Annotated in this window: 106 protein-coding genes (2 of these 106 cut by a window edge); 46 read left to right on the top strand and 60 right to left on the bottom strand. The window is 59.1% G+C overall.

The window, feature by feature from the left end; translation table 11 throughout:
- From HEP89_RS28925 to HEP89_RS28905, 5 genes are all read right to left on the bottom strand, one after another.
- Positions 1-173: the start of a prephenate dehydrogenase gene (locus HEP89_RS28925; protein WP_168693740.1), read on the bottom strand. Its footprint begins 601 nt before the window's first position; 173 of the gene's 774 nt are visible here — the first part of the coding sequence; its start codon is at positions 171-173; its stop codon lies beyond the left edge, outside the window.
- A gap of 315 nt (positions 174-488) precedes the next feature.
- Positions 489-1,421, bottom strand: a complete 933-nt coding sequence (locus tag HEP89_RS28920) for a hypothetical protein (protein ID WP_168693739.1) — start codon at positions 1,419-1,421, stop codon at positions 489-491.
- A 119-nt stretch (positions 1,422-1,540) separates the two neighbouring features.
- Positions 1,541-2,776: a serine hydrolase gene (locus HEP89_RS28915; RefSeq protein WP_168693738.1), complete on the bottom strand. Its 1,236-nt coding sequence runs from the start codon at positions 2,774-2,776 to the stop codon at positions 1,541-1,543.
- A gap of 81 nt (positions 2,777-2,857) precedes the next feature.
- Entirely contained in the window at positions 2,858-5,512 is a 2,655-nt protein-coding gene (locus HEP89_RS28910; RefSeq protein WP_286201092.1) for an AAA family ATPase, read from the bottom strand.
- A 247-nt stretch (positions 5,513-5,759) separates the two neighbouring features.
- Positions 5,760-6,788 (bottom strand): hypothetical protein, encoded by a 1,029-nt coding sequence (locus tag HEP89_RS28905; protein ID WP_168693736.1) that lies wholly within the window; start codon positions 6,786-6,788, stop codon positions 5,760-5,762.
- 523 nt (positions 6,789-7,311) lie between these two features.
- On the opposite strand from HEP89_RS28905, the gene hisD (HEP89_RS28900) reads away from it, so the two are divergent.
- Positions 7,312-8,595 carry a histidinol dehydrogenase gene (gene hisD / locus HEP89_RS28900; RefSeq protein ID WP_023001268.1) on the top strand — a complete coding sequence of 428 codons (1,284 nt, stop codon included), beginning with the start codon at positions 7,312-7,314 and terminating at the stop codon, positions 8,593-8,595.
- Here the strand turns inward: hisD (HEP89_RS28900) and HEP89_RS28895 are convergent.
- Complete coding sequence (locus HEP89_RS28895) at positions 8,586-9,965, bottom strand: amidase (RefSeq protein WP_168693735.1); 1,380 nt, start codon at positions 9,963-9,965, stop codon at positions 8,586-8,588. The genes hisD (HEP89_RS28900) and HEP89_RS28895 overlap by 10 nt on opposite strands.
- Positions 9,958-10,098: a hypothetical protein gene (locus HEP89_RS28890; RefSeq protein WP_168693734.1), complete on the bottom strand. Its 141-nt coding sequence runs from the start codon at positions 10,096-10,098 to the stop codon at positions 9,958-9,960. Before HEP89_RS28890 ends, HEP89_RS28895 begins: the two co-directional genes overlap by 8 nt.
- Positions 10,099-10,305: 207 nt before the next feature.
- On the opposite strand from HEP89_RS28890, the gene HEP89_RS28885 reads away from it, so the two are divergent.
- The 15 genes from HEP89_RS28885 to HEP89_RS28815 all read left to right on the top strand — a co-directional run bounded on the left by HEP89_RS28885 (position 10,306) and on the right by HEP89_RS28815 (position 25,877).
- Positions 10,306-11,490 (top strand): ester cyclase, encoded by a 1,185-nt coding sequence (locus tag HEP89_RS28885; RefSeq protein ID WP_168693733.1) that lies wholly within the window; start codon positions 10,306-10,308, stop codon positions 11,488-11,490.
- A gap of 64 nt (positions 11,491-11,554) precedes the next feature.
- Positions 11,555-12,790, top strand: coding sequence for an extracellular solute-binding protein (locus HEP89_RS28880; RefSeq protein WP_077293816.1), 1,236 nt, complete (start codon positions 11,555-11,557; stop codon positions 12,788-12,790).
- Positions 12,791-12,855: 65 nt separating this feature from the next.
- Positions 12,856-13,887, top strand: coding sequence for a sugar ABC transporter permease (locus HEP89_RS28875; RefSeq protein WP_075283502.1), 1,032 nt, complete (start codon positions 12,856-12,858; stop codon positions 13,885-13,887).
- Positions 13,887-14,765: a carbohydrate ABC transporter permease gene (locus HEP89_RS28870; RefSeq protein ID WP_023001274.1), complete on the top strand. Its 879-nt coding sequence runs from the start codon at positions 13,887-13,889 to the stop codon at positions 14,763-14,765. The genes HEP89_RS28875 and HEP89_RS28870 overlap by 1 nt, the downstream gene beginning before the upstream one ends.
- Positions 14,766-14,768: 3 nt before the next feature.
- Positions 14,769-15,827, top strand: coding sequence for a sn-glycerol-3-phosphate ABC transporter ATP-binding protein UgpC (ugpC, locus tag HEP89_RS28865; RefSeq protein WP_168693732.1), 1,059 nt, complete (start codon positions 14,769-14,771; stop codon positions 15,825-15,827).
- Positions 15,828-15,879: 52 nt separating this feature from the next.
- Positions 15,880-16,884, top strand: a complete 1,005-nt coding sequence (locus tag HEP89_RS28860) for a LacI family DNA-binding transcriptional regulator (RefSeq protein WP_168693731.1) — start codon at positions 15,880-15,882, stop codon at positions 16,882-16,884.
- A 402-nt stretch (positions 16,885-17,286) separates the two neighbouring features.
- Positions 17,287-18,267 carry a TRAP transporter substrate-binding protein gene (locus HEP89_RS28855; RefSeq protein WP_168693730.1) on the top strand — a complete coding sequence of 327 codons (981 nt, stop codon included), beginning with the start codon at positions 17,287-17,289 and terminating at the stop codon, positions 18,265-18,267.
- Between the two features lie 26 nt (positions 18,268-18,293).
- A complete protein-coding gene (locus tag HEP89_RS28850; RefSeq protein ID WP_168693729.1) occupies positions 18,294-18,785 on the top strand; it encodes a TRAP transporter small permease in 492 nt (163 codons plus the stop codon).
- A gap of 3 nt (positions 18,786-18,788) precedes the next feature.
- Entirely contained in the window at positions 18,789-20,087 is a 1,299-nt protein-coding gene (locus tag HEP89_RS28845) for a TRAP transporter large permease (RefSeq protein WP_023001280.1), read from the top strand.
- Positions 20,088-20,208: 121 nt separating this feature from the next.
- A complete protein-coding gene (gene hisD, locus HEP89_RS28840; RefSeq protein WP_023001281.1) occupies positions 20,209-21,540 on the top strand; it encodes a histidinol dehydrogenase in 1,332 nt (443 codons plus the stop codon).
- Positions 21,537-22,301, top strand: a complete 765-nt coding sequence (locus HEP89_RS28835; RefSeq protein WP_168693728.1) for an SDR family oxidoreductase — start codon at positions 21,537-21,539, stop codon at positions 22,299-22,301. Before hisD (HEP89_RS28840) ends, HEP89_RS28835 begins: the two co-directional genes overlap by 4 nt.
- The gene (locus tag HEP89_RS28830; RefSeq protein WP_031269438.1) at positions 22,301-23,320 is read left to right on the top strand and encodes a LacI family DNA-binding transcriptional regulator; all 1,020 of its coding nucleotides are present in this window, start codon (positions 22,301-22,303) and stop codon (positions 23,318-23,320) included. Before HEP89_RS28835 ends, HEP89_RS28830 begins: the two co-directional genes overlap by 1 nt.
- 131 nt (positions 23,321-23,451) lie before the next feature.
- Entirely contained in the window at positions 23,452-24,414 is a 963-nt protein-coding gene (locus tag HEP89_RS28825) for a cupin domain-containing protein (protein ID WP_168693727.1), read from the top strand.
- A gap of 61 nt (positions 24,415-24,475) precedes the next feature.
- The gene (locus tag HEP89_RS28820) at positions 24,476-25,174 is read left to right on the top strand and encodes an alpha/beta hydrolase (RefSeq protein WP_168693726.1); all 699 of its coding nucleotides are present in this window, start codon (positions 24,476-24,478) and stop codon (positions 25,172-25,174) included.
- Positions 25,175-25,181: 7 nt separating this feature from the next.
- A complete protein-coding gene (locus tag HEP89_RS28815; RefSeq protein WP_168693725.1) occupies positions 25,182-25,877 on the top strand; it encodes an RraA family protein in 696 nt (231 codons plus the stop codon).
- A gap of 107 nt (positions 25,878-25,984) precedes the next feature.
- Here the strand turns inward: HEP89_RS28815 and HEP89_RS28810 are convergent, their stop codons facing one another.
- The 4 genes from HEP89_RS28810 to HEP89_RS28795 form a co-directional block, all read right to left on the bottom strand.
- A complete protein-coding gene (locus tag HEP89_RS28810; protein ID WP_168693724.1) occupies positions 25,985-26,590 on the bottom strand; it encodes an ATP-dependent Clp protease proteolytic subunit in 606 nt (201 codons plus the stop codon).
- A gap of 45 nt (positions 26,591-26,635) precedes the next feature.
- A complete protein-coding gene (locus HEP89_RS28805; RefSeq protein ID WP_168693759.1) occupies positions 26,636-26,974 on the bottom strand; it encodes a polyketide cyclase in 339 nt (112 codons plus the stop codon).
- A 47-nt stretch (positions 26,975-27,021) separates the two neighbouring features.
- Positions 27,022-27,336, bottom strand: a complete 315-nt coding sequence (locus tag HEP89_RS28800) for a metalloregulator ArsR/SmtB family transcription factor (RefSeq protein ID WP_031269440.1) — start codon at positions 27,334-27,336, stop codon at positions 27,022-27,024.
- Between the two features lie 201 nt (positions 27,337-27,537).
- Positions 27,538-28,449: a LysR family transcriptional regulator gene (locus tag HEP89_RS28795; protein WP_168693723.1), complete on the bottom strand. Its 912-nt coding sequence runs from the start codon at positions 28,447-28,449 to the stop codon at positions 27,538-27,540.
- A gap of 134 nt (positions 28,450-28,583) precedes the next feature.
- Here HEP89_RS28795 and HEP89_RS28790 point away from each other — a divergent pair, with 134 nt between their 5' ends.
- Together HEP89_RS28790 and HEP89_RS28785 are read left to right on the top strand one after the other, a co-directional pair.
- Complete coding sequence (locus HEP89_RS28790) at positions 28,584-28,913, top strand: nuclear transport factor 2 family protein (protein WP_168693722.1); 330 nt, start codon at positions 28,584-28,586, stop codon at positions 28,911-28,913.
- The gene (locus HEP89_RS28785) at positions 28,910-29,692 is read left to right on the top strand and encodes an SDR family oxidoreductase (protein ID WP_168693721.1); all 783 of its coding nucleotides are present in this window, start codon (positions 28,910-28,912) and stop codon (positions 29,690-29,692) included. The genes HEP89_RS28790 and HEP89_RS28785 overlap by 4 nt, the downstream gene beginning before the upstream one ends.
- Positions 29,693-29,710: 18 nt before the next feature.
- Here the strand turns inward: HEP89_RS28785 and HEP89_RS28780 are convergent, their stop codons facing one another.
- Positions 29,711-30,181, bottom strand: a complete 471-nt coding sequence (locus tag HEP89_RS28780; RefSeq protein ID WP_168693720.1) for a MarR family transcriptional regulator — start codon at positions 30,179-30,181, stop codon at positions 29,711-29,713.
- 158 nt (positions 30,182-30,339) lie between these two features.
- Here HEP89_RS28780 and HEP89_RS28775 point away from each other — a divergent pair, with 158 nt between their 5' ends.
- Together HEP89_RS28775 and HEP89_RS28770 are read left to right on the top strand one after the other, a co-directional pair.
- The gene (locus HEP89_RS28775) at positions 30,340-31,110 is read left to right on the top strand and encodes an alpha/beta hydrolase (RefSeq protein WP_286201097.1); all 771 of its coding nucleotides are present in this window, start codon (positions 30,340-30,342) and stop codon (positions 31,108-31,110) included.
- 30 nt (positions 31,111-31,140) lie between these two features.
- Positions 31,141-32,730, top strand: a complete 1,590-nt coding sequence (locus tag HEP89_RS28770) for a GMC family oxidoreductase N-terminal domain-containing protein (protein ID WP_168693718.1) — start codon at positions 31,141-31,143, stop codon at positions 32,728-32,730.
- Positions 32,731-33,034: 304 nt separating this feature from the next.
- Here the strand turns inward: HEP89_RS28770 and HEP89_RS28765 are convergent, their stop codons facing one another.
- A complete protein-coding gene (locus tag HEP89_RS28765) occupies positions 33,035-33,664 on the bottom strand; it encodes an NAD(P)H-dependent oxidoreductase (RefSeq protein ID WP_168693717.1) in 630 nt (209 codons plus the stop codon).
- 111 nt (positions 33,665-33,775) lie between these two features.
- On the opposite strand from HEP89_RS28765, the gene HEP89_RS28760 reads away from it, so the two are divergent.
- Entirely contained in the window at positions 33,776-34,693 is a 918-nt protein-coding gene (locus HEP89_RS28760) for a LysR family transcriptional regulator (protein ID WP_168693716.1), read from the top strand.
- Between the two features lie 86 nt (positions 34,694-34,779).
- Here HEP89_RS28760 and HEP89_RS28755 read toward each other — a convergent pair whose 3' ends face one another.
- From HEP89_RS28755 to HEP89_RS28740, 4 genes are all read right to left on the bottom strand, one after another.
- Positions 34,780-35,022: a cysteine rich repeat-containing protein gene (locus tag HEP89_RS28755; protein WP_168687600.1), complete on the bottom strand. Its 243-nt coding sequence runs from the start codon at positions 35,020-35,022 to the stop codon at positions 34,780-34,782.
- Positions 35,023-35,137: 115 nt separating this feature from the next.
- Positions 35,138-35,716 (bottom strand): hypothetical protein, encoded by a 579-nt coding sequence (locus HEP89_RS28750; RefSeq protein ID WP_168693715.1) that lies wholly within the window; start codon positions 35,714-35,716, stop codon positions 35,138-35,140.
- Positions 35,717-35,772: 56 nt separating this feature from the next.
- On the bottom strand, positions 35,773-37,110 hold the full coding sequence (locus HEP89_RS28745) for a HAMP domain-containing sensor histidine kinase (RefSeq protein ID WP_168693714.1): 1,338 nt from the start codon (positions 37,108-37,110) through the stop codon (positions 35,773-35,775).
- 1 nt (position 37,111) lies between these two features.
- Positions 37,112-37,828 (bottom strand): response regulator transcription factor, encoded by a 717-nt coding sequence (locus HEP89_RS28740; protein WP_168693713.1) that lies wholly within the window; start codon positions 37,826-37,828, stop codon positions 37,112-37,114.
- A 295-nt stretch (positions 37,829-38,123) separates the two neighbouring features.
- Here HEP89_RS28740 and HEP89_RS28735 point away from each other — a divergent pair, with 295 nt between their 5' ends.
- On the top strand, positions 38,124-38,801 hold the full coding sequence (locus HEP89_RS28735) for an SH3 domain-containing protein (protein WP_168693712.1): 678 nt from the start codon (positions 38,124-38,126) through the stop codon (positions 38,799-38,801).
- A gap of 53 nt (positions 38,802-38,854) precedes the next feature.
- On the opposite strand, the gene HEP89_RS28730 is transcribed toward HEP89_RS28735, so the two are convergent.
- The 4 genes from HEP89_RS28730 to HEP89_RS28715 form a co-directional block, all read right to left on the bottom strand.
- Positions 38,855-41,173, bottom strand: coding sequence for a cytochrome P450/oxidoreductase (locus HEP89_RS28730; RefSeq protein ID WP_168693758.1), 2,319 nt, complete (start codon positions 41,171-41,173; stop codon positions 38,855-38,857).
- A gap of 147 nt (positions 41,174-41,320) precedes the next feature.
- Positions 41,321-42,634, bottom strand: coding sequence for a TRAP transporter large permease (locus HEP89_RS28725; RefSeq protein ID WP_023001304.1), 1,314 nt, complete (start codon positions 42,632-42,634; stop codon positions 41,321-41,323).
- Entirely contained in the window at positions 42,627-43,124 is a 498-nt protein-coding gene (locus tag HEP89_RS28720) for a TRAP transporter small permease subunit (protein WP_075283482.1), read from the bottom strand. Before HEP89_RS28720 ends, HEP89_RS28725 begins: the two co-directional genes overlap by 8 nt.
- Positions 43,125-43,178: 54 nt before the next feature.
- Positions 43,179-44,195: a TRAP transporter substrate-binding protein gene (locus tag HEP89_RS28715; RefSeq protein ID WP_077294514.1), complete on the bottom strand. Its 1,017-nt coding sequence runs from the start codon at positions 44,193-44,195 to the stop codon at positions 43,179-43,181.
- A gap of 409 nt (positions 44,196-44,604) precedes the next feature.
- Here HEP89_RS28715 and HEP89_RS28710 point away from each other — a divergent pair, with 409 nt between their 5' ends.
- Positions 44,605-45,006: a thioesterase family protein gene (locus HEP89_RS28710; protein ID WP_023001307.1), complete on the top strand. Its 402-nt coding sequence runs from the start codon at positions 44,605-44,607 to the stop codon at positions 45,004-45,006.
- Between the two features lie 218 nt (positions 45,007-45,224).
- Here HEP89_RS28710 and HEP89_RS28705 read toward each other — a convergent pair whose 3' ends face one another.
- Genes HEP89_RS28705 through HEP89_RS28670 form a run of 8 tightly spaced genes read right to left on the bottom strand, consistent with a single transcriptional unit; the run spans position 45,225 to position 53,498 of the window.
- A complete protein-coding gene (locus HEP89_RS28705) occupies positions 45,225-45,950 on the bottom strand; it encodes an SDR family oxidoreductase (protein WP_075283479.1) in 726 nt (241 codons plus the stop codon).
- Positions 45,947-46,720 (bottom strand): cyclase family protein, encoded by a 774-nt coding sequence (locus tag HEP89_RS28700; RefSeq protein WP_168693711.1) that lies wholly within the window; start codon positions 46,718-46,720, stop codon positions 45,947-45,949. Before HEP89_RS28700 ends, HEP89_RS28705 begins: the two co-directional genes overlap by 4 nt.
- Positions 46,717-47,973, bottom strand: coding sequence for an SDR family NAD(P)-dependent oxidoreductase (locus tag HEP89_RS28695; RefSeq protein ID WP_168693710.1), 1,257 nt, complete (start codon positions 47,971-47,973; stop codon positions 46,717-46,719). The genes HEP89_RS28700 and HEP89_RS28695 overlap by 4 nt, the downstream gene beginning before the upstream one ends.
- Positions 47,970-49,145 (bottom strand): thiolase family protein, encoded by a 1,176-nt coding sequence (locus HEP89_RS28690; protein WP_168693709.1) that lies wholly within the window; start codon positions 49,143-49,145, stop codon positions 47,970-47,972. Before HEP89_RS28690 ends, HEP89_RS28695 begins: the two co-directional genes overlap by 4 nt.
- A complete protein-coding gene (locus HEP89_RS28685; RefSeq protein ID WP_168693708.1) occupies positions 49,145-50,758 on the bottom strand; it encodes an AMP-binding protein in 1,614 nt (537 codons plus the stop codon). The genes HEP89_RS28690 and HEP89_RS28685 overlap by 1 nt, the downstream gene beginning before the upstream one ends.
- Positions 50,755-51,228: an aromatic-ring-hydroxylating dioxygenase subunit beta gene (locus tag HEP89_RS28680; protein ID WP_077294496.1), complete on the bottom strand. Its 474-nt coding sequence runs from the start codon at positions 51,226-51,228 to the stop codon at positions 50,755-50,757. Before HEP89_RS28680 ends, HEP89_RS28685 begins: the two co-directional genes overlap by 4 nt.
- Entirely contained in the window at positions 51,228-52,538 is a 1,311-nt protein-coding gene (locus tag HEP89_RS28675; protein WP_152507930.1) for an aromatic ring-hydroxylating dioxygenase subunit alpha, read from the bottom strand. Before HEP89_RS28675 ends, HEP89_RS28680 begins: the two co-directional genes overlap by 1 nt.
- Positions 52,539-52,565: 27 nt before the next feature.
- Positions 52,566-53,498: a PDR/VanB family oxidoreductase gene (locus tag HEP89_RS28670; RefSeq protein WP_168693707.1), complete on the bottom strand. Its 933-nt coding sequence runs from the start codon at positions 53,496-53,498 to the stop codon at positions 52,566-52,568.
- A gap of 120 nt (positions 53,499-53,618) precedes the next feature.
- Between HEP89_RS28670 and HEP89_RS28665 the strand changes: the two genes are divergently transcribed.
- The 4 genes from HEP89_RS28665 (at position 53,619) to HEP89_RS28650 (ending at position 57,316) form a co-directional block, all read left to right on the top strand.
- Complete coding sequence (locus HEP89_RS28665; RefSeq protein WP_023001316.1) at positions 53,619-54,077, top strand: MarR family transcriptional regulator; 459 nt, start codon at positions 53,619-53,621, stop codon at positions 54,075-54,077.
- Positions 54,078-54,449: 372 nt separating this feature from the next.
- Positions 54,450-55,016, top strand: a complete 567-nt coding sequence (locus HEP89_RS28660; protein ID WP_168693706.1) for a MaoC family dehydratase — start codon at positions 54,450-54,452, stop codon at positions 55,014-55,016.
- Positions 55,017-55,022: 6 nt separating this feature from the next.
- Positions 55,023-56,183: a CaiB/BaiF CoA-transferase family protein gene (locus HEP89_RS28655; RefSeq protein WP_168693705.1), complete on the top strand. Its 1,161-nt coding sequence runs from the start codon at positions 55,023-55,025 to the stop codon at positions 56,181-56,183.
- Entirely contained in the window at positions 56,180-57,316 is a 1,137-nt protein-coding gene (locus HEP89_RS28650; protein ID WP_168693704.1) for a carbohydrate ABC transporter substrate-binding protein, read from the top strand. The genes HEP89_RS28655 and HEP89_RS28650 overlap by 4 nt, the downstream gene beginning before the upstream one ends.
- Before the next feature lie 76 nt (positions 57,317-57,392).
- Here the strand turns inward: HEP89_RS28650 and HEP89_RS28645 are convergent, their stop codons facing one another.
- Positions 57,393-58,229: an amidohydrolase gene (locus HEP89_RS28645; RefSeq protein WP_023001320.1), complete on the bottom strand. Its 837-nt coding sequence runs from the start codon at positions 58,227-58,229 to the stop codon at positions 57,393-57,395.
- Between the two features lie 65 nt (positions 58,230-58,294).
- Entirely contained in the window at positions 58,295-59,077 is a 783-nt protein-coding gene (locus HEP89_RS28640; protein WP_023001321.1) for an IclR family transcriptional regulator, read from the bottom strand.
- 176 nt (positions 59,078-59,253) lie between these two features.
- On the opposite strand from HEP89_RS28640, the gene HEP89_RS28635 reads away from it, so the two are divergent.
- From HEP89_RS28635 to HEP89_RS28580, 12 genes are all read left to right on the top strand, one after another.
- A complete protein-coding gene (locus HEP89_RS28635) occupies positions 59,254-60,570 on the top strand; it encodes a sugar ABC transporter substrate-binding protein (RefSeq protein ID WP_168693703.1) in 1,317 nt (438 codons plus the stop codon).
- Positions 60,571-60,678: 108 nt separating this feature from the next.
- Entirely contained in the window at positions 60,679-61,575 is an 897-nt protein-coding gene (locus HEP89_RS28630; protein ID WP_023001323.1) for a sugar ABC transporter permease, read from the top strand.
- 2 nt (positions 61,576-61,577) lie between these two features.
- On the top strand, positions 61,578-62,444 hold the full coding sequence (locus HEP89_RS28625; RefSeq protein ID WP_077294649.1) for a carbohydrate ABC transporter permease: 867 nt from the start codon (positions 61,578-61,580) through the stop codon (positions 62,442-62,444).
- A gap of 2 nt (positions 62,445-62,446) precedes the next feature.
- Entirely contained in the window at positions 62,447-63,544 is a 1,098-nt protein-coding gene (ugpC, locus tag HEP89_RS28620; protein ID WP_077294476.1) for a sn-glycerol-3-phosphate ABC transporter ATP-binding protein UgpC, read from the top strand.
- A gap of 4 nt (positions 63,545-63,548) precedes the next feature.
- Complete coding sequence (locus HEP89_RS28615; protein ID WP_023001326.1) at positions 63,549-64,670, top strand: mandelate racemase/muconate lactonizing enzyme family protein; 1,122 nt, start codon at positions 63,549-63,551, stop codon at positions 64,668-64,670.
- 3 nt (positions 64,671-64,673) lie between these two features.
- Positions 64,674-65,003: an L-rhamnose mutarotase gene (locus HEP89_RS28610; protein WP_077294473.1), complete on the top strand. Its 330-nt coding sequence runs from the start codon at positions 64,674-64,676 to the stop codon at positions 65,001-65,003.
- Positions 64,996-66,069 carry a Gfo/Idh/MocA family oxidoreductase gene (locus tag HEP89_RS28605; protein ID WP_077294470.1) on the top strand — a complete coding sequence of 358 codons (1,074 nt, stop codon included), beginning with the start codon at positions 64,996-64,998 and terminating at the stop codon, positions 66,067-66,069. Before HEP89_RS28610 ends, HEP89_RS28605 begins: the two co-directional genes overlap by 8 nt.
- 3 nt (positions 66,070-66,072) lie before the next feature.
- Complete coding sequence (locus tag HEP89_RS28600) at positions 66,073-66,525, top strand: MaoC/PaaZ C-terminal domain-containing protein (protein ID WP_055661060.1); 453 nt, start codon at positions 66,073-66,075, stop codon at positions 66,523-66,525.
- An 18-nt stretch (positions 66,526-66,543) separates the two neighbouring features.
- Complete coding sequence (locus tag HEP89_RS28595) at positions 66,544-67,278, top strand: SDR family oxidoreductase (RefSeq protein WP_168693702.1); 735 nt, start codon at positions 66,544-66,546, stop codon at positions 67,276-67,278.
- 23 nt (positions 67,279-67,301) lie between these two features.
- Positions 67,302-68,597, top strand: coding sequence for an L-fuconate dehydratase (locus tag HEP89_RS28590; RefSeq protein WP_168693701.1), 1,296 nt, complete (start codon positions 67,302-67,304; stop codon positions 68,595-68,597).
- A 36-nt stretch (positions 68,598-68,633) separates the two neighbouring features.
- Positions 68,634-69,473: a fumarylacetoacetate hydrolase family protein gene (locus tag HEP89_RS28585; protein WP_075284566.1), complete on the top strand. Its 840-nt coding sequence runs from the start codon at positions 68,634-68,636 to the stop codon at positions 69,471-69,473.
- Positions 69,474-69,558: 85 nt separating this feature from the next.
- The gene (locus HEP89_RS28580) at positions 69,559-70,122 is read left to right on the top strand and encodes an AAA family ATPase (protein WP_168693756.1); all 564 of its coding nucleotides are present in this window, start codon (positions 69,559-69,561) and stop codon (positions 70,120-70,122) included.
- 27 nt (positions 70,123-70,149) lie between these two features.
- On the opposite strand, the gene HEP89_RS28575 is transcribed toward HEP89_RS28580, so the two are convergent.
- The 13 genes from HEP89_RS28575 to HEP89_RS28515 all read right to left on the bottom strand — a co-directional run bounded on the left by HEP89_RS28575 (position 70,150) and on the right by HEP89_RS28515 (position 87,964).
- Positions 70,150-72,510, bottom strand: a complete 2,361-nt coding sequence (locus HEP89_RS28575) for a DNA translocase FtsK (RefSeq protein WP_286201091.1) — start codon at positions 72,508-72,510, stop codon at positions 70,150-70,152.
- Positions 72,511-72,867: 357 nt separating this feature from the next.
- Positions 72,868-73,884 carry a hypothetical protein gene (locus HEP89_RS28570; RefSeq protein ID WP_168693699.1) on the bottom strand — a complete coding sequence of 339 codons (1,017 nt, stop codon included), beginning with the start codon at positions 73,882-73,884 and terminating at the stop codon, positions 72,868-72,870.
- 273 nt (positions 73,885-74,157) lie between these two features.
- Positions 74,158-74,502, bottom strand: coding sequence for a copper-binding protein (locus HEP89_RS28565; protein ID WP_168693698.1), 345 nt, complete (start codon positions 74,500-74,502; stop codon positions 74,158-74,160).
- Positions 74,503-74,542: 40 nt separating this feature from the next.
- Positions 74,543-77,725, bottom strand: coding sequence for a CusA/CzcA family heavy metal efflux RND transporter (locus tag HEP89_RS28560; RefSeq protein WP_168693697.1), 3,183 nt, complete (start codon positions 77,723-77,725; stop codon positions 74,543-74,545).
- A complete protein-coding gene (locus HEP89_RS28555) occupies positions 77,725-79,926 on the bottom strand; it encodes an efflux RND transporter periplasmic adaptor subunit (RefSeq protein ID WP_168693696.1) in 2,202 nt (733 codons plus the stop codon). Before HEP89_RS28555 ends, HEP89_RS28560 begins: the two co-directional genes overlap by 1 nt.
- Before the next feature lie 86 nt (positions 79,927-80,012).
- On the bottom strand, positions 80,013-80,387 hold the full coding sequence (locus HEP89_RS28550) for a hypothetical protein (protein ID WP_168693695.1): 375 nt from the start codon (positions 80,385-80,387) through the stop codon (positions 80,013-80,015).
- Positions 80,388-80,648: 261 nt separating this feature from the next.
- Positions 80,649-81,362 (bottom strand): ABC transporter permease, encoded by a 714-nt coding sequence (locus HEP89_RS28545; RefSeq protein ID WP_168693694.1) that lies wholly within the window; start codon positions 81,360-81,362, stop codon positions 80,649-80,651.
- Positions 81,359-82,693, bottom strand: coding sequence for an MFS transporter (locus tag HEP89_RS28540; protein ID WP_168693693.1), 1,335 nt, complete (start codon positions 82,691-82,693; stop codon positions 81,359-81,361). Before HEP89_RS28540 ends, HEP89_RS28545 begins: the two co-directional genes overlap by 4 nt.
- Positions 82,694-82,788: 95 nt before the next feature.
- Positions 82,789-83,277, bottom strand: a complete 489-nt coding sequence (locus tag HEP89_RS28535) for a cytochrome c (RefSeq protein WP_168693692.1) — start codon at positions 83,275-83,277, stop codon at positions 82,789-82,791.
- Between the two features lie 20 nt (positions 83,278-83,297).
- A complete protein-coding gene (locus HEP89_RS28530; protein ID WP_168693691.1) occupies positions 83,298-84,188 on the bottom strand; it encodes a cytochrome c in 891 nt (296 codons plus the stop codon).
- A gap of 3 nt (positions 84,189-84,191) precedes the next feature.
- On the bottom strand, positions 84,192-84,809 hold the full coding sequence (locus tag HEP89_RS28525; protein ID WP_168693690.1) for a cytochrome c: 618 nt from the start codon (positions 84,807-84,809) through the stop codon (positions 84,192-84,194).
- 52 nt (positions 84,810-84,861) lie between these two features.
- A complete protein-coding gene (locus HEP89_RS28520; protein ID WP_168693689.1) occupies positions 84,862-85,185 on the bottom strand; it encodes a hypothetical protein in 324 nt (107 codons plus the stop codon).
- Between the two features lie 271 nt (positions 85,186-85,456).
- Positions 85,457-87,964, bottom strand: coding sequence for a heavy metal translocating P-type ATPase (locus tag HEP89_RS28515; RefSeq protein WP_168693688.1), 2,508 nt, complete (start codon positions 87,962-87,964; stop codon positions 85,457-85,459).
- 161 nt (positions 87,965-88,125) lie between these two features.
- Between HEP89_RS28515 and HEP89_RS28510 the strand changes: the two genes are divergently transcribed.
- The 3 genes from HEP89_RS28510 to HEP89_RS28500 all read left to right on the top strand — a co-directional run bounded on the left by HEP89_RS28510 (position 88,126) and on the right by HEP89_RS28500 (position 90,900).
- On the top strand, positions 88,126-88,332 hold the full coding sequence (locus HEP89_RS28510) for a heavy-metal-associated domain-containing protein (RefSeq protein ID WP_055661043.1): 207 nt from the start codon (positions 88,126-88,128) through the stop codon (positions 88,330-88,332).
- A gap of 66 nt (positions 88,333-88,398) precedes the next feature.
- Positions 88,399-89,715 carry an APC family permease gene (locus HEP89_RS28505; RefSeq protein ID WP_168693687.1) on the top strand — a complete coding sequence of 439 codons (1,317 nt, stop codon included), beginning with the start codon at positions 88,399-88,401 and terminating at the stop codon, positions 89,713-89,715.
- A gap of 51 nt (positions 89,716-89,766) precedes the next feature.
- Positions 89,767-90,900, top strand: coding sequence for a saccharopine dehydrogenase NADP-binding domain-containing protein (locus HEP89_RS28500; RefSeq protein ID WP_168693686.1), 1,134 nt, complete (start codon positions 89,767-89,769; stop codon positions 90,898-90,900).
- Here HEP89_RS28500 and HEP89_RS28495 read toward each other — a convergent pair.
- A complete protein-coding gene (locus tag HEP89_RS28495; RefSeq protein ID WP_168693685.1) occupies positions 90,821-91,417 on the bottom strand; it encodes a hypothetical protein in 597 nt (198 codons plus the stop codon). The genes HEP89_RS28500 and HEP89_RS28495 overlap by 80 nt on opposite strands.
- 52 nt (positions 91,418-91,469) lie before the next feature.
- Here HEP89_RS28495 and HEP89_RS28490 point away from each other — a divergent pair, with 52 nt between their 5' ends.
- Positions 91,470-92,033, top strand: a complete 564-nt coding sequence (locus tag HEP89_RS28490) for a Crp/Fnr family transcriptional regulator (RefSeq protein ID WP_168693684.1) — start codon at positions 91,470-91,472, stop codon at positions 92,031-92,033.
- Between the two features lie 250 nt (positions 92,034-92,283).
- Positions 92,284-92,757: a fasciclin domain-containing protein gene (locus HEP89_RS28485; protein WP_168693683.1), complete on the top strand. Its 474-nt coding sequence runs from the start codon at positions 92,284-92,286 to the stop codon at positions 92,755-92,757.
- Between the two features lie 91 nt (positions 92,758-92,848).
- On the opposite strand, the gene HEP89_RS28480 is transcribed toward HEP89_RS28485, so the two are convergent.
- Complete coding sequence (locus HEP89_RS28480; RefSeq protein WP_286201090.1) at positions 92,849-95,542, bottom strand: cation-transporting P-type ATPase; 2,694 nt, start codon at positions 95,540-95,542, stop codon at positions 92,849-92,851.
- Positions 95,543-95,813: 271 nt separating this feature from the next.
- On the opposite strand from HEP89_RS28480, the gene HEP89_RS28475 reads away from it, so the two are divergent.
- Complete coding sequence (locus HEP89_RS28475; RefSeq protein ID WP_168693682.1) at positions 95,814-96,656, top strand: universal stress protein; 843 nt, start codon at positions 95,814-95,816, stop codon at positions 96,654-96,656.
- A 149-nt stretch (positions 96,657-96,805) separates the two neighbouring features.
- Here HEP89_RS28475 and HEP89_RS28470 read toward each other — a convergent pair whose 3' ends face one another.
- A complete protein-coding gene (locus tag HEP89_RS28470; protein ID WP_168693681.1) occupies positions 96,806-97,591 on the bottom strand; it encodes a DNA/RNA non-specific endonuclease in 786 nt (261 codons plus the stop codon).
- A 556-nt stretch (positions 97,592-98,147) separates the two neighbouring features.
- Complete coding sequence (locus HEP89_RS28465) at positions 98,148-98,669, bottom strand: PRC-barrel domain-containing protein (protein WP_168693680.1); 522 nt, start codon at positions 98,667-98,669, stop codon at positions 98,148-98,150.
- A 695-nt stretch (positions 98,670-99,364) separates the two neighbouring features.
- On the opposite strand from HEP89_RS28465, the gene HEP89_RS28460 reads away from it, so the two are divergent.
- Positions 99,365-100,066 (top strand): hypothetical protein, encoded by a 702-nt coding sequence (locus HEP89_RS28460; RefSeq protein WP_168693679.1) that lies wholly within the window; start codon positions 99,365-99,367, stop codon positions 100,064-100,066.
- Positions 100,067-100,089: 23 nt separating this feature from the next.
- Here the strand turns inward: HEP89_RS28460 and HEP89_RS28455 are convergent, their stop codons facing one another.
- The 12 genes from HEP89_RS28455 to HEP89_RS28400 form a co-directional block, all read right to left on the bottom strand.
- A complete protein-coding gene (locus HEP89_RS28455; protein WP_168693678.1) occupies positions 100,090-101,640 on the bottom strand; it encodes a glucan biosynthesis protein in 1,551 nt (516 codons plus the stop codon).
- Positions 101,641-101,962: 322 nt separating this feature from the next.
- The gene (repC, locus tag HEP89_RS28450) at positions 101,963-103,237 is read right to left on the bottom strand and encodes a plasmid replication protein RepC (protein ID WP_168693677.1); all 1,275 of its coding nucleotides are present in this window, start codon (positions 103,235-103,237) and stop codon (positions 101,963-101,965) included.
- Positions 103,238-103,610: 373 nt separating this feature from the next.
- Entirely contained in the window at positions 103,611-104,615 is a 1,005-nt protein-coding gene (gene repB, locus HEP89_RS28445) for a plasmid partitioning protein RepB (protein ID WP_168687639.1), read from the bottom strand.
- A gap of 2 nt (positions 104,616-104,617) precedes the next feature.
- Positions 104,618-105,856, bottom strand: coding sequence for a plasmid partitioning protein RepA (gene repA, locus HEP89_RS28440; protein WP_023001362.1), 1,239 nt, complete (start codon positions 105,854-105,856; stop codon positions 104,618-104,620).
- Positions 105,857-106,347: 491 nt separating this feature from the next.
- Positions 106,348-108,588 carry a VWA domain-containing protein gene (locus HEP89_RS28435; RefSeq protein WP_168693676.1) on the bottom strand — a complete coding sequence of 747 codons (2,241 nt, stop codon included), beginning with the start codon at positions 108,586-108,588 and terminating at the stop codon, positions 106,348-106,350.
- Between the two features lie 15 nt (positions 108,589-108,603).
- Positions 108,604-109,431 (bottom strand): CbbQ/NirQ/NorQ/GpvN family protein, encoded by an 828-nt coding sequence (locus tag HEP89_RS28430; protein WP_168693675.1) that lies wholly within the window; start codon positions 109,429-109,431, stop codon positions 108,604-108,606.
- A gap of 189 nt (positions 109,432-109,620) precedes the next feature.
- Positions 109,621-110,658, bottom strand: coding sequence for an aliphatic amidase (locus HEP89_RS28425; RefSeq protein ID WP_152512327.1), 1,038 nt, complete (start codon positions 110,656-110,658; stop codon positions 109,621-109,623).
- 33 nt (positions 110,659-110,691) lie between these two features.
- Positions 110,692-111,387: an urea ABC transporter ATP-binding subunit UrtE gene (urtE, locus tag HEP89_RS28420; protein ID WP_168693674.1), complete on the bottom strand. Its 696-nt coding sequence runs from the start codon at positions 111,385-111,387 to the stop codon at positions 110,692-110,694.
- A complete protein-coding gene (gene urtD, locus HEP89_RS28415; protein ID WP_168693673.1) occupies positions 111,380-112,141 on the bottom strand; it encodes an urea ABC transporter ATP-binding protein UrtD in 762 nt (253 codons plus the stop codon). Before urtD ends, urtE begins: the two co-directional genes overlap by 8 nt.
- Positions 112,138-113,256, bottom strand: a complete 1,119-nt coding sequence (gene urtC / locus HEP89_RS28410; RefSeq protein ID WP_168693672.1) for an urea ABC transporter permease subunit UrtC — start codon at positions 113,254-113,256, stop codon at positions 112,138-112,140. The genes urtD and urtC overlap by 4 nt, the downstream gene beginning before the upstream one ends.
- Before the next feature lie 28 nt (positions 113,257-113,284).
- Positions 113,285-114,154, bottom strand: a complete 870-nt coding sequence (gene urtB / locus HEP89_RS28405; protein WP_023001369.1) for an urea ABC transporter permease subunit UrtB — start codon at positions 114,152-114,154, stop codon at positions 113,285-113,287.
- 80 nt (positions 114,155-114,234) lie between these two features.
- Positions 114,235-115,343, bottom strand: partial view of a transporter substrate-binding domain-containing protein gene (locus HEP89_RS28400; RefSeq protein WP_023001370.1) — the 3' portion only. Its footprint extends 139 nt past the window's final position; 1,109 of the gene's 1,248 nt are visible here — the last part of the coding sequence; its start codon lies beyond the right edge, outside the window; the stop codon is at positions 114,235-114,237.

The following is a 115,343-nucleotide window of genomic DNA, read 5'->3' as shown; positions in this document are numbered from 1 at the left end:
CAGGCGGCGACCTCGGCAAGGTCCGCACTGCCATCATAACGCGGATCATGGATCAGCAATTCGACATGAGAAGAAAGATGCTCGGCGATCAATCGACCGAACGCCCCGTAACCGATAAGGCCCAGGGTGAGAGAGCGATGTGGTTTACATATTGCAGCTTGGAAAACAGTCATGGCTTAACTCGGTGAATTGGCTGCAATGCCAAGAGCTGTATACCGAGTCACAACCGCTGGCGATGCAGCGGTAAACAGACAGCAAAGTCCCTCCGCTAACTTGGCGGATAATAATAGTTCGCAGTGTTGTGCAGGACGTTGCTCATGCTCTTGAGCTAGCAAGCCCGGTGGGACAAGTCAATGCGGCGCGATCATCTCGAAATGGCAACTTGTGTTGACCGTACAGGTAAGTGGCCGACAACACGACATTTCAAACAACCGTTTCCAGCGCACCACCCAACGCAGCCGGCCCAGCGAAGATGAATTCAGCATCCCTTAGTCGAAGTAGTTTACCCAACCGATAACCTTGCCGCTGCCGTCCTTGATTTCATCATTGAAACGTATGCCATGAAGGGATCCAACGTTTGGCGACACGGATCGAGGAAACCTGTTCTCAACGACATTTTTCACCTGGGCGCCAAACGAGTGCCAGGCCAAGTCACCAAAATTTTTCGGTTTTGCCATCTTGGCACCACTCGCCCCACCTACGACCGATTGCATAAGCTCGTACGTTTGTTTGGCTTCTTCAGCCAGAGCCCTTTTCGCAGCACTGCGCGCCAGCGAGAGGCACACGCCGTTCTTTAATGTTTTATCGAAAATGATGACGTTCAGGCCGAAATTCATCAACGCAATACCTTTAACGCCGGCGTCGTTCCCCAGGTATGTGATCCAATTGACCTCAAGCTTGTGGTCTTGCCTGATCGTATTGTAATCGAGCGGCTGTTCGGTCCAGTAGTGGATCGAACCGTTTTCGGACACATTGTGGAATTTACAGTGGCTCCTCGGATCATTTGTCTTCCAGATGATAAAAAGCCGGGCCCGGTCACCATCCATCTTGTTACTGACAAAGGCCGCCACCTCACGTTTGTGTTTCGGTGGTCGTGACGCCCAGGCCTTGATGTCGGAACTGATGAAACCGATGCCATCGATGTTCGATTTTTCGTAAGGTCGCCACGAAGTCCTGTCGGAGTTGCCACCGGATTTCGGGGCGACGGGACCATATTCCCTGGCAAACAGGTCATAATAGCTTAGCCATTCCTTCGACAGTTCATCGTAGTTGTTCATGCCTTTTCTGATCCCCGAACCGCGCAACTCGGGATGGTGCCAGTAGAAAACCAGGTCAGCGAGATTGGAAGGATCCTTGATCCCTTTTGAAATCGCTTGTGAGATGGTGGCAATTATCGCACTTGGAAAGTCGAATAGATTCATTGTCTTTCCTGTTCAATTATCTCTTTATTTATACTACTTAGAATTTTTCTATACTTGCATTTATACAAATGCAGATCTTTTATACTTATTCATATGGAGCATAGTTGAGCTAATAGTTCTTACGACGGCCCGCGCGCTGCATTGTAGCCATCGATCAGCGCCTTCCTCAGTCCCACGCCTTCATTTGCCGGGCGGGAGTTCGCGATTGCTGCCGCGACAAAGCCATTTGGAAAGACAACCACCTCAGCGGTCGCCTGTCCGCCCCAACGGCTTCCGTTGTGGGATACGGCCCGCCCATCGTTGGTTCTTGGACGGCTTGCAAAAACGAGCCGGTCATCATCTGCGGAAAACATCAGCTCGTGATTGTCGTTGACGAATTCGCGCGTCGAAACGATGCGATGAACGACCTTCGAGAGGGCTCTCGTTGACAGAAACCAGCCTCCGATCGCACACGGCTTGCCGACTTCGGTGCGATCCGTACCGGCCTCATCCATCGGTCCGTTGTAATAGAGGGCGCCTCGCGCCGGATCGGAGAAAGTATTGCAGCCGCCCGTCACACCGACCGGCTCGAACAGGGTCTTTTCGACGATATCCCGGTACCGATTGTACGCATGAACCTGGAGATAACTGTCATATGTTATCTCGCCGGGGGCAAACCCGTCCTCGATCTGCGCCCATTTTGCCGGCACAAGGGAAGCGGCACTGACATTCCAGAGCGCAAAGGACGTGTTCGCGTAACAACGTTTCGTCACTGGTTCAGGCACGCAGGCACTCGCGCCTGTTGCGATGTTCTGCGCTCTGACGATGTAGGTTTCAGCGCCAAGCTGATAGCGTTCCTGCAACGTGAACGCATGATCCCAGATTGTTTTTCCGGACTTGGCGAACCCAGCGCGATGCTGCAGGAGATTCCGAAGCGTAACGGGTTGCAGGGAGGTGTCTAGCTCGCCCTGCCAGCGTCGGGGAAGGTAATCCTGAAACCGGTCGTCAAGCGAAACGCTTTGGAGTGTCTCGGCTCGGTTAATAACCGTTGCCGCCGTCAGAACTTTCGAGACAGAGCCAATCGCGGCCTCGGTGCGGCCGTTGAAGCGCTGCTCGCCACCACTCTCGCAAGGAGTGCGGGCGTAGCCGTGGTTGACCTGGGCAATGATGCGACCGTTTTCGCCGCGCAACGTGACCGCGTACCCCATGTACCGGTCCCCAATCGCTTGAGCGACCAACGCTGCGAACGTCGCGGTATCAAAGTCCGGTTTTTCCTGAACATCGGTAAAAGAGGGTCTCTCCGCCGGAAGATCACAAGCACTGGCGGCAATCGGCAGGCCCATCGCGATAAAGGATATTAAAATAGGTTTGAACATGACACGAAATCCGTTTCCTGAGACGCGTTAGCTCACGGAAACACTACGGCCGATGGCCAAACGGATCATGGGTGGGTGCACCTAATTTTCGCGCGAAGAATACTCAATTTCCATGTCGGTCTCGTCTTCCGCCAGAACGATCCAGGGTTCGCTCTGTGAACGCAAAAGGACCTCCACCCTGTCCTTTGCCTGCAGCTTGGAGAGGATTGACGAAACATGGTTTTCAATCGTTCTGCGAGACCGGCTCAGCGTTTCGGCAATTGCCGCATTGCTGTTTCCCTCGACAAGAAGTCGGAGCACTGTCTGCTCCTTTGCGGTGAGACCATAGGGGTGGTTGCGCGAACTCTTGTAAGGCCCGCGTTGCAGCGGCGGAAGGCCGGGCACCCCTTCACGAGAGCGCAACCAGCGACGGGCCGCCATCGCCCCCATGGACCGGAACAATTCATCGGCCTCCTGAAGCCGTTCAGCCTTCCCGGTGGCGGCAAACGACCAGGCTGCCAGATAATCCGAACTTTCCATCTGAAACGCCAATCCGGCTTCTTCGGCCTTCCCTTCGAGAAGCAGGCGAACAGGCTCCGGAAGGCCAGGGGCAGAAGTGGACTCCAGCGGCAATTCCGCAATCCGGGCCCAGAACATCGCTTCGCCCAGCTTTCGCGGGCTCAGGAGCCTGGGATCGAGGCTGCAGAGCCAGTCCCAGGCCTGCGCTGCGGTTTCTGAAGTCCCAGCCAGCACGGACTGCTCGATTTCCGCGATCTTCAGAACCGTCAGGTACTGGGGTTCGCCGATCTTTTCCGCTGAAACGAGCGCCTGCTGCAAAGCCCCTCCGGCGGCCGCATCACCGAGGCGCAGAAGGGAGCGGGCGAGGACGATCTGCGCGGGCATCCGCATGAGCAGGGTCTGGTTTTCCTGTGCGAGGACCCCGCGCGCTATCGTGACTGCCTCGTCAAATCGTCCCTGTTCCAGCCGAAGCTGTGCCTTTCGGCCAATCAGATAATAGGTCCAGGCGTCAAGATCGTGAGCGCTGTCAAAACGGATCCCGGCATCGATCAGATCTTCAGCCCGGTCGAGGGCACGCATTTCTATGAGGCATTCGGAGAGATTTGTATAAACCCGCGCTGCCTGCTCATCGAACCCGTTTTCCAGCGAGATCCGCAGGCTCTCACGTAACAGCGTCTCCCCTTCCGGATCCCCTCGGAACAGCATGGCTGAACCGACCGTGTTAAGTGCATGCGTGCAGGTTTCAACGTCTTCGACAGCCTGCGCAAAGGTCAAGGCCCGACGCCCCCACGTCACCGCCTCACCCATCTCGTCTTGAAGCATATGATACTGGGCGCGAAGGGCGTATGCCTTCGCCTTCGCCCATTCGGTGGCCGAGGCGTTGTTTTCCAGGACTTCGATTGCTTCCTCGATGTACCTCTTGGCTTCCTCGGCTTCTCCCCTGTACCAGTGGAGCCGGGACAACCATCTCAGGTTTTCTCCCACCCGGTTTTCATCTCCGGCCTTGCGCCAGAGCTCCACCGCCTTGCGGCGACTGGATATGACGTCTGCGTCGATGCCAAGCGACAGGCCTGCCTCATAGGCCCAACGTTCGCAGATTTCGGCGGCCTGCTCGAGGTCCAGGCTGTCCGCCAGCGGCAAGACATGTTCAAGAAAACGGGCGGCCTCGCGATGGGCTCCGAGGCTTGCCGCATTGTCTGCGGCAAGCGGTGCATAACGCAGCAATAGCTGCTCATGTTCGGCTCCGCGGGCGTGATGCACGATCATGTCGAGAGGCTGCACTCCGTCTTCCCGATTGCAAAGATGATCCAGGAAGCACCTGTGCGCTTCGACCCGCCTTGGATGACTGAGCCGATCGTAGATGGCAATCCGCGCAATCTCATGACGAAAGGAGAGCCTTCCGCCGCCTTCAATCAGCAGACCTTTCTCGATAGCCTGCGTCAGGGTGCCGTAGCCATCGGGCAGTGGCAAAGCCAGGAGCATGCCTGACGGAATTGCACCAGGCCAGCAAGACACATATTCCAGTAGCCGCACGACGTCCTGCGGCAATCCTGCAAGACGCGCGTCGATCGCATCCCCGATGGTCTGGGGAACCTTGCTGCCGTCTGCAGACTGAGCCAACAACTCGGTCAGGAAGAAGGGATTACCGCCCGTGATATCCAGGAGACGGTCTGGAGCCAGGCGGGTTGACCCAACAAGCATCTGCACCGCGTCCAGGGACAAGGGAGCGAGATTTATCTGCTTCTTCCGGGCCGGAACGATTTCGCCCATGGCTGAGCGAAGCGGATGGTAACCCTCCAACTGGTCATCACGATAACTGCAAACCAGCAGCAACGGCAGCATCGCGATCCTGCGGCCGATGAACTTCAACCAGTCCAGCGTGCGGTCATCCGCCCAGTGCAGGTCCTCGATGACCAATACCACCGGTTCTCGCAAAGACGACAAATGCTCCACCAGGCCGCCAAAAAGCATGGCTTCCTCATCGCGGATCTGCGTCGATCCGGAAAGACCTGCTGCAATATCTCGTATCGGCCCGAGCGGGCGCGGCGTGATCAAAGGATCGCAAAGACCGATGACCTTCCTGGTTTCGGGCCCGAGGCTGCTCAGGAAATCCGCAATCAGAGACGACTTTCCTATCCCGGCTTCCCCGGCAACGAATACGATCCGTCCACCCGACCTGGAAATGGAAAGGCGAACCTCATCCAATATTTGCAATTGCTCTTCGCGTTCAAGTAGCAACAAACCAACCAAAAAAAGACGGTTTCGGACCTGGAAACAAATCTATGGAAGAGTGGACGCTACGGCAATTCTCAATAACTGGTTGTGACGTTCTTTCTTGATTTACCGATCGAAACGCACTCGAAAGGGGCGATTTGCACAGCGTTTCACCAATGCGGTCTTCGCAGGAAAATGTTCTCAATCGGAAGAGGCCAGGAATGAACTCGGGCCTGCTTCGCTGCCCGGAGAGAAGACCAGATGCACCTTGTCAGATCCACCTGCTGACCTCGCTGCTGAACTTCCGTTCGGCAAGCTTCTTTTCTGCTTCCACATTCCATTTCTCACGTGTGGAGATCAACCGGACGGCACGTGTCGCGGCCGGCCACGTTCTGTCGCGCAGGCCATCCAGATCCAGTCCGACGCGGCATGCTTCAAATTCCTGAAGACGATCCTGCAATTCGAGGCCCGGGAGTGTTCTCAGGTTCTTGCAGTTGAACAAGCTCAGCCATTCCAGACCGACATGTCTCAGGTCCACTTCAACCAGTTTGAGTTGATCATGAACCTGCAAGGCTGACAGCGCGGGAAACCTTCCAAGGTCACCCAGTGTGCCCAGTCCGGATACTCTTAAAATTCGCAGTTTCTCGAGTGTCTGGTGTGACAAGTCGCCCAGGTTGGCCCGGCTGCCCAGGATCAGGGTGAACTTTTTGAGGGATGCAATGGAGGATACGAAGTCGAGACGATGTTTCCCGGCAAACGAACTCAAGGACAAGGTTGCCAGATTGGGCAAGTGGCTGATGACCTCAATGCCCTTCCAGTGACCTTGAACGAACAGGTCGTGCAGGTTCACCGCGTCGGCAAGCGGGGCAAGATCGAGGTTTCTTTTCCAGTTTGCGGCGACAGTCAAACTTCGGAGTTGCCGCAGGTTCAAGGTTTCCAGGAACTGAGGCTGGTCAAAGTCCAACACTCCGAAATGCAATCGCTCCAACTTCGGTAACTGGCTGATTGCTTCAACGTGCGAGATGCGATCCAGGCAATCGAGAGCCAGGTTTGCGACATCCGGCAAATGGTTCAGGCAGCGCGCGTCAAAGCCTTCATCGTCGTGCTGGTAAAACCGAACGGTAAACCGGCCTCCTGCCAGACGGCAAGCCTCGTTCAATGCCTGAAGCGTCGCAACCTTGCAGGCCTCCGGATTGCTGAACTGGACCACAAGTCCATCAGTCCCTTCGACGGCCCGAACGAGGTCGGCCGCAACAAGCACGTCGGGGTCGGTTATCCGGCCGCCATCAACCTGAAACATTCTGAAGCCCTGTGGAATTCTGTCCGGTTTTCGAACAGATTCTGATGGTTGCGATTACTAACCGAAGAGACAGCCAAGTTGTAGCCACCGGCCGTGGTTTTGCGTTTCAGACGTCATCGATCAGAAAAGCGACACGGACAGCCCTCCGCATTTCCTGCCGACGGCCCACCCATCGTCACTGCACACAAAACGCACACCTCGCAACGAGCGTTTTCAGCCTGAAATGCATTCGTATGCAAATTTGCTTGCAATGGATGCTTGACGGCAGTATTGCAAACGTATGCAGTTGGTAGAAGGGCGCGCACCGGAACCGTTGTTCGATCCACGATCGACAAGAGGAATTCCACGGTCACGATGCGCCACCTCTCATTACCGAGTCGCGCTCGCAGCGCTCTACCGGACCGGCTGCCGGGAAACACCGATCACGCTCCCGATCCGGATGTTTCCTGTGATGTTTCAGCTTTCGGCCACGATCTGCGTGGTGTGGCCGGCCTATTGCGCCGCAGGGACCTGAGAGAGACAAATGACGAGACTACCCATCCCGGACACCATCCGTTTTGTGAAATCCCCGGCACGCGATGCGGTTGCCGACAATGCCAGCGTCGAAACACTGGTTGCAGAAGTGCTCAAGCGGGTTGCCGCAGAAGGTGATGCTGCCGTCCGTGACTATTCTGAGAAATTCGACAAGGCGGCGCTCGACCGGTTCGAAGTCACCGCTGAAGAACGTGAGGCAGCAGTCGAAAGGCTGGACCCGCAGACACGCGAAGACACCGAGTTCGCAATCTCCAACGTGCGCATGTTCGCCAGGGCCCAGTTCGGAACCCTGCAGGATCTGGAAGTGGAGATCCGGCCAGGTGTTCACCTCGGGCACCGCAACATTCCGCTCGACCGGGTCGGTTGCTACGTCCCTGGTGGCCGCTACCCGCTCCTGTCCGCGCCGATCATGTCGATCGTCCCGGCGAAGGTGGCCGGTGTCGGCGAAATCATCGCCTGCCTTCCGCCGAACGCCCATGAAGCGATGATTGCGGGCTGCCACCTTTCCGGCGCCGACCGGATTTTCCGGATCGGTGGGGCGCAGGCAATCGCTGCGATGGCGCTCGGCACGCAGTCCGTTCCACCTGTCGACAAGATCGTCGGCCCAGGCAACGCCTTCGTCAATGAAGCCAAGCGTCAGGTTTTCGGCCCTGTCGGGATCGACCAGCTCGCCGGTCCATCGGAAATCTTCATACTCGCCGATCACACCGGCGACGCTGAGATGATCGCCACCGATCTTCTGGCACAGGCCGAGCACGACACCAGAACCCGGGTGGGCCTCATCACGACAAACGCGGACCTTGCGGAAGCGGTCCTGAGAGAAGTGGACGTTCAGCTGAAGAGCCTGTCGACGGCAGCCACCGCCGGCCAGGCCTGGAAAGACTACGGCGAGATTTCCGTCTGCCCGGACGAGGCGACAATGATCGCCTATTCGGACATCGTCGCTGCCGAACACCTGCAGGTGCACACCGAGGATGCCAAGACATTCGCCAGGAAGCTGAAGCACTACGGCTCGCTCTTCATCGGTCCCAACGCCAGCGTCGTCTATTCCGACAAGTGCTGCGGCACCAACCACACGCTGCCGACCATGGGCGCCGGACGTTACACCGGCGGGCTTTGGGTAGGGTCGTACATCAAGACCGTAACCCATCAGTGGATGGACGAGGACGGCATCCGCGAGGTCGCGCCGCCGGCAGTCCGCCAGTCCGCCTCAGAAGGGCTTGAAGGCCACCGGCGCGCGGCGCAGCTGCGCCTCGACCGACTTCAGGGATAATCCAGTGATACCGGCTCGGCCCCGATCGCGGGCCGGGCCGAATGGTTGCTGGATTGTTCGAGCTGGTACGCAAGCCGGCAGAGCAACGCTTCCTGACCGAAGCCGCCGACAAGCTGGCAGCCGAGCGGCAAGCCGTTCGCGCCGAACCCGCAGGGAAGCGAAATCGCCGGATGCCCTGACATGTTGAACGGCATGGTGCGCATTGCCGTCCAGACCGCACCGTCGGCAAAGGCGGTGAACTTCGGTGCGGTGCCGAGCGTGGTTGGTATGAGAAGTGCGCTGTGCTGCGCCAGCAATACGTCAACCTCCTGCCTGAAACGATGCGCAATGCCACGGGCATGCACGACGTCCTGTTCGTCCAGAACAGCTCCTGTCAGAAGGTTCCGGCGCGCGTCCTTACCATAGGCATTGAACCGGTTGCGCAGACCCACCAAATGGTTCTGAAGAGCCTCCGCCTGCAGGATGACAGTGGCCGCGTCCTCGAGCCTTTGATAGGGCGGCAGCGTCACCAGCTCTATTCTGGCACCGAGCATGGAAAGGAGCGCGGCGGTGTCGTCCATGGCTTGGACAAGGTCAGGATCCGCCGCAGGATCATCAACGAACCAGTCGCGGGCGTAGGCGATGCGAAGTCCCGTGAGCTCCTGTCCGATGTCAGCTGCTGCTCGGCTCGCAGGGGCGAGCGCCTCCAGAATGACGGCAGCGTCTTCGACGCAGGCGGCGAGGGGGCCAATGACATCGAGGCTCTGCGACAACGGAAAACACCCTGATGCTGAAACCAGGCCCGTGGTCGGCTTCAACCCAACAACACCGCAATAGGCCGCAGGTGCACGGATCGACCCGCCGGTGTCCGTCCCGAGCGCAACGCGCATAAGCCCGGCCGAAACGGCCGCGGCGGAGCCCGACGAGGAGCCGCCGGTGATCGCACTGGTGTCCCAGGGATTGCAGGCCGGCGGGTTGGGCTGGTCGAAGGCGGGGCCTGTCAGCGCATATTCGTAGGTTGCGAGCTTGGCCAGCGGCACCATGCCGGCCTGCCTGAGCGCCGCGACGCTGGCAGCATCAATGTGCCCGGCCTGACCGGGAGCGTGCGGATGGGCATGCGACCCGCAGCGGGTCGGCTGGCCATGCACATCAATGATGTCCTTCACGCCGAAGCAGAACCCGGCCAGCGGCGGCCGGTCGTCCGGCAGAACATTGTCCCAGCGAGACGCCTCGGCCACAGCATCCGACGACAGATGCACAACTGAACGAATGGCACCGTCCCGCCGTTCGATGCGGGCAACCAGAGCCGACGCGATCTCGCACGCCGACACCTGGCCAGTCGCGATCAGCTCCTGTTGACGGCGCAAGGGGCTGTCCAGAACATCATCCATCGTCGCGGTCATCCTTCAGGGCACGTGCCTGTTCGGCCAGGCGCTGCGCCTGCGCAACGGATGCTTTCAGATCCGCCTCGGGAACAGCCAACCCCAGATCCGCGAGGCGCTTCTTGTATTCGGCCAGGGTCATCGGCCGTTCTCCTGTCGTCGTCTTCCGGTCGTTCCGATGCGGTGAACGCACGCCCTCCGGGAGTGATTTCCAACCATGATAATTTCATTTTGCATAGGTATGCAGATTTTTATTGATCGGACTGAACATGTTTGGCAATATCAAAATGCAAGCGTATGCAAAATTCTGCAAGATGCGCGAAACAGCTTCGCTAAAAGGTACGATGAAATGGGAACGCAGGAAGTCTCCACCCCAAAGGCAAAGGACGTGAAATCCGCTCCACGCGTGAACGACGCGCCGCACAACGGCAATATCATGCAAGTCGAGCGCGCCGATTTCACCGACCTGGTCCCGGAGGGGCGCGCCCCGGTTCAGGGCATGGAGGGTTTCGACCCCTGTTATTCCGATATCGTCGACTATATTGTCCGCTGCACGCACAAGATCTGGGATGAGCGCGACGTAGGCCTTATCTATTCACACTACACGCATAATATCGTCCTCTACCTGCCGATGGGCACGATCTACAATCGTGAGGACGTGGTGCGCGACACCATCCAGAGGCTCGTCTCCCTGCCCGAACGCCGCGGCATGGCAACCCATGTCATCTGGAACGGCGACGACAAGGACGGCTATTACACTTCTCATCTGGTAACCGGCTCTGGGCGCTATACGCAGAACGGCCATTACGGTCCGGCCAACGGCCGCTCCTTCGTGTCCCGCACGGTCGCCGACTGCATGATCCATCGCAACAAGATCTACCGCGAATGGGTGGTATCCGACCAGATGGCGGTCGTACGCCAACTCGGCCTCGACGTCGACGCTTATGCGGGCAAGATCGCCGAAACGAAACTGAGCCAGGGCCTCACGCAGCTCGACATCGGCGAGGTCGGCCTCCTTCAGGGTCAGTATCCGCCGGCGGAAAAGGCCGGTCTGGACATCGCCAACACAGATCTGGAACGCGAAACGCTTCAGTTCCTGCATGACATCTTCAATCGCAAAATGTTCGGCCGCATCCGCGAAGTCTATGCACCGACCGCCATGTACCATGGGCCGCTGATGAAAGAGCTCTACGGCACCGCGTCGGTCTCTCATCAGACGCTCGGCCTCGTGGGCAGCATGCCGGATGCGGTCTACGCTCCGCAGCACATCTGTTCCACGCCCTGCGTCGAAGGCGGCACGAAAGTCGCCGTTCGCTGGATACTCGAGGGTCATCACCTCGGCTACGGCATTCTGGAAAGTCTTGGTGCGCCCACCGGCAAGCATCTGCGTCTGATGGGCATGTCGCACTATCACTACAAGGACGGCAAGATCGTCGACGAATGGACGGTCTATGACGAACTGTCCCTGCTGGTTCAGGTCAAGCTCGCGCAGCTTGCTGACAAGGCTTCCGCGGTGGAGGCCGCCGAAGCCTGAAAGAACGTCAAGAACAAAGAGAAATAGCCCGGGGCAATCGGGCATTCTTCCAATGGAGAATGAGATGAGCAAATTGAAGCTAGCCGTGAGTGCGCTTGCACTCGTTCTCGGGGCCGGCACGGCACACGCCGGGTGCGGCATCGAGGGTGGCAACGTCAAGATCCTTGCAAACGACTTCGATGCCCTCGGAACCGTTATCAAGGAAGCGGAAGCCTGCGCGGGAGACGGCGTCACCGTAGAAGCCAACATGACGACCGAGCACAAGGCACTTCAGGTGCCCGCGCTCACGGTCAACCCGGCGCAGTACACGGTGGCGATGGTTGCCAACAATTCCATCGTTCCGCTCATGAACGACGACCTCATCCGCCCGCTGGACGAGCTGGTCGAGAAATACGGCCAGCAGCTTCAGCCGACGCAGCTCATCAAGGTCGACGGAAAGGTCATGGCAATCGCCTTCATGGCCAACGGCCAGAACCTCTACATTCGCGGCGACATCCTGAAGGAAGCCGGCCTCGAACAGCCGACGTCGCTTGAAGAGGTCATCGAGGCTGCCAAGGTGATCCGGGAGAAGGGCATTCTGGAATACCCGCTGGCCGCGGCAGACCAGGCCGGATGGTATCTCGGCAACGAGTTCGTCAACACCTACCTGGGCCTTGGCGGCACCTTCTTCGAGCCGGGCAGCGCAGAGCCGGCCATAAGCGGCGAGGAGGGGCTGAAGACCCTGGCGCTGATGAAGGAACTTTCCGAATACATGGAACCCGAGTTCCTGACCTTCACGTCCGATGAAATCAAGGCGATGTACCTTTCAGGTGAAGTCGCGATCATCAACCAGTGGGCGTCCATGGTGAACGGTCACATCGACCCCAACGGCCCGGCACCGGAAATCGGGGAAGCCACCATTCTCGCACCCGCACCGACCGTCGGTGGCGGCACCACGCCGGCCGCTGCGCTCTGGTGGGACGGCTTCACCATCGCCAAGAACATCTCCGACGAAGATGCAGCAGCCTCCTTCCAGGCGATGATGCACGGTATCCGGCCTCAGGTTGCCCAGGACAATCCGTCCGCAGCTGCCTGGCTGATTGCGGATTTCTCTCCTCCCGCCTCGGCAAAAGCGATCCTTGAAAACGCGAAGCTCGGGGCGAAAGCCTACCCGATGTCACCCTACATGGGGCTTCTGCATACGGCACTCGGAGCGGAACTCTCCGATTTCCTTCAGGGGCGCGAAAGTGCCGAACAGGCGTTGAGCGACGTGGAAGCAGCCTACCGCGCCGCGGCCAAGGAAGCCGGCTTCCTCAACTGATACTGCCCTTTGCCACACCCCTGTCATGTCGATGACAGGGGTGTATCCTTTTCGGGGGAGACTTTATGCGCCACCGTGATTTTGCAGCGTTCATATGGCCATCGGCACTCGCCATGCTCTTGTTCATTGCGTTGCCGATCGTGTCCGTTTTCGTGCAGTCCATGTTCGTCGAGCATGAACAGGTTCTCGTGACCGTGGAAAACTGCGGCCCGTTCGGCTGCACCGACGAAACCAAGGTCGACACCGAGGCAACCCGGGTCCTGCGCGAAGAAGAGCCACTCGGGCGCTTCAACGCCTTTGGCACCTATCTCAATCGGTCCCACCTGGCGGTTGAAGAGATCGCCGAGATCCTGGAAAGCAGCAACGGTTTTGTCGATGTCGTTACCAGGATCTACAATCTGCCCTTTTACAAGGCGCTGTCCTTCACCCTGGTCTACACCTTCCTGGTGACACCGCTTGCCATGATTGCCGGCTTTGCCGTCGCTCTCGGCGTCAACAGTGTGCCCAGGCTGTTTCGCGGGCCGATCATCTTCCTGTCGCTGCTGCCCTACATCGTGACGCCCCTTCTGGGCTCCCTCATCCTGTTCTGGATGATCAACTCCGACGGCATCATCGGAGCGACACTCCAGTGGCTGTTCAACGATCCGGAACTGTCGCTGAAGGCCAGCCCCGTGCTGTCGTGGCTCACGCTCATCACCTACGGAACGTGGCATATGGCGCCCTTCGCCTTCGTGGTCTTCTATGCCGGTCTGCAGACCCTGCCGATGGACACGCTGGAATCTGCCATGATCGACGGTGCCAACCGCTGGGAACGCATCCGATACGTGGTGATGCCTCACCTGACGCCGCTGGCGACCTTCGTCGGCCTTGTTCTGCTGATGGATAATTTCCGTGTGTTCGAACCGATCATCGGTTTCTCGTCGGAGGCCAACGCAACCTCGCTCTCCTGGCTGATCTACAACGACCTGACAGGACAGGTGAACCAGCTTTTCGGCTCGGCCGCAGCCACCTCGATCCTGACCATGATCGGCGTGATCATCCTGCTCAGCCCGGTGCTCGTGCGAACCTGGCGCGACTTCAAGAGAAAGGCCCGGTGATGACCAGATCCATCGGCTATTCCCGCCCGCTCGCCATCTTCACCGGGGTCATCCTGGTTGTGTGGCTGATCGTTGCGGCCTTCCCCTTCATCTGGACCGTGTGGGGCTCGTTCAAGGTCCAGGCCGACTTCTTCAGCCGGGTCTCCTTCTGGAACGCCATTACGGGGCCCGCGACCGTGCGCCAGACTGGCGAGGCGCTGACACTCGACGGCTATCGTGGCGCCTGGATCGAGCGAGAGTTCTACCACTCGGTCTGGAACACCACGATCGTCACCATCTGCGTGACCTCCATCTCGCTCTTGTTCGGAACACTCGGCGGCTATGCGCTTTCCCGCTCGAGCCGCAACTACACCTTCTGGATCCTGATCGCCGCGCTGGTCTTCCGGGCCATGCCGCACATCACGCTGGTTTCCGGCTTCCTGCTGCCGTTCTTCCAGCTCAACATCTGGGGCTATCTGCCGACAGCGATCATCGTCCTGGTGGCCATCAACCAGCCCTTCACGATCTGGATGCTGCACAGCTTCTTCAAGTCGATCCCGAAAGATCTGGACGAAAGCGCGATGGTTGACGGTTGCACCCGCTTCCAGGCGTTCCGGCTGGCGATCATGCCGGTGATGTGGCCGGGCGTAATCACCACCGGCCTGTTCAGTTTCCTTCTGGCCTACAACGATTTCTCGGTGACCGCGCTGCTGCTGTCCCAGGAAAACCAGACCATGGTTCCGAAGATCAATTCGTTCCTTGGAACCATCCAGACCGAAGGCACCATCATGTATGCGGTTGCCGCGACCGTGAGCGCCACCGTACCGCTTTTCATCCTCGTGATGTTCTTCCAACGCCAGATTGTCAGCGGTCTGACCGCAGGCGCCGTCAAGGGATAGTCCATGGCCGAGATCCAACTGAAAAATGTCACCAAGCGCTGGGGCAATGTCTACGGCGTCAACAACTTCAACCTGCACATCGCCGACCGCGAGTTCCTGGTTCTGCTGGGGCCGTCCGGCTGCGGCAAGTCCACCACCATGCGCATGATCGCCGGTCTGGAAGACATCTCCGAAGGCGAGATCATCATCGGCGACCGGGTCGTGAACACTCTGGAACCCAAGGATCGCGACATCGCCATGGTGTTCCAGAGCTATGGCCTTTATCCTAACCTGACGGTCTACGAGAACATCCGCTTCCCGCTGAAAGTTCGCAAGGTGCCAAAGGACCAGCATGATGCCCGGGTGATGAAGGCGGCGGAAATGGTCGATCTGACCGACCTGCTCGACCGAAGACCCGCGGAGCTATCCGGTGGCCAGAGGCAGCGCGTCGCTCTGGCACGTGCAATTGTCCGCGAGCCGACGGTGTTTCTCATGGACGAGCCCCTGTCCAACCTGGACGCGAAGCTGCGCGTGTCGACCCGCGCCGAGATCAAGAACCTCCAGCATCGGCTGAAGACGACCACGATCTACGTTACCCACGACCAGATCGAGGCGATGACCCTTGCCGACCGGGTGGTGGTGATGAGCGGTGGCGTCATTCAGCAGGTGGCGACACCGACGGAGATCTATGACAACCCGGCCAACACTTTCGTGGCTTCCTTCATCGGCTCTCCGGCGATGAACCTGGTCAAGGGAGAGATTTCCGGCGGCGTATTTACGGCTCAGAACATCCGCGTGGAAGGTCTGCGCGGTGACATCTCCGGGCCGGTGACCCTGGGATTCCGGGCCGAAGACGTGACCCTTGTGGATGGGGGTGGCGAGCTGTCGTCGACCGTTTTCGCCCTGGAGCTTCTCGGCGACGCGTCCATGGTGGCCGTCGAGGCGGGCGGGGAACTGGTCAACCTGAAGGCCGCCAAGGACTTCCGCTCCGAAATCGGTGCGCCGATCAGCGCGCGGATCCCGATCGAATGCTGTCATCTGTTTGATGCGCAGGACGGCCGGCGGCTCACCGTGAAGGGGTGACAAGTTCGCGAAGCACGAGTACTCAGAACATGATAAAATCACGGAGGCCCGCTTGAACAGCAAACCGGTTACATCTGTTGACGTTGCGCGCAAGGCCGGCGTTAGCCAGTCCGCAGTCTCCAGATTTTTTACCCCGGGCGCCTCCGTTTCCAAGAAGATGGCCGAGAAGATCCGCATCGCCGCGGACGAACTCGATTACCGGCCGAATGTTCTGGCAAGGGCGATGATCACCGGGAAAAGCCGGATCATCGGCCTGATCGTCTATTACTTCGAGAACCAGTTCTATCCCGAAGCGGTTGAAAAGCTTTCGATCGCGCTTCAGGAAAACGGCTACCATGTCCTCCTGTTCATGGCATCGAACACCATCAATGATGTCGAGCCCGTCATCCAGGAAATCATGGGTTACAGGGTCGACGGCATCATCATGGTGTCCGTGTCCGTTTCCTCGACACTGGCGGAACGATGCCGGGACCTCGACATCCCGGTGCTTCTGTTCAACCGCGATCAGCCGAAGGACAATCTGCGCGCGGTGACCAGCGACAATCGCCTTGGCGGCGAACTGGCGGCAAAAGCGCTTCTGCGCGGACAGCCGAAACGCGTTGCCCTGCTTGCCGGCTTCTCCGGAGCCTCGACGCAGATTGATCGCGAAGCCGGGTTCATGGCTGTGCTGCAGGAAGCAGGTGTCGAACTGCATTCCCGAGCTGACGGAAACTATCACTACACGGATGCCGCCGATGCAGCCCGCCAGCTTTTCGACGTGCCCGATCAGCCCGATGCTGTCTTTGTCGCCGACGACCACATGGCGCTCGCAGCCCTGGACGTGATCCGCTTCGAATTCAAACTGAAAGTTCCCGAGGACGTGGCCGTGGTCGGATTCGACGACATCCCGCAAGCCGCCTGGCCTTCGTTCAACCTCACCACGATCCGGCAGCCCATCAACCAGATGGTCTCGGCGGCAGTCGCCATGCTGGTCGACGCGATAGAGGAGGGGAATACGGACGTCCGCAAGGTCCGCATTCCGCCGGTCGAGGTCATCCGCGGCACGACCCGAAGCTAGTATTCCCGAACAGAACGCTTACCAGCTGCGACCGCTGTGCGGCCGACGCCGGTTCGCCAAGGCCTTCGCGTGTCACTTGTCGGAAAATTCCGCTTGCAAGCGTTTTCACAAATTTTGCAAAAATATTTTTTTGCCTGCCTCTAATCGTGAATTTTTCGATCATTTTCCAACAATTTAGAACGTATTTTGTGAGGTTTTATCGCCCCTGAAATTTTGGGAACGTTTGCAAAATGTCTTGCGAACTGCCTCAATCAGGCGTAGGAACCGGGTCAAGGGCCGGGTCGCAGGCATACGGAGGTGCCGCGATCGTGTTCCGGGGAGGAGCCGGTGGGACTGCAGCTTGCAAGCGTTCCCAAATGCCGGTTCTCCCGTTTTCAATTTCGCTTCTCGGGAGGGAACAGAATGAAAGTCGCCGTTTGGGCTGCAACAGCCGCACTTGCATTTGTCACACAGGCAGCAGCCGATACGACCATCCGCATCGGCCATGCCACGCCTGAGGTCTCGCCTGTCCACCAGGCTCTGAGCTACTTCGAGGAAGAACTCGAAAAGCGCTCCAATGGCACCATCCAGGTAGAGATCTTTCCAGGTGGCCAGCTCGGCAGCGTCAAGGAAATGACTGACCTGGTCCAGTCCGGCAACATTACCATGACCACGGGTGCGTCGGTTCATCTGAGCTCGACTGTCGATCAGTTGGCCGTGCTCGACCAGTTCCTTCTCTTCAAGGACGAAGAGACCGCGCGCAGCCTTCTGGACGGCGACGCCGGCAAGACCATCTCTGCAGCCATGGAAGACCGTGGGCTCAAGAACATGGGCTTCATGGAACTCGGGTTCCGCAGCTTCACCAACTCCCGTGCACCGCTCGACAGCTACGAAGCCTTCGAAGGCCTGCGCATGCGCTCGGCAGACAACCCGATCGCCATCAAGGCCTGGCGGTCGGTTGGCGCCGTTCCGGTGCCGCTGGCGTGGGGAGAGATCTATTCCTCATTGCAGCAGGGTCTGATCGATGGCCAGGAAAGCGCCCTGAGCTCAATGATCATCGAGCGTTTCTTCGAGGTGCAGAAATACGTTTCCCTGACCGGTCACATCTATTGGCCGGAACTCTGGATGGCCAATCTTGACTGGTACAACGGCCTGGACGAAGCCGACCGCACGCTCATCGACGAAGTTGCAGTGGAAACCGTCAAGCACCAGCGCGAGCTGACCGCAGCCGCCAATGCCGAAACCCTGGCCAAACTCAAGGAAGCCGGGCTTGAAGTGAACGAGCTGCCGGAGGCCGACAAGAAGCGCCTCGGCGAAACAATGAACGCCGCCATCGAAGGCGACATTCGCGCCAAGGTCGGCGACTCCTTCTACGACACCTTCATGCAGGCCGTCGCGCAGTAAGCGAACCAGGGGAGGGAGAAGGCAAAATGCGGTTTCTCGAAAAATGGTTCGAGCCGGCGGTGATCGTCTCGATGCTGGGCATGATCATCATTCTGGTCTTCGCGGACGTGATTGCGCGGCTTGCCTTCTCCACCTCGATAGCTGTGGCGAACGAACTCGCCCGGTTTTCCTTCGTCTACATGATCTACTTCGGCGTGAGTTACGCAATCCGCGAGCGCCGGCACATGCGTGTCACGGTTCTGATCGATGTCATGCCGAAGGCGCTGCGCCACTGGATGTTCGTGCTCTCCGAGGTGATCTTCCTGACCTATTCCGTCGTCGTCTGCTGGCTCGGTGTCGTGATCACGCAGCAATCCATCGACCGCGGCAAGATCCTGAGCTCCACCGAGTGGCCTCAAGCCGTGCTTTACGCGGCGATCATTTTTTCCGGTGCCCTGAGCAGCCTGCGTCTTTTGCAATCCATCAAGGCTGCCGTCGTTGATGGCGACACGCGCCTCGGCCCCCAGACGGATATCTGAGCCATGACGACAGCCATTCTCTTCGGAAGCTTCCTGCTGCTGTTGCTCATCGGCGTCCCGATCGGCATTGCGCTCGGCGCGGCGAGCATGCTCGCAATCCTCTATATTCCGTTCCTCAGCCTCGACATGTATGCCCTCGGGCTGGTCTCGGCCATCGACAGCTTCACGCTCATCGCGGTGGTGCTGTTCACCCTGGCCGGCAGCCTGATGGCCGAGGGAGGCATTTCCAAACGCCTGATCGCCGTTGCGGACCATGCCTTCGGCGGCATGCCCGGCGATCTGGGCACCGTGACGATCATGTCCTGCCTGTTCTTTGCGGCCATCTCCGGAACAGGATCCGCCACGGTGGCGGCCATCGGCCTCGCCATGATCCCGGCTCTGGTCGATCGCGGCTACGACCGGGCCTATGCAGGCGCCATGGTGGCCTCCGCAGGCGGGCTTGGCGTGATGATCCCGCCGTCGGTGGTGATGATCGTCTATGCGGTCTCCTCCGGTGTATCTGTGACGGCTCTCTTCATGGCCGGCATCGTTCCGGGCTTCGTGATCGCGCTGACCCTGATCGGCTACAACGTGATACAGCGCCGATCCGGAAACCAGGGTGCGGGCAACCCGGTACCGCCAACCCGCACCGGCAGTCTCTGGGCTGCCCTTTGGGACGCGAAGCTCGCCCTCGCCATGCCGCCTGTAGTTCTCGGCAGCATCTATTCCGGTATGGTGACACCGACCGAAAGTTCCGCCGTCGCCGTCGTCTATGCCCTGATCGTGAGCTGCTTCGTCTATCGGGAGCTTCCGTTGTCCGCCGTTCCGAAGATGATGCTGGAAGCTGCGTTGCTGGTCTCCGCCGTGCTCGTCATCATCGGTGCTTCCTACGCCTTCGGCCGCATCATCGCTCTGGAGCGTATCCCGTCCGATCTCGCCCAGCTCGTGCTGTCGCTGACCCAGAGCAAGGTGGTGGTGATGCTGGCCGCGATCGTCCTGCTTCTGATCGTCGGCACTTTCCTGGAAACACTGGCGGCAATCGTCATCCTGACACCTGTCCTTCTGCCGATCATGCTGAAACTCGGCGTGGATCCGGTTCACTTCGGCATCGTCATGGTCGTGGCACTTGCCATCGGCTTCGTGACACCGCCGCTCGGAGCAAACCTGTTCATGGCCGCCGCTGTCGGCAAGATCCGGTTCGAGGACATCGCCCGCAGGATCTTTCCCTGGGTGGTGACGATGATCTTCGCGCTCCTGCTGATCGCTTTCATTCCCGTCCTGTCCCTTGGACTGCCAGAACTGTTCCTGGGCTACGGGCGCTAAACCTTCAGCGGTCAACCCGCTGAACCACACAACAGCGGCATTTCGGCCGCATTCGAAAGATGACGACGGACGATGCGGTTTCGCCGCGCAGAAAGTCGCCCGGAAAACTGAGGAACCTGAAATGACTGTCGAGTATCTGAAGAAAGGAAAGCCGGAAGCGGACCGTGTCGAGGACGATGCCAAGGTGCGCGCCGTTGTCGAGGCAACCCTGAAGGATATCGAGGAGCGCGGCGATGCTGCCGTGCGCGACCTCAGCGAGAAATTCGACAAATATTCCCCGGCATCCTACCGCCTGTCGCAAGAGGAGATCGACGGCCTGATCGCCCAGCTGACCGAGCAGGAACTGTCCGATATCAAATTCGCCCAGGCGCAAGTGGTCAATTTCGCAAAGGCCCAACGCGACAGCATGCTGGATATCGAAGTCGAGACGCTACCGGGCGTCATTCTCGGCCACCGCAACCTGCCGGTTCAGTCCGTCGGCTGCTACGTGCCGGGCGGCAAGTTTCCGATGGTGGCCTCCGCACATATGTCCGTCGCAACAGCGAAGGTCGCCGGTGTTCCGCGCATCGTTGCCTGCACTCCGCCGTTCGACGGCAAGCCCAATCCCGCCGTGATCGCGGCCATGCACCTTGGCGGCGCGGACGAAATCTACGTGCTGGGCGGCATTCAGGCCGTCGGCGCGATGGCCATCGGCACGGAAACCATCGAGCCGGTGCACATGCTGGTTGGTCCGGGCAACGCCTTTGTTGCGGAAGCCAAGCGTCAGCTTTTCGGCCGCGTCGGCATCGATCTTTTTGCCGGACCGACGGAGACCATGGTGATCGCCGATGAAAGCGCCGCAGACGCGGAGCTCTGCGCGACGGATCTGCTCGGCCAGGCCGAACACGGCTACAACAGCCCCTGCGTGCTGCTGACCAACAGCCGCAGGCTGGCGGAAGAAACCATGGCCGAAGTCGAACGGCTTCTCGCCATTCTGCCGACAGCGGGCACCGCCCGCGTGAGCTGGGAAGAATACGGCGAGGTGATCGTCTGCGATACCTACGAGGAAATGCTGAAGGTCGCCGACGACATTGCTTCCGAGCATGTTCAGGTCATGACCGACCGCGACGACTGGTTCCTGGAAAACATGACCTGTTATGGCGCGTTGTTCCTCGGCCCGCGGACAAATGTCTCCAACGGTGACAAGGTCATCGGCACCAACCACACGCTGCCGACCAAGAAGGCCGGCCGCTACACCGGCGGACTTTGGGTCGGCAAGTTCCTGAAAACCCACAGCTATCAGAAGGTCATGACCGACGAAGCAGCGGCCAGTATCGGTGCTTATGGCTCGCGCCTGTGCATGCTGGAAGGTTTTGTCGGCCACGCCGAGCAGTGCAACGTCCGCGTTCGCCGCTATGGCGGTGTCAACGTCCCCTATGGTGAGGCTGCACCGGTTCTGGAGAAGGCCGAATGAGCCTACCGCGCACCCCGTCCTTTCGCCTTGATGGCCGGCGCGCCCTCGTAACAGGTGCGTCCTCCGGCATCGGCAAGGCGTGCGCTGTCGCGCTTGCGGAAGCCGGGGCGGCAGTAACGCTGGCAGCCAGGCGGGCCGCGCCGCTTCAGGACCTTCAGGCAGAAATGCAGGCCGAAGGCATGCAGGCGGGCGTATTGGTCCTCGACATGGCAGATCATGAAGCGCTTGAAAAAGCCCTCGCTGACCTGCCGGCCTTTGACGTTGTCGTGAACTCCGCCGGCATGGCGCGCCATGGTCCTGCGCTGGAAACCCGGCCCGAAGACTTCGATGCAGTGATCGACCTGAATTTCCGGGCAGCCTATTTTCTTGCAGCCCTGGCCGCAGGCCGGCTGGCAGCCGAAGGCAAGCCGGGTTCGATCATCAACATCTCGTCCCAGATGGGCCACGTCGGCGGCATCGACCGCGCCGTTTATTCAGCTTCCAAGCACGCAATCGAAGGCATGACCAAATCGATGGCGATCGAGTGGGGCCCAAAGGGGATCCGCATCAATTCCATCTGCCCGACCTTCATTCGCACCCCGCTGACCGAGAAGACCTTCGAGAACCCCGAACGGCGCAAGTGGATTGAGGAGAAGATCAAGCTTGGCAGGGTAGGCGAAGTCGAGGATATCATGGGCGCGGTCGTCTACCTCGCCTCGGACGCATCCTCCCTGGTGACCGGAACGGCATTGCTGGTCGATGGAGGTTGGACGGCGGACTGATGAGCAAGGAAAAGGTCACACTCAGCGAAGTCGCAAAGCTGGCAGGGGTTTCCCAGTCGGCAGTCAGCCGTGCATTCACGCCGGGCTCCAGCGTCTCGCAGAAGACCCGCGACCGCATCGAGGCGGCAGCCGAGGAACTCGGATACCGACCGAACCCGATCGCGCGGGCGATGATTACCGGCAGAAGCCGCATCATCGGCCTCGTCGTGGCCTACCTTGAAAACCAGTTCTATCCGCTCGCAATCGAGCGTCTCAGCCGGGCCTTGCAGGCCAGGGGCTATCACATCCTGATCTTTCTGGCGGAGAACCAGGAGGACGATGTCACCCGCGTGGTCGATGAATTGCTCGATTACCGCGTCGACGGCATCATCACGGCCTCTGTTGCGATCACCAACGACCTGACCACCCGCTGCGAGGACGCCGGCATCCCGATCGTCATGTTCAATCGCGGTCAGGACGACAACCGCCTGTCGTCGGTAACCTCCGACAACCTTGCAGGCGGCCGGACCGTCGCCAACTTCCTGGTCGCCTGCGGACATGAACGGATCGCCCATATTGCCGGTTGGCAGGGATCTTCGACCGGGCGCGACCGCGCACGCGGCTTCACTGAGGCGCTTGCCGAACACGGCCGCGAACCCTGCGCTGTGCTCGACGGCAAATACAGCACCGATGTGGCGCGCCAGCTTGCGCGTGAGCTCTTCGGTTCAGCGGACAGACCGGACGCGGTATTCGTCGGCAACGACCATATGGCACTTCCCGTGATGGACGTTCTACGCTTCGAACTGGGGCTTTCCGTACCGGGCGACGTCGCTGTGGTCGGCTACGATGATGTGCCCGTCGCAGGCTGGCCGACCTATGACCTGACGACAGTCCGCCAGTCGGTGAACCGGATGGTCGAGGCAACAGTCGAGACATTGCTTGGCCGCGTCGAGGGACATACAGAGCCCACACGCATCCTGATCCCGGGCGATCTGATCCAGCGCGGCTCCACGCGCAAGCTGGACCCGTTCGGCACATGAGGACACCCCTTCAGGCCGAGGAACGGCATCACACCTATCTGCAGAGCTTGAGATCACGGCGGCTGAACAACCACCCGCCGAACCGGCTGCTGGCCGCCCTTCACTGACCAGATTTCTCAAGGATATTCGACATGAGTTCGATCAACGATCGCATCGTTCGCTACGGTGAACTGAAGCCGTGCAAGACTGCCTTCATCGACGCCCATACGCCTGGCTCGAACCAGAAGGAAAACTTCACCATCATCGGCGGCGGGGTTTCGGAAAGTCCCGACCAGCACGTCCACATCACCGACAAGGTCGGCTTCAATATCGGTGCCGCGGGTCAGCCGCCGCATTGCCGCAACTCGCTTCACAACCACACCACAGCCGAAGTCTTCTTCGTGCTGAAGGGGCGCTGGCGCTTCTTCTGGGGTCGCTATGGCACGGCCGGCGAATTCGTTGCCGAGGAAGGCGACATCTTCAACATTCCGACCGGGATTTTTCGCGGGTTCGAGAACATCGGCACCGACTACGGAATGATCATGGCGATCCTTGGCGGCGATGATGCCGGCGGTGGCGTGACCTGGGCACCTCAGGTGATTGAGGACGCGCGGGAACACGGTCTCATCCTTGGGGAGAACGGGGTCCTCTACGACAGCAAGAAGGGCCAGACCCTGCCGCACAACGTATCCCCGATGCCGCTTTTGACCGACGAAGAGCTGAAGGCTTTCCCGGAAACGCCGGTGGAGGACGTGGTCCGCGACTATGTTGCCCGCTACTGGGACCTGATGGCGCTGGCAGCGAAAAAGCCGGCCAAGGTGATCGGCGAGAACGCTCTCCTGAAAGACAAGCCCGGTTTCGAGGTCGAATTCCTGACGCGCGGCTCACTCTCCAGCGACACCATCACACCGGAGAAGCCGACAGTGCTGATGCCGATGCGCGGCCACTGGGCGCTAAGCTGGAGCGGCGGTCAAACCGTGCTCAACCCGGGCGACACCGCCCTGATGCTCGCCGGAGAGACTTACTCGCTTGAGCCGTCGATGACCGGTGAGGCATCGCTCTACCGGGTTGTCGCCACAGATGATCCCGCCGGCCTGACCTGGACCGGGAACTGACACCTTGCAGCCGGCGAGGCTCTCCGGTCTCGCCGGCTGCCTTCTTGAAAAGGAAGTGGCCATGACGCGTCTCCCGCTCGTCCTGATCCCCGGCATGATGTGCGACGCCCGGCTCTACGGGCCGCAGATCGCTGCCTTTTCCGGGTCGCGTGCACTGCATCTTGCTCCGATCTGCAACGAGGACAATGTCGAGGCCCTGGCAGCGGCGATCCTTTCCGGCGCACCGCAACGCTTTGCGCTTGCGGGCCTTTCCATGGGCGGGATCGTCGCCATGGAGGTCGTGAGGCAGGCGCCCGAACGTGTGGAGCGTCTGGCACTTCTCGACACCAATCCGCGTGCCGAACTGGACACGGTGAAGGAAAAGCGGGCGCCACAAATGGCGGTGGTCCGCGCAGGTGGGCTCTCGGACGTCATGCGCCTCGAGGTCATTCCAAATTTCGCACATGACAGGTCGACCGCTGCCGACCTCGAGAGCCTTGCGCTTGACATGGCCGAAGGCCTCGGACCCGAGGTCTTCCTGCGCCAGTCGAAAGCGCTGATTGACCGCCCGTCACAGACCGAAACGCTGCGCGCCTACAAGGGCAAGGCTCTGGTCCTGACCGGCGAGAGCGACAGGCTTTGCCCCCTTGATCGGCATACACAGATGGCAGAACTGCTTCAGAACTCGGTTCTGGAAATCATCGAACAAGCCGGTCACCTGACGACACTGGAACAGCCTGCGGCAACGAACGCCGCACTCGGACGATGGCTTGAGGACTAGGATTAGAATGGATCAGGAACTTCTGGAACTGCTGAAACGCGTGGATACGCCGACGGTCTGCAATGCAATCGAGGTTGTCGAGGGCAAGCGCGGCTTCAACGGCTTCACACGAGGCACCATGCTGTGCAGCGCACCGGAGGGTGGCGCCATGGTGGGCTATGCCTCAACGGCCAAGATCGCCGCACTCGAACCACCCACAGAGCCTGCGGACGTCATCCGCGCCCGCCGCATGGAATACTACCGGCGCATGGCCGAGGCCCCCAAACCCTCGATAGCCGTCATCGAGGACGTGGATTACCCGCATTGCATCGGGGCCTACTGGGGCGAGGTGAATACTTCGATCCACAAGGCCTTCGGCATGTCCGGTGCCCTGACCAACGGGGTCATGCGCGACCTGGGCGATATGGCAGAAGGATTTCCGGTCGTCGCAGGATCCATCGGCCCCAGCCACGGGTTCGTGCATGTTCGCGAGTTGGGCACGCCTGTCAGCATCTTTGGGCTGACTGTCCAGGACGGTGACCTGGTCCACGCCGACCGCCATGGCGCCGTGGTCATTCCGGCGGAGGTCATACCGGGTCTTAAAGAAGGTATTGCCAAGCTCTTTGCCTCGGAAAAGATCGTTCTGGAAGCCACAGCAAAAGGACCGATGGACTTTGCCGCCTTCGAGAAGGTCTGGAAGGCTTTCGAAGCTGCCCGCGTCTGAGGACACGAGCTCAGCAACAGGACACGAAAGAGGCTAATTGCTTTAGCTTGAAGTTCATTCTTTGCCTGTTGCCCGGTGGCCCCGGACTGGCTCAGACCGAGCTCGTATCAGCCGTCGAGATCGCGTTCGGACAGAATGCGATCGACCAGTCCCCATTCCAGGGCCTCTTCCGGTGTCATGTACCGGTCCCGGTCCATCGCGGCTTCGAACTCCTCGTAGGTTCTGTTGCAATGCTTCGCGTAAAGCCGTGTCATGCGCTCCTTGGTGCGCAGGATTTCCTCCGCATGGATCGCCATGTCCGATGCCTGTCCCTGGAAGCCGCCGGACGGTTGATGGATAAGGATGTTCGCATTGGGCAACACGGCCCTTTCGCCAGGTTCCCCGGCCATAAGCAGAAAAGATCCCATCGACCTGGCAGTACCCATGCACAGCGTATGAACGGGTGCCCGGATGTAGCGCATGGTGTCGTACATCGCGAAGCCGCTGGTAACCATGCCACCGGGTGAGTTGATGTAAAGCTGGATCGGCTTCCTTGGGCTTTCCGCCTCCAGAAAAAGCAACTGTGCGCAGATGAGTGCGGACACCGTGTCATTCACCTCGCCATTGAGAAAGACAATCCGTTCGCGCAGCAATCGCGAATAGATGTCGAAAGAGCGTTCACCGCTGCTGGATTGTTCCACGACCATCGGGACGAGCTGCATCGCTTCGCGCATGGGCGAACTCCTGTATTTCAATGATTTGGTTTGGTCGAAAAGAGCTTATGCGGCCAGCATCATGACCGGCTCGTTGCTGTTTGCTGCCCAGGTATCGCGAGGCGCCAGCCGGCCATCGGCAAGGCGTTGCCTGATCGTCAGAAGCGTTCGGTCGCTGCTGATCGGCTGCAGCTGAAACTGCACGACACTTTCCAGAAATGGCGGTGCATCATCGCGCAGCCGGAAAAGGATCTCTTGGTTCGGTATCACGGCAACAGGTTCTGCCTGTGCGAGATCGTGGTCCGGTAGCCATCGTTCCCTGAAAGTGGGGATGGTGATGGCTCGCCAGACCTTTTCCGGTGGTGCCTCCAGCTCATATTTCTGAACGATGTCAGCAGTTTCCATCTCCCCTTGCACGGAATTCGCCAACTCCACATCGGGCGTTTGGTCGCTCATTGGTCCATATCCTTCAGCAGGGTTTTCAACGCGTCGATGCGGGCTGGCCAATAGGCGCGGTATTTTGCGAGCCAGCCGGCGATAAGGGCCAGTCCGTCAGGGTCTACTTCGTAGTTCACGAATCTGCCCTGCCGTTCCTGTCGCACAAGCTTTGCCTGGCACAGGACGGCGAGATGCTGGGACATTGCCGGTTGGCTTATGTCCATGCCGTTGCGCAGGGAACTTGCGTTCATGCGGCCATCGGCCAGCTTCTCGAAGATTGCGCGCCGCGTCGGGTCGGCCAGAGCCTTGAAGATGTCATTTTCCAACATGGTCATACATAAGCATACACTTATGTATAACGCAACAGCGATTTGGTTGGTTCATTGGGGGAATGGCAAACACGCTGCGCGCCAGCCGGTATCGGTCTGGATTAAGTCCTGCCGACAACCAGCAACATCCAATGCCCGGTTCGCCTGGTCGGATCACAAGCGATCCCTGCCAGACCTGGTGCTGAACAGTGAGTTTCCCCGCTAGGCACTTCGCGTGGCTGCCTTGCCAAGGTCCCGTGCCATATTGACGAAAGCCCGGAAGGCAGCCGAAGGGTTTTTGCGCCCGGGATAATAGAGACAGAGCGGCGACGTTGGCGGGGTCCAATCCTGCAGGACCCGTTCAAGTCGCCCGGCAGCGATGTCGTCGCGTACGTTGGCTTCCATGAAAAACCCGATCCCGATCCCCTCGAGAACGGCCATTCGTGCAAGCGAAGCTTCATCAAGTGTAATCGGACCCTCCACGTCGATCAGGAGGGCATTGCCATCCTTCTCGAAATGCCAGCGATAAAGCGCACCGTTTGGCAGTCGGACACGGATGCATTGGTGAGCCAGAAGATCGGGGGGTGCGGCCGGCCTCCCATGTTCTTCAAGGTAGGCAGGGGTGGCGACCACGGCAAAGCTGCGAGGCGCCCCCAGCGGCACAGCGATCATGTCACTTGGCACCAGATCGGCGGTTCGGATTCCCAAATCGAACCCTTCGGCAACGATATCGACGATCCGGCCTTCGGTGACGAGATCGATGTGAACCTGTGGGTAGCGCTGCAGGAACGCCAGAACGAGCGGTGCAAACACTTCCCGGGCAGCTGTTGCGAAAGCATTGATGCGCAATGTCCCCGAAGGCGTGTCCTGTTGCGAGCGCACGGCTGCCATTGCGTCCTGGATGTCACGCAGTGCGGGGGACACCTGTTCGACGAAGGTTCGACCGGCATCCGTCAACGAGACACTTCGCGTGGTGCGATTGAACAGGCGAACGCCGAGTTGCCGTTCCAACTTGCCAATAAGGTTGCTGAGCGCCGTCGTCGACAGCCCGAGTTCGAGCGCCGCTGCACGGAAAGACCCTCGATTGGCGATGGCCAGAACCGCTTCAAGTTCTCCCAGAATCTGACGTGACATTGTTCCGATTTTCGTGATGTTACATCCAGCTTTATCCCAATTATCGCGATTAAGGTCCAGCCATATATTTCGACCATCGACGCCGGAACACCCCGCTGATCCGGCTTGACCATCACCAGAAACGGAGATGTCAGATGGACATCCGGTTACCAGAACCGATTGCGGCCTATTTCGAAGCTGACGGAAACAGGAATGCCGATGCCGTCGCTGAATGTTTCAGCGAAGACGCGGTCGTCAAGGACGAGCAAAACGTGAATGCGGGACGCACCGCGATCCGCCGATGGAAGGCGGAAGCTTCAACAAAGTACTCCTACACGGTCGAACCTTTCGCAATCGAGGTGGAAGGAGATCGCACGGTGGTGACGGGCCACGTTGTCGGGAACTTTCCCGGCAGCCCTGTCGACCTGAAGTATTTTTTCCGCCTGACGGGCGAAAAGATTGCTGAACTGGAGATCCTGCCGTGAGTAAGTTTCTCAGTCTTGAAGGCAAACGAGCGCTTGTCACGTCCGGAACGCGAGGCGCAGGGGCTGCGACGGTCAGGCTATTCCGGGAACTCGGGGCCGAGGTGCTGACAAGCGCCCGTACCAAGCCGGACACGCTTGAAGATGGCGTCCAGTTCGTCGCGGCGGACCTGACCACGACCGAAGGGTGCGACGACCTTGCCGCCGCTGTCCAGGAAAGGCTGGGAGGCGTGGACATCATTGTTCATATGCTCGGCGGCTCCTCTGCTCCGGGAGGCGGGTATGTCGCCCTGACGGATGCCGAGTGGCACAACGAGCTCTATCTCAATCTCTTTCCTGCCGTTCGTCTGGACCGGCAACTCGTGCCGGACATGGTTGAACGGGGAAGTGGTGTCGTCATCCACGTTTCGTCGATCCAGAGGGAGCTGCCGCTGCCTGAATCGACAACCGCCTATGCGGCGGCGAAGGCAGCGCTGTCCACCTACAGCAAGGCCCTGTCGAAAGAAGTCTCGCCAAGGGGTGTGCGTGTGCTGCGTGTATCGCCCGGGTGGATTGAGACGGAAGCGTCGGTGCGCCTTGCCGACCGTCTCGCCAAGCAGGCCGGCACCGATTACGAGGGCGGCAAGAAGATGATCATGGATGCGCTTGGCGGAATACCGATCGGTCGCCCGACAAAACCGGAAGAGGTCGCGAACCTGATTGCGTTCGTGGCGTCCGACCGCGCGGCCACGATCACCGGAACCGAATACGTCATTGACGGGGGCACCATACCGACAACGTAGACATGACGAACGCGCGGATCAGGCGGGAGTGCCCCACCCGCCGATCTGAGAATAGATCGTGTCGCGAAGATTTCGGATGTTCTTGTTGAGGCGCGCGAGGTCTTCGGGGCTTTGCATCGAAGCCGTCAGCAGAGCCTCGCCAAGGCATCCTGCCCTGGACTGAAGCGCACGGCCCTTGTCGGTCAAGGCCACGACAACCTGTCGCTCGTTGTTTGGATTTCGGGTTCTTTGCAGCAGTCCCGCCGTTTCGAGACGCTTGAGAAGCGGCGTGAGTGTACTGGATTCCAACGCCAGGGTCTCGGCGATTGCCCCGACTGTCTTCTGGTCGTCGCGCCAGAGAACATTGAGAACGAGATACTGCGGATAGGTCACCCCGAGCTCGTCAAGAAGGGGTTTGTAGACGCGCTGAATGGCAATCCCTGCCGAATAGATCGCGTAGCAGAGTTGATCGTCCAAAGGCGGTGGATTGTTCTTCCGGTCATTCGTCATGCGCTGCTCCTTTGCCCCCGTATATCAAACCACATCACGAGAAACAATATCGCGATAACATTTCTCTTGACCTGAAAATTCGATCACTATAATCATACTTATCGCGATAATTGTTATCGCTACTTGTTTGGAGAAGAGCCATGAAGACCAAGACGAAAATGTTTGTTCTGGCGGCTGCCGCCGCTGCCGTCATCGGACTGAAGTCCGCGAATGCGTCAGACACCATTCCGACGGATCAGACTGTCAGGAATGTTGTGCTTGTTCACGGCGCTTTTGCGGATGGCTCCGGCTGGCGCGGCGTCTATGACGAACTGACAACGCGTGGATACCGGGTCACCATCGTCCAGAACCCGCTGACATCTCTGGAAGACGATGTTGCGGCCACCAAACGCGCATTGGACCGGCAGGACGGCCCGGCCATTCTTGTCGGGCATTCCTGGGGCGGCACGGTCATTACCGAAGCGGGGATCGACCAGAAGGTTGCCGGGTTGGTCTATGTCTCGGCGCTTTCGCCGGATGCCGGCGAAACGACAGCTCAACAATATGATGGATTTCCAGCGGCTTCCGAGTTCGTCATCGACACTTCGGAAGACGAGTTCGCCTATGTCGACCGGGAAAAATTCAAATCCGGCTTTGCCCATGACGTCAGCGACGCGGACGCCGCTTTCATGCGGGATTCTCAAGTTCCCCTCAACTTGGCAGCGTTTGGCACGAAGCTGAAGAATGCCGCGTGGCGCTCCAAGCCGAGTTGGGCGGTGATTGCAACCGAAGACAAGGCATTCGACCAGGCCATGCTGATCCACATGGCGGAACGTATCGGCGCAAAGATCACGAAGGTCTCTGCCAGCCACGCTCTCTTCATGACCCAGCCGAAAGTCGTCGCCGACACGATCGACGAAGCCGCACAAACGGTCTCGAGCCAGCATTAAACAACACAAGCATCGATAGAGGTCGATCACATGGACAAGACCATGCAGCTCGAAAAGACAAATGCCGAATTCGATTTCATCGTATGCGGTGCAGGTTCCAGCGGGTCGGTTGTCGCAGCCAGATTGGCCGAAGACGGCAATGCCAGGGTTCTGCTCCTTGAGGCTGGAGGCGACGATTTCGCCGAAAGTGTCATGGAACCGGCTCAATGGCCGTTGAACCTTGGCAGTGACCGTGACTGGGGCTTTGTTGGTGAACCAACACCTGGGCTCGCCGGCCGCCGGCTTCCCTTAAGCATGGGCAAGGGGCTTGGTGGTGGTTCAAGCATCAATGTCATGGTGTGGGCCCGGGGCCACAAGGAAGACTGGAACCATTTCGCCGCAGAATCCGGCGACGAAGCCTGGGGATACCAGTCCGTGCTCGGATATTATCGCCGTATTGAAGACTGGCGCGGAACACCGGATCCTTTGCGAAGGGGATCCGGCGGCCCCGTCCACGTCGCGCAACCTGACAGTCCAAAGCCGGTTGCCAGGGCGCTTCTCGACGCTGCGGAGCTGATTGGTGTTCCCGTCTTCGACACGCCCAACGGCGAGATGATGGAAAGCGCTGGCGGTGCATCGATCGCGGAACTGAGGATCCGCAACGGCAAGCGGGAGTCGGTTTTCCGGTCCTACACCCACAAGATGATGGCGCAACCAAACCTCACTGTGCTGACCAATGCATTGGTCACGCGGCTCCTTTTCGAGGGAAAGAAGGTGATTGGCGTCGAAGCTTTGGTCGATGGCGAAGTTCGGCAGTTCCGCGCGCGATATGAAACAGTGCTGTCACTCGGCGCTGTTCACACACCCAAGGTTCTGATGCAGTCCGGTATCGGTCCGGAGGATGAACTGCGGGTTCACGGGATCCCCGTTGTCCAGCATCTTGCCGGTGTTGGCCGCAATCATCAGGATCACATTGCGTTTGGGTGTACCTGGGCGTACCGCAAACCTGAGGAGGTCGGCGGAGGCGGCTGTGAAGCGACCCTCTACTGGAAGAGCAATTCCGGTCTTCAGCAACCCGATATCCTTCAGTGCCAGCTTGAGTTTGCCGTGCCCAGCCCTGTTGAAACGGACCTGGAAACGCCTGAGCACGGCTGGACGATGTTTGCCGGGCTTGCACAGCCGAAAAGCCGGGGACAGCTGCGTCTATCCGGGCCGGATGCCCGCGACCCTATGCTCATAGAACCCAACTCCTTGAGTGAGCCGGAAGATCTGACGGCTGCATTGGCGGCAGTGGAACTATGCCGTGAGGCGGGAAACAGTGAAGCCTTCACGCCGCTGGTCAAAACCGAGACGGCACCGCGGTCCCGAAACAAGTCAGGCATGATCGACTTCATCCGGAAATCCGCTGTCACCTACTGGCATCAATCCTGTACGGCCAAGATGGGGCGGGACAGCATGTCGGTGGTTGATAATCAACTCAAGGTGTATGGCATCGAGGGACTTAGGCTCGCCGACGCCTCGATCATGCCGCGCATCACGACCGGCAATACGATGGCTCCATGTGTCGTCATCGGAGAGCGCGCGGCGGATATGATCCGGCTCCAGCACGGGTTATCTGATGCGCCCAACACCGACCATTGACACGTCCAAGGGACGTTTAATCTCTGATCGAAACATGGTCTGGACGCGGCTGCCTCCGCCGCGTCCACCTTTATTGATCACTTGGCCAAACTGAGCCGATCTTCATCTCGGGCAGGGCATGAAGGGACAGGTGTTTCCGAATGTGGATGCAGAAATCGGAACAGGAGAGGCAAAACAGTCTTTCAGACGTTTGCTCACAACGGAAACCCCGCCCGCTGACATAGACAGGGGCGGGGGTAGGGGACGACGGTGTTGAAATATGCCAGTTTCGCTATCGCAACCCACGAAATCCGCTGCAAGGATGTCAGGCAGCCACCAGCTGCAAGTCGTCAACCACCTGATTGGCTGCCTTCTTGGCTGCGGCGATGGCCTCTTCCTGGAAAGAGGCACCGAAGGCAAGTTTCTCGGCGCGAATGAAAGTGACGTCCGTGATGCCGATGAAGCCAAGCAAGGTGCGCAGGTGAGGTTCCTGGGCATCCATCAGCTGTGCCGGTCCTTCGCTGTAGAGGCCGCCTCGTGTCAAGACGACGATAGCACGCTTGCCTTTCAGGAGCCCTTCCGGACCAGCGTCGCTATAGGAAAAGGTTACTCCGGCGCGCAGCACGTAGTCGAACCAGGCTTTCAGCGTGGACGGAATGCCGAAGTTGTACATGGGCGCACCGATGACCAGCAGGTCGGCCGCTTTCAACTCGGCAATGAGTTCGTCGGAGAGGGCCTGCGCGTTGGCCTGCACTTCGTTTTCAGCTTCGGGAACACGCAAGGCAATCGTGGAATCCTGCGTCAGGTGCGGTACGGGATTGCTCCCCAGATCGCGGGCAATGACCTTGCTTTTGCCGTTCTTGAGACGCAACTGGTTTACGATGTGGGTGGTAAGCTGGTTGGATACGGAGGCATCGCCCAGAACACTGCTTGTCAGTACGAGAACTTTAGACATTGATTGTACGTCCTGCTTTTCATGAAAGAAATTCAGTCGTCAACTTGGTTCCCGGATGCCTTTTCCGGAACCGTCATTTTCCGCACCAGATTGTTGCTCTGAGAGGAACGCATGATTGATCTGGACGATATGCGATGCTTCATCGAAGTCGTGGAATGCGGCAGCCTGAGCGCGGCTGCGACGCGGCTCGGCATTTCGAAATCCATCGTCAGCCGCAGAATTGCGCGGATTGAAGACCTGCTCGGCACCCGTCTTCTGGATCGGACGACCCGCGGCATTGCCCCCACGGAGGCTGGCCAGGAATTCAAATCCAGAAGCGAGGATCTTCTGGCCAACTATGAAGACACGCTCGAAGCAATTTCCGAGCACTCGAACGAAATCGTCGGAGAATTGCGACTGTCGGTCCCTCTTGCCTTCGGGACAAGACATCTTGGCCCGATCCTCGGATCTCTGGCCTGTCGTCACCCGCGGTTGAAAGTGGATGCCTCGTTTTCTGACCGTGTTGTCGATCTGATCGGCGAGCAGTTCGATGCTGCGATCCGAATTGGGAAGTTACGCGATTCCAGCTACGTCGCTCGCAAGATCGCACCGATCAACTCGATCGTCGTCGCCAGCCCGACCTATCTGAAGCAAAACGGTACTCCGCAAACGCCTGAAGACCTGACCGCCCACGAATGCCTCATTTACACAGCCGCGCTTTCACCGGACTGGATCTTCCACAGTGGCAACGGGAACATCTCGGTACGCCCGTCGGGACGTCTGCGCACTGACAACGGAGACATAACCGTAGCCTGGGCGGTTGCGGGGCTTGGAATTGCTCACGCGCCCCTGTTTCTCGTCAACGATGCGGTGGAGCGTGGTGACCTTGTTCCGTTGCTGCTTGACTATCCGACACCGGAAGTCGGCCTTTTCGTACTCCGCCCCCCTGGCGCGAATACACCCCGGAAGGTCAGGGTCCTGATAGACGCGCTCGTCGAAACCTTTTCCGGCAAGCTGGAATGGAAAGGCTGGACCAGTCCGTCCGAATGAAACGACATGGGCAAGAGCCCCTCAAAAGGCAAAGTTGAATTGGTAGCAGCGGCATTGCCGGGAAGCGCCTGCCGCCGCGGCTTTTGTTATTGCGGAGGACGTGACGCCTGAAGTTCAAGAAGCTTGTTCGCGCAACTCGGCGACATGTTTGCCGCATTGGCCTGAAGGCACTGCAGAAGCCTGCCGCCGCCTGGCTGTATGCCGGAGCACAAGCTGCGCACATCGGCTTCGCAGGCGGTCCTGATTTCCCGCATTTGCTGACGGGTCAGCTCCTGGGCATGAGCCCCGGAGACGCCCAGAAGCAAAAGAGCCGAAATCAAAAATCTCATGAAAATCTTCCTATGTCTTGAGGGGGACGACGGGCGCGTAGAACATTGGCGGCCACGCGCCCGTCTTTGCCGATGCGGCGGGAGCACCGGCAATTCTGTCGTATTGTGATGCGGGTTATCTGAGGGTAAGGCGAGGAAACCGGGAGGCCTCAAGCTGTTCTTCCGTTAGCACTGCGCGCAGGTTCTCGACTGCGGTTTTCAACGCTGCACCCTTTTCGCCATAGACGGAAAGGACGTCCGCCAGAGCTTCAATCCGGCCGAAGGCTTCCGGACCTGCGGGATCTTCGTCAGGCGCTCCTGCAAGGGCGCGCACCGTGCCGGCATCCGGGACCAAAGCGAGCATTGCAGCGGTATAGGCTCGCCATTCGTCCTGTTGGTCGGCCCGGATGCCGATTGCCGTTTCCTGCGAACTCAACGCTCCGGCCAGCCTGAACCTGGCGGCATTCCCGGTATAGAAATGCCGAAGATGATCGAGGCGCTCCGCAACGTCGTAGATGTCGGGAACGCCCCCGAAGACGATAGGCAATTCGGGTGGATAGGCAGGGCCTTTGATGGCGAAGGGATTGTCCTGCGACACCGCGGCAAAAGGCATGACGGCGGCAAGCGTGACGCCGGCCACAAGTGACAAGGGGATCAGCTTCTTCACGGTACTCTCCAACTCGTTGTCGATGGAGAGATCCTGCAAATTCTGCATCTCCGCCGGTTTTCCGGCTGATGGGAAATTGTAGCTTTTTGTTTCCCACCCGGTGGTCAGCTTGACTTGAAGAGGGGCAGTGTCACCTTCACCCGGCCACCCCGTGGGGTGTTTTCCAGACTGATGACCCCGTCATGGGCTTGGGTCAGCGACCGGGCTACCGAAAGACCGAGGCCTGCACCGCCAGTTCCCCGGGACCTTGATGGTTCCGCCCGCACAAAGGGCTCGAGCAACAGCGATCTGGCTTCTTCCGAAAAACCGGGGCCATCATCATCAATCAGGATCGTTATCCGCTCTTCGTCCAGGACGAAGGTTGCCCGCGCGTGGGTGCCATATTTTATGGCGTTGTCGACCACGTTCAAAATGATGCGCCTGAGCGCGACACGATCGCCGACGATCCATGCCTGCTTCTGCGCGAAATCCTCACTCGCTTCAGCAGGCAGTCCGGCTTCCCTGAACTCGGCAAACTCCGCGCTGACAAGTTCGCAGAGATCAAGCAACTCTTCGTTGAGTACGCCGACGCCGGCCCGGGAAATCAGGAGAGCATTGTCGAGCAGGGAGATCATGTCGGTGATATCGGACGTTGCCCGCTCCCGCTCCGAGGCGTCGGGCAGATTTTCCAGACGCAATCTGAGGCGGGTGGCGAAGCTGCGCACGTCGTGCTGGAGCCCGCCGATCAGCGCCATTCGTGAGCGGGTCATGGTGTGAAGCCGCTTCTGCAGCCTGTCGAACGCCCGGACGAGCGCTGTAATTTCCGGCGTACCGGCGCGGGTGTCCGGCAAGGGAACAGGTTCGGTAGACGGATCGATGCGGTCCACCGCCGCCGCCAGCCTTGCAAGCGGCCGGATCTCACGGTGGAACAGAAGCAGCGCTATAAACGCGAACACCGTACCGAGCAGACCCGCCCCCAGGCCGACAGGCAAACCCAGAGGCGTGACCGGGAACGGTAGATGAACCCCGATTGCCAGAGCCTTGCCGTTTCCCGCCGCGATCCAGAACTTGAGCGGGCGCATGGGGCCTAAACGCCAGCGGCTGCCGTCCAGTCCGTTCAACTTGCGAGACTGTGCAGCAAGCAGGCGATCTCCCAGAATTGCCCGGTAGGGTTCAAGCACACCTCTGTCACGCAGTTCGCTGTCGGTTTCGGGAACCTCGGAAACGGCTACCAGTTGAACATCAAGCCCCGGCGAGCGGACTGCTTTCAGAACCGTGTCCTGCTGCGCGGGAGGAGTACCGGCAAAAAGCTCTGCAATCGCGGCAAGCTGCGCAGGTTCGGGGTTGGATGTTGCACGCGAAAGACTGCCTTCGCGATAGGCGACGCCAAGCACCAGCAACCAGAGGACCAGAAGCAGGCTCGCGCCGATGGCAACAAGTCTTGCGACCAGGCCGAAACGCATCTCACGCCACCTGCCGGACCGAAGCAGTCAGAAGATAGCCGCCGTTGCGAACGGTGTTTATCAAGCTGCTGCCGGGGCTGTAGCTTTCCAGTTTCTTGCGGATGCGCGAAACCAGGATATCGACTGTACGGTCAAAAGGACCGGCACTGCGACCACGGGTCCAGTCCAGAATCTGATCGCGGGAGAGAACCCTGCGCGGGCGGAGAACAAAACACGACAGAAGATCGAATTCGGCACTGGTGACGGACACCAGATCTCCATCGTCGGTCTCGACCTGGCGCGCGTCCAGATCGACAATGAAGCGGTCAAAGGCAAACCGTCTCGACATGGGCTGCGAGGGGTTGGAGGCGGCCCTGCGCAACATCGCCCTGACCCGTGCCAACAGCTCTCGCGGACCAAACGGCTTGACGACATAGTCATCGGCGCCGAGTTCCAGCCCGACCACACGGTCGGTTTCATCCCCTTTTGCCGTCAGCATGAGAATGGGCGTATTGCCCTGAGCACGCAGCCTGCGGCAGATGGACAGTCCATCTTCGCCCGGCAACATGAGGTCGAGAATGAAAAGGTCCGGCTGGACGCGTTCAAGCGCCGCATCCATGTCCCGGCCGTCCTGTGCAGAGACGACTTCGAAGCCTTCCCGGCTCAGAAACTCGCCCACAAGGCGGCGGATTTCATGATCGTCGTCGACGATCAATATTGTCTTTGCATCCGGTTCCATGAGTTCAATTGCACATGACGACCCTGCGAAATCAAACGAAAACAGGCAGCGATTACAAAATCATACAAACCGGAAATCTAACGAAATGCCTTGGCTGCCGGAGCGCCGCACAGTGCAGAACCACTGCGACCACGGCATTTGTCTTCCTGTACGCGCCAGCAGGACCAACGCCGGCCGAACAGTCATGTTTTACAAATTGAAACATAACGTAACGCACCGGAAAGACCCGGTGCAAGCGACAGGTCGAGGGTCTCCAGAGGCCGCTGCCAAGGCGGCGACGCATATGGACAACACCATGATGAAACGACTATACCTCGCGCTGGCGATCCTGATCGGCGCACCATCGCTTGCGGCGGCGGCAACGGTTGCCGTCTCCACCGGAAACGTGAACCTGAGAGCTGGCCCGTCGACCGGCTATCCCGTCGTCACTGTTGTTCCCGCCGGAACACGGATCACGACTTACGGCTGCGTTTCCGGCTATTCCTGGTGCGACGTGAGCTTCGGCGCGTATCGCGGCTGGGTGTCGGCCAGCTACATTCAGGTCGTTTACCGCGGCAACCCGGTCATCGTCACGCCAGTGGTCGCACCTGCAGTCGGCCTTACAGTCGTTGCCTATAACCGCGCTTATTGGGACACCTATTACGCCGCCTATCCCTGGTATGGCCGCTGGGGTCATTATTACCGCCCGGGTTATCCGGTCGCACCGGCGGCACGCGTTACTTCGCATGACAGGGCGGTTACCTGCACAGGAGACAGCTGCACGGCCACGCGGACGACGACGGGTATCTACGGCGGTTCGGCCAGCCAGTCCCGCACCTGTGCCAATGGTGAATGCAATGCCACCCGAAACGTGGTCGGCCCTTACGGCGGCACCGCGTCACGCAGTCGTAACTGCAGCACCAACAGTCAGTCCTGCACCGTCAGCCGGACGGGACCTGCCGGTGGAACAAGAACGCGGGTTTTCCAGCGTTGAAACGATTACCGGTCTGCAGACGGTTCGCTCATTGCGAACCGTCGCCCGGCACCCTACAGCGCCAGCTTGACCTTGCCGCCCTTCGCAGACCGCGAGCAGCAGGACATCATGCGCCGGTTTTCCGCGCGTTCGGTGCGCGTCAGTACCACGTCGCGATGATCGATTTCTCCCTCAAGAACTTCAACCTCGCAACTGCCGCACAAACCTTCCCGACAATCGCAGGCAATGTCGATACCTGACGCAAGCAGTGCGTCGAGCAACGTTACATCTGCTGCGACTTCAAGCGTCAGGCCCGAATCTTTCAGTTCGACCTGGAAAGCGTTTTCCTTCGATGGATCGAGAGCGGTCTCCTGCGCGGAGAAATGCTCGAAATGCAAGGTGCCGGCCGGGTGACTTGCAGTGAGGTCTTCCAGCTGGGAAATCATCCGCTGCGGACCGCAAGCATAGATCTGCCCGCCGTCGCGCAAGCCGGCGACAATGGCGGCCAGGTCCGCGCGTGCGCCTTCGTCCCCGGCATAGATCGCAAGCCTTCCGGAGTGATCGGCCTGCAACCGGTCCAGAAAGGCCATGCTTCCGCGGGACCTTCCACAATAGTGGATCATGTAGTCACGCCCCAAGGCTTTCAGCCGGTCTGCCATGGCGAGGATTGGCGTGATGCCGATCCCTCCGGCAATCAGGACGTATGAGCTGGCCTGTTCGTCGAGCCGGAAGAGGTTGCTCGGGCCGCGAAGACGCAGTTCAAGCCCCTCTGCGGCAACCTCGTGAATACGGCGCGACCCGCCCCGCCCATCTTCTTCAAGAAGCACGGCGATATCGTAGTCGCTGCCATCGGCTCTGCCGCACAGAGAATATTTGCGATCGAAGCCCTCAAGGCACACTTCGATATGTGCCCCGGCACTCCAGCCCGGCAGGGACCGGCCCTTGGCATCCTCGATCGTCAGCCCAAGAATGCCGTCTGCTTCCCTGCGGACATTCTTGACGCGGATCTTGCGCGCGATATCACGGCGCGCAGGCGCTCCAACCGGGAAATGATGGTTGTCGTTTGCAATCGAGGGCGTGGCCCGCTCGGGGTTCTTCACCGGATCCCACTCGACCCAGACATGATCCGGACCTCTGAAGGACGTATTGGCGAGGTAAGTGAATTCCTGTTCGGCCAGTTGCAGGTGTGGCAGCCGGCGCGTCATTTCCTCCAGGAAGATCCGCATTTCCATACGGGCAATGTTCTTGCCCATGCACTGATGGCTGCCGTAGCCGAACGTGAGGTGATCGACGGCGTTGTCACGGTAGATATCGAACTTGTCGCCATCTTCGAAATGCCGCTCATCCTGGTTGCCGGACGCCTGAACGATAAGCAGCTTCGCCCCTTCCGGGATCTCGACTCCGCCGATGCTGGTCGCCGCCATCGCCTGCCGCCGCCACGCAACGATGGAACCGGAATAGCGCAGGCATTCTTCCACCGCGTTGGGGATCAGGCTCGGATCCTCGCAGATGTCCTGCCAGGCCTGCCTGTGGGTGAGCAGTGTCTTGAACATTCCTGCCGAGGCAAGCGACGTCGTTTCGTGGGCGGCGACGATGATAGCCATCATCATCGAATGTACGTAGCTGTCCGGCACGACATCCGGCATTTCCGCGTTCTTGCGGATTGTCTCATGCATCCAGCCGGTTCCGTCCGGCTCCTTGCGCATCTTTTCGATGATCTTGCCCGCGTAGTTCCAGAACTGCCCGACGTCATGCGCAATGGCGACCTGTTGCTCGTCGGTAGGCTTGCCCCAGGTATTGACCGAGTGGGCGACCGAGAAGTTCTTGAGGACCGCGATGTCGTCTTCCGGAACGCCCAGAAAATGCAGGGCGACATTCAGCGGCACTTCGTAAAGCATGGCGTCGACCAGATCGACCCGGCCGCTGTCGATGAAGGCGTCGATCTTTTCGCGCGTCAGCCGGCGCACCATCTCCTGCCTGGCTTCCAGATTATCCGGAAGGAAATGGTCCATCAGGGCGCGCCGCCGTTCCATGTGTACGGGCTCGTCCTCGTTCACCATGGTCCGGTTCATCGCGTAGCCGTAGCCCTTCAGAACCTCCATTGCTTCCGGCGTTGCCGGTGTGATTTTTTCCAAGGCGTTCCGGGGCGAGAAGAGGATGTTGTCACGAAAGACCGCCTTGATGTCATCGTAGCGACTGACCACCCAATAGCCGAGCTTGGGACTGTAGAAGACGGGCAACTGCTCCCGCGACCAGCGCAGTGCTTCTGCGGGGTCCGCCTGATAGGGTCCGGCGAACGCATCGAATTCAGCAGCCTTTTTGGAAAACGGGCACTGGGCTTCGGCAGCGGCCGGGTTGTCCGGTCTGCCCCTTGAAGACTTACCGCCCGCCATCGCGTCTGCAGGGCTCGCAGTGCGTTCCATTTTCTCCTCCTCCCAGAAAAGTAGTCGGACCGCATCCCCCTTTGAAAAGGTACGTCTGCGGTCTGTGTCGGCTCCGATGCCAGAGGCTTGCCGACAGATGCCAGACCAAATCTGATCCTACATCTGGTTTGGCAGCAAGAGCACTAGTCCCGGCAGTGTCAGCAAGATGATCAGACGAATGATATCGACCATCCAGAACGGCGTGACACCCTTGAAGATCGTGGCCGTCGGCACGTCGCCGACGACCGCCCGCAACACGAAGACATTCAGGCCAACGGGAGGTGTGATCAGGCTGATTTCGGTTACCACCACGACGATGATGCCAAACCAGATCGGATCATAGCCAAGCCCTGTGACGACCGGAAAGAAAATCGGCACGGTCAACAGCAGCATCGACAGGCTTTCGAACACGCAGCCGAGCGCAATATAGATGAGCAGGATCAGCCCCATGACCATCCAGGGCGGCAGATTGTAGGCGGTCACCATGTCGCTAAGTGCGGTCGGCAGGCCTGCGATATTGACGAAGTTGGAGAAGATCCAGGCGCCGATCAGAACTGCAAACAGGCTGGCTGCAGTCATGGCCGTTTCACGCAGGGCTTCCAGGGCATCTGCGAGCGACAAGCGTCTGCGGGCAAGCGCGATCAGAAAAGCCCCCATGGCGCCCATGCCGGCGGCTTCCGTCGGCGAGAAGCTCAGGTTGATCGGCGGCACATCGAAGACACCATAGAGCCCGCCGATCACCAGAAAGAACAGCAGCAGGACAGCCCAGACATCCTTCAGGGCGGACAGTCTTCCGCTGAGGTTGATGCGTTCCCCTGCCGGACCGGCTTCCGGATCGCGCCAGACCGTGAACTGGACAGCAACCAGATAGAGTACGACACCCAGAAGGCCGGGAATGATGCCGGCGACAAAAAGCTTGCCGATCGAGGTTTCGGTCAGCAGACCGTAAATGACGAGGATCACCGAAGGCGGTATGAGGATGCCGAGCGTCCCGCCGGCGGCAATCGAAGCCGTCGACAGTTTGTCGGCATAGCCGAACCGACGCATTTCCGGCATGGCCACTTTCGACATGGTGGCGGCGGTTGCAAGGGACGATCCGGATATGGCGGCAAAACCGCCGCAGGCAACGATGGTTGCCATCGCGAGACCACCGCGAAAATGGCCGAGGAACGCGTTGGAAGCGGCATAGAGCTCCCGGCTGATCCCCGCCTTGTTGACAAACAACCCCATGAGGATGAACAGCGGAACGACCGAGAGGCCGTAATCCTGACTGGTATCGATGATCAGACGGGCCGTCATGGAAATCGAGGCGCGGTAGCCCGATTCAATCATGAAGCCGATCATTCCGACAAAGCCCATGGCGAAGGCGATGGGCACTCGCAGCAGGACTAGTACGAGAACCGCTGCAAATCCGAGAAGTCCTTCAAGCATGCCGGGGGCTCATCAATTTCGGTGCGAAAATATGGCCGAGCCCGCGAACAATGAGGACTGCGGCGGTAATTGCCGTGACGATGGAAATGAACCAACCGACATAGTGCAGGGGCAGGCGCAGATATTCCATGACGTCGCCGTAGGAGCGGCTTCGTTCGGCCAGATCAAATACGCGCATGGCCGGCAGGACCAGCATCAGGCCGCAAAAGAGATCTGTGAATGCATTACGCCAGCGGGTCAGTCCGGCGCGCTTGAACATGCCATCCGTCAGGTCGACGCAGATGTGGCCATCCTTTGCGGAGACGACCGGCAGAACGGAGAAAACCATGATTGCCATGAGCAGACGCGTCATGTCGGCGGCAACTTCGATCGGCGCATTGAACACCGACCGGAGCACCACGTCGCAGAACGTCATGACCATGAGGACGAACAAGGCAAACGAGGCAAGCAGCGCCGGCAGACTGGCCGCAAACTTGAGTAGACGGGACACGTCCAGATCCTTCAGCTGCGGGCGGTCCGGACAAACCGGACCGCCCGGACTCGTTTAGTTTCCGGCCATTTCCTGCTTGACCATTTCGTAGGCGGCTTTCGCGTCCACCCCGGCTTCCTGCAATTCCGCCAGAACCTTGTCCGTGACTTCCTTGCTGATTTCCTCGAACTTGGCGATGTCATCGTCGCTCGCAGGCGTGATCTTCGTGCCTTCTGCGTTTTTGGTCGCTTCATAGGCAATCGTGTCTGACTCGTCCCAGGATGCACCTGCCATCCGGCTCGCGGGCTCACCAAACACTTGCTCGTCCAGGGCTTTCTGGACATCTTCCGGCAGGCTATCGAATTTTTCCTGGCTCATGATCACGGCAAAGGAGCCGCGATAGAGACCGCCCGGCATGTCATAAAGATACTTGGCCACTTCGTTCAGCTTGAAGCCGACACGCTCGCCGACATTCATCGCAACGGCGTCGGCCGCACCGGATTCCAGCGTTTCATAAACCTTCGGAGCCGGAACGTTGATGCCGATCAGGCCGAGCGCGGACCCCACATCGCCGGCAACACCGCCGCCGATGCGCGTCTTCAGGCCGTTCATGTCGGCAAGACTGCTGACTTCCTTGCTGGAATGGATCTGACCGGGGCCATGGGTGTTGAGCGAAATGACCTTGACGCCGCGATGCTCGTTCAGAGCAGCGAGGTATTTTTCATAAACGCGCCAATAGGCGACGGATGCGTCTTCTGCGTTGCCTTCATAACCCGGCAGTTCAATCAGCTTAGTCCCGACGAAACGGCCCGGTTGATACCCGTGGAAGATGATAGCCATGTCTGCGGCACCATCGAGAACCAGATCCATCTGGGCTGGCGGCGGGGCGAGGCCAAAGACCAGCTCACCCGAGACTTCGCCGCCTGTAGCTTCTTCCATCATGGTGATCAGATTGGCAAAAATGCCGGTATTCACGCTATGGGTTGGCGGCAGCCAGCTGGAAATCTTGAGAACGGTTTCCGCCGAAAGCGCCGAAACGCTGAGGCTCAGTGAAACTGCGGCAGCGCCAACAATCTTGAATAGCGACTTCATCTTCCTCTCCCTTGAATGATGCGTCTGTCTGGCTGGGCTCCTCCGCAGGCCCGAGACCGTTTTTGAATACTTCCATTGATGAGCATGCCTTGTCAATAAATATGAAACTGCATGTATTTTTTGCAATCGAAAATAGAAAACACCTCCGCTCCGCAATCATTTTTCCGGCGGATCAACGCCTCACGAAACCCCGAATAATCTTCTTGATTTCAGATGTTTATCCAGATTTCTCAGCGCACAGCCCGCGTTACTCGGGCGAGGAGTTAACATTCTGGCGAACAATCCACGTGTTGAAGCCACTCCGCGATATGTGCAAAATCAAATAAATAAAATTGGGCCGCCGTTACATGGCGAGCCAGCCAGTGGCAGGGAGAAACGCATCTTGGACGTTCCATTCAAAACCACCCGCATGCTCAACTTCGGTGATTGCGACATCTCCGGCACAGCCTATTTTCCATCCTATCTGAACATCCTCAACGGTGTGAACGAGGAATTCTGGCTGAAGCTTGGCTATCCATGGCACAAGATTATCTGGGAGGAACGTTGGGGCACTCCGACTGTCCATCTTTCCAGCGACTTCTCAAGCCCTTCCTTTTTCGGGGAAGAGCTGGAGTTCGAAGTAACCGTGAAGCGGGTCGGCCGGTCGTCGGTCACCATGCATCACGAGATCAGCTGCAAGGGCGAAAAACGCTGGTCGAGCACCCAGGTGCTGGCCGCCAGCGATCTCGACAAGCATTGCTCCATCCCCTGGCCGGATGACGTGAAGGCAGCCCTGCTGGCCTGCATGCCACAAGATCAAGAAGACAGCTGAGCGCTCAGACGCTTCAGAACAAATCGCGTTGGTTTCCCGTCAAACGCGGTTCCCGCTAGTCACCCGAATCTGAAGTTCGTCTCAATTTCCGGCATGCTCCGAACGAACTTCAGATTCAAAAGGGTGACTAGCAAATATATGTTTCTAGTGTGGTTTTCGAATTTGAAATACGCTCTGGCGGTTGCAGCACCAATGAGGCGTATTTCAAATTCACCACACTAGATCGTCAGCGTTCCGACGCTCGCACCGCCGCAGACATAAAGCGTCTGACCGGTCACGAAGCTGTTTTCCGGATCGCAGAAGAACAGGAAGGCATTGGTCACGTCCCGGACGTTGCCAATGCGCCCGACCGGGATGCGTTTGGCGAGGGCTTCCTGTTGCGGGCTGTCCTTTTCGACGATGCCCCAGAAGTTGTCGGTCAGGATCGGGCCGGGGGCAACCACGTTGACGGTGATGCCATGCGGGGCAAGCTCCAGGGCCCAGGTGCGCGCCATACCGATCATGCCGGCCTTGCTGGCACTGTAGGCGGTTCGGGTCGGTGCGCCGAGCGCCGCCCGTGAGGCGTTGAACATGACACGGCCGAACTGGCGCGCCTTCATGTTTGGCAAGGCCGCCTGCAGGAGTGTTAATGCCGATCCCAGGTGCAACTGCGCAAGGCCGGTGATGTCTTCGGGTTTGGCATCCTCGACAAGATTGGGCCAGATGAGCCCTGCATTATGGATCAGATGAGTGACGTCGAACTCCGCCGCGATCGTGCTGGCGGCAGCGGCCACGGCTTGTGCATCGAGAAGGTCAGCTTCCACCGAATGCAGGTTCGGGTGAGACTTTTCAGGCGCAGTTCGTGCCACCGACACCACCGTGTAACCCTGACCGAGAAGCCTTTCGACCAGATCGGCACCAATCCCCTTGTTGCCGCCGGTAACGACTGCCGTAAATTCACTCATTCCGTCACCATCGCCAGAACCCGAAGCGGGCTGCCGGTTCCATTCTTGATTTTCAGGGGAGCCGCAATCAGCACGGCACCTGTCGCGGGCAGCTGATCCAGATTGGCCAGGCATTGCAGCCCGTATTTTCCCGCGCCATGCAGAAAGTAGTGAGCGGGGTAGGGCGGCACGTAGTGCGCTCCCTGGCCTGCATCCGTTCCGACGGTCTCGGTACCGAAGCCACGGATGTTCCGCTCCTCGATCAGAAACCGGATCGCGTCTGGCGTCGGCCCGGGCGAATGCGGTCCGTCGGCGCGCATGTTCAGATAGTCGGCGCCTTTGCGCTTCGACCAGTCGGTGCGCATCAGCACCCAGGCATCTTCCGGGATGCGGCCATGGTCGCTTTCCCAGTTTGCGATCACCTCGGGCGTCAGTTCGAAGTCGTCGTTCTCTGCCGCCCCTTTCGAACAATCGATTACCACCACAGGACCAACAAAAGCCTCGACCGGGATCTCGTCAACCGAGCCATTCGGCACGTCCTTTCCTGAAATCCAGTGCGAAGGCGCATCGAAATGGGTGCCGGTGTGTTCGCTCATGGAAATATTGTGCCATTTCCATGCCGGACCACGGTGATCGTAGGCGCTGATTTCCTCCATCCGGAAACGCGCACACTGACCGAACTCGGGCGGCAGCACGATGACCGGAAAGTCCGGATCGAGCGTGTGGGTCAGATCCACAATCCTGACGGCTCCAGTGGCAAGGCCGGAGACCAGCTGGTTCAGACCGCTCATGCGCCTTCTCCCCCTTGCGTGAGTTCACGTTCCAGGACTTTCGGGTCCCGCCGCCAGCGTTCGCGTATCTCCATGGCAACGTCACCGCACCACACGTCTTCAAGCCCCTGCTGCAGCCCCGTGACCACAGACCTTGCCAGAGCCTTTGCATTGACCTTGGGAGGCGGCACCGGCTGGGTCCAGTCGTCTTCGTCCGGTCCGGTGAAGACAGTCATCACACGCAGCCCGGATGCACGGAATTCTCCGCGCAGGGACTGCGACAGCGAATAGGCAGCAGCGTTGGAGGCAGAAAAGCAGCCGAAGTCCGGTGAGTTGGACAGGGCGAAGACTGACAGGATATTCACCCAGGCCACCGCCGAGTTGACGCCATCGTTGGTGCGAGCGCACATGCCCGGTCCGAAGGCCTGCGCAAGACGCATCAGACCAAGATAATTGGTCTCCATTTCCTCGCGCGCGAAGGCAGTATCGCCTCTTGCCAGAACACCGCCCGGCCGCAGAAACCGGGCATTGTTGACCAGAACATCCGTCTTTCCGCCAATTTCCCCGGCAAGCCGCTCTACCGAAGCGGTGTCTGTGACGTCAAGCGGCAGCACGCTGACCTTTTCAAGCCCGGACAAGAGATCGCGGTTGGTGTGCGGACGCCAGCTTTCGGCCTCGCCGACAAAGATGGTCGAAGCCCCTGCCTCCAGCAGCGAGTTCACCAGAGCCGGCGTGTTCGGGTTTCGCAGGTCCGTGATCAGGATGCGCCTGTGTTTCGGGTCGGCTGAAAGGGCACGCATTTGCGGATCGTCTTCCATATTGCTTGTCCTGTCCTTGGGCACTGCCAGCAAAACGCCCTGGCCGGACGCGTCCAGGCGGTTCAACAGTGTAACTTCCCCGCCGCGCTCGCAGTCACCATGCACATGGCACAGGACCACGGGACCGGCATCCAGTTGCACCGAGCCCATGCGCCAGGGCGTTCTCTCGCGGAAGTAGAGATTGATCGACGTGCGGATCCGGGTTTCTGCCAGCAGTGTGCCCGCCGGCGAGATGTCCTGCCATTCCAGCCCCGCCGACAGGCAGCTTCCGCAAACATCCCGGGGCGGATATTGCACCGTGCCGCAGTCGTCACAGACCTGAAGAGCGAAACGGCCCTCCGCCGCAGCCGCGGTCAGGCCGAGAGCCGCGCGGGATCGGGCCTCCGGGGGACGTAGCGGAGACTGCGTGCGCTTTTGCGGATCTTTCTTGAGGGGAGGGGAAAGCGGTGTGCTCATGCCGGGCTCCCTGTTTTCACAATGGCCGCACTCGTGCAGACGCCGCGGTCGTAATTGATCATGCCGAAGCCTGAAACCATCGCGGTCGTCGCATCAGCCACCTGCGTGCCTCCGGCTGTACCCAGCACCTGGCGCAGTGCTTCCACGAGGCCGATGAAACCACCCGCTGCCCCGGCCTGACCGGCAGACAGTTGTCCGCCGGAGGTGTTGTGCGGAAAGTCTCCGGAAATTGTCAGGTCGCGGTTCCTGACGAAATCGGGGGCGCCGCCCTTGTCGCAGAAACCGAGATCCTCGATCTGCATCATCGAAATGACGGGATAATCGTCATAGGTCTGCAGGAGATCGATGTCGTCCGGCGAGCACTCCGCCATGGCGTAGAGTTCTTCGACATCGAGCGTCCAGCCGCCACGCAGTTGCACGGGATCCTCGGCATGGGCGTTGTGGCGCTCGATTGTTCCGCCGATCACGGCATAGGGCAGGTTCCGCCGCTCTGCCTCTTCAATGGACATGACGAGAAAACACTCGGACCCGGCGCAAGGCATGACACAGTCGAACAGGGCAATCGGGTCGGCGATCGGGCGGGCGTCGAGATATTGCTCGAGCGTCAGCGGCTTCTTCATCAGCGCGTTCGGATTGCGCAGGGCATTGGCACGCTGCGCAACGCAGATCCTGCCGAAATCCTCGCGTGTCGCGCCATATTCCTGCATGTACCGGTCGGTCAGAAGCGCGAAATTGGCATTCGGCCCCCCAAATCCGTAAGGGTAGGAGGCATCCTGGGCAAAGCGGGAAAAGCTCGACAGCAGATTTCTGAAGCTGTCGATGTGGTTGGTGTCGCCGGCAACGCAGGCCACGATGTCCGCGTCGCCCGCCTGGACTGCACGTGCGGCCCTCCGCAGGGCAACCACACCACTGGCACCACCCATCGGAATATTGTCCAGCCACCTGGGGCACAGGCCCAGATGCTGCGTCAGCCCGACAGCGGTATCCGGAAACAGGGTGAAGCTTGCAACCGAAAACCCGTCAATATCCGCAGGCCTCAAACCAGCGGCCCGAAGGGATCCGCGCAACGCGCTTGCGATCCACCAATGGGCCGTTTCGATGGAGTAACGCTGGTAGGGAATTGAAACCGGTGCGGTGACCGCAACACCCTTATAGCTCTGTCGTTTCCCCATCAACTGGCCTGCCGCTTTTTCATGTGACCGGTGACGATTGTATCGGGATCGTCCAGAAGCTGCAGGGCCAATTCCTTCAAGGCGGCCCGCTGGATCTTCTGGGTCGGCGTCAACGGCAGCTTGTCGACAAAGGCGATGTAGCCCGGCGCCTTGTAATAGGCCATCTGCTCCAGGCACCAGCGTGTGATCGCCTCGGCCTTGTCTCGGCTCGGGTTCTTCACTTTCAGGCAGGCAAACACCTCGTCGCCGCGCACCGGGTCGGGCACAGGGGCAATACCGGCCGCCTCGATGTCGGGATGGCGCATCAGGATCGATTCCACTTCCACGGCGGCGATGTTCTCGCCCGACCGCCGGATGACGTTTTTCTTGCGGTCGACAAAAAACAGGTTGCCGTCTTTGCCCTGGCGGACGATGTCGCCGGTATGGAACCAGCCGTCTTTCCAGGCCTCATCCGTCGCGGCAGCGTCCTTGTAGTATTCCGAGAAGAAGCCGTAGCGCGGATCCGGCCCCGCGTGGCGTACCAGCAATTCACCCTGAATCGCCTCCTTGCCACTGTCGTCGACAAGCCGCCATTCGACGCCCGTGCTTGGCTTGCCGATGCTTGCCTGGGCAACCAGCCGGTCTTTACCCGAGGCGGCGATTACCGCCCCGGCACCGGTTTCCGTCATCGCCCAGGCTTCGACCAGCGGAAAGCCGAAACGGTCCTCGAAGGCTATCTGCAGCTTCGGGTCGACGCCTGCGCCAAAGCCGAAACGCACCTGATGCGCACGTTCTTCAGGGGAAGGGTCGAACCCCATCAGCATGGACGGCATCACGCCCAGGTAATGCAGACAGGTTGCCCGGGACGCGGCAACATCCTGCCACCACGCACGCGGGTGGAAGCGATCCAGAACGGTAAGACACCCGCCAACCATGACCATCGCCATGAAGGAATAAGCCATTGCGTTCATATGGAAGACGGGCAGGGGCGTGATCATGCGCTCGCCGTCTTCCGTCAACGTTGCCAATCCGCCGACACCGGCATACCAGCGGCCCGCAAGCAGGAAATAGGTATTGGGAAGGACGCAGCCCTTCGGTTTGCCGGTCGTGCCCGAGGTGTAGAGGATAGCCGCCTCGCGGGCTTCGCCTTCCAGCGGCCGGGCGGTGACCGCCTGGTCGCGCGGCCCGGGGACCGGGTCGCCGGGGGCAATCACGGCCGCCTTGATGCCGGCAGCGGCAACGGCAGCCTCAAGTTCCTTGTGGCGGTCTTCGATCGATATGATCAACGCCGGTTCGGAGTGGCCGATGAGATATTCAAGCTCCGCTGCTCTCAGATCCGGATTGACCGGCACAACGGAGCCGCCGATCCGGTTTACCGCGAGCCAATGCAGGAAGAACGTGGGCCGGTTTTCCAGAAGCAGGGCAACACGCATGCCTGCACCATAGCCAGCCTCCGTCAGGTCCTGCGCAAGCGTGTCGACTTCCTGGCGCGCGGCGCCATATGTCAGCTCGCCGGGCGGTATGCCGTAGATGTCTGCAGTGCCGGGCAGAACGTTCAGAAACGGTCGGTCCGGAAATTTCTCCGCCGTTGCAGCGAAGGCCTCATAAACTGTTTCAACTGTCATGGCTGTCATGGCAGCAACTGAATATTGCCGAAGGCGGCGTCGCAATTGAGGATGTCGACCCGCTTGTTGGCGATCCTGATCTCGCCATCGACAACTTTCAGTTCGTGCGTTGCCGTCAGCGCCAGCAGGAACTGCTCGTCCAGGCGCGTTTCGACGTAATGCATGGATGTGTTGGTAACGATCCGGTCCCCGTCCATCTCGTCGATGAAAGGCCGCTGGATGACATGGTGACAACGGCTCTTGGGCTTCTGGCTGAAGGTTCTGGCCCCGTTCAGCCGTTCCACGCGCAAGCGCAGCATGAACATGTCCTCGTAGAGCAGGGACGTCACCAGATGCGGATCGGTCTGCTTGTAGTCGAGCGGCATCCAGTAGTGGCCATCTTCCAGCCACAACGACAGCCATTCACTGTAGCGGCCCTCGTCCAGCATTCTTGCTTCGTCATAGATGAAGTCGATGACCTCTTCCCTGGAAACCGCCATCACGCATTCTCCATCGTAGCTGTCATGAATTTCACCCAGGCATCGAACTGGTTGCGCATCTGCCGTTCCGTGGTGCCGTTTTCCACGGCCTCCTCACCAAAGTCTTCCTCTTCCGTTCTAAGGCGCTGAACGTTGACCCATTCCATGCCGTTGGACATGAGGCCTTCCTGCGCGCGCTCGTACATTTCCAGATCGTCGTGGCCGACCATCGATGTCGGAGCGTTGATCATCCGGTTGTACATGGCGGTGCGGGCAAGAAGTTCGTCCGGCGCTCCAACCAGGCGGTAGATGTAGCTTTCGACCAGTGTCTTGTCGGGCCCCAGCGGAATGAAATTGCGCAGCTGCTGGATCGGTCCCTTGATCATGATGTTCGGGAAATAGACCGTGTTGTGCCGGTTCTCGCCGAGAATTTCCTTCGCGCGCTCCTCGCCGTGGGTTTCGCTCAAGGCCTCGAAATAGCCAGGTATCGCGGAATAGTCGGAATGGATCGAATGATGCACACCCGTATGCCCGTGCCCGTTCGGCCAGGTACGAATGCCCATGTTCTCGAAGAACTCGTAGGGCGACATGAAGGGCGCGATGATCTCCATCGCGGGCGGACGCGGTTCCGGGTTGCCCATCTCCTTCCAGATGTTCACTGCCGTTCCGGCGGAGCTTTCGTGGGCGACCATCGGGTGGCAGGTATCGGTCTGGTTTTCGACCAGCATCTTCCAATTGCACTTGTGCATGTAGCGCAGCGGGGGACCGGCGATCTCAAGCCGTCCTTCCGGCGAGCGGTCGACCATGTTGTCGATGGAACTCAGGCTGTCGCCGAAGTAATCCTCGAAGCTGATGCCCTCGGCAGCCAGGCGGGCAAAGACGAAACCGCGATAGTTCTTGACCGCACCAACGGCTGTCATGCCCTTGGCATTTTCGGTGTTTTCGAAGCCGGTGTTCTCGTACCCCTTCTTCAGCGGGATCGCGAGCAGGCAGCCGTCCGTCTTGAACGACCAGGCGTGATAGGGGCACCGGAAGAACTTGCCCGTGTTGCCTTCCCGGTCGATCGCGATCTTGGTGCCCTTGTGCGGGCAGCGATTGTAAAGAACGTGAATTTCGCCATCGGAGTGACGCACCTGGATGACAGGCTGGTCGCCGATCTGCGTGGTGAAATAATCGCCCTTGTTCGGGGTCTGGCTGTCATGGCCGACAAACACCCAGGTGTTTGCGAACAGATGCTGCATTTCCAGCTTGTAGATTTCCGGGCTCGTGTAGACGTCCCGATGCACCTGCGGCCCCGTGAACAGAGCGGCGATTTGGCTGGCCGTTTGCATGCTGGCTCCTCCCTGGAATGCGAAACCCTAAAGATCGAGGACAAGTCGCGCGGATTTCGCGCGGCTGACACAAATCTGCATGACCTTTCCCGATGCCTTTTCGGCATCCGACAGCACGACGTCGCGGTGATCGGGCGTACCGCTGATCACATCCGTCTGGCAGATGCCGCAGTCGCCGCGCTGACAGTCATACATGACGTCGAGGCCAGCATCTTCCAGTGCCTGGATGATGGTCTGGTACGGGGCGACGGTCACAACCTGTCCCGTGCTGTGTACCTCCACCTCGAATGCCGCATCGCCGGACTGCGCCTGGGGGGCGGTGAAGAGTTCAACATGAATGGCCTCTTCCGCCAGTCCGGCTGCGGTCGCGGCAGCCCGCGCGGCATCGATCATTCCCTTCGGGCCGCAGATATAAAGATGCGTTCCGGAAGGCTGGGCCTTCATCAGTGCGGCCAGATCGAGCGGGTCCGTGTCGTCAAGGTAAAAACGGGCGCTGTCTCCGAAGGCGTTCTTCAGCTTGCCGGCGAAACCCATCCGCGCAGCCGAGCGGGCAGAATAATGCAGCTCGAAAGACCGGTCCTGCGATTTCAGCCGGGTCGCCATCGAAATGAGCGGCGTGATGCCGATGCCGCCAGCCAGAAGCAGGACGTGCGGAACATCTTCGGCAAGCGGGAAGTCGTTCTTCGGTTCGCTGACGGAGATCGATTGACCTGCGCTCAGGGCATGCATGGCCTTGGAGCCACCCTGGCCGCTCTCCTCCCGCTGAACCGCGACCGTATAGAGGTCATCAGTCTCCGGCCAGTCGATCAGGGAGTACTCCCGTTCGCCCAGAGGGCCGAGATCGAATTTGACATGCGCACCGGGTTCATAGCCCGGCAATGACCCGCCGGCTTCCGCCCGAAACCTGAAAACACGAATCTGATCGGTTTCCGGTTCTACACCTTCAAGAACAAGTTTCACCGCAATGCCTCCTCCTGTAAAAAATATGAAATTTCATATAAAATGAGTCAAGCCTCTTTTTTTCCCGATCCGTCCGGGATAAATGACACTTTGAAAACAGGTGCATAGTTGGAGGGGGTGTTGACCCTGACGCCGGAAAAATTCGTTTCTTCTTACCTGCTGTACCTGCTGGCAGCATCAAGCGAAGCGGCAAGCCACCAGTTTCACCTCCGTGTGCGCGAGTTGGGCCTGCGCGTTCCGGAATGGCGGGTTCTTGCCTGCCTTTACGATCAGGACGGACTGATGATCACGCAGCTGGCGAAATACTCCCTTCTGGAGCAATCCAGAATGACGCGTATTGTCGATCAGATGGAAAAGCGTGGACTGGTCGTGCGCAAGAGCGACAAGGGCGACGGCCGCCGCGTCCGCGTTCACCTGACCGACGCCGGGCAGAAACTGAGCTCCGAAGTGGTCGAAGAGGCAAGGGAACACGAACGAACCCTGCTGTCTGCCTTGAACCAATCGGATGCGGATCGGATCAAGCCCTCGCTGGAACGGCTCCTGGCATCCCTCAACAGCTGGAACAGCGCCAACGAATAGGCGTCTGGCGCTGGTTGCTCTTGTTGTGACGGACGACGGCAAGGCATATCAGGATCGCAGGCAGCCTCGCGGTATGTCTTCTTCAGCCTCGCCGGCGCCTTGACGCCAATAGCCGCAATAGCCGTCTTGCCCGGCTGTCATTCTCCCCATTACCCACTTAACCCACCCCAATCGCCTGGCTCTGCGTGCACTGCAGTTCCGGTTGCCGTTGGCTGCTGCGGCACACCCAGCTCGCTGCAGCTTCTTTTCTGTTGGCTCATTGCCTGCGGGGCCTGCGATGGCGCCTTCCAGTCATGCACCGGGAAGAACAGAGCTCTTGCTTCTAAAAATCATATGTGAATATAGTATTCACATAAGAAATTGGGAGGAGCCATGGAAACGTCATTCGCACCGACGGTCGGGATCGACAGCACGCTGCCGAAGGATATGCCGTCGGCGCATGCGGCCATCCCGGTCTGGAATTCGGAGAACTGGTTTTACGAAGACTGGCAGCCGGGGCATTGCATACGTTCCCTGCGTCGGACGATCGCCGAAGGCGAAAGCCACCTCTTCAACACGCTGGTCGTCGACATTCACCCTTATGTGCAGGACCAGATGTTCGCAGAATCGGAAGGGGTCTTCGGCAAGAGGCTGGTTGCCGGAGCGTTCGTCTTCTCCGCAGGCCTCGGCCTTGTCGCGACCAACTGCGTCAACGCGTTTTCCTATGGCTACGACAAGCTGCGCTTCATCAAGCCGGTCTTCATTGGCGACACGATCTATACGGTCCGAACAAACCTCGACAAGAAGCCGAAATACGAAGAGATGGGCCTCATTCGGGCATCCTACGAAGTCTTCAAGGGGGCAGGTGAACTCGTCCTCTACTGCGAGCATCTGCAAACCGTGAAATATCGCAATCCGGCCGCCCACGCGGACCGGACAGAACCTGAAAACCGGGCCTGAACCGACATGACATCCACTTCAGAACTACCGCTCGCCGGGATCACCGTGCTCGACATGAGCCAGTTTCTCTCCGGTCCCTATGCCACCTTGCGTCTGCAGGATCTTGGCGCGCGCGTTATCAAGATCGAACGGCCGGGCTCCGGAGACCTGTCGCGCAGCCTCTATCTGAGCGACACGGAAATCGGCGGGGATTCGACCATCTTTCACGCCATCAACCGCGGCAAGGAAAGCCTTGCAGTCGACCTGAAGAAGCCGGAGGACATAGACCGTCTCAAGCGCCTGATCGCCAAGGCCGACGTACTGGTCCAGAATTTCCGGCCGGGCGTGATCGAACGGCTGGGCCTCGACTACGAGACTGTGCGTGCGATCAATCCGGGTCTGGTCTACGGCTCGATCAGCGGTTACGGAGAAGACGGCCCATGGGTTGCCCGCCCAGGGCAGGACCTGCTTGCCCAGGCCCGCTCCGGCCTCATGTGGCTCAGCGGCAACGATGGTGACGGCCCTGTCCCGATGGGACTTGCCGTCGGCGACATGTTTGCAGGGGCAGCCCTGGCACAAGGCCTTCTTGCTGGCCTCGTCCGGCGCGGTGTTACCGGCAAGGGCAGCCATGTCCAGACCAGCCTTCTCGAAGCTCTGGTCGATTTCCAGTTCGAGGTTCTGACCACCTATCTCAACGACGGAAGGCGCATGCCGAAACGATCCGGTTTCCGCAATGCCCATGCCTATCTCTCCGCGCCTTACGGCGTGTATGAGGCAAAGGACGGGTACATTGCGGTTGCCATGACGCCGATCCCGAAACTGCGTGACCTGATGGAGCTGGAAGCTCTCGAGCCTTATTGCGGCGATCCGGCGGTCTGGTTTTCCGAACGCGAGACGATCAAGAAGCTGATCGCAGGTGCGATTGCCGAACGAACGGTCGACGACTGGATGTCCGTTTTCGAACCCGCCGACATCTGGTGTGCACCGGTGCTCGACTGGGACAGCCTGCTGGAAAGCGAAGGGTTCAACGGGCTGGACCTGCTGCAGCGCGTCGAGCGTGAAGACAATGTCTCGATCCTGACAACCCGCTCCCCGTTGAGAGTGAACGGCGCCCGTCCGAAAATCGCCCGGGCTGCACCGCGCGTCGGTGAACACACGGCCGCGATCGAGAAGGAGTTCGGCCTATGAGCGCCGCTCGCCTGAAAGGCATGACCTGGAGCCACCCGCGCGGCTACGAGCCCATGGTTGCCTGCTCGAAGCTCTGGGAAGAGCAGACGGGTGTCGGGATCGACTGGGACAAGCGCTCGCTTCAGGACTTCGAATCCTACCCGGTCGAAGATCTCGCGCGCCAGTATGATCTGATCGTCATCGACCATCCGCACGTTGGCGAAATCACCACGCAGAACTGTCTTGCTCCACTCGACAGACACGGGGACCCGCAAAACCGGCAGGCCGTCGCCAATGGCAGTGTCGGCGGTTCTTATGAAAGCTATTTCTGGGAAGGCCACCAGTGGGCCTATCCGATCGACGCCGCCGCGCAGATCCAGGCCTATCGGGCAGACCTCGTCGGCGCGGCACCCACACGCTTCGATGAAGTCCTTGAACTGGCGGAAGCGGGCAAGGTGCTGATCCCGATGCGCCCGCCCCATTCGCTGATGACCTTCTTCACCCTGTCGGCAAACCTTGGAACACCCTGCACGACGACAGGACCGGGCGAGCTTGTTTCGATTGAGAACGGCGCACCGGTCTATGAGCTGATCTCGCACCTGATGCGACACGTTCCTGACCGGTGCTATGGCATGGATCCGATCGCGGTCTTTGAGGAGATGTGCAAGACGGACAGCCCGATTGCCTGTGTTCCCCTGATCTACGGCTACGTCAACTACGGTATCGAAGGCTTCAGGCCGAAACGCTTGTCCTTTGCCGATATCCCTGCTGCCGGCGACAACGGCCCGATGGGCTCCGCACTTGGTGGCACCGGCATTGCCGTTTCCGCATTTTCGAACCATGTCTCGAACGCTGCAGACTTCGCTCTCTGGATTGCAAGTGGCCCAGTGCAGCGCGGGCCTTTTGCAGCTGCCGGTGGCCAGCCTGGTCATGCGGACGGCTGGTCTGACGAGACCGTCAATGATGTGACAAACGACTTTTACCGCAACACCCGCCGGACCCTGGACAACGCCTGGGTCCGTCCGCGCCACAAGGGCTACATGGCATTTCAGGCAGCAGCTTCAGAACGGCTGAACCTGGGCCTGCAAGGTGGTGAGACAGCGCAATCCGTCATCGGCGACATCAATGCGCTTTTCGCCGGGAGTTTTGAGTAAGCCCTTCCAAGACAATGCGTCTGCGGACAACCGTCCAAACGCGCCTCCAATCACATTGGGGGCGCGGTTCAGTTGGTCAAAGCTGCCAGATACGTTTTGCGTTTCCGGACAGCAGCTTTGTTCGTTCATCCTCGCTGACGCCTTCCAGCAGGGCGTGGGTCGCAGCAACCCATGCCAGCAAGCCGCCACCAAGCGTGCAGACCGGCCAGTCACTGCCCCAGACAACACGGTCCCAGCCGAATGCCTGAATGGTGTGCTCCGCCCAGGGGCGCAGGGTCTCGGCAATCCAGCTTTCAGGATCGGCATAGGCTACGATCCCGGAGATCTTGGCGCAGACATTGGGGCGTTTTGCGAGTTCCGTAACCCGCTCCTGCCAGGGCTGGCGTTCGTCGGCGGCGATATCCGGTACACCGCAATGGTCCAGTATGAAGGTGACGTCGGGAGCCAGATCGACGAGCTCCATTGCCCGCTCAAGCTGGCGGGGCAGGACGCAGAGGTCGAAGGTGAAGCGCGTGCCGCCAAGGCGCTTCAGGTTTTCCCGGAATAAAGGCTGATCAGACAACTCGTCCGGCATGACGTGCAACACACGCCGGAAACCCTTCACAAGCTCATTTGCCTGCTGCCGCTCCAGATAGGCAGCAAAGCTTTCCTCCTCGGGACGGCAGGACGCAATTGCCCCCTTGATGAGGCTGTCCGGCCGGTTTGCCAGAGTGCCGACATATCCTGTCTCAGCTTCGATGAGGGGTTCAGCGACATCGACCTCCATGTGAAGCGTGGTCGAAATGCCTGCGCGCCGCGCATCACGGGCATAGGTTTCGTATGTCCAGTCCCGATTGAGCGGTTCGACACCCGCCAGCCACGGATAGTCCAGAGCCGACCGGTCTATGACATGAAGATGGGTGTCGACGATCATGCTGCTCCTCCTCGCAAATAGCCGGGCAATCCTTCCACAGGAAAATAGATTATTCAAATAAGAATTTATTCGGCCGATTTGCCGTCCGTTCCGGTCAGTTCCGACAACTGTCGCGCGGTCCTGGTCAGAAGTTCCAACGTCCCGGTGATGTCGGGGGCCTGCGGGGTGTTCACCAGCGTGATGAAAGGAACAGTCAGTGCCGCGATGGCCCGTCCGTCCGGGCTCAGGATCGGAGCGGACAGGTTGTAGACACCGGCAGTCTGGAGGCTCGGCATCATTTCGTAGCCGCGTTCCGAAATCTGGTCGAGCCGGTCGAAGAACTCCTTCTCGACGGTCGGATGTTCGGTGCTGCGGGAATATTCGTTGATCATCATCAGGCGTTCCTCTTGCGGCCTGAAGGCCAGAAGAACGTGACCGGATCCGGTGTCGTAGAGCGAAATATTCGAGCCGACGCGGATTGAGATCCCCCAGTAGCTCGGCGCCTCCTGCTGCGCGACGACGACGACCGATCCACGGTCGAAGACGGAGAGCTGGTTTGCCTGGAGCGTCTTTTCCGCAAGGTCTCGCATGAAGGGCGTTGCAAAGGAAACGAGACGGCGGACCGGCGCATGGGACTGCGCCAGACCGAAGAGCTTGAGCGTCAGCGAGTAGCGGTCACCGTCGATCCTTGTGACGTAACCCCGACGCACCAACCGGTCCAGCATGCGGTAGAATTCGTTGGGGCTGCGGCCGAGATGCTTGGCGATCTCCGCCTGGGTCAATCCGCCGTCAATGCCTGCAAGAAGTTCAAGAATATCGAGCCCCTTGTCGAGGGCGGGTGCCCGGTATCGATCCTCTTCCTGTTCCATACTTTTCTCCATGAAGTGCAATATTCATATACGCACACCCTTCTCGAAAAACAAACAAGAATGCGCCGGAGCAGCTTGACCATAAATGAAGAGCATGTTTGTATATAAATGAACCACTCATTAGTGAGTTGTTTGGGCGGGCACCCGCCTTCTTTGAAAGTCTCGGGAGGAGGCTCATGAAAAATCTACTGGCCGGCGCGTCCGCCGGCGTTATCGCTCTTTTTGCCGTTGGCTCTGCGCTCGCGCAGGATCTGCCGGGCAAGTTTGACGGGGTCACGATCGATGCCAAGCTGATCGGTGGCCAGCAGTACGAAAAGCTCTATGCGCGCATCGGCGAATGGGAGGCGGCGACGGGGGCCAAGGTCAACGTCATCTCCAAGAAGAACCACTTCGACCTCGACAAGGAGATCAAGTCGGACATCGCCGTGGGTGCGTTGAACTGGTGTGTGGGTTCGAACCACTCATCCTTCGCGCCCCAGTATCCGGGCATCTACACCGACCTTGCAGCACTGCTGCCGAAGGAAGAAATCGACGCCTTCGTTGATGCCAACATCTCCGCCTCGACGCTTGACGGAAAACTGGTGATGCTGCCGCGCGCCCAGTTCGACGTGTCCGCGCTCTACTACCAGAAGAGCCTTTATGCGGACGAAGACAACAAGGCGAAGTTCAAGGAAAAATACGGCTATGACCTGACGCCGCCGGACACCTGGCAGCAGGTGACCGATCAGGCCGAGTTCTTCGCCAATCCGCCGGACTTTTACGGCACGCAATTTGCCGGCAAGGAAGAGGCCATCAACGGCCGTTTCTATGAAATGCTGCGCGCGGAAGGTGGCGAATACCTGGATGCAGATGGCAAGCCTGCGTTCAATTCGGAAGCCGGTGTGCGTGCGCTCAACTGGTTCGTGGATCTCTACAAAGCGAAAGCCGTTCCCGCCGGTACAACCAACTACCTGTGGGACGACCTGGGCCAGGGATTTGCCTCCGGCACGGTTGCCATCAACCTGGACTGGCCGGGCTGGGCCGGCTTCTTCAACGACCCGGGTGCTTCCAAGGTGGCCGGCGATGTTGGTGTCGTTGCACCGCCCAAGGGGTCCTCGGGTGCCCGGACCGGATGGTCGGGACATCACGGGTTCTCCGTCACCGAAAACTGCGAGAACAAGAAAGCCGCAGGTTCCCTCGTCTGGTTCCTGACCAACGAGGACAGCCAGAAGCAGGAAGCAGCCGGTGGACCGTTGCCAACGCGCGACGCCGTCTGGGACTGGGTGATCGCGGAAGCCTCCGACGACCCGTTCCGCAAGGAAGTTCTGCAGGCCTTCCAGGAAGCCGCCAAAGGCGCTTACCCGGTTCCTCAGTCTCCGTCCTGGATCGAGATCTCTAACGCGGTCTACCCGCAGCTGCAGGCTGCCATTCTCGGCGACAAGACGCCCCAGCAGGCACTTGACGATGCAGCGGCCGAGGCCACCGAAATCCTGCAGGATGCCGGAGAGCTCTAAGCTCGCTCAAGGACAGGCGCGGCCCTGCCGCGCCTGATCCCGCCGGGTTTCCCGCGCACGACATTCGCGGGTCGGCTAGCTCCTTTCGTAAAACGATATGAGGATAGAATGAGAGGCTGGAAGCCCGCGCCGCATGTGCTTCTGCTGCTGCCGGCGTTTATCGTCCTGGCGGCAGTGGTGGTCGTGCCACTCCTGTTGTCACTGTATTCAAGTTTCACGCCGTTCCGGCTGACCCGGCCGGACACGATCTATACGTTCATCGGCTTCCGCAACTACGTGCGGCTTCTGACGGACATGGATTTCTGGGTCGCCTTCGGCCGAACGGTGCTGCTGCTAACCTTCGCGCTCAACCTGGAAATGCTGCTCGGTCTGGGCCTGGCGCTGCTTGTTGAAAAGGCCACACGCGGACAGCGGATCCTGCGCACCATCATGATGTTTCCCATGATGTTCTCGCCGGTTCTGGTCGGCTTCCAGTTCAAGTTCATGTTCAACGACAACATCGGCGTCGTGAACAACGCGCTGCAATCGCTCGGGCTCACGGATATCGCCATTCCCTGGCTGATCGACGGACAGCTTGCCTTCATTTCCATCCTGATTGCGGAAATCTGGTCGTCAACTGCGGTCTTCGCGATCTTCATTCTGGCGGGCCTGATGGCCATGCCGCGCGAGCCGCTGGAAGCGGCCAAGGTGGACGGGTGCACCTCGTGGCAGAGCTTCCGCTATGTGACTTGGCCGTTCATCATGCCCTTTGCCTATATCGCCATGACCATCCGCTCGCTCGACATCGCGCGCGCCTATGACATCGTCAAGATCATGACCGATGGCGGCCCTGCCGGGCGTACCGAGATCCTCTGGACGATGATTGCCCGCACCGCCTATTCCGACGCGCGCATGGGGCTGGCCAATGCCATGGCCTACATCGCCATTCTTCTTTCAATCCTGTTCACGGCGCTGTTCTTCCGGCAACTCGCGAAGGCCCGCCAGCAGATCGGCGCGGAGTGGTGATCATGGACGAGAATACCGCACATCGCCTCAAGGGCCGTTTCCTGAAGGTTGGCCACCTTATCGGACTGTTCCTCGCCATGACGATCATCTGTCTGCCGGGGGTCTGGATCGTTCTTTCCTCGCTCCGCCCGACAGTCGAGATCATGGCCAAACCTCCGGTCTGGATCCCGCGCGAGCTGTCGTTCGACGCCTATGTGGCAATGTTCTCCGGCGTTGGCCAGGGCGGCATTCCGGTGCTGGAGTATTTCCGCAATTCACTGATCATCTCGGTCACCTCGACCGTGATTGCCCTGGCGGTCGGTATGGCTGGTGGTTACGCGTTTGCGCGTTACCGGTTCCGCGGCAAGTCGGCGATTTTCCTCGGCTTCATGCTCACGCGAACCGTGCCTGGCATCGCGCTGTCACTGCCGCTGTTCTTCGTCTATGCCAAGATCGGCATCATCGACACCCACTTCGGACTGATTCTTGCCTATGTGGCACTCAACGTGCCCTTCACGGTCTGGCTGATCGACGGTTTCTTCCGACAGGTCCCCCGGGATCTTGCGGAAGCGGCCCAGATCGACGGCTGCACCCGGTGGCAAGCCTTCTGGCAGGTTGAATTTCCGCTGGCGCGTTCAGGCATCGCCTCCGCCGGTATCTTCGCCTTCCTGATTTCCTGGAACGAATTCGCGCTGGCATCCCAGCTCACCCGGTCGACCAATTCCAAGACGCTGCCGGTCGGTCTGCTGGATTACACCGCCGAATTCACCATCGACTGGCGGGGCATGTGCGCGCTGGCCGTGGTCATGATCATTCCGGCACTCACCCTGACATTCATCGTACAAAAACACCTCGTCTCCGGCCTCACCTCCGGCGCAGTGAAGGGATAGACATGGCTACCGTCTCTTTGAAAAACCTGGTCAAGAAATACGGGCAACTGGAGGTGGTTCATTCCATCAACCTTGAGGTCAAGGACCGGGAGTTCATCGCGCTGGTCGGCCCGTCCGGCTGTGGCAAGTCGACCTCGCTCCGCATGATCGCCGGGCTGGAGGACATCTCGGGTGGCGAAATCCACATCGGCGACCGGGTGGTCAACGACCTGCCGCCGCGCCAACGCAACATCTCCATGGTCTTCCAGTCCTATGCGCTCTACCCGCATATGACGGTTGCAGAGAACATGGGATTTTCGCTCAAGATCGCCGGAAAATCCCAGGCAGAGATCGATGCGGCGGTCGCGGAAGCAGCGCGCACGCTCAGCCTCGAGGCCCTTCTGGAACGACGGCCGTCCCAACTTTCCGGCGGCCAGCGCCAGCGTGTTGCCATGGGCCGCGCCATCGTGCGCAATCCGGATGTGTTCCTGTTCGACGAACCGCTTTCCAACCTTGATGCCAAGCTGCGCATGCAGATGCGCACGGAGATCAAGAAACTGCATTCCAAGGTCCAGTCGACGGTCATCTACGTGACCCACGACCAGGTGGAAGCCATGACCCTGTCTGACCGGATCGTGATCATGCGCGACGGCCATATCGAACAGGTCGGCACGCCGGAGGAAGTCTTCCAGCGCCCAAAGACCCGCTTTGTCGCCGGGTTCATCGGTTCGCCGACCATGAACCTGCGCGAAGCGGTCATCGACGATGGCAAGCTCGCCTTCGCAAATGGCGCCAGCCTTCCGCTGCCGATGCAATTCCGGAACGCGGTCAGCGTTGGCCAGAAGGTCGTGTTCGGCCTGAGACCGGACGATTTGTATCCGGCGGGACATGGCCTGCATTCCGGCGAAGCCCATGACGTGCACACGACGCAGGTGCCAGTCTCGATCACCGAACCGCTCGGCAACGAGACCCTGGTCTTTGCGGAGTTCGCTGGTGAGGACTGGATTGCGCGCATGCTCAACCCGAAGGCGCTGCACGCGGGCGACAAGATCGATCTCAGTTTCGACCTCAGCCAGGCACATCTCTTCGATGCCGCCACCGAACAGACCTTGAGGAGCTGAACGCATGGCACGGATTGAAAAAGTCGAACTGCGCATGGTCGACCTGGTTCCGAAGGTCAAGCGAACCGATGCGATCCAGAGTTTCGTCAGCCAGGAAACACCGATCGTCACGATCACCGATGCGGACGGTGCGACGGGCACAGGCTACAGCTATACGATCGGCACCGGTGGATCCTCGGTCATGCGGCTTCTTGCGGACCATCTCGCCCCGGTTCTGATCGGCCGTGACGCAGACATGATCGAGGGCATCTGGCACGAACTGGAGTTCTTCACCCACGCCACCACGATCGGCGCCATTTCCTCCATTGCGCTTGCCGCCATCGACACGGCCCTCTGGGACCTGCGTGCGCGCAAGATGGGGCTGCCGCTCTGGAAGCTGGCAGGTGGAGCCAAGGACCGTTGCCCGCTGTATACGACCGAAGGCGGCTGGCTGCATATCGAAACCGAAGCCCTGGTCGAGGATGCTCTTGCAGCCAAGGCAAAGGGCTTTACCGGATCGAAGGTCAAGATCGGCCGCCCGCATGTCTCCGAGGACTACGAGCGGCTTGCCGCCGTGCGTGCCGCCGTCGGTGACGGTTATGAGATCATGACCGACTGCAATCAGGGCTTCACCGTTGATGAAGCCATCCGGCGCGCCGACCGCCTGCGGGACCTGGACCTTGCCTGGTTCGAAGAACCGCTACCCGCCGACGACATCGGTGGCCATGTGCGCCTGTCGCAGAGAACCTCGACGCCGGTCGCTGTCGGCGAGTCGCTCTATTCGATCCGGCATTTCCGGGAATACATGCAGGCCGGAGCGTGCTCTGTGGTGCAGGTCGATGCCGGACGGATCGGCGGCATCACCCCCTGGCTGAAGGTTGCCCATGCTGCAGAAGCCTTCGACATGCCGATCTGTCCGCACTTCCTGATGGAGCTGCACGTCAGCCTGACCTGTGCCGTGCAGAACGGCAAATACGTCGAGTACATTCCGCAACTCGACGAACTGACCAATAGCCGCATGACAATTGAAAACGGCCATGCGCTCGCACCCGTGGAACCGGGCATCGGCATCGATTGGGACTGGGACGCGGTGCGCGGAAAGAGCATTCCCGAGTTCACCAGCACAATCACCCGGCAGGAGGCGTAGGTCATGCAGCGCATGGGCATGGTGATCGGTCTCGAGCCGGAGAAAGTTGCCGAATACAAGCGGCTGCACGCTTCGGTTTGGCCGGAGATCCTCGACATGATCTCCAAATGCAATATCCGGAATTATTCCATCTTCCTGAAGGAGCCGGAAAATCTGCTCTTCGGCTACTGGGAATATCACGGCACGGACTTTGAGGCCGACGCGGCGAAGATGGCCGCCGATCCGAAAACGCAGGAATGGTGGGGCGTCTGCATGCCCTGCCAAAAGCCGCTCGACACCCGAAAGGACGGCGAGTGGTGGGCGATGATGGAAGAGGTCTTCCATCATGACTGAAGCTTTCGATCCGGCCAGCCTTTCCCAGGACTGGCCAAGGCCCGCCAATCCACGCCCCATCGTGACTTTCGGCGCAGGCTCCATCGTCGGTGATGCCCATTTCCCCGCTTACAGGAAAGGCGGCTTTCCGATTGCGGGACTTTATGACCCGGATGCCGGCAAAGCGCAGGCTCTGGCGGATCAATGGGGCATCAAGGCCTTTGCCAGCGCAGAGGAAGCAGCCAGTGTGCCGGGCGCGGTCTTCGACCTTGCCACCCCACCCCATGTGCATGCCGATGTCCTCGGCCTGCTACCGGAAGGGGCCTCAGTGCTGATCCAGAAGCCCATGGGCAGCGACCTGCGCCAGGCAACGGATATTCTCAGGATCTGCCGCGACCGCAAACTGATCGCCGCCGTCAACTTCCAGCTCCGCTTCGCACCGATGATGCTCGCCCTCAAGGACGCCATCGCCAAGGGCTGGCTTGGAGAAGTTGTCGATTTCGATGCCTGGCTGGCTCTCGCCACGCCCTGGGAGCTCTGGGCCTTCTTGAAAGGACTGCCCCGGATCGAGATCACCATGCATTCGATCCATTATCTCGACCTGATCCGGCAAGTACTTGGGGACCCGAAAGGCGTGCACGCGAAATCGCTCGGCCATCCGTCCCATGAAATGGCCCAGACCCGCACCAGCGCCATCCTCGACTACGGCGACAAGGTGCGTTGTGCGCTCTCCATCAATCACGATCACAAGTTCGGCCGCCGGCACCAGGCTTGCGAGTTCCGAGTGTGTGGCACGGAAGGCGCTGCCTATCTGCAGCTCGGTGTCAATCTCGACTATCCGAACGGCGAACCGGACATCCTGGAGATCCGCCCCAAAGGTGGAGACGAGTGGATCCCCGTTCCCCTGAAAGGAGCCTGGTTCCCGGACGCTTTTGTCGGCCGCATGGCAAATCTCCAGCGCTTTGCGTCCGGCGAGGACGCCGAGCTGGTGAGTTCGGTCGAAGACGCCTGGAACACGATGGCTCTGGTGGAAGCGGCCTATGCCTCCTCCGCGTCCCCTGCAACTCCACTCGCACAAAGACCATAAGTCATGGAACAAACGACCTATTTCGAAGACTATGAACTCGGCCATGAGCGCATCACCTATGGCCGCACGATTACCGAAACCGACTTCGTGGTCCACGCAGGCCATACCGGAGACTTCTTTCCGCATCACATGGACGCGGAGTTCATGAAGACCCAGCCCTTCGGCCAGCGAATTGCCCATGGCACCATGGTGTTCGCCATCGGCGTCGGCCTGACCGCCAGCGTCATCAACCCGGTTGCCTTCTCCTATGGCTACGACCGGATGCGCTTCGTGAAGCCGGTTTTCATTGGAGACACCATCCGTTCGCGCGTGACCATCGTTGCCAAGGACGATGATCCGAAACGCCCGGCATTCGGCCGCGTGGTCGAGCGGACGGAAGTTCTCAATCAAAGCGACGAAGTGGTTCTCGTCGCCGATCACATCCACATCGTTGAACGAAAGAACAAGCCCGCCTGAGGGGCAGATGGAGCCGACATGACAGACTGGGTGAAGGACAAGACCGTTCTGGTGACAGCCGCGGGACAGGGGATCGGACGCGCGACGGCGCTCGCCTTTGCCGCCAGGGGCGCAAAGGTCGTGGCAACGGACATCAATGAAACCGCCCTATCGGAATTCGAAGGATCAGCAGGGATCGAAACCCGTCGCCTCGACGTTTTGAAAGATACGGACGTACAGACCGTCGTTGCCGAGACCGGCCCGGTGGACGTCCTCTTCAACGGAGCGGGTTTCGTTCATGCAGGCTCGATCCTTGACATGAAAGACGAGGACTTCGACTTTGCGGTCGACCTCAACGTGCGCTCCATGATCCGGACCATTCGGGCGGTGCTGCCTGCAATGCTGGAACGGGGAGGCGGCGCCATCATCAACATGGCATCCGTCGCAAGTTCCATGAAAGGCGTGCCGAACCGCTTCGTCTACACCACCACGAAAGCGGCCGTGATCGGCCTGACCAAGGCGGTTGCCGCCGATTTTGTGGCGCAGAACATCCGTTGCAACGCGATCTGCCCGGGCACGGTGGAAAGCCCTTCGCTGCAGGACCGTTTGCGCGCCCAGGGCGACTATGAAGCCGCCCGGGCCGCCTTCATCGCACGCCAGCCGATCGGCAGGATCGGTACGCCGGAAGAGATCGCTGATCTCGCGGTTCATCTTGCCAACGCGACCTATACCACCGGACAGGCCTATGCCATCGACGGCGGCTGGACCATCTGACATTTTATTGAGGACGTGAACCCGTGACGACAATCACCGGTCTGAAGACGTACGATCTCCGCTTTCCGACGTCCGAAACCCTCGACGGGTCGGACGCCATGAACCCCGATCCGGACTATTCCGCGGCCTATGTTGTCCTTCAAACCGACGAGGACGGCCTTGAAGGCCATGGCCTGACCTTCACCATCGGGCGCGGGAATGACATCTGTGTTGCCGCAATCGAGGCCATGCGCCATCTGGTGACCGGGCTTGATCTTGCCTGGATCTCCGAAAATCCCGGCCGCTTCTGGCGTCACGTGACCTCGGACAGCCAGCTGCGCTGGATCGGACCGGACAAGGGTGCAATGCATCTCGCCACCGGCGCCGTCGTCAATGCCGTCTGGGACCTCTTGGCCAAACAGGCCGGCAAACCGGTCTGGCGTCTTGTCGCGGACATGAGTCCGGAAGAGATCGTTTCCATCATTGATTTCCGCTATCTGACCGATGCGATCACGCCGGAAGAGGCACTTGCCATCCTGAAAGCGGCGGAACCGGGCAAGGCGGAACGGATCGCGCAGCTCGAAGCACACGGTTATCCCTGTTACACCACCTCTGCGGGCTGGCTCGGCTATCCCGACGACAAGCTGCGCCGGCTGTGCCGGGAAGCGGTCGAGGCAGGCTACACCCATGTGAAGCTGAAGGTCGGACGCGATCTCGCCGATGACATCCGCCGGCTGAGGATCGCCCGGGAGGAGCTCGGGCCCGACCGGTTCCTCATGATCGATGCCAACCAGGTGTGGGACGTCGGACAGGCCATCGACTGGGTACAGCAACTCGCGTTCGCCAAACCCTACTTCATCGAAGAACCAACCAGCCCGGATGACATCGCCGGCCATCGTGCGATCCGCGAAGCGGTGGCGCCGGTGAAGGTGGCAACCGGTGAAATGTGCCAGAACCGGATCGTGTTCAAGCAGATGATCGCAGGCAGTGCCATCGACATCGTGCAGATAGACGCCTGCCGAATGGGCGGTCTCAACGAGGTTCTCAGCGTTCTGCTGATGGCAGCCAAATTCGGCACTCCCGTCTGGCCGCATGCCGGCGGCGTCGGTCTTTGCGAGTATGTGCAGCATCTGTCGATGATCGACTTCGTTGCGGTTTCCGGAACCAGGGAAGGACGCGTGATCGAATATGTCGATCATCTCCACGAACATTTCGTCGATCCCTGCACCATCCGCAATGCCGCCTATATGCCGCCGCACATGCCGGGTTTTTCCGTGGAGATGAAACCGGCCTCCATCGAACAGCACATCTTTCGAGACGGTGGCGCAGACGCCGCCTGATGTCACAAGCCACGCATCAAAACCGAGGATAACCCCATGAAACTTCTCCGTATTGGAGACGCCGGACGGGAAAAGCCCGCCATTCTGGACAGTGATAACCGGCCGCGGGATCTCTCCGCTCTCGTTTCCGACATAGCCGGCGACACGCTGACGCCGGACGGGCTGGCGAAAATTGCTTCCGTCGATCCGGCCACCCTGCCGTTGCTCGAGGAAGGCCGTATCGGTCCCTGCGTTGGCCACGTCGGCAAGTTCATCTGCATCGGCCTCAACTATTCCGACCATGCCGCCGAAACCGGTGCGGAAGTGCCCAAGGAACCGGTGATCTTCCTGAAGGCGACAAGCGCAATCTGCGGCCCCAATGACGACGTGAAGATCCCGCGCGGATCGGTCAAGACCGACTGGGAAGTCGAACTTGGTGTCGTGATCGGCAAGGGCGGCAGCTACATCGAGGAAGCAGAAGCCCTTGACCACGTCGCGGGATATTGCGTCATCAACGATGTTTCCGAACGCGAATTCCAGATCGAACGCGGTGGCACCTGGGACAAGGGCAAGGGCTGCGACACCTTCGGCCCGACGGGACCCTGGCTGGTGACCCGGGACGAGGTTTCCGATCCGCAGAACCTGAAGATGTGGCTGGAAGTCGACGGCAAGCGCTATCAGGACGGGTCGACGGAGACCATGGTCTTCGGTGTCGCCCACCTGGTCAGCTATGTCAGCCGGTTCATGAGCCTTCAGCCGGGCGACATCATTTCCACCGGCACGCCTCCGGGCGTCGGCATGGGACAGAAACCACCAATCTATCTGAAGGGCGGAGAGGTGATCGAGCTGGGCATTGAAGGACTTGGCGTCCAGCGGCAAAACGTGGGCAAGGCTTAACGTAGCTTTTGCCGTGATGGCGACGCTCTCCAACAAAGGGTGTCGCCTGACAGTCCAGATGCCCGCATCTGATAAGGAAATCATGATGCCAAACGATACCTACCGCCGGCACGTCATCCTGTCCGGATGTTCGGGTGGCGGAAAGTCAACGCTTTTGGCGGAACTGGAACGACGGGGTTTCGAAACCGTGCCGGAACCCGGCAGGAGGATCGTCGCCGAAGAGCAACAAGCTGATGGGAGGGCGCTTCCCTGGATCAATCTCGAAGCCTTCGCCAGAAGAGCGATCGACATGTCATTCCGTGACAGGGAGCGATTGAACAGCGCTGACGGATGGGTCTTCTTCGACCGGGGTCTGATCGACGCAGCAGTTGCCCTGAAATTCGCGACCGGCGTGGCCGTGACAGACACCCTCGGCAAAACAAGTCGATTTCATTTTCAGGTCTTTCTGACACCGCCCTGGCCGGAGATTTACGCCATAGACGCCGACCGGCAGCACGGCCTGGATGAAGCTATCGGAGAATACCAGCGACTACTCGATGCCTACGGCCAACTTGGCTACGAGAAAATCATCTTGCCGAAGACGGATGTCGGGAAGCGTGCGGATTTCTTGCTGGATTGTCTTTCCAGGCACCAGGAGACGCAGCACTAGATCGACATTGCCAATCGTACTGCGTATCTATTCTTCGCTCGGCTGCTCTCTCTTGCCGGCCAGGATCTCGCGCTTCCCGACGTGGTTGGGCGCACCGACAAGGCCTTCGTTTTCCATTTTCTCGACCAGGGTAGCCGCACGGTTGTACCCGATGCCGAGGCGGCGCTGGATATACGAGGTTGAGCAGCGCTTGTCGCGCAGGACGATCTTCACCGCCTTGTCGTAGAGGTCATCACCGTCTTCGGACGCGATGGCACCCTTGTCGAAGACAGCTTCCTCTTCTTCCAGCTCTTCCTCTTCTTCCGCGGTCACGGTTTCAAGGTACGCGGGCCGGCCCTGGCTTTTCAGGTGGGCGACAACCTGTTCGACTTCCTCGTCCGAGACGAAGGCACCATGGACACGGTTGATACGTCCGCCACCCGACATATGCAGCATGTCGCCCATGCCGAGCAGCTGTTCCGCACCCTGCTCGCCGAGGATCGTGCGGCTGTCGATCTTCGAGGTGACCTGGAAGGAAATCCGGGTCGGGAAGTTTGCCTTGATCGTGCCGGTGATCACGTCGACCGAAGGACGCTGTGTCGCCATGATGAGATGAATGCCTGCGGCGCGGGCCATCTGCGCCAGACGCTGGATAGCGCCTTCGATCTCCTTGCCGGCGACCATCATCAGATCCGCCATCTCGTCAACGATGATGACGATGTACGGCATCGGAGCGAGGTCCATTTCCTGCTGCTCGTAGACCGGTTCCCCCGTATCGCGGTCGAACCCGGTTTGCACGGACACGATAACCGGTTCACCCTTCTGACTTGCAGCGGCGGCACGCTGGTTGAAACCGTTGATGTTGCGCACGCCGAGCCGGGCCATCTTCCTGTAGCGATCCTCCATTTCGCGCACGGCCCATTTGAGAGCTGTCACGGCCTTTTTCGGATCGGTGACGACAGGCGTCAGCAGGTGCGGAATGTCGTCGTAGATGGACAGTTCCAGCATCTTCGGATCTACCATGATCAAGCGGCACTCTTCCGGCTTCAGGCGGTAGAGCAGCGACAGGATCATCGTGTTGATGGCAACCGACTTGCCCGAGCCGGTCGTTCCGGCGACCAGCAGATGCGGCATCTTCGCAAGATCGGCAACAACCGGTTCCCCGCCAATCGTCTTGCCGAGGCTAAGCGCAAGCTTGCAGCTGGTCGCGCGGAAGTTGGTCGAATCGATCAATTCGCGGAAGTAGACGGTTTCACGCTCCGTATTCGGCAGCTCGATCCCGATGACGTTCCGGCCGGGCACGACCGCAACACGGGCGGAGATGGCCGACATGGATCGGGCAATGTCATCGGCAAGGTTGACGATGCGTGAGGACTTGATGCCAGGGGCCGGTTCGAACTCGTAAAGGGTGACCACAGGCCCGGGGCGCACGTGGATGATCTCGCCGCGCACCTTGAAGTCTTCCAGAACGCTTTCCAGAAGCCCCGCATTCCGTTCCAGTTGCTCCTGCGTCATCTGGAAGCCCGGACCATCCTGCGGCAGTTGCAGCAGATCGCCGGACGGAAACTCGTAGCTGCCGAACAGCGACTGTTGACCTGATCCCGCACCGATCGGCGGCAGAGCATGCGTGCTGGAGGACAAGGACCGGGGTGTGGGGCTTGGCATCGAAATCGACACTCGTGACCGACCGGTAGCGTCCTGATTGCCTTCCGGGTTTTGCTGTGCTGCCGGCCTTTGGCCGGCCGGCTGCGGAGACGGGTTTGCTGGCCTTGCGGCAATCGGTCTGGAAGAGGAAGGTGCAGGCGTGGGGGATGCAGAACCGTTGCATTCCACGACCTTGTACAGCGACACGATTCCCTCCGGTGGCCGCGCCACCTGTCCCGCGACAGGCACCTCCTCGTAAACCGTCCTCACGGCTCGTACCGGCTCCACGACCCTCTGCGCAGGCACTTCTGCAGCCGGCTGCGGAGTGATGGTGTCGTCGGACATGAATTCAAAGAAGGCGTGATCGGACAGGAAACCAAGGTGCGCCGTGGAAGAATGCGCGTCATTGGCAGGCGCCTGCACATTCACAGTTCCACTATCGGCGGGCTGACCAATCACCTGTGCAACTGGCATGGTTGCGGGCATAACAGGGGAGGGGTTTGGCGTGACCAGAGGTTGCTGCGCAACGGGCTCTACCTCGACCGGGGATACAGTTTCACTGGCGCTGACTTCGCTCGCGTTTTCTACCGGTGCAGATCGCTGCTTTGAACCGCGGTCTGGCGTCCGGGTGAAGCGAACGTTGGGTGCAAGGTAGAAATAGCTCTGGCAGGATTCGTCCGAAGGGGTTTCCACCCCCTGGTTTCCATCTCCTGTCTGCTGCTGCGGATTGCCTGCAACATGTGGCAACCGGCGCGCCTCAGCCACCCGTTCACCATCTGTGGCGGCGGGTTGCCCGAGCGGGTTTTCGCCCTGCGCTTTCCGACTGGAATCATCGGTTGAAGCTGGCTGGCCGGCATCGTTCGAATTCGAAAGTGAGAAATTCTTCCGGGAAATACGCATGGACAAAGAAGACTAGTGTTTCGGGTTGAACGCCTTTGGGAGAGATGTAGGAAAATAAGGTTAACAGTCTCTATCCAAACCCTGTCATTCTCCACCTTTGAGCCACCTCCGATAGACCGTCAGACGTGCAAAATTCGGCGAAAATGCGCTGAAAACAACACCTTGAAGCCAGTTCAACAATGTCGCGATTATGTGATGAGCCCTTTTGTCGGGCTCACCCTCCTAGCCGATGCAAAAACGGAAGCTGGCGGCGATGATCTTGCGGTCCATGTCGCTCAGATCGATCGCCCCGCGCACCTCGCCACCGGACGACATTCCAAGAAACAGGCTGAACTCGATCCGCTCGGTAACCGACAGCAGTTCAACAACCTTGTCGTTGATTTCGACCTCGACGCTGCTGTCACCGACAACCCGAAGGATATCCTTGGTGGCTGTCGTCGTGATGCCACGTCCTTTTGAGAACATATTTATGCTTGTCGTCGGCAGGTTATCAGGGTTCAGAATACCACCATCGGTCGTGATCAGGACGTAGGGTTTGTTCTTGCGGCAATAGCTGGAAAACTGGCTCGCGAGATCATAAAGGCGCGTGGCGCTCTTGCGCTTGCTGGCTGCCACCAGACCCTGCTTGTAGGGCTCCAGAAAGAACGCCCCGAACCCTTCCGGCGTGACAAGGGCAAATTCCTCAAGCTGCGCCGCGTCGGGAACGAACATGTCGTCTGGCTTCGCACCCGTGCCGAGAACGAAGATGCGAGCATCGATTCCCATTTCCAGAAGGTAACGTACAATTCGGCTGGACAATTCCTGCGCGGACATCAGCGCCTGGTCCACCTGGCTGGACGGCACCTGGCCAGCCCTCTCTCCGGACAGGTAGAACTGGTGGAAGCCCAGACGGTTGCCGTCTGGAATACGTCTGACTTCACCCCCCAGGAACGCGTAGGAACACGCGCTCATGCAGTAGCCGCCCTCCACCGTGTCCCCGAATGTGCCCTCGGACTTCCAGATGCCGATTTCCGTTTCCATTCCCCTGGCACGGATCAGCTCTCCCAGTTCCAGGCCGGCAATCAGACTGCCGCCGGGGCTGTGCAGCAGAACCTTGTTGCCGTCGGAATGCTCATTCTTCAGGTAGCTGGAAAAGAGCGCGGGCGTTTCCGCGGTAATCTGCCCTTCGGCTCGCACATAACAGGACGCCGCCACCCGCCAACCATGTGCGGCAAAAATCCGCCCCAAAGACTTTTTCATTTCGTTTCCCTGAACCGGTAAGACCTGAACGTCGGTCAAACGAGAAAACAACAAAGCCATTAAAGAGAGCCTGAAAAATCAGGACAAGAGAACGATCGCTCTGGTCCCAGTCTTATCAAGCCCGATGTCTTTGTTGCCTTCTGAACCGGCATCAGAGGAAAACGGAATTGCGTATTTCACCAACCCCTATTTGGGGAAGGCGGAAGGGTACTGGAAGGGTATTGGCAGCAGCCCGAGGCAGGTGTCATGGGCTGCTGCCGTTTGTCCGAAATCTTACTTCGGCATCATTCCGCCGATGGCATACATGCCGTCGTCGCCCTTCACCAGCATCAGGATCACGCTGTCACCCGGGGTGAGATCATCCGACATCTGTGCGCCTTCCAGAAGGGGCAGATCCATCGTCATGGCCGGCCAGCCGATTTCCGGAATCGGATCGTGGCTGACATTCGCCGTGCCGTCACCGATGGAGTTGACGACGGCATTGGCGTGGACCGCGCCGTCCATCTGTTCGGCGGTCATGGGCATGTTGGAATGATCCATGCCGCTATGCGACGACTGGGCAAGGACGGCCGGGGTGGCTGCCATGGACAGGAACGCTGCGAGGATGAGGGTCTTCATTTCAGTTGCCTTTCTTGGGGGTTTTTTGTGAGTTGCAAAATCATTCGGCCGGCTGCACCGCACCTTTGATGTCCGGGGCGGCAATGCGCAGCTCACGGTTGACCCGCGAGAGAGCAAGCCGCTTCCAGATCGTGAAAATGGCGGGAATGACGAAGAGGGTCAGAAGGGTGGCGGTTGCCATGCCACCGACCATGGGTGCTGCGATCCGCTGCATGATTTCCGAGCCCGTGCCGTCGCCGTACATGATCGGGATCAGCCCGGCAAATATCGTCGCAACGGTCATCACCTTCGGCCGCACGCGCAAAAGAGCACCTTCGAAAACCACTTCCTCTACGTCGACAACCGTCAGGGAGCGGGCCTCTGCGGCTGCAAGCTTCTTGCGCTTTTCCCAGGCCAGGTTGAGGTAGAGCAGCATCACGATGGCTGTCTCGACCGCAACGCCCGCAAGGGCGATAAAGCCGACGATCACCGCGACCGACATGTCGAAATCGAGATACCAGAGGAACCACACACCTCCGGCCAGCGCAACGGGAAGGGCGGCAAGGATGATGCCGACTTCAATGACCCGGTTGAAAGCCATGAACAGCATGAGCGTGATGATCAGCAAGGTTGCCGGAGCCACCAGTTTCAGTCGTTCCTGCATGCGTTCGATGTACTCATACTGGCCCGACCAGGCGATCGAATAGCCGGGAGGCAGTTGTACCTTCTCCGCAACCGTCCTGCGCGCTTCATCAACGTAGCCGCCCAGATCCCGGCCGGTGATGTCGATGAAGACGAACCCGGTACGTCGGGCGTTTTCAGACCGGATCATGCCCGGTCCGTCAACAACGCTGACCTCTGCCAGGGCACCGAGCGGAATATGGGCGCCGGACGGCGTGACCACCGGAAGTTCCCGCAAGCGCTCTGGACTGTTGCGCCAGTCCTGCGGATAGCGGAGGTTGATGGGAAAGCGCTCCAGGCCTTCGACGGACTCCGATACTTGCATGCCTCCAATCGCGGTCTGCACGACGTCCTGGATATCCCGCACGCTCATCATGAAGCGGGCAGCCGCCTCCCGGTCGACGTCGATCTCGATGAAGCGCCCCCCGACGGGCCGCTCGGCGTAGGCCGATGCCGTGCCATCAATTCCTGCGACCGCGTTTTCGACTTCAATGCCGATCTTTTCGATGACGCCAAGATCGGCCCCTGTGATCTTGACCCCGACAGGGGTCTTGATGCCGGTTGCCAGCATGTCGATGCGGTTCTTGATCGGCTGGATCCACACGTTGGTGACGCCCGGTATCTGGACGGCCTGATCCAGCTCATCCCGGATCCGGTCCATCGTCATGCCCTCCCGCCACTCGGCGCGCGGCTTCAGCTGGATGGTCGTCTCGATCATCGTCAGCGGGGCAGGGTCGGTCGCCGTATCGGCACGGCCCAGCTTGCCGTGGACCGTCTTTACTTCCGGTACGGTGGCGATAAGGCGGTCGGACTGCTGAAGAACCTCACGCGCCTTGCCGATGGAAACACCGGGATAAAGTGTCGGCATGTAAAGGAAGTCACCTTCGTTGAGCGCTGGCATGAATTCCGTGCCGATCCTCTGAAGGGGCCACCACATGGAGGCGACCAGGACACCCGCCAGAATGGTCGTTGCCCAGGGCCAGGCAACGGCTGCATCCAGAAAGGGGCGGTAGAGCCAGATGACAATCCGGTTGAGTGGGTTCTTGTTCTCCGCAAGAATTCGCCCGCGGACAAAGTACCCCATCAGCACCGGAACCAGCGTGATGGAGAGTATGGCCGCGGCCGCCATGGCGTAGGTCTTGGTGAAGGCCAGCGGCTTGAAGAGCCTGCCTTCCTGGCTTTCCAGAACGAACACCGGCAGGAAGCTGACGGTGATGATCGCCAGGGAGAAGAAGAGGGCAGGGCCCACTTCCGAGGCACATTCGCCCACGATCCGCCAGCGATTCGCCACGGTCAGTTTTTCATGCTCCAGCCGACGGTGCATCGCCTCGATCATGACGATCGCCGCATCCACCATCGCGCCGATGGCGATGGCGATGCCGCCAAGCGACATGATGTTCGCATTCACGCCCTGCAGCTTCATGATGATGAAGGCAGCCGCAATGCCGAGAGGCAGGGAAAACAGGATGACGAGCGACGAGCGCAAGTGCAGAAGGAACGCCGCACAGACCAGAACGACAACGATGAATTCTTCGGTCAGCTTTGTCTGAAGATTGTCGATCGCACGTTCGATAACGCCGGAGCGGTCGTAGGTCGTGACGATCTCCACTCCTTCGGGCAGGCTGCTGCGCAGTTCGCCGATCCGTGCTTCGACTGCCTTGATGGCTGCCAGCGCATTGCCGCCCCAGCGCAGGATCACAACCCCGCCGACGGCATCGCCTTCGCCGCCGAATTCGCCGACACCACGGCGCATTTCCGGCCCGAGGCGAATGTCGGCAACGTCTCCGAGCGTCAGCGGTGCACCGCGGTCGTTGACCATCAGTGGTGCCTTGGCAAGATCGGCAAGCTCATCGACGTAACCGGTCGAACGCACCATGAATTCGGCTTCGCCCATCTCGATCACGCTGCCACCGGTTTCCCGGTTGGCGGCCTGGATGGCGCCTCGGATCTGCGACAGTGTTATGTCGTAGGCCCTGAGTTTGTTGGGGTCCACGACCACCTGGTATTGCTTCACCATGCCGCCGATCGTGGCGACTTCCGAGACGCCGTCGACGGTCTGAAGTTCGTATTTCAGGAACCAGTCCTGAAGGGCACGCAGTTGGGCAAGGTCATGATTTCCGGTGCGGTCTATCAGGGCGTACTGGTAAATCCAGCCGACACCCGTCGCATCCGGGCCAAGCTGTGGTGAAACATCTTCAGGCAGGTTGGCAGCGATCTGACCGAGGTATTCCAGAACACGGGTTCTGGCCCAGTAAAGATCGGTGCCGTCCTCGAAAACGATGTAGACGTAGCTGTCGCCAAAGAAGGAAAAACCACGCACATCACTGGCACCTGGCACGGCAAGCATCGCCGTGGCGATAGGGAATGTGACCTGGTCCTCCACCACCTGAGGCGCCTGGCCGGCGTAGGGCGTGCGCACGATGACCTGAACGTCCGAAAGGTCCGGGATTGCATCGACGGGCGTTTCGCGGATTGCCCAGATACCGGCGACGGCGATCATGGCGGCGATTGCCAGCATGATCACCCGGTTGGCGATGGAGGCACGAATGATTGCGGCAATCATCACAAGCCCTCCTCACGCCGGACGCCGACCAATGTCATGGAGAAATCCGGATTGCGCTGGAGCAAGAGCGTTACCTCCTGATCCAGTGGCAGATCACCTACGGCAATGGCCTGATCAACGGCAAAATCCATGGTCATGCCCGGCATGCCTATCTCAGCCATCGGTCCGTGAGTGATGTTGGCTGTGCCTGCATCCCTATCAAGGGCGTTGATGGTGCCGCGGACTTCCATCGGCGGCGTGATCGGCTCTGCCTTTGCCAGAACCATCGTCATTCCGTCCGGCCTTGAAAAGGTGAGCGTGGTTTCCGTGCCGACTGGCAGGGAAACCAGATCCAGGGTCTCTTCCACCGCGAATGCCATGGTCATTCCAGGCATGCCGATTTCGGCAATGGGACCATGGGTGATTGTAGCCTTCGCATTTTCGGTATCGATCGAGTTGATCGTTCCCGACACCACGATGGGTGCGGCCTCGGCTTTCGTGTCGTCGGCAACGTCCTCGGCCTGCTCTGCCGCCGGATCCTCCGCAACGCCCGGCTGCCTTACCGCCACGATCGAGAAGAGACCACCGTCGCCCTTGGCAAGGTCGAATTCGACCGGAACATTCACCGGAACCGACTGCGGATCGAAGCCCGAGACATCCAGGTCCATTTGCATGGCGGGCCAGCCGAGATCCGGGATCGGACCATGTTCCATCGTCAGTTTGCCGTCGCTTGTAACAGCAAGAACGGTTCCCGACCCCGTGGCTGCAATGCCGTCGTCTGACCCGAGCTCGATCAACCCCAGCAGGCCATCAGCGCCGCGTGCTGCCTTGAAGGAAACCTGCTGGCCTTCGCTCAACCGGTCGAGAGGGATGGACGCCGCAACAGGAAAACGTGTTGTCATCGCGGGCCAGTCGAGACTTTCCAGACTGTCGTGGCGGATGGTTGCCAACCGGGTTTCGCGGTCGAGAGCGACCAGTTCACCGGTTCCGCGCGCAGGAACTTCATTCGTCGGCGCCATGCGCATCAAGCCCGCATTGAGCGCGCTTTCGCTGTCGATCAGGAACTGGGCCGAAGCAACAACCTCTTCACCGGGCTCGAGACCCTGAACAACCTCCGTGCGCCCGTTTTCTCCAAAATTGTCACGCAATCCGGTGGTGATCAGCCTTGGCTTGAAAGTGCCTTCGCCGACCTTGATGACAACACGCTCCGCTGTCCCCGTCCGGATGACGGCTTCGGAGGGAATGGTGACGGCAGTGCGGGTCTCGTTTGGAAACAGCCTGACGTTGCCGAACATGTTCGGCCGCAACAGACCTTCGGCGTTGTCGAACAGGAGCCTGACAGGCAGGGTTCGCGTTTTGGGATCGAGTTCCGGGTAAATGTAATCGATCTGGCCTTCGAAAGTCCGTCCCGGCAGATGTTCGAAGCGGGCGACCGCACGCATGTCTTCCGTCAAACGCGCGATATCGCGCTCGAAGACATCCACAATCAGCCAAACCTTGTTGAGATCCGTGATGGACATGGCCTGTGCGCCGGGCTGCAGGAACATGCCGTCGGCGGCCGCAAGGGCGATAACGACCCCGTCGCGCGGCGCAACCACCTTGATCCTGCGGGCGACCTTGCCGTCTGCCTCGATCTCGGCAATCTGCTCCTCGGAAGCCCCATGACTGCGCAGCTTGTTGCGGGCAGCCTCCAGGGACAGACCGTTGCCGTTCGAAAGCGAGCGCAGGAAATCGAAGCTGGCAATGCCGAATTCGGGCGAAAACAGCTCGAACAGCACTTCGCCCTTTTTCACCCGGTCGCCAACGGCGCGAATGTTCAGCGTCTCGATCCAGCCGTCCACCCGGGTGTGAACATGACTGGTCAGATGTTCGTCGTATCCGACGAAGCCGACGGTTTCGATTTGCCGGGAGATTTCACCGACACGGGCCAAAGCGGTACGTACGCCGATGGCATTGACCTCGGCCGCCGACAGGTTGACTTCAGCCGGATCAGCGGAAGGTTCCTGTCCGGCATAAACCGGTATCAGATCCATTCCCATCGGCGACTTGCCGGGCCCGGGCTGGCGGAAGTTCGGGTCCATGGGGGCGACCCAATAGAGAATTTCTGGTCCCCCCGACGCATTGCCGTCGCCCGGGTTCAGATAAAGGCGCTCAAGAAACACCCCGCCTGCCACACCTGCGGCAAGGGCGATGATGCTGAGCGCGGTATAACGTCCACGCATAGTAACCTCTGAGTTGCCAGCGGCTGTTTGCCGAAGGCATGTCCATCACTTCTGGCTCCGCGAAAGTCTGCGGAGAAACGATGTTTTCAGAGGCGGCGAGGAGGTCGTTCGGGAAGGGTGATGTCCGAGACGTGAAGGGCATCTGGCGGCAACTGCGTGAAGGCGAGGGCCTGGGCAAAAACCAGCGCGATTTCCTGGCTATCGCGAACCGTATCGGCAGCGCACAACGCACCGCCGCAGCACAGGTCGAATTTCACCTGTCCGTCGTCCGGCATTTCATCGCCCATCATTGCCGAGACATGACCCATCATCGTTTCACACGGCATGCCGGCGTTGGCCGCAACATGTTCTCCAGGAGCCATCATCGCCTGGTGCGCCGGTGCAAACCCGGCAAACAGCAGCGCAATCGCGAACAGGATCGTCGCGGCCAGTCTGCTGAAGTGATGCACGGGTCGGGTCATGTTGCGCGATATAATCCAGTCCAGCACAAATACAAGTGCCTGATAGGTGCCTATGAGCATGCCTTCGATGGGCGGTTAAAAAAGTTTCGTTCTTGATCTCGAGCCGTGAAACGCCCGGTTCTGCGACAGTTCTTCCGATCACAAGACAACCTGAGACCTAAATACGCCTGGCGGGGCCTAGGCAGAAGCGAATATGAGCGTCGGTCCTTCAATTTTTCGTTTGCGTCAGGGAAATTGAAGCGGACCTGAACAGGGTCGCGTCTATTCAAGCAATTGGATACCGGCGAAAAGGATAATGAGAATTCCGGCAGTCGCATCGAGCGCTCGTGAAACCACGCAGAGGGTCGCGCCGTTTCTGAGAGCGACATCGAGAAACAGGCGCTGGCCGGCAACCGCCAATCCTGCAACCACACAAAGCGTGAAGGCGATGCCGACAAGCATCGATGCCGCGAACATCAGACCCGCCCCCGGTTCGCCTTGCGACAGGGCTGCCACCACGACAAACAATGTCAAAGGACACGGTACGAGACCGGCTGTAAGGGCCACCCAGAAGCCTTCGGCTCGCTTCCTGCCCGGCCTTGAGCGGATTGCCCGGACAAAAAGCCATGCGCCGATACCGATCAGTGTGACGCGGCTGATCAACTCGAGGGCCGGGGCCCGGCCGCCGCCAACAAAGGATCTTTCCACAAGCTGGGAGGCAAAGAAGGCGATCAGAACGGCTGTGAGCACATGTGTTGCCGCCAGAAGTGTCGAGACCGAAAATGCACGGGCGAAGCTGCTTCTGGCTCCGGCGACATAGCTGGCCAGGATCGTCTTGCCATGCCCGGGCGTCAAAGCGTGGATGGCGCCGAACAGCACCCCTGTCCCGATCATGCTCGCAAGAAGCCAGACATCTCCCGACTGGCTGAATTCCAGCAACGAAGCCCGCACGCCGCCATAAATCCAGCGCTGCCAGGAGATGAGGAGATCCATCATGGCTGGCGATCCGGCCAGGTGTGGTGAAGGCTGTCGATCACGAATGCATGTGCGTGTCGTTTTCCATGCGCTTTGGCAAGATGCGGGTGGTTTGCCGGCAGGTCGGGGTGCGCATGGTCGAGAATACTGTGATCGTCTGCAGGCCAGGACTTGCCGGCCACAACCCAGCCAAGCACAGCCAAACCGGCTAGAACGACCATTGTCACAGACATCGAGGAATTTGCTCCAAGCCAACCGGCAAGCGGATAGGCAACCAGCCAGCAACCGTGCGAGAGAGCAAATTGTGCCGCAAAAACCAATGGACGGTCCTGGGGATGGGCGGAATTTTTAAGAAGCCGTCCAGAGGGCACAAGCACCGCCGACATGCCCGCCCCCATGGCAAACCAGACCAGCAGCAGGGCTGGCCAAACGAAAGGTTCCGGCAGGACCGTCAACAGGCTGGCGAATATCAGCAACGAAACGGGAAGCAATGCCCCGCCGGCTAGCATGACGAACCGTTCGGAACGGCTTGCTAGAAGCTTTGGCAGCGTCAACGCGACGACCATCGAGCCCCCGCCATAGGCCGCCATCGACAAGGCCAGGTCGGTGTCGTTGAGACCAAGGTACGATTTTACGATGACGACACCGTTGACGATCACCATGGCCCCCGAGGCGGCAACCGCGAGATTGAGGGCCAGCAATCCTCTCAGGCGTGGTGTCTTCAGATAGATCTGCAGGCCCTTGACGGTTCTTCGGAACGCGGGCTCTTCTGCGTCGGCCTGCGGCGAGACGAGCCGAATGGTCAGGATCAACCCGGCGGAGAACAGGAAGCCGGCAACGGTGCCGGCGAACAACCAGTGGAAGCCGACAAGGCCAACCAGGACGGCTGCAATCATCGGGCTGAGAAGGTTTTCAAGATCATACGCCATGCGCGAGAGCGACAAGGCGTTTGTGTAGTCCTTTTCATCCGGGAGGATATCAGGAATGCTTGCCTGGAAGGCAGGGGTGAAGGCGGCGGATGCGGTTTGCAACAGGGCGATCAGAACGTAGATCTGCCAAATCTCATCGACGAAGGGCAGGGCCACCGCGGTCAGAGCCCGGACGATATCCAACGTGACGAGAAACAACCGGCGCGGACAACGGCTCGCATAAGCGGCAGCAATCGGGCTGATGCCGACGTAAACAATCATCTTGATCGCAAGGGCTGTTCCCAGAACGGCGCCAGCCTCATCGCCTGCAAGATCGAAGGCCAGCAGTGCCAGGCCAACCGTCATCAGACCTGTGCCGAACAACGCGATGACCTGCGCGAAAAAAAGATGGCGGTAGGTTTGATTGGCAAGTACCGAAATCACTTAACTCTCCAGCCGTCCAGCTTCACCGCGCCTTGCGATCAAACCTGTGCCGCAACCGCAATGCTTCATAGCCGTATGGCGAAAACACACGGCCTTCAAGACGATGGGACTCCTCCTTGCGCATTGATGAGGTCATGCCTTTCACGAATTTCCTGCGGCCACTGTGCCTTGATCCAGGACAGGACGGCGATGATTTCGGTATCTGTCAGCACTCCTTCGAACGCCGGCATGTTCGAATTGAAATTTTCAAGGCCAACCGCCTTCGCGGTGCCAAGCTTCGTGATACGGAACAGCAGGTCGTCCTGATGATGCCAGGTGTGCCCGGTTTCGTCGTGCGGCGGGGCTTTCAGGGAACCGTCCGGATTGGCGTCCATCCAGTCGCGCGCTCCTTTCAGGTCGTCTCCGTGGCAAGCTGCGCAATTCTGCGCGTAAATGTCTGCTCCCAAACGCACAAGCTTGAGGTCGCCCGGCTTCAGCCGGACGACACCTTCGTCAACATCGGGGGGTGCCAGGAGGAAAATGGCACTGGCGACGACAATCACCACTGCCGCAGAAAGTGCACCGAGCAAGATGCGGCTTCTCATGGTTTTTCTCCTTCAGACGGTCAGCCGTCCCTCTCCAGGAGAAAGGTTGCTATTGCTTCCCTGTCCTCTTCGGACAGGAAAGCAGTGCCGTCGCGCACGACCTCGCCCATGGAGCCGCCAAAGACATCCCCATCGGGCATGATCCCGGTTTTGAGCGCATACTGCAGAGAACTGATCGTCCAGCCCTGCCTCTTCAGCGCGGCACTCGTGATAGGTGGCGACTTGCCGCCGTCAGGCAGTTCGCTGGCGCCATGCAGAGCCAATTCCGCCTGACGTGCACCAGCGGCATTTCTAGGGGTGTGGCAAGCGCCGCAATGAGCCGGTCCCTCAACAATGAACTTGCCCCTGTTCCAGAGATCAGAGCGCGCAGGATCCGGGTCGAATGTCTCCGGCACGTAAAACAGTCCGCGCCAGAGTTTCAGACCCATTCTGAGATTGAATGGCGGCAACATGTCATGTGGTGTCGATGCTTCAGCAACGGGGGGAACCGTCTTGAAGGCTGCCCACAGGTCCGCGATATCCTGGTCGCTAAAGGAACCGTAAAACGGATAGGGAAATGACGGATAGTAGGGCTCCCCTTCCGGCGAAATACCCTGTCGTACCGCCGCTGCAAAATCCTGCAAGTTCCAGTTTCCGATACCGCTATCCGGATCCGTCGTCAGGTTGGGCGAATAGAACGTGCCGAAGTCTGTCGGCAGCCTGACACCGCCAGCCAGAGGTTTCCCGCCACCTTCCGTATTGGTATGGCAGGCGATACATCCCGACATCCTGGCAAGATAGGCGCCGCGGCCCGGATCGCCGGCAAGGACTTCGATCCGTTCGGGCTTGTCGACAGGCCAGAGGTAAAGCACGGCGAACGCCGCTCCCGCCAACGCGGGAGCAACGATCGCAAAAACGAGCCAGAGGCGCATCGATCAGTTTTTCTCGACCCTGAATTTTGAGTGACAGGCCGAACAGGTCTGCGCGACCATGTTGAAAAGCCCGTCCGCAGGCATCTGGGCCAGCATTTCGGGATCGGCCATGTGACCGGCGTTCCCCATCATGCCACCCGACCCCATCATTCCTCCGGAGCCCATCATACCACCCTGGGACATCATGGAATTTCCACCCATCATGCCCGACTGACCCGTCATACCTGCACCGCCCTTGCCGTGTGCCAGGCCGTTTTCGGCCGCTGCGCCAAGTCCTGCTGCAAAAACGTCCAGCTGTTTTGCGAGCTCAGAGAATTCTTCCCAGTCGGTCCAGATTTCCGGTTTCGCCTCCGATGGGCCTTCGATGCTGTGTTCCGGGAACAGCTTGGTCAGGGCCTCGCCGGAATGGGACTGGATAACCGCAGCGCCCTCACGCACTGCGTCCGCATCATAGTCCTTTTCTCCACGCATGATGGCAGTCAGCGACTTCATCACGTCGCCCATCTCATCCATCGCGTCCATGCGTTCCTTGACGATTCCGGACGCCCCACCATGTGCAAAGGCGCCGGCAACGCCTGCAAGCAACAGCGCGCCAGTCACTGATATAACCGTAAGTTTCATTGATCTTGTCCTGTATCCAGATTGCGTGGCGGATATTCCGCCTCAAGCGATTTCAAACGGATAAAGGAGCCGGTCGCGGGGGAGGCGGATCAATCTTCCACACCCGGGACACATTGGACACCACGGTATCACGGACGCTGTCTTCGATGAGGTCAGGGATGCTCAGATGCTCGTCAACCGTCAACGCCAGCAAATAGGCCCCACAATGCACGGTTTCATGATCTGCCACATTGTGATCGGAATGGTTTGAAGCATGATCGTGGGGAATATCGCCGCCGGAGGCGGCAGCGGTTTCATGTGAGTGTTCGTGGGCAGTTCCGGCAAGCGAATGACTGAACGATCCTCCGGCAGCAACGAAGGCCGCCACGAGGAGCATTTTCAAAGTCGTCCAAAAGCAAGACTGCAACCGCATCAACAATGACCTACTGGATCCTGTTTGTCAGCAACGAACCCGAACCTGTGTCACAATCCGGTGAACCTGCGCCCCGGTCAACCCTTCTCTGGCCGGCATATTGCCGATCCGCACCATTAAAGCTTGATCGAGGCCGTCTTGTGGGCACTCAGGCCGATGTCCTCAAAGCAGCGTATGATCTTGGTCGGTAGCCCGGAATGGCGCGAAGGTTCTCCAATGTTCAAGTCACCCCCTCCTATTCAGCAGGCGCGGCTTCGGCACTTGGCGTGAAAGCGACCCTGGACCTTGCTTCATCCATCACTGGCGCGATCCGGCGAAGTCGCAAGGCATTGGTGAGGACGAACACCGACGACAACGCCATGGCGCCTGCTGCAAGAACAGGTGACAGCAAAAGGCCAAAGGCTGGATAAAGCGCTCCGGCGGCCACCGGGATCAGGGCCGTGTTGTAGGCAAATGCCCAGAACAGGTTTTCCTTGATGTTGCGCATGGTGCGGCGCGACACTTCGTAAGCGTTCACGACGCCTCTCAGATCGCCCGACATCAGCACGACATCGGCGGATTCAATCGCCACATCGGTACCTGTGCCGATCGCGATACCGACATCGGCATGGGCGAGGGCAGGGGCATCATTGATGCCATCTCCAACGAAGGCGATACGGCCCTCGTCACCCTTGAGTTCAGTCAGGGCGTCAACCTTGCCGTCGGGCAGAACATCCGCGATGACGATGTCGATCCCGGTTTCCGCGGCAATTGCCTCGGCGGTTTCCCGTTTGTCGCCGGTGATCATCGCGACCTTCAACCCCAGCTCATGAAGCGCTGCAATTGCGGCCCGGCTCGATGGTTTGACCGGGTCGGCAACTCCGACAACAGCAGCAATTCTGCCGTCAATGGCTGCATAGAGAGCTGTGCGCCCACGGGTCGCCAGCCTGACCTCCTCGTCCACCAGCGCATCGGTCGCAATACCTTCGCGCTTCATCAGCCGGTCAGCGCCGACGAGCACCCGTTGACCGTTCACAATAGCGGAAACACCATGACCGGTGATGGAGTTGAACTCACTGACTGCGAACCTCTCCACGCCCTCCTTGCCCGCTGCCCGTACGATGGCCTCGGCAACAGGATGTTCAGAGCGAGCCTCAACCGCGGCAATGCGCGACAGAACGAAAGAGCGTTCAAAACCGTCCGCCAGGACGAGGTCGGTCAGTTCCGGCCGGCCCTCCGTTACGGTGCCCGTCTTGTCCAGCGCAACAATGTCGACGTCGGCAAGCTGCTGCAGAGCGTCCCCCTTGCGGAACAGGACGCCCATCTCGGCTGCCCTGCCGGTGCCCACCATGATCGATGTCGGCGTTGCAAGGCCCATGGCACACGGACACGCGATGATGAGCACCGACACACCGGCCACAAGGGCCAGCGTCAATGCAGGGTCCGGACCGAAAGTCAGCCACACCAGGACCGTGGCCACGGCAACGGCCATGACGGCGGGAACGAACCACAGCGTAATGCGGTCCACCAGCCCCTGGATCGGCAGCTTGGCGCCCTGGGCTTCCTCGACCATGCGGATGATCTGCGAAAGGGTCGTATCGGCACCGACACGGGTTGCCTTGAACTGAAGTCCTCCAGTGCCATTCACCGTGCCCCCAGTCACCGCGCTGCCAGCCGATTTCGCGACAGGCACGGGCTCGCCGGTGATCATGCTTTCATCGACGTGGGAGAACCCTTCGACCACTTCACCGTCAACCGCGAGACGCTCTCCTGGGCGCACCACGACGATGTCGCCAATGGCCAGCGTTTCGATAGGCACTTCCACCATCTCTTCGTCCCGCAGCACCCGGGCCGACTTGACCTGAAGGCCGAGGAGGCTCTGGATGGCCGCGCCGGTGCGCCCCTTCGCCCTGGCCTCCAGGAAACGGCCCAGCAGGATCAGAACGACAATCACGGCGGCTGCCTCGAAATAAACGGCGCGAACCTCGGCGGGCACCAGATCCGGCAGGAAGGTGGCAACCACCGAATAGAGATAGGCGGCTCCGGTTCCCACGGCCACCAGACTGTTCATGTCGGGCGCCCCCTTCAAGAGCGCCGGAAACCCCTTCAGATAGAAAGATCGGCCCGGACCGAAAAGCACCACGCTCGTCAGCACGAATTGCAGGATCCAGCTCATTTGCTGACCAATGGTCACCGCGATCAGGTGGTGAAAAGCGGGGATCAGATGCCCGCCCATTTCGATCAGGAACACGGGCAGGGCAAAGGCTGCGGCGATCGCCATCTTGCGCGCCAGCTCACGGGCTTCTTCCGCCTTGCGCTCGCTGCGATCCTGAGACGTGCCTGTATCTGCCAGACTTGCGGGATAGCCGGCGTCCGTGCTGGCCTTCACCAGCTCCTGAACGGTTGTGGCACCTTCTGCAAAGACGATCGTTGCCGTTTCGGCCGCAAGATTGACGCTGGCACTGAGAACCCCGGGCACCGCCTGCAACGCCTTGTCGACACGTCCGACACAAGAGGCACAGGACATGGACTGAATAGTCAGCGTGACCGTCTGCGTTCGCGCCGGATAACCGAGATCATCCAGTTTGGCGACCGCGGCGGTGATCTTGTCAGGGGTGGACGTAAACTGCGCGCTTTCAGTTGCCAGGTTCACACCGACATCTTCAAGCCCTTCGACAGCCGCCAGGCCGCGCTCGACGCGTCCGACACACGATGCGCATGACATTCCCTGAACCGACAAGGAGAATTTCTGTTGCCCAGACATGGGTCCAACTCCGGCATGGATTGTTCGATTTCCCTCAAATGAGGCTTCCAGTCACTGGAAGGTCAAGGATCGTTCAAGATATTTTTCAAACTTTTTTCTTCTTGACCCTCCAGCCGCTGGAACCGGGAAAAACAGAAAATCGATCAACTACGGAGCCAATCATGAAGTTCAGCGTTCCAGATATGAGCTGTGGTCACTGCAAGGCAACCATCGGCAAGTCCATTGAGCAGGCGGACGGATCTGCCCAGGTCGAATTCGACATGGCGAACAGGACCGTGACTGTGACGAGCGCCCGGTCCGCACAGGAAATCGCAGGCGTTCTCAAGGAGGCCGGCTACAGTTCCGAACTGTTGCAGCAAACCCCGTAAGGGATTGAACGTCATTCCGGATCGCTTGACCGGAGCGTTCGGCAACCTGTTTTGACGGAGATCGGTATGTCATCCGACTACAAGAAAAACAGCCTGACACTCTTCGATGCGATCGCCATGGGGACCGGTGTCATGATCGGTGCGGGAATTCTCGCCCTCACCGGTCAGATTGCCGAACTGGCCGGTCCTCTTTTCCCTTTTGTCTTCATATCCGGCGCCGTCGTTACCGCCTTCAGCGCCTACACCTACATCAAGATGTCCAATGCCTATCCGTCTGCGGGTGGCATCGGCATGATCCTGCAGAAAGCCTATGGCCCGACCGCAATAACCGCAGGGGCTGCGCTTCTGATGGCTCTTTCCATGGTCATCAATGAAAGTCTGGTCGCGCGTACCTTCGCAAGCTACCTCCTGCGCGGCCTCGACCTGCCGCCTTCCGGCTGGCTTCTTCCCGCCATCAGCGTCGGCGTCATCCTGTTCGCCTTTCTCATCAATATTTCTGGCAACAGGTCGATAGGGCTCTTTTCAACCATCATGGCTGCGTTGAAGGTCGGTGGTATCGCGCTGTTCGGTTTCGCCGCACTTTGGGCTGGCGGATTTTCGTTTGAAGCGACCGGGGAGGGAACAGATCTCGGAGGACTGTCGGGGTTCATTGCCTCGACCGCGCTGGCAATTCTTGCCTTCAAGGGCTTCACGACGATTACCAACAGCGGTGCAGAAATCACGGATCCGCATCACAATGTGGGCAGGGCAATCGTGGCGGCAATCAGCATCTGTATCCTTGTCTACCTGCTGGTGGCCTTCGCGGTTGGTTCAAGTCTGCCGCTGGAGAAAATCATCGAGGCAAAGGACTACGCGCTGGCAGAAGCTGCCAAGCCCACCCTGGGATCGGTCGGCTTCTACCTGACGGTAGCCCTGGCACTCGTGGCAACCAGTTCCGGCCTGATCGCCAGTATGTTTGCAGTGTCCCGGATGCTTGCCATGCTGACCGAAATGAAACTGATCCCCCATAGCCACTTCGGCATGCCGGGCGTGATCCGGGATCATACGCTGGTCTACACCGTGTTTGTCGCCGCCTTGCTCGCCGTCTTCTTCGATCTCAGCCAGATCGCATCACTGGGTGCGTTCTTCTATCTCGTCATGGACATCATCATCCATTGGGGAGTCTTCAGGCATTTGCGTTCAGATGTTGATGCCCGAGGCTGGATTCTACTGATCGCAATCGGTCTGGATGCCGTCGTCCTCGCCGCTTTCGCGATGCTGAAGTTGCAGCACGACCCGGCGATTGTCGCCTATGCCGTCGCCGGCATTATCGTTGTGTTCCTGTTCGTGAAGGCATTTCTGCATTTCAACCCGCCAGACGCCGAGGAAGAGCATTCGCACTAACCGGATTGTCTCTCATACCAACACCGGCACCCATTTTCAGGATATCGCGCGATGTTTTCATCCATTGTTCTGCTGGGCGGCACTGGCGACGTAGGTAGCCGGGTGGTCAACCTCTTAACCGAAAACACGGATTGCCGGATTTATCTGGTCTCAAGGAAAGGCGGCACGGATACCGAGCGGGTCCGGCACCTGAAGATGGACCTCGGTGCGAACGAGGCAGAGGACAGGCTCCCGAAAGGCGCCGCGGTCGTGAACCTCACGGAAACGACCTCTCCCGCTCTTGCTGCCGCGGTTGTCCGGAAAGGCGGCCTTTTCCTCGATACATCCGCGTCTCCCGAATATGTTTCGGCTCTTGAAAAGACAATATCGGCGGCGGGAGGTCCCGGCACAGGAATTCTGTGCGTCGGAACAGCACCGGGCCTCAGCACGCTCCTGGCGGCTGATCTGGCAACAAGAACAGGTGCGGCCTCGGTTGATATCGGAATTGAATTGGGCATGGGCCGCCACTACGGCCGTGCTGCAACCGAATGGTTCTTCCAGACGCTCGGCACACCTTATCGCGTCACCAGGGCCGACCACACCAACACTCAACTACCCGGACGCATCCGGCGAACATTCCAGTTCGGAACATCCCGCAAGCAGCAACTTGCGATCCGAATTGGTTTCCCCGACCAGGGGATCCCGGTGTCCGGCGCCACAATAGATGTTCGAACCTTTCTTGCCGTCGATCCGCCGATTGTGACGCGGCTGGTCGCCTGGCTGCTGCGATTGGGTCTTGGGCTCTCTCTTGCCCGCCAGGCAAGCACACGGACCAGGATTACCCTGGCCATGCCTGCCCTGGGTGGCTCAAGATCCCGGATTGCCGTTGAAGGGTTTTCACCGGACGGCAGCAGTATCGGTATGATCCGCATGACTGGAGGCGACCAGGCCGACCTGACGGCCGCGACGGTTGTCGCAACCTTGCTGCAAGTCAGGTTCAGTGACGCTCGCCACAAGGGCGTGACCACCATTTCCGACCACATGTCAATTGAAACTGCGCTGGCAAGTTTACGCAAGCTGCTGCCGGACATGACCATCGACACTCAAACCCAAATCACGACCGGGGTCAGTGATGGGGCGATTGGCCGGACGCCAGTGCGAGATGGTGTTCCTGATGATGCGCTCCCAGTGTCATCACGCCGATAAACCCGAGCCCCGAGAGCTTCTGCAGGTCTGAGGGCTTACTGACGTAAACCGACAGAATTGCGCCGCCGGGCACTTCCGCCACTTCATAGCGGAAACCACGGGTTCCGTTCATGGTGGCGGCATGGGCCGTCAACATCCGCCTGATCGAGTTGGTGACATCGCCGTCTCCCGTAACGGTGAACCGGTAACCATCCTCGACCGGCAAGGTTTTTACATCTGCCCGCAAGGTGACGTTGTCCATGTCGGCAAGATGGTTCCGCAGTGCTTCGATATCGACCCTGGACCAGTCTTTTTCAGGATCTGCTTCAAGGATCGCCACGATTTCCTGAATTGCCGCGAAAGCGGACTGTCCCGGTTCACGCGGAACCGCCTTAGCGGATGATGGTTTGGTGCCATGTGCCGCATGCTGCGCGGCAGAATGGTCATGATGCTGGGTTGTCTGGGTCTCGGTCTGGGCCAGGACCGGAGCGCTGCACACGATGATGGCGGCGGTCAGGGCAAGAATGTACCGGCTCATGATTTCTCCTTTGCTTTGCGTCCCATCTTGCCTGAGGAACTAAAATCAGAACATGATAGCTATCATGTCGATGGATATTCCCGCCTTCTTTGCAACGTCTGGAACCTTTGAGCGCCGGGTGCCGGCGGGAGCGTATCTGTTCCATCAGAACAGCATGGTGGAGAACCTGTTTCTGGTGACCGCTGGTGAAATACAGCTTGTCCGCCACCAGACAGGGGGAGCCGCACTGGTTCTACAACGCGCTTTTCCAGGTGCAGTCGTGGCTGAAGCCTCTGCTTTTGCCGAAACTTATCACTGCGACGCGATCGTCCGATCAGATGCCTGCGTACGTGGGATCTCGAGGCGGCGCTTCCTCGACCTGTTTCGCACTGACCCGAAACTTTCAGAAGCCTGGGCGGCACGGCTTGCCCGCGAGGTGCAGACAACTCGCCTGAGGAGCGAAATTCTGGCCCTCAGAACAGTTACGGAACGTCTGGATGCCTGGCTCGCCTGGCACGGCACATTGCCGCCAAAAGGTGAATGGCACCAGATTGCCCGACAGATTGCTGTCAGTCCGGAAGCCCTCTATCGCGAAATCGCGCGACGCCGAAGGGCCAAGGGCCTCTCGTTCGAATGAAATCCCAATTGGTTCGACGGAAAAAGCCCGCTTTTGTTTGAAAAAAGCGCAGATCGCGGGCGCCGATGTCGTCACGCCTTGCTCTTTTTGTGATTGCGCAAACCGGCTTCCGGATCACTTTTGGATCATCAAATCGTCCTGAAATTAATGTGTTCAATGACCGCTCTTTTGAGCAGATCCCCTTTCAGGGCGTCCGCGTACTGGGGTGGCTGGCGCAAAGCCAGCTTCAGAACGTGACAAGGAGGATCAGATGAAATTCGCCAAGTATCTTGCAATCGGCATCGTTGCTTCCGTGGTGTCTCTTCCGGCGAAAGCCGCCGATATTGTCGACACGGCTGTCGGCGCAGGCTCGTTCGGCACGCTCGTTGCCGCCGTTCAGGCCGCAGGCCTTGTTGACACCCTGAAAGGGGACGGTCCCTTCACCGTTTTTGCGCCCACCGACGAAGCCTTTGCCGCGTTGCCGGCCGGTACCGTTGACGACCTTCTGAAGCCCGAAAACAAAGACAAGCTTGTCGCCATCCTGACTTACCATGTGGTTCCAGGCAAAGTTCTCTCGACAGATCTTTCGGATGGAATGATGGCGAAGACCGTGGAAGGCAGTGAAATCACGGTAGACCTCGACAATGGCGTGATGATCAACGACGCCAATGTCGTGACAGCAGATGTAGCAGCCGACAACGGCGTCATTCACGTGATCGACAAGGTCATCATGCCGCCGATGTAATCCGGTCGTGGAATGCAGGGTTTGCAGGTGCACAACCAAGCTCCGGCAAACCCTGCTTCCGAAAGGCAAACAAATTCGAACAGCGAAAACTTTACTTCGAACCGCTGTTGCGGGCCGCAAGGCTTATCCAGGCCTGTCCGAGAACCAACGGCAGAAAACTCATCGTGCCAGCGACCAGGAGACCCGTCAGTCCTGGCCATGGCAATGCCAGAAGCGCTGACAGATCCGTATTCAGAAGGGCCATTGCGACAAGTGAGAGGCACAACGAGATAGCACCCCAGACATAACCATTGCGAAGGACATCGCTTTTCCAGAACGGGCCTGTTGCGGCACGCATGTTGAAGACGTTCCAGAGCTGTGACAGTGCCAGCGTTAGAAAGGTAACCGTGATGGCCTTCTCCGTTTCCAGACCAAGCAGAAACAACGCGATGACAAATGCAGCAAGCGTCGAAAACGTAATCGCGCAACCAAGATAACCAATCAACATCCAGCGGGACCCGTCGACGATAGGCTCACCGGGGTCCCGTGGCGGGCGCTGCATTACCCCGTCTTCCCCCTTTCCGAGCCCCAGGGCAAAGGCGGGGAAGACATCGGTCACCAGGTTGAGGAACAGGATCTGAAGTGGCAGGAGCGGAACAGGCAGGCCGACACCAACCGCAATGCCGACAATCAACACCTCGCTGACGTTGCAGGACATCAGATAAACGACGAACTTGCGGATATTCTCGAAAATGATCCTGCCCTGGCGCATTGCGGCGATGATCGTCGCGAAGTCGTCGTCCTTCAGGACAATGTCGGACGCTTCGCGGGCAACCTGTGTGCCGCGCTTGCCCATGGCAATTCCGATATCCGCTTTCTTGAGCGCCGGAGCGTCGTTGACGCCGTCGCCCGTCATGGCGACCACATGTCCGCCATCCTGAAAGAGTGAAACCAGGTTCAGCTTGGTGTCGGGTGCCACTCTTGCAAAGACATCGGTCGCCATGAGCTGTTCGCGCTGCTCTGCCGTCGCCTGTGCCATGTCGATCCCGTTTAACTCATGGCCGGACAGCACTTTCAGGCCGGATGTTCCGATGCCTGCGTCCTGTGCGATTTTCGCCGCGGTCTCGGCATGGTCACCGGTCATCATCACAACCCGGACACCCGCCTGCTGACTGGCCCTGATCGCTCCTGGAACGTCTTCCCGTATCGGGTCAAGAAAGCAGACCAGTGCGACCAGCGTCAGACCTTCATAAGGATCTTGGGAAGGTGTTGCTGCCGTCTTGAAGGCAAGGGCGAGGAGACGCTGGCCGCATCGGGCTGCCTCTTCCTGACGGCCGCGCCACGCGGCACGGTCCGCATCCGTGAAGGCGCGGGTACCTTCGTTTCCTAGAACCTCTGAAGCCGCATTCAGGACGGCTTCCGGAGCGCCCTTGACGGCATAGAGAAAGTGCCCGTCACCATGATGGACCGTCGCCATCATCTTGCGCTGCGGAGTGAAGGCAAACTTTTCTGCCGGCTTCATTGTCTGCAGCAGGCGAGATCTCGCAAGACCCGCGGCAGATGCAGTGGCCAGCAACGATATCTCCATCGGATCACCGATCCGTACTTCATCCGGACCATCTGAATATTCCGCCGAATTGCACAGCGCACCAATCCTGAGAGCGACGGAAAGGCCCTCCGTGGACGCTGGTTCGATGTCCCGGCCTTCTGAACAAAAGCGAATGCCGTTGCCTTCATGCAGAATGTCGATATCCGCGCTGTCGAGAAGATAACGGACGGCCGTCATCCGGTTTTCCGTCAAGGTTCCGGTCTTGTCGGTCAGGATCAGTGTCGTCGCCCCCAGCGTCTCTACAGCCGAAAGTTCGGTGACGAGCGCGTTGCGGGCCGCCATGCGCCACATGCCTCTGGCCAGGCACAACGTCGCCACGATTGGCAGACCTTCCGGAATGGCGGCAACCGCAAGCGCAATTCCGGTTTTAAGCATCTCTGACAGAGGATGACCCCAGAGAATGCCTGCCATGATCGTGAGCGCGGCAAGCACCAGCGTCAGCCAGACCAGCTTCTGCCCCAGCCTGTCCAGTCTCCTTTCGAGGGGAGAGATTTCGGCGTCGGCATGCTGCGCAAGGGCGCTGATCCGCCCAAGTTCCGTCGACATGCCGGTGGCAACAACGATGCCTTCGCCAAGCCCCTGGGTGACCGCCGTTCCGCTGAAAGCCATGTTGAAGCGTTCGGCAAGCACCGTGTCTTCGGCCATCCTGGAAGTCTGTTTTTCAACCGGAGCGCTTTCCCCGGTCAGCAGGGACTCATCGCAATGAAGATCGGAAGCGGCCGTGAGGCGAAGGTCAGCCGTGACGACGTCTCCTGCCTCAAGGATCACGATGTCTCCAGGGACCAGCGCCGTTGCCTCGATCTCAAGCACCTTGCCGCCTCGGCGCACACGGGAGTGCGTCGTGGTGATCCGCAACAGGGCTTCCATCGACCGGGCCGCGCGCAACTCGGTGAAGAACCCGATGGCACCGTTCAGAACCAGGACGATGGATATCGCGATCGCGTCGGCGAAGTCGCCCAGAAGCAGAGACATGAAAACGGCGGCTGCAAGAAGCCAGACGATGATGCTCGCAAATTGATGGGCAAGGATTGCGAATGCACTCTTGGTTTTCAGCTCGCGAAACCTGTTGGTGCCGTAACGCCGTCGACGCCTGACAACTTCATCGTCCCCGAGCCCCGCCATGGGGTGAACCGAAAGCTCCTGAGCAACCACTTCAGGGTCGATTGCGAAGGGAGTGTCGATGCTGGTTTGGTGCAAACGGTTCAGGGCTGATGGATCCGTCGAGGCAGCGGCTACTTGGCCGTTCAGGATAAGATGAGAATGCTGAATACACTTGTATCACGGACGAATTCTCGCGGGTGGAACGCGGTACGCCAAGTCGGGACCAATGCTTATTCCACCCGGAACACCATGCCGACTGGCTACGTAGTCACCACCAGTTTGCCTCTCAATCGTTTTCCCGGACAATGCAGATGAAGCCCTGTACGGCGCGCGCCCAAGCAGGCGAACAGGGGAGGGAGACGGTACGATGACCTATAAGACGATACTCGCAATCACGGAACTTGATGTCTCCACGGAAACCGTCGGCAAGGCTGTCACGGTAGCGAGGGCTTTTGATGCTCATCTCACGGTGTTACCGATCGGTGAAGTCCCGCAACTGCCGTTCTACGGATCTGGCGGGCACGGATACATCGAAATCTGGGCAAAGGAATTCGACCAGCGAAAGATCGAGCTGACATCCCTTGCATCCCGAATAGAAGCACAGCTTGCAAGGGAAGGTATCTCGTTCGACGTCCGGCCAAGTCTGTCTTCTACCGCTCGCCAAGACAATCTTGTTGCCCGCCATGCCATCTATTGTGATCTGGCTGTTGTCCTGCGCTCCGTGGAGCAAGAGCTCAATTCCGTCGAAAAGAATGCGATCGATGGAGCGCTGTTCGATTCCGGCCGGCCCGTGCTTTATGTTCCCAATTCCTTCAAGGCCGACCACATTGGCACAAAAGTGGCCATCGCCTGGAATTCACGGCGGGAAGCCGCCCGTGCCGTTTCCGAGTCGCTGCCGTTTCTGAAGTCAGCCGAGGAAATCACGCTGCTGCTGGTTGACCCGGTCGTCGGCGACAATGATCACGGGGAAGACCCTGGCAGCGATATCGCAACGGTCCTTGCCCGCCACGGTCTCAGCATTTCCGTTCAAAGTGTAGCGTCCGCCGACAGGCCAGTTTCCGAAGCCTTGCTGGACAGTGTACGCGAACTGGGAGCCGACCTTCTGGTAATGGGTGCCTACGGACATTCACGCCTGCGGGAGAACATTCTGGGAGGAACGACACGGGAAATGCTGGAGCAAACCGTCATCCCCCTGTTGCTGTCGCGCTGAACGACGCAGCTTCTGGCCCCTGGATTTGTCAGGGGCCAGAGGCCCGCGAAAGGCTGAATGCTGACCTTTACCGCGCACGCCGTTACGTTCGCCACGAATACACCGTTGGATTTTCGGCCTGTTCCTCGCTGAGTTCTGCACTCTGCTCCTTAGCTCTGATCCATGTATTCATCCTCGTCATCAATGTGACGATTGGCAAAATCGAACCAGTTCATGCCGTTTTGCCGTTGGGTCATTACCGGTTGTGCGCCGGGGAAGCTGGGGCTGGGCGTTATGGGGGGAGGCATGCCGATCGGATCTACCTCGTCCGTTTTCGAATCCAGTGGGTCCGCAATGCGCCAGAACATTTGGTCATCGACGGAGCTGTGGGTGTTGTCGATCTGGTAGCGTTTGAGCAGCGAGTTCGTGTCGTTCAAGGTCAGGTCTACCTGGAATCCCGAGGGGCAAAGCCCGCGGGTGTGCGACAGAGAACCATTGTAATAGAGATGCACGGTCATCTTCACCAGATTGTCGTGCGCTTCTTGCTGCTGCGCGATCTCATGAACCTCGACTTCCATTCGCCGCCATTCGCCGTTCCGTTGGAATTGCGACCATTGCGGACAGATATTGGCCGGGACATCGGGGCCACCCAACTCCAGAGCAATGATGTGTCCCTTGTCCATGTCGACCTTGCCGCTATTGCGTGGGCTGATCAGTTTGGCCTTCTTGGGAATGCGCTTGGTCGCGCCAATCCGAAAGCCCGAAAACGGTTCCGGCGCCGACTTACGGCCCGACGTCGTGTCAAGAGGATAGACATATCCATAGACCGAGGTCTGCCGCTCGTACTGATGATGGGTTCCAGGGGCAATGATTTCAGTTAATACAGTCACCTCACCATATTCGTCGGGACGTTTTTCTTTTCGATCGTACAAAGTGTTGAAGGTGTATACAGGCATCCGGCAGACCCTTTGATAGCTGATTAAGGGAATGGTTGTGAAAATATGTCAATAAACGCGAATGTTGCAGACAGAGAAGATCCGTTCAAGTAACGGATGCAGCTTGATCGTTTTTAGAAGGATTGAACATCCCGTCTGCATTCGTTGGAACGCAGGTTGCTCCGGGCCAGGAGACCGACGGCGGAAAGGTCCAGCGTACCGCCATCACGAACGGCCCCAGGAGCTTTGCCGCTGAACATGGCTTCAAGAGCCACAGTCGGCGTCATTTCCAGATAAATCGTCGATCAGTGTCGTCCAGGGATCATCGCAATTCGGCAAAGTGACACTTTCACCTGGCACCAGCGTTCAATCTTGCGGCGCTCATCCAGGATCAGATGACTGTATATTGATGGCATGACACAATCGTCTTGTCTGATAACTTATTGGTTTCAAACAGAAGTCGCACTTGGGATAGAATGTGCCCGCCTACAAGCGAGAATCGCGTAATTTGGATTATGGAATATTTTTAGCGCGGGCGACATTTCGGAATGCGGCCCGCGCTTTTCTGGTCGTGATGTCAGTTTGCAGGCGTAACGTTTCTATCCGCTTCGGAATCAATCAGCTCCTCAGGAGCTTTCTCGACCGGCGCATTGTTCAGATCCTCAGCGGTTGCCGGCCTGGTTTCATTCACGCTTTCATCAGCTGGAACAGGCCGATATGCAGCTTCCTCGAAGGGCTCCAGCGCATCCAGCTTTTCTGCGGTCGTTTCAACCACCAGCACCTCGCTATCGTTGCGATCTTCGAACTTCACAAGGCCGTACTCGATCGCGACGTTTTTCTCGCCCAGGCCAAGAAAGCCTCCGACTCCGATCACGATTGCCTGGATCTGACCGTCAGGACCCACAGTGAAGTCGTTGACGTCGCCAATTGCTTCAGACTCTTCGCTCGTACCGTTGTAGACAGTTCGGCCAAGGAGGTCCGTGGCCAGGTGTCCTTCTGCCTTTTTCACCATTTGAACGGGCTCAGGGGTGGCAGGAGTTGCCGGCACGGTAGTCGTAGGTACTTCAGTCGAGCTTTGCGCATACGCACCACCGACCATGAACAGTCCGATTGCGGACGCAGTGACAAGTTCACGTAGCATTGTAACTCTCCCAGATTGAAGTCGCCGGTATCTGACAGGGATGAGGCGACGATATGGGAGTAACGCTCCGGAAATCACCGAGTTCCGGCGCATTTCAAGATTGAAACAGAATGTGAATGTACTGCTCTCATTTGCAGCCATAAATTGAAACTGAGATCGGGAGTACTGAGCTTCCCAAGAACGCGTAGCTGTACCTGCAGGGCATTCTCTGTGAGCCGATCTTCAGTTTCCGAAGATTCTTCAGCGCCGTGAACGTCTTTGAAGATCGAGGTAATTCCGTTGGGAAAAGTGCTCGCTAACTTGCCGACAGGCCTGGGTTTGCAGACCAACCGAATGCCTGAAGCCGGATCCACAAAAGATAGCCACGTTGCAAGTCCGCGAGACGCAGTTCTTATCAACCCGGCAGTTATGAAATCAGTGTATTTCCACAGCAAAAGTGGAACTCATTCCATACGTATTTCCATGTTCTCATGATCAGCGGAAGAGATATTAATTCAATCAACTCTGATACTTAGAGATATATATTTCGAAACCTAGGTAACTTTCGCAAGGTATCATTGGGTACTGTTGCATTAACCTTTTCGGAATCAAGTTCACTCAGTTTCATCACGTCAGACCGACAGCAAGCGACCTCAAGCTCTCGATAATAGAACATGCGCACACCGAGTTACCTACTGGCAGTTTCCGTAATCAAGGGCATAATCACAGGCACTGTGGCAGCGGCCTCCGCAACAGTCACACCTGTTCACGCTGAGAATATCAAACCTTACGTCTGGTCTTTTTCAAAGCCATCTGAAAGTTCCTACAACATGACGGTAGGCGCTCAGCTTCCTGTTCCGGGCCGGCCTGCATTCGGATCGGATATCAACATGCCAGCAGCATTGCCCAGGCATGTGCTCAATGCGCCACGTAGCTACGTACCGAGTGGAACGCTATGGACACGACTGCGTTTCGAAGACGACTACAAATTGGCAGGAATGGACGAGACGGACCTGACCTTGCGCTTTGACCCGGACAGCGACCTTGCATCGACCAGATTCACTGCAGGAAAGAAAATCAAACTCACAAGGCACGCCATCCTGATCTTGCGAGATTCCTATTCTTTCCGGACGCCCGGTTTCGAGACGAATGACATTGACTGGAACACCACCAAGAGCGTGGAAGTGTCTCTGGGCCCGACCGCGACAGTCCTGGCAGCGGAATTCAACAACTCAAAAGACGACGCCGTGTGGCACTCGAGCGTTTCGTTGCAACAACCCTTGACCAAAGCCTTCACACTTCGGGCAAGCATCAGGGAAATACAGACACAAAATCCCAGTTCGGTTTTCAAGGCTCGGTATTCCCGTACCTGGTAACTCTGCCCTTTGCGACACCGGATTTATTCCAATTCCAGGTGCTCCGCTATCAGTTGCCCGAGCCAGGTTTCACTCAGGACATCATCGCCGTCTTTCAGAAAAGCGCGCGCCTCAACCGGATCATGGCCCTCGACCTTGACATCGAACGTCAAGCGCCAACGATCCGTACCGACGACAGGTTGAACGAAAAGATTTATTGGCTCGCCCTTGGAAAGCTCCACAACGGCCTCAACCTCGTCCTTCTTCTTCATCCCGTTCAAGGAATTGCCCTGGAATTCGACCACGACTTTCATCTGGTCCTTCGGTCGAGGTTGTCCGGGAATTCCTCCCTGGCCGATACGGGTTGCGAAAACCCGAGCACCTGACTCAGGCAGCGGATGCTGATCACGCCATGTCATCTGGTAGGAAAACGTACGTTCATCGCCCGCTTTCGGCAGTTCGTCCGGTAAAAAATAAGCGACTATGTTGTCATAGATCTCGTCGTCAGTCGGGATCTCCACCAGTTGAACCACGCCCTTTCCAAACGGTTCGCCAGGTTCGATCCAGACGGACGGCCGACGATCGTAAAACACTCCGTCATCCTGAAAGTTCTCAAACTCCCGGTCCCGTTGTGCGAGGCCAAATCCTCTCACATTGTCCGCCCGAAATGTGGACGTGCGAACTTCGGACGGGTTGTTGAGGGGGCGCCATATCATCTCTCCCGACTGGCTAATCATCGCAAGACCATCGGTATCGTGTACTTCCGGGCGCCAATCCCGGCCTTTCAGGCGATTGGACTCAGAGTACCAGTACATGCTTGTGAGTGGCGCTATTCCCAGTCTTTCGACGGACTTTCGGAAGAATAGGTGGCTTGTCACATCCATGACCTGCCCACTGCCCTCCTCATTTTTCATGTGCATTCGATAGGCGCCGGCGACAGATGGGCTATCAAGAAGTGCATAGACAACCAAACCGTCATCTGTCGATGCGGATGGTTCGAACCAGAATTTCGTAAATCTGGGAAATTCCTCCGGCATCGAAAGTCCGGTGTTAAGGGCAAGTCCGCGCGCCGACTGCCCATACTGGCGAGACTGGCCATCTGTCCTGAAATAGGATGCGCCCAGGAAGGAAACCCAGTCGGTTTTCAAATCCTCCCGCATGACGCGGAACCCGGCAAATCCGAGATTTTCGGGCAACTTTCGCGCCGGACTGTCTTGCGGCATATCGAAGTAGTCAGATGAATAGAGAATTTCTCGGGAAACGTCATCAGCGACTTCGTTCAGCTTGACCGGTTGCTTGAAGAAACGGCCCAGGTGAAAAAACTGAATTGGGACGCCTGGTACCAGCTCCAGGGTGGCCGACTTGCGAAAGCTGATCTTCCAATGTGCGTCGTAGTCAATTTCCTCCAAAAGATCTTCAGATCGCACTTTTTGCGCTTCATACGGTTTTGTCCCGAGTTCCCGAGCCTTCGCGATCACCGTCGCAAAACTGAATTCTTCAGGGTCTCCTCGGTGGTTCTTCAGGTCACTGGATTTCGCATAAGCGCTTTGGACAAATGCCAAGAAAAAAAGTGCAATGAAAACAGATCTGCTCATGAAGTTTCCAGTCGGTCTTGCTTCGTTGTCGTTGAAAGACGAACGAACGGACAAATTAGTTCATGGTGCAAAACACCGGGCTTCCAGGTTGGGAACAGGATCGCAGGAATGAGGCGTCGTTTTGACAAAAGTCGGCCATGCGTAAGGCAAGTTTATGAAGGCTCTAAACCAGCGCCACCGACGTGCGCTACAGCGATTATCCGTGTTCGTGCAGGATCAGCACTCCCGGGAAGACCGCAAAGTTTCAAGATCCCTTCATTTTGGCGCCCCCTGCCCGGAAGCAGTACTCGCACAAGAGGATCCTGCTCCCCGCGGCGCCCGATCAGCGCGCAGCGAGGCCGAACAAGGATTTTGCCAGCGCAAGTTTGCCTTCGGTCGCCCGTTCACAACATGCCCGGAAGTAACCGCCGGGCGAGCTGATTTTTTCCGGATCCCGCAAGGCCTTTTCGGCCACCATCGCCAGAATTGCCGCCGCAACATGCCGCCCCAGCCTTCCGCAGGCTTCGGTGAAGCCTTTTTCACTTAATCCGATACCGATCCTAAGCATGTCGGTTGCGGCAATGAGGTCCGGCCAGCTTTTGAGAGATAGCCCAAAATCGCCCTGGATCGACGTACATGCGCTTTCCAGCAAAGAGATCGAAACAGCGTCCAGGGTTTCCGATCGGACAAAATCCGCCTTACCGGAGCCTTTCTGCAGAGTATATCCCCTGTTGGAGCCCCCACCCCGCTCCGCTCGCTCCCTTTCAGGAGCTATTTCGGCGCCGTAGGCGACGTTAGTCTTATTATGGATTTCATCTGCGTGAGCAGATGTCCGGTTATTTGAACAAGAGTCTGGTGAGTTTGTATTAAATATAGGGGTGACATTGATGTCATCTTCGCATGACGAATCCCCATTTTTATGTGCAGTTGACTGCGTATTGGAGGCCTCCTTCAGAGCTTCCATCACCAGATCGTAAAGGTCCAGCAACGCCTGAGCTTTTGCCTGAACATCAGTCTCCGCGTCCAGAATACCTGCCATCTGATCCAGGAAGTCTGTCAGGTCGACGTCTTTAGTTGCATCGACGATGTCGACAATCGCCCTGGAGATCCTCATGACCGTCCGTTTGGCTTCCCGGACAGCATTGAGATGAGCCTGCCATTCGTCGGCCAGGCGCTTGATTTCGCGGTATCGCACTCTTGCCGGCGTGAAATCGAGACCATAGGCAAAGGTAATGTCGCCACTGTCGTTGCGGTGCACCCACCTGCGGCCGGTAGAACTGTCCCTGTAGGCGAGAATACGGGCCTCGACCAGCTGCTTGATGGCGCGAATGACCGTTCGTTCACTCTTGCCGACATATGAGGCAAGCTTCTCGTTGGAGATGGCAACGACGGGCCTGTTGTCCCCTTTCCAGTCGTCCGGCTTTGACAGGCCAAGCAGGATGTCCAGGACATGGTAGGCAGTCGACGTGAGACCGATCGGCTGGGCCGCACGTTTCAAGGCAATAGCGACTTCGGATTTTCCAATATCGGGAATGTCGTTCGACATTGCCAGACGCTGGGACGCAAGTATCCCCGGCGTCACCTTCCGGAAGGAAGAGACGTTCGAAACAGCAGGCATGACAACCTCCGTTCACCGACACGAGCCAACGTGCGGCGTTATGCGTTTCAGGAGGTTCAACTTCGGGAAATCGGCAGAAATCCACCGTTCACACAAGATGGATCTTGCGCGTGATTCGGAATTCGCCTAAAACAGGGAAGTGTTGAGGTTCCTGTTTGGACGTTCCAAGTTGAACCGTGATTAAAGAGACTGAACGGTTGCCGCCGTTTCGGTCTCTTTTCATTTGGTCTCTATTTCTCTCGCACCGTCTCCTTCCTCACGGGGCCTGGCCGAAATCCGGCCTCTTGCCGATATGCCCCGGGACGACACCTGAACACCTGCCCCGGATCATTGTGCGCCCGGCATGCCCTTTCGAGGTATGCCGCGACCATTCTCAGCCCTTCGTACGTCCCGTTTCCTGCCGTTGCCGCAGATAATCGCGATAGACGTCCGGAAGGTTCTCCTCCAGCCAGTGACTGAATTCAGCTTCGGATTTCGGTATCGAGAACACGGTTGCCGCCGATGTTCTCTTCAGTTTTGCCAGTACCGTTCCGTTCGATGTGATTTCTGCTGCAGCCTGAGTTGCCGGTGCAGCCTTCTTTTGTTTGCCTCTTGCTGCCTGCGTTACCATGGACATTCTGTCCTGCGCAGCAGCCAGCCTGAAATCCTCACCGTCTATGACGGATCGAACGCGCTGTTCGGCGGCAGGGTCTTCAAACAGCTTCGCCAGTTCCATCCACGCCGGCCGGCCAACATTCCTGGCACGGCCAATCGCGCGAATGATATCGTGCGGGATGCTGTCGGCGATCTTCCGCATATTGGAAATGACCGTTTGAACCTGGCCGAGCACCGGCTGCATCTCGCGCTGCTTGAGCCCTGCTTCGCGCAGCTGCACAGCCCACAGGACCATCTCCGCGAAGGTCAGGTTTTCGCGGACGCCGTTTTCAAGCGACTGTTCCTTGATCAGCTCGGCGTCGCTCAGCTTGCGAACGTACGCCTTGACCTTGAACGTCTCCGGTTTGCCGGCTTCCGCCATCAATGTCTGAATGGCAAACAGCCTGCGGTGTCCATAGGCCAGCTGATAGCGGTCCCGTTCCGTGGGGTGCGGGCGCACCAGAACGGGGATCCTCTGCCCCTCATCCTGGATTGAAAGCTTGAGTTCCTCCAGGGCCTCCTGCGCTTCGAGGTCTGTTTCGAAGCGATCGGAAAACGGGCTTGGGTCGATTTTCGACGGATCAAGGGCAACGATGCTGTCCTCGCGCATATGCGACAAGGCGCGCCCCATGGAATTCACGACGGGTGCGGTTACCTTCTGGCCCGCAACCGGTTTGGGCGGCTCCTTCTTGTCGGCAGCTGCAGCCGCCGCGTCGGACATCATTTTGACGATCGACTTTTTCATCGTCAAACCTCCCTGCCCCATACACTCTTGATCAGATCGAGAATTTCGGCGTTGACGCGGTCTGCGCTTTCCAGCGCCCGCTTCAGGGTTTCCCGGCCGACTTCACCGGATTCGATCTCGTAGAGACTTTTCTTGGCAACGCCGGCAGATGCGATGGCGGTCGATTCAATCGCCTCGGCCACAAGGACGTCGGTCCCGAACAAGTCCCGCATGGTGCCGGACATGATCTTCTGCGGCCCGTCATTGGGGTTGACCCTGGTCAGCAGAAACTTCGTGAAGTCATGTTCGAAAACCGCACCGCCTTCGGACAACGTATGGGTCACATCCGAAATCATCTTCAGGAACTGGGAGCAAGACGAGACGTCGAGCATGGCCGGGTGAACGGTGATGATCAGGCCCGTTGCCGCATAGAGAGCCGCCATCGTCGTGTAGCCGAGCGAAGGTGGCGTATCGAGGACAACGACGTCATAGTGCTCTTCAACCGACTGGATCACGGCATCGAGGCGCTGGAAGAACAGGCCAAGCTCGTCGGTCGTCCTTTCGGCAAGCGCGGTCGGCGTATCGTATTCGAAATCCATCAGGCGCAGGTTGCCGCAGGCAAGGTGAATGCCCGGGAAGTAGGTCTCGCGTATGACCTCGGAGAACGGCACGCGGTAATTGTCATACCGCAAAGCGTCGTAAGTCGTGTCGGTCCGCTCGTCATCGTCTTCGCCGGACCGAAGATCACGGTCCGGCTGAATGCCGAAGGTCGTGGTCATGGAGGCCTGGGGATCCAGGTCGACACACAGCACCCGGTAGCCCTGGATAGCCAGGTAATGGGCCAGGTGAACGGAGGTGGTCGTCTTAGAGCTGCCACCCTTGAAGTTCGCAGCAGCAACGACCTGCAGTTTCTCTCCCGGTCGGCGATGAGGCACGAGGCGATGCGCATCGTCAGGCCTGAGTTCCGCGAGGAATGCCCTCAGTTCCCAAACCTGATCGACTGTATAGATCCGGCGGTTGTTTTCGGCGCGATGCGGCTGCGGGCCCTTGCCTTCCAGCGTCAGGGTGCGCAGCGTGCTTTCCGGCACGCCCAGCAGACGAACCAGATCCGTCGTGGAAAACGTCCGGCCGAAAACCTTGCGGGCTTCCGGCGGGTAGGTCATTTCGCGCATCGTCTGCAAACGGTCCGAAAGCTTCTGCGTGAAACTTTCGATTTTTGCGGTCGTATCGCGTCCACCGGAAAATTGTTCGGTAACGGCCATTAATGCCCTCTGACGGTTTCGTGCCCGATATGAGCGGTAACTCCGTCATGGATGCAGGATTCCAGCAGATGGTGCAAGGAAATTTAAGTTAACGAAACCCTAACCCGGCCTGGTTGAACCGGCATTCCAGATGCCTCTACGAAACTTTCCGACCCGACGGGTGTGCCAATCTTTGCCAGTTCCAGAGCATCATTCTAGCCGATCCTATTTTTTCCTTATTTATTTCAATTACTTAATTTACCCTCGAATACTACCGCGAGGTCTCCGGCGATGGACCGGCCACATTTTCAGAACACTGGCTGAAGTTAAACCCACGCAAAATCTTCCTTGAAACTTTTCCGGGTGTTTTGCCGGTTAAAGGCAGATTTTCTGATGTTTCAACAGAATCGGTACGGTCAGAACAGGCGATCAGAGCTCGCTCAGGACTGGCGCAAGGTTCACCACAGAACTGGCAATCCGGCAAAATGAGAGCAGCTCACCAGAGGCTGCTCCTACTTTTTCAACTCCCCATAGAGCCCAAGCAGAGCGCCAGGAAGCCTGGAAAGGTCCGCGAGCTTTCTGACATTCTTGCTGCCAAAAATCCTGCCGGAATAATCGTTACGGTTGTCGCCGAGCGAGAAACAGAAAACATCGATGCCGGCCACTGCCAATTCGCGCAAGGCGAAACGGGCGTCTTCCAGGAGATAATCCGGATCATCGACGTCAATATCGGACGGCTCGCCGTCAGTCACCACCAGCAATACCTTTCGATATGCCGTCCTTTCGGCAAGCTCACGCCCACCGTGACGCATAACCGGGCCCAGCCGGGTCGAGAATGCACTTTCCAGACCGGCCAAGCGTTCATACACGCCCTGGTCGACCGGTTGGCCGAAGTCCTTGATCCGCGCATATCGGACCGTCTCCCGAGTGTCCGAGCAAAACCCTGCAAGTGCGCAATTGTCGCCGGTCGTCTCCATCGCCCCGGCCATTATCGCGGCAGACAGGCGTTCAAGATCGAGAACGCTGGCGCTCCCCTCGCCTGCCGGCTCGCCGGTGGAGTGTGACTGGTCGATCAGCAACAGGATGTCCAGGTCCCGGCCCCTGCAACTCTTCCGGCCAAAGATTCTCGGATCGGGGATCTCCCGGTTGCGGCGACTTGCCTGAGCATCGATGCATGCATCCAGGTCGAGAAAGTCACCGGTTTCCAGCCGGCGCTCCCGCTGGAACGCATTCACATTGGCACTGGAGATCAGAGAGGTGAGAGAACTCTGTATCCTGGTTTCTTGCGTGAGGCTCCGCAACAGACCGGTTGCCGTCTTTCGCGGCGCCTCAGTGACATGAACAGTGCACCAGTCCGGGCGCATCCGGCGGCTGACATGATCGTATTCGGGATAGGTGATCAGCCGGGTTACCGCGTCCTCATCCTGAAGCCGTAGCTTTTCCGCTGCCGCGGCTTCTTCCTCGCGCTTTTCCTCCTCTTCGGGCTCCTGCCGGTCGGCCTCGTCGCGTTCTTGTTGCTCCAGGCGCACACCTTCCGTTTCAACTGCAACATCCATCTCAATCAGGTCCGGTTCCTCGTCGAAGGTCCAAATACCGAGGTTGTCGTCCCTGTAGGCTGGCTGCACCATATAGGTGCGGGCGTCGAACTGCAGCCGCATCTGACCCAGATCGTTAGCAAGCAGTCCGCCAATTCTTCGGCAGAAGGTCTGGTCGTCGGGGGTCGCCGCAAAGGCTTCCTCGAACAGTCGTTTTCCTTTCTCCACCCAACCGTTGGTATCGCTGTATTCCGGATCTATCAGCGTGCGCGACAACCGAGCCATCAAGGTTATCGCCAGGTCCGCGGAGCGTGCATCGATGGTATGGAAGCTGCTCCAGAGTGACCTCAGTCCCGGCATCTTTTCCAGAGCGAGCCGTTCGACCCGCGCATCTTCAAGCAAGGAGATAACTGCGACTTGCATGGGTTTCAGGGACTTTCGCTCAAACACCCGCCGGGTGAAGGCAATGTGAGCGCCCACATGGGCAAGAGCCGCATGATAAAGCTTCAGGCTGTCCGCGCGGTCGAAACCCGGGAACCCCGACGGCAGACGAATGCCATCCCGCCCAAACCCGGCTCTGCGACGCATTTGCTCCGGCGCTGTGGCCGGGGTTTCGACAATGGGTGGAAGCTGACCCCACAAGGCGGCATGAAACGTCTTCAACCGAAGCTCTTCGTCGTCAAATCGCAAGACTGACGACTGCCGGTCAAGAAAGTGCCGCGCTTCCGGGTCTTCACCAGCGAGAAACAATCGCGCCTTTTCGCGGTTCGTCAGTCTGAGTGCCAACCCCATGCCGACGAATGTCCTGAAGCCGGACAAGCCGATTTCTGCCAGGGATCTGTCAGACGTCTCAAGCAGTGCTTCAACGGCTTCCGGCAAGTCGCGTCCGGTCCGCTCCAAAAGAGCGCACCACTCCGAAAAAACAGGAAATGACTTCAAGTGCCGCGCTGCGCGAGCCGCTGTATTCGGCACCCTTGCCGATGCACGCCGGCCGGAACGAATGGCAATCCAGGAAACCAGGCGTCCGAGATCGGCTGCGGCTTCTTCCGAAACCGCCTCTGCAACCATCGGGCCACAAGTACGATAGGCTTGCGTTACGGTTTCGCCGTAACCGGCTTGGGAAATCCGGGACAGGGCCTTTGTCCAGACGGCAGACATTTGCCGTTCACATTCGCGCGTCTCAACGGTGTTGGTCTTTGCCGTGGCAGCCTCGGTCATCGTCGCCGCCATGTCTTACAGGCAGGCAGAAACAGCGGAGGACATCGCAGCGCGGATCTCCGGCTCATCAACGAGCGGCAGCACGATGGCAATCTGGCAGGCCTCTTCCAGCGGCACGCCTTGCGCTGTCAGCTGACCGGCTGCAATCAACATGCGCGTCGATGCACCTTCGCGCAGTCCGTGACCCTTGAGGTTCCGGGATCTTTCCGCAACCCGGACAAGAACCCTTGCTGTTTCAGGCTCGACACCGGCTTCACGCGCCACGATTTCCGCTTCGGTTGCCGCATCAGGATAGTCGAAGGAAATCGCGCAGAACCGCTGCCGGGTGGATTCCTTCAGATCTTTAAGCACACTCTGATAGCCGGGGTTGTAGGAGATCACGAGCTGGAAGTCCGGATGCGCCTGGACCAGTTCATTCTTCTTTTCCAGCGGCAAATGGCGGCGATGGTCGGTCAGGGAATGGATGACGACCGTCGTGTCCTGCCGCGCTTCCACTACTTCATCAAGGTAACAGATTGCACCGTGCCGGACGGCCGCCGTCAGCGGTCCGTCGTGCCAGACGGTACCGTCGGCATCCAGCAGGAACCGTCCGACCAGATCCGACGCCGTCATGTCCTCATGACAGGACACCGTGACGAGAGGACGCTTCAGCCGCCATGCCATGTGCTCGACAAACCGCGTTTTTCCGCATCCCGTCGGCCCCTTCAGAAGGATCGGCAACCGTGCGGCATAGGCAGCTTCATAATGGCCGACCTCCTGTGCGAAGGAGCGATAAAAGGGTTCGCTGACAATACGATAGGCGTCAGTCGGGTCCTCAACCGGACCAGCTATCGGTGCATTCATTCCTGGACTTCCTTTTGAAGACGCTGCAGCGGGGGAAATCGCTGCAGCGCCAGGAGGATGCGGCGCTGCGAACCGCATCGCTCGGGAGGATCGCCGGATCAGCGCGTGCTGCCAGGTTGCTGGCCTGCGGCAAGAGCTGATCGATTTCGAACCGGGCGAGAGACTTCCCGCCCGGATTGGACCTAAGCCCTAGCGGTGGGTGCTTGCGCCGTTCGGGATGCCTTCCATCGGACATTCCTCGGTGCCAACAGTCGTGCGGGTCATGGCCTCGACCATCTCCCGCGTTCCTTCCGGATCGTTCACCCAGTTGGCGTAGAAATTATAGGGGCAGGCTGCCTGGCCCTTGTCGCCGTCGCCGGAGTTGATCGTGCCGGTGTAGCCACGGTGCAGCAGTTTGAAGAGGTGGTTCTGCGACTGCATGTTCTTGCGGGCATCGCGGATCCCCGACACCGACATCTGGGCATATTGAATGCCGTTTTCTTCGGTGCCGCATTCCCCCAGCGTCCGGCCGTCGAAACCGATCAGGGCCGAATGGCCGAAATAGGAATAGACGCCATCAAAGCCGGCGGCGTTTGCAACCGCCACATAGCAGTTGTTCGCCCAGGCCATGGATTTGGAAATCTGGATCTGCTGCTCCTTGGCCGGATACATGTAGCCCTGGCAGCGGATGATGAGTTCCGCCCCGCGCATGGCGCAGTCACGCCAGATTTCCGGATAGTTGCCGTCGTCACAGATGATCAGGCTGATCTTCATCCCCTTCGGGCCTTCCGAGACGTAGGTGCAATCGCCCGGATACCAACCTTCGATCGGCACCCAGGGCATGATCTTGCGGTATTTCTGGACGATCTCGCCCTTGTTGTTCATCAGGATGAGCGTGTTGTAAGGCGCCTTGTTTGGGTGATCCTCGTGTCGCTCGCCTGTCAGGGAGAACACACCCCAGACGTTCGCCTTCTTGCAGGCTTCGGCGAAGATGGCCGTTTCCTCTCCAGGCACCTGGGAGGCGGTTTCGTACATCTCCTTGGGGTCATACATGATCCCGTGGGTGGAGTATTCCGGGAAGATTACCAGGTCCATGCCCGGAAGGCCGATCTTCATTCCCGCAATCATGTCCGCGATGTTGCGGGCATTGGCCAGCACTTCCTCGCGGGTATGCAGGCGCGGCATCTTGTAGTTGACCACCGCCACTCCGACGGTGTCGTTGCTGCTGGAAATATCACCGTGATACATCAATTCCTCCTTCTAGGAACGGGTTGCCGCGCCTCAGACCACGAGGTGTTCGTGGACAAGGTCGTCGGACAGTTGGGCAATGCCGGAAGTGACCGCGACGGTGCCGCGGTCGAGGATCGCGAACCGGTTCGAGGCCCGGCGTGCGAAAGTGAGGTTCTGCTCCACCAGAACGATGGTGAGGCCCCTGGTTCGGTTCAGGTCGATCAGGACATCCTCGATCTGCTCGACGATGTTCGGCTGGATGCCTTCCGTCGGCTCATCGAGCAGAAGCACCTTGGGCTGGGAAAGAAGCGCCCGACCGATTGCAAGCTGCTGCTGCTGACCTCCGGAAAGGTTGCCGCCCCGCCTGTTCAGGAACTCCTTCAGGATCGGAAACAGCTCCAGCACCCAGTCGGCGATCTCACCCTGGCCCGATTGGGCGGCGAAGGTGCCGATCATCAGGTTCTCGCGCACGGTGAAGGCCGGCAGGATGCCGCGGCCTTGCGGGACATAGCCGATGCCGGCGAGCGCTCTTGCGTGCGTCGGCAGGCTGTTCAATTCCATTCCTTCCAGCTTGACCGAACCGGACGTGCGGCTCATCAACCCGAGGACACTGCGAAGAAGCGTCGTCTTGCCCACGCCGTTGCGGCCGAGAACGGAGAAAAAATCACCCTCGTCAATGTCCATGGAAACGGACTGGAGCGCACGGCTTCGGCCGTAGAAACCATCGAGACCGTTCAGCTCAAGCATGGCCGGCCTCCTTCGTTCCAAGATATGCTTCCTTCACCCGCGGGTCGCTGGAAACTTCCTCCAGCGGACCTTCGGCAAGCAGCTTGCCCTGGTGCATGACTGAAATGGTTTCAGCGATGTCGCGCACGAATCCCATGTCGTGCTCGACGACTATCAGCGTGTGCTCGCCCCGCAGCCTGTTGAACAGCTCGGCCGTCTTGCCGGTTTCCTGCGCGGTCATGCCGGCTGTCGGCTCGTCCATCAGGATGAGTGTCGGGTTCTGGGCCAGGATCAGCGCGATCTCCAGCCATTGCGTCTGACCGTGAGACAGATGTCCGGCAGCAAGATCGAGGTCGTCCTGAAGGCCGACCAGAACCGCAAGACGTTCGATTTCCTCGTCGTCGTGACTTGCACCGAAACGCACGAGGTTGGCCAGAACGCCGGTGTTTCGTGATTGACCGATATTCAGGTTTTCCCGAACGGTCAGTTCGCGGAAGACACTCGGCACCTGGAACTTGCGCCCGATACCTACGCGGGCGATCTGATATTCCTTCAGGGTATGGATCGCCTCGCCCTTGAAGCGGATCTCGCCGGAAGTCACACGGGTCTTGCCGCAGATCAGGTCGAGCGCCGTGGTCTTGCCAGCACCGTTCGGTCCGATCAGGCACCGCAGTTCGCCGCTGTTCACATCCAGCGACAGTCCTGAGATCGCCTGGAAACCGCCGAAGGACACACTGACGTCCCGAAGGCTAAGGTGGTCGGTTGCCGTCTTCATGACGCCGCCTCCGTGGTTTTCATGACATTGCTCGCGGATTTCCTGGCGCTGCCGGCGAAAAAGGGCAGCCGGTCGACAACCATCGAGACGGCACCTGCAATGCCTTTCGGCAGAAACAGGACAGCGAGTACGAACAGGCCCCCCATGATCAGCATCCAGCTTTCCAGGAAGACTTCGGATTCCGACAGGGCTCCCTGGACGCCGGTCACGATCAGGGCTCCGATGGCAGCCCCCAGAAGGCTCTGCCGGCCGCCCACGGCGACCCAGATCACCACGGAAAGGCTGAGCGGCACGCTAAGGAATGTCGGCGAGGCGAATTCCATCACGATCGTGTAGAGCATGCCTGCCAGACCGGCGATGCCGGCCGACAGCGAGAAGACGAAGATCTGATAGAGCGCGACGTCGTAGCCAAAGAAACGCACCCGGTTTTCCTGATCGCGGATCGCTTGCAGGATCATGCCGGTCTTGCTGCGGGTAACCGCGAGCGACAGAAGCAGCACGGCACACAGGCACAGCGCGACCAGGTAATAGGTTGTCGCGGAATAGGCATCGAAGAAGAAACCGGCCACCTCGAACTGGGCGAGATCCGTGATGCCATTGAAGCCGCCGGTGTAGCGCTGCTGATCGATGATCAGGAGATTGACCACCACCAGAACGGCCAGCGTGATGATCGACGCATAGACACCGGTGATGCGCCCGCGAAACATGAACCAGCCGAGCAGCGCAGCAAAGGCGGCAGGGATCAGGAGGCCCGCCAGAATGGCGAAGGTCATGGAGTGAAACGGCGCCCAGAACCAGGGCAGTTCGGTGACATTGTTCCAGACCATGAAGTCCGGAAGCCCTTCGCTGCCGGTATGTACCGGCACGGTGCGAAGCTTGAGGCCCATGGCCATGGCATAGGACCCCAGGCCAAAGGTGGCTGCCTGGCCGAGATTGAGAATTCCGGCGTAGCCCCAGGAGAGACTGAGCGAGACTGCCAGGATGGCGAAGACCAGGTAGCGGGAATATTTGTTCAGGAGAAACGCATCGTCCAGCACGGACGGCACGAGCAAGATGGCTGCACAGAACGCCAGATAGAGCACCAGCCGTGCTGTTGATTTTCCAGTCAGGTTCATTGAATTGCGATCCTTTTTCCGGCCGTGATCACGAGCGCACACGGGTCGAGAACAGGCCTTCGGGCCGAAAGCGGATGAGGATGACGATCGCCAGCAGGACCAGCGCCTTGGCCAGGGTGTCGTTGCTGTGGAAGGCCAGGAAACCCGAAAGTTCACCCAGGATCCCGGAGCTTGCGACAGTGCCGAGCAGGCTCTGGGCACCACCAAGGACAACCACCATGAAGGCGTCGACAACGTAGGTCGTCCCCATTTCCGGAGAGACGCTCTTCAGCGGCGACACGAGCGCACCGGCGAGACCGGCGATGCCGGCGCCATAGGCGAAGGTCGATCGATAGATGCGGGCGGAATTTATGCCGAAGCTGGAGGCGATCTCCCGGTTCTGGGTAATCGCACGCAGTTTCAGCCCGAAGCTGGTGCGCCGGTAGATGACCCAGGTGAGCCCGAAGAGGACAAGCGCAAGACCGAGGATGAACAGCCGGTAGGCGGACTCGCTTGCACCGAACAGGGACACGCTGCCACTGAGGAACGCCGGGATCTCGACATAACGCAGCTCGCCGCCGGCAATCAGCCGGATCGCCTGCTGCGCCATCACGCCAATGCCCCAGGTCGCCAGGATGGTGTCGAGCGGCCGGTCGTAGAGATGGCGGATGACCAGGGCTTCCACGGCCCAACCGAACACCGCAAGAATGAAAAAGATCGGGATCAGGCTCTCCAGCAAGCCCATGCCAAGCTGGGACTGCAGGAACCAGGCGCAGTAGGCGCCCAGCATGACGAATTCGCCATGCGCGAGATTGATGACCCCGGTCACGCCGTAGATGACGGCGAGGCCAAGGGCAACCAGCATCAGGATCGAAGCGATACTGAGGCCGGTCAGGAGTTGGGAGACGACAAGTTCCATCTGCAAGCCTTCAAGGTCTGGAAAACATCAGGTCACGGAAAAGCCGGGCGGCGTGACGACACGCCGCCCGTTTGCGCGTGTCAGCTGCTCTTCAGACCGTCAGCGGTGCAGACCTGACCGTCGTAGGCCTTGTAGGGAATGGGCTCGAGCCAGTCGGCGGACTGTTGCAGGATCTCGAACTGGCCATCCGACTTGCACTGGCCGATCTTCGGTCTCAGCCAGGTATGAAGGTTCTCGCCCTCGATCTTGACCAGTCCCTGCGGCGCGTTGAACTGCTCACCCTTGACGGCCTCGCGGATGGTGGTTGGATCGATATCGTCCGGCGACAGTTTCTCGACGGCCTGCTTGAACAGATGCACCTGGAAATAGGACGGCTCGGAGACGAAATGCGTGACCTTGTCGCCGCCCCAACGGGACTTGTAGGCCTCGACGAATTTCTGGTTTTCCGGTGAATCCCAGACCATGAAATATGGTGCGGAGGTAAAATGTCCCGCGGCAGCGGCACCGCCCATCGCCGCCACTTCGTTTTCGGAAGTGGTCAGGCTGGCCATCGGCATCTTTTCCGGGTCGAGACCGGCCGCATGATACTGTCGGTGCAGGGCGACAACGGAATCGCCGACCACCGTCGAGAAGATCACGTCCGGCTTTTCCGCCTTCAGCTTGTTGATGACGGACGAGAATTCCGAATGGCCGAGCGGCACATATTCCTCGTGAACGACTTCGGCTCCAAGTTCGGCCAGCAACTTCTTGCAGTAGTTGTTCTCTTCCTTCGGATAGATGTAATTCGACCCGATCAGGTACCAGCGCTTGCCGAAATTCTTCACCAGCCAGGGCACGAACTCGTCCTGCTGCTGATTGGGAACAGCACCTGTGTAAATGACATTCTTCGAGCACTCGCGCCCCTCGTAGAGGGTCGGATACCAATAGAGATTGTCCCGCTTTTCGAACACGGGCAGCACGGCCTTCCGGCTGGCCGAGGTATAGGAGCCGAAGACCGAAACGCATTTGTCCTGGAGGACAAGCTTGCGCGCCTTTTCCGCGAAAGTCGCCGGATCAGAAGCCGGGTCCTCAACCACCGGAACGATCTCCATGCCGTTGACACCGCCTGCGGCGTTGATTTCCTCGATCGCCATGATCGTCGCCTTGTTGAGCGACTCTTCGATAATCGCAGTCGTCCCGGTCAGGGAGA

The sequence above is a fragment of the Labrenzia sp. 5N genome (assembly GCF_012395805.1).
Lineage (GTDB): Bacteria > Pseudomonadota > Alphaproteobacteria > Rhizobiales > Stappiaceae > Roseibium > Roseibium algicola.
This window is presented reverse-complemented; position numbering and strand designations above follow the sequence as displayed.

Excerpts from the sequence above, each read along its gene's own strand:
- HEP89_RS28810 (WP_168693724.1), bottom strand. The coding sequence starts at position 26,590 with ATGCGCGAAGCGATGCAGCTCGTCCCGATGGTCGTGGAACAATCCAGC.
- HEP89_RS28700 (WP_168693711.1), bottom strand. The coding sequence starts at position 46,720 with ATGAGCGGTCTGAACCAGCTGGTCTCCGGCCTTGCCACTGGAGCCGTC.
- HEP89_RS28740 (WP_168693713.1), bottom strand. The coding sequence starts at position 37,828 with ATGGAACCGGATGCAAAGACAATATTGATCGTCGACGACGATCATGAA.
- HEP89_RS28570 (WP_168693699.1), bottom strand. The coding sequence starts at position 73,884 with ATGAAAAAGTCTTTGGGGCGGATTTTTGCCGCACATGGTTGGCGGGTG.
- HEP89_RS28430 (WP_168693675.1), bottom strand. The coding sequence starts at position 109,431 with ATGAATGCACCGATAGCTGGTCCGGTTGAGGACCCGACTGACGCCTAT.
- repB (WP_168687639.1), bottom strand. The coding sequence starts at position 104,615 with ATGAAAAAGTCGATCGTCAAAATGATGTCCGACGCGGCGGCTGCAGCT.
- HEP89_RS28485 (WP_168693683.1), top strand. The coding sequence starts at position 92,284 with ATGAAATTCGCCAAGTATCTTGCAATCGGCATCGTTGCTTCCGTGGTG.
- HEP89_RS28645 (WP_023001320.1), bottom strand. The coding sequence starts at position 58,229 with ATGATCGTCGACACCCATCTTCATGTCATAGACCGGTCGGCTCTGGAC.
- HEP89_RS28715 (WP_077294514.1), bottom strand. The coding sequence starts at position 44,195 with ATGAAGTCGCTATTCAAGATTGTTGGCGCTGCCGCAGTTTCACTGAGC.
- HEP89_RS28625 (WP_077294649.1), top strand. The coding sequence starts at position 61,578 with ATGGACGAGAATACCGCACATCGCCTCAAGGGCCGTTTCCTGAAGGTT.
- HEP89_RS28830 (WP_031269438.1), top strand. The coding sequence starts at position 22,301 with ATGAGCAAGGAAAAGGTCACACTCAGCGAAGTCGCAAAGCTGGCAGGG.
- HEP89_RS28585 (WP_075284566.1), top strand. The coding sequence starts at position 68,634 with ATGAAACTTCTCCGTATTGGAGACGCCGGACGGGAAAAGCCCGCCATT.
- HEP89_RS28490 (WP_168693684.1), top strand. The coding sequence starts at position 91,470 with ATGATAGCTATCATGTCGATGGATATTCCCGCCTTCTTTGCAACGTCT.
- HEP89_RS28675 (WP_152507930.1), bottom strand. The coding sequence starts at position 52,538 with ATGCAAACGGCCAGCCAAATCGCCGCTCTGTTCACGGGGCCGCAGGTG.
- HEP89_RS28735 (WP_168693712.1), top strand. The coding sequence starts at position 38,124 with ATGATGAAACGACTATACCTCGCGCTGGCGATCCTGATCGGCGCACCA.
- HEP89_RS28765 (WP_168693717.1), bottom strand. The coding sequence starts at position 33,664 with ATGTCTAAAGTTCTCGTACTGACAAGCAGTGTTCTGGGCGATGCCTCC.
- HEP89_RS28630 (WP_023001323.1), top strand. The coding sequence starts at position 60,679 with ATGAGAGGCTGGAAGCCCGCGCCGCATGTGCTTCTGCTGCTGCCGGCG.
- HEP89_RS28845 (WP_023001280.1), top strand. The coding sequence starts at position 18,789 with ATGACGACAGCCATTCTCTTCGGAAGCTTCCTGCTGCTGTTGCTCATC.
- HEP89_RS28660 (WP_168693706.1), top strand. The coding sequence starts at position 54,450 with ATGGAAACGTCATTCGCACCGACGGTCGGGATCGACAGCACGCTGCCG.
- HEP89_RS28615 (WP_023001326.1), top strand. The coding sequence starts at position 63,549 with ATGGCACGGATTGAAAAAGTCGAACTGCGCATGGTCGACCTGGTTCCG.
- HEP89_RS28890 (WP_168693734.1), bottom strand. The coding sequence starts at position 10,098 with ATGACCCTGGCCGAATACAAGAAGCGCCTCGCGGATCTGGGGTTGGCT.
- HEP89_RS28850 (WP_168693729.1), top strand. The coding sequence starts at position 18,294 with ATGCGGTTTCTCGAAAAATGGTTCGAGCCGGCGGTGATCGTCTCGATG.
- HEP89_RS28690 (WP_168693709.1), bottom strand. The coding sequence starts at position 49,145 with ATGGGGAAACGACAGAGCTATAAGGGTGTTGCGGTCACCGCACCGGTT.
- HEP89_RS28880 (WP_077293816.1), top strand. The coding sequence starts at position 11,555 with ATGAGCAAATTGAAGCTAGCCGTGAGTGCGCTTGCACTCGTTCTCGGG.
- HEP89_RS28510 (WP_055661043.1), top strand. The coding sequence starts at position 88,126 with ATGAAGTTCAGCGTTCCAGATATGAGCTGTGGTCACTGCAAGGCAACC.
- HEP89_RS28795 (WP_168693723.1), bottom strand. The coding sequence starts at position 28,449 with ATGTCACGTCAGATTCTGGGAGAACTTGAAGCGGTTCTGGCCATCGCC.
- HEP89_RS28820 (WP_168693726.1), top strand. The coding sequence starts at position 24,476 with ATGACGCGTCTCCCGCTCGTCCTGATCCCCGGCATGATGTGCGACGCC.
- HEP89_RS28550 (WP_168693695.1), bottom strand. The coding sequence starts at position 80,387 with ATGACCCGACCCGTGCATCACTTCAGCAGACTGGCCGCGACGATCCTG.
- urtE (WP_168693674.1), bottom strand. The coding sequence starts at position 111,387 with ATGCTTGAGCTGAACGGTCTCGATGGTTTCTACGGCCGAAGCCGTGCG.
- HEP89_RS28815 (WP_168693725.1), top strand. The coding sequence starts at position 25,182 with ATGGATCAGGAACTTCTGGAACTGCTGAAACGCGTGGATACGCCGACG.
- HEP89_RS28435 (WP_168693676.1), bottom strand. The coding sequence starts at position 108,588 with ATGACCGAGGCTGCCACGGCAAAGACCAACACCGTTGAGACGCGCGAA.
- HEP89_RS28560 (WP_168693697.1), bottom strand. The coding sequence starts at position 77,725 with ATGATTGCCGCAATCATTCGTGCCTCCATCGCCAACCGGGTGATCATG.
- HEP89_RS28695 (WP_168693710.1), bottom strand. The coding sequence starts at position 47,973 with ATGAGCACACCGCTTTCCCCTCCCCTCAAGAAAGATCCGCAAAAGCGC.
- hisD (WP_023001268.1), top strand. The coding sequence starts at position 7,312 with ATGACGAGACTACCCATCCCGGACACCATCCGTTTTGTGAAATCCCCG.
- HEP89_RS28905 (WP_168693736.1), bottom strand. The coding sequence starts at position 6,788 with ATGTTTCAGGTTGATGGCGGCCGGATAACCGACCCCGACGTGCTTGTT.
- HEP89_RS28825 (WP_168693727.1), top strand. The coding sequence starts at position 23,452 with ATGAGTTCGATCAACGATCGCATCGTTCGCTACGGTGAACTGAAGCCG.
- HEP89_RS28870 (WP_023001274.1), top strand. The coding sequence starts at position 13,887 with ATGACCAGATCCATCGGCTATTCCCGCCCGCTCGCCATCTTCACCGGG.
- HEP89_RS28565 (WP_168693698.1), bottom strand. The coding sequence starts at position 74,502 with ATGAAGACCCTCATCCTCGCAGCGTTCCTGTCCATGGCAGCCACCCCG.
- HEP89_RS28545 (WP_168693694.1), bottom strand. The coding sequence starts at position 81,362 with ATGATGGATCTCCTCATCTCCTGGCAGCGCTGGATTTATGGCGGCGTG.
- HEP89_RS28520 (WP_168693689.1), bottom strand. The coding sequence starts at position 85,185 with ATGCTCCTCGTGGCGGCCTTCGTTGCTGCCGGAGGATCGTTCAGTCAT.
- HEP89_RS28705 (WP_075283479.1), bottom strand. The coding sequence starts at position 45,950 with ATGAGTGAATTTACGGCAGTCGTTACCGGCGGCAACAAGGGGATTGGT.
- HEP89_RS28835 (WP_168693728.1), top strand. The coding sequence starts at position 21,537 with ATGAGCCTACCGCGCACCCCGTCCTTTCGCCTTGATGGCCGGCGCGCC.
- HEP89_RS28460 (WP_168693679.1), top strand. The coding sequence starts at position 99,365 with ATGCGCACACCGAGTTACCTACTGGCAGTTTCCGTAATCAAGGGCATA.
- HEP89_RS28470 (WP_168693681.1), bottom strand. The coding sequence starts at position 97,591 with ATGCCTGTATACACCTTCAACACTTTGTACGATCGAAAAGAAAAACGT.
- urtB (WP_023001369.1), bottom strand. The coding sequence starts at position 114,154 with ATGGAACTTGTCGTCTCCCAACTCCTGACCGGCCTCAGTATCGCTTCG.
- HEP89_RS28425 (WP_152512327.1), bottom strand. The coding sequence starts at position 110,658 with ATGTATCACGGTGATATTTCCAGCAGCAACGACACCGTCGGAGTGGCG.
- HEP89_RS28555 (WP_168693696.1), bottom strand. The coding sequence starts at position 79,926 with ATGCGTGGACGTTATACCGCGCTCAGCATCATCGCCCTTGCCGCAGGT.
- HEP89_RS28685 (WP_168693708.1), bottom strand. The coding sequence starts at position 50,758 with ATGACAGCCATGACAGTTGAAACAGTTTATGAGGCCTTCGCTGCAACG.
- HEP89_RS28755 (WP_168687600.1), bottom strand. The coding sequence starts at position 35,022 with ATGAGATTTTTGATTTCGGCTCTTTTGCTTCTGGGCGTCTCCGGGGCT.
- HEP89_RS28800 (WP_031269440.1), bottom strand. The coding sequence starts at position 27,336 with ATGTTGGAAAATGACATCTTCAAGGCTCTGGCCGACCCGACGCGGCGC.
- HEP89_RS28875 (WP_075283502.1), top strand. The coding sequence starts at position 12,856 with ATGCGCCACCGTGATTTTGCAGCGTTCATATGGCCATCGGCACTCGCC.
- HEP89_RS28580 (WP_168693756.1), top strand. The coding sequence starts at position 69,559 with ATGCCAAACGATACCTACCGCCGGCACGTCATCCTGTCCGGATGTTCG.
- HEP89_RS28920 (WP_168693739.1), bottom strand. The coding sequence starts at position 1,421 with ATGAATCTATTCGACTTTCCAAGTGCGATAATTGCCACCATCTCACAA.
- HEP89_RS28640 (WP_023001321.1), bottom strand. The coding sequence starts at position 59,077 with ATGGAACAGGAAGAGGATCGATACCGGGCACCCGCCCTCGACAAGGGG.
- HEP89_RS28710 (WP_023001307.1), top strand. The coding sequence starts at position 44,605 with ATGCTCAACTTCGGTGATTGCGACATCTCCGGCACAGCCTATTTTCCA.
- urtD (WP_168693673.1), bottom strand. The coding sequence starts at position 112,141 with ATGAAGACGGCAACCGACCACCTTAGCCTTCGGGACGTCAGTGTGTCC.
- HEP89_RS28535 (WP_168693692.1), bottom strand. The coding sequence starts at position 83,277 with ATGAGAAGCCGCATCTTGCTCGGTGCACTTTCTGCGGCAGTGGTGATT.
- HEP89_RS28505 (WP_168693687.1), top strand. The coding sequence starts at position 88,399 with ATGTCATCCGACTACAAGAAAAACAGCCTGACACTCTTCGATGCGATC.
- HEP89_RS28790 (WP_168693722.1), top strand. The coding sequence starts at position 28,584 with ATGGACATCCGGTTACCAGAACCGATTGCGGCCTATTTCGAAGCTGAC.
- HEP89_RS28745 (WP_168693714.1), bottom strand. The coding sequence starts at position 37,110 with ATGCGTTTCGGCCTGGTCGCAAGACTTGTTGCCATCGGCGCGAGCCTG.
- HEP89_RS28680 (WP_077294496.1), bottom strand. The coding sequence starts at position 51,228 with ATGGCGGTTTCCAGGGAAGAGGTCATCGACTTCATCTATGACGAAGCA.
- HEP89_RS28725 (WP_023001304.1), bottom strand. The coding sequence starts at position 42,634 with ATGCTTGAAGGACTTCTCGGATTTGCAGCGGTTCTCGTACTAGTCCTG.
- HEP89_RS28885 (WP_168693733.1), top strand. The coding sequence starts at position 10,306 with ATGGGAACGCAGGAAGTCTCCACCCCAAAGGCAAAGGACGTGAAATCC.
- HEP89_RS28495 (WP_168693685.1), bottom strand. The coding sequence starts at position 91,417 with ATGAGCCGGTACATTCTTGCCCTGACCGCCGCCATCATCGTGTGCAGC.
- HEP89_RS28530 (WP_168693691.1), bottom strand. The coding sequence starts at position 84,188 with ATGCGCCTCTGGCTCGTTTTTGCGATCGTTGCTCCCGCGTTGGCGGGA.
- HEP89_RS28475 (WP_168693682.1), top strand. The coding sequence starts at position 95,814 with ATGACCTATAAGACGATACTCGCAATCACGGAACTTGATGTCTCCACG.
- HEP89_RS28610 (WP_077294473.1), top strand. The coding sequence starts at position 64,674 with ATGCAGCGCATGGGCATGGTGATCGGTCTCGAGCCGGAGAAAGTTGCC.
- repC (WP_168693677.1), bottom strand. The coding sequence starts at position 103,237 with ATGCCTGCTGTTTCGAACGTCTCTTCCTTCCGGAAGGTGACGCCGGGG.
- HEP89_RS28650 (WP_168693704.1), top strand. The coding sequence starts at position 56,180 with ATGAGCGCCGCTCGCCTGAAAGGCATGACCTGGAGCCACCCGCGCGGC.
- HEP89_RS28780 (WP_168693720.1), bottom strand. The coding sequence starts at position 30,181 with ATGACGAATGACCGGAAGAACAATCCACCGCCTTTGGACGATCAACTC.
- HEP89_RS28750 (WP_168693715.1), bottom strand. The coding sequence starts at position 35,716 with ATGCAGAATTTGCAGGATCTCTCCATCGACAACGAGTTGGAGAGTACC.
- HEP89_RS28500 (WP_168693686.1), top strand. The coding sequence starts at position 89,767 with ATGTTTTCATCCATTGTTCTGCTGGGCGGCACTGGCGACGTAGGTAGC.
- ugpC (WP_077294476.1), top strand. The coding sequence starts at position 62,447 with ATGGCTACCGTCTCTTTGAAAAACCTGGTCAAGAAATACGGGCAACTG.
- HEP89_RS28770 (WP_168693718.1), top strand. The coding sequence starts at position 31,141 with ATGGACAAGACCATGCAGCTCGAAAAGACAAATGCCGAATTCGATTTC.
- HEP89_RS28760 (WP_168693716.1), top strand. The coding sequence starts at position 33,776 with ATGATTGATCTGGACGATATGCGATGCTTCATCGAAGTCGTGGAATGC.
- HEP89_RS28775 (WP_286201097.1), top strand. The coding sequence starts at position 30,340 with ATGTTTGTTCTGGCGGCTGCCGCCGCTGCCGTCATCGGACTGAAGTCC.
- HEP89_RS28465 (WP_168693680.1), bottom strand. The coding sequence starts at position 98,669 with ATGGTCGGTGGTGCGTATGCGCAAAGCTCGACTGAAGTACCTACGACT.
- HEP89_RS28635 (WP_168693703.1), top strand. The coding sequence starts at position 59,254 with ATGAAAAATCTACTGGCCGGCGCGTCCGCCGGCGTTATCGCTCTTTTT.
- ugpC (WP_168693732.1), top strand. The coding sequence starts at position 14,769 with ATGGCCGAGATCCAACTGAAAAATGTCACCAAGCGCTGGGGCAATGTC.
- HEP89_RS28915 (WP_168693738.1), bottom strand. The coding sequence starts at position 2,776 with ATGTTCAAACCTATTTTAATATCCTTTATCGCGATGGGCCTGCCGATT.
- HEP89_RS28515 (WP_168693688.1), bottom strand. The coding sequence starts at position 87,964 with ATGTCTGGGCAACAGAAATTCTCCTTGTCGGTTCAGGGAATGTCATGC.
- HEP89_RS28605 (WP_077294470.1), top strand. The coding sequence starts at position 64,996 with ATGACTGAAGCTTTCGATCCGGCCAGCCTTTCCCAGGACTGGCCAAGG.
- urtC (WP_168693672.1), bottom strand. The coding sequence starts at position 113,256 with ATGAACCTGACTGGAAAATCAACAGCACGGCTGGTGCTCTATCTGGCG.
- HEP89_RS28455 (WP_168693678.1), bottom strand. The coding sequence starts at position 101,640 with ATGAGCAGATCTGTTTTCATTGCACTTTTTTTCTTGGCATTTGTCCAA.
- HEP89_RS28730 (WP_168693758.1), bottom strand. The coding sequence starts at position 41,173 with ATGGCGGGCGGTAAGTCTTCAAGGGGCAGACCGGACAACCCGGCCGCT.
- HEP89_RS28595 (WP_168693702.1), top strand. The coding sequence starts at position 66,544 with ATGACAGACTGGGTGAAGGACAAGACCGTTCTGGTGACAGCCGCGGGA.
- repA (WP_023001362.1), bottom strand. The coding sequence starts at position 105,856 with ATGGCCGTTACCGAACAATTTTCCGGTGGACGCGATACGACCGCAAAA.
- HEP89_RS28655 (WP_168693705.1), top strand. The coding sequence starts at position 55,023 with ATGACATCCACTTCAGAACTACCGCTCGCCGGGATCACCGTGCTCGAC.
- HEP89_RS28855 (WP_168693730.1), top strand. The coding sequence starts at position 17,287 with ATGAAAGTCGCCGTTTGGGCTGCAACAGCCGCACTTGCATTTGTCACA.
- HEP89_RS28600 (WP_055661060.1), top strand. The coding sequence starts at position 66,073 with ATGGAACAAACGACCTATTTCGAAGACTATGAACTCGGCCATGAGCGC.
- hisD (WP_023001281.1), top strand. The coding sequence starts at position 20,209 with ATGACTGTCGAGTATCTGAAGAAAGGAAAGCCGGAAGCGGACCGTGTC.
- HEP89_RS28525 (WP_168693690.1), bottom strand. The coding sequence starts at position 84,809 with ATGAAACTTACGGTTATATCAGTGACTGGCGCGCTGTTGCTTGCAGGC.
- HEP89_RS28895 (WP_168693735.1), bottom strand. The coding sequence starts at position 9,965 with ATGGATGATGTTCTGGACAGCCCCTTGCGCCGTCAACAGGAGCTGATC.
- HEP89_RS28805 (WP_168693759.1), bottom strand. The coding sequence starts at position 26,974 with ATGGAAACTGCTGACATCGTTCAGAAATATGAGCTGGAGGCACCACCG.